The 115343-nt window shown below is 63.0% G+C and carries 94 protein-coding genes, 3 tRNA genes and 3 rRNA genes (2 of these 100 running past the window's edge); 64 read left to right on the plus strand and 36 right to left on the minus strand.

Translation table 11 applies throughout. The features are described from left to right. Window positions 1–731 carry the 5' portion of a sensor histidine kinase gene (locus tag WBP07_RS26530; protein ID WP_395398073.1) on the minus strand. Its footprint begins 307 nt before the window's first position, so the window shows 731 of its 1038 coding nt (coding positions 1–731); it begins with the start codon at window positions 729–731; its stop codon lies beyond the left edge, outside the window. Between the two features lie 771 nt (window positions 732–1502). Here WBP07_RS26530 and WBP07_RS26535 point away from each other — a divergent pair. Next, a complete protein-coding gene (locus WBP07_RS26535; RefSeq protein WP_395398074.1) occupies window positions 1503–2165 on the plus strand; it encodes a M24 family metallopeptidase in 663 nt (220 codons plus the stop codon). A gap of 4 nt (window positions 2166–2169) precedes the next feature. Here WBP07_RS26535 and WBP07_RS26540 read toward each other — a convergent pair whose 3' ends face one another. Further along, complete coding sequence (locus WBP07_RS26540; protein WP_395398075.1) at window positions 2170–3033, minus strand: Na+-dependent transporter; 864 nt, start codon at window positions 3031–3033, stop codon at window positions 2170–2172. Between the two features lie 214 nt (window positions 3034–3247). Between WBP07_RS26540 and WBP07_RS26545 the strand changes: the two genes are divergently transcribed. After that, window positions 3248–3913: a DUF3313 domain-containing protein gene (locus WBP07_RS26545; RefSeq protein WP_395398076.1), complete on the plus strand. Its 666-nt coding sequence runs from the start codon at window positions 3248–3250 to the stop codon at window positions 3911–3913. Between the two features lie 22 nt (window positions 3914–3935). On the opposite strand, the gene WBP07_RS26550 is transcribed toward WBP07_RS26545, so the two are convergent. The 3 genes from WBP07_RS26550 to WBP07_RS26560 form a co-directional block, all read right to left on the minus strand. After that, entirely contained in the window at window positions 3936–5180 is a 1245-nt protein-coding gene (locus WBP07_RS26550) for a BamA/TamA family outer membrane protein (RefSeq protein ID WP_395398077.1), read from the minus strand. A gap of 325 nt (window positions 5181–5505) precedes the next feature. Then, complete coding sequence (locus tag WBP07_RS26555; protein ID WP_395398078.1) at window positions 5506–6156, minus strand: response regulator; 651 nt, start codon at window positions 6154–6156, stop codon at window positions 5506–5508. A gap of 292 nt (window positions 6157–6448) precedes the next feature. Next, window positions 6449–8770 carry an arylsulfatase gene (locus WBP07_RS26560; protein WP_395398079.1) on the minus strand — a complete coding sequence of 774 codons (2322 nt, stop codon included), beginning with the start codon at window positions 8768–8770 and terminating at the stop codon, window positions 6449–6451. A gap of 411 nt (window positions 8771–9181) precedes the next feature. Here WBP07_RS26560 and WBP07_RS26565 point away from each other — a divergent pair, with 411 nt between their 5' ends. The 4 genes from WBP07_RS26565 to WBP07_RS26580 all read left to right on the plus strand — a co-directional run bounded on the left by WBP07_RS26565 (window position 9182) and on the right by WBP07_RS26580 (window position 12525). Continuing rightward, window positions 9182–10042, plus strand: coding sequence for a hypothetical protein (locus WBP07_RS26565; protein ID WP_395398080.1), 861 nt, complete (start codon window positions 9182–9184; stop codon window positions 10040–10042). Between the two features lie 157 nt (window positions 10043–10199). Further along, complete coding sequence (locus WBP07_RS26570) at window positions 10200–10997, plus strand: DUF2092 domain-containing protein (RefSeq protein WP_395398081.1); 798 nt, start codon at window positions 10200–10202, stop codon at window positions 10995–10997. Continuing rightward, window positions 10994–11587 carry a hypothetical protein gene (locus tag WBP07_RS26575; protein ID WP_395398082.1) on the plus strand — a complete coding sequence of 198 codons (594 nt, stop codon included), beginning with the start codon at window positions 10994–10996 and terminating at the stop codon, window positions 11585–11587. The genes WBP07_RS26570 and WBP07_RS26575 overlap by 4 nt, the downstream gene beginning before the upstream one ends. Before the next feature lie 74 nt (window positions 11588–11661). After that, complete coding sequence (locus WBP07_RS26580; protein ID WP_395398083.1) at window positions 11662–12525, plus strand: hypothetical protein; 864 nt, start codon at window positions 11662–11664, stop codon at window positions 12523–12525. A 69-nt stretch (window positions 12526–12594) separates the two neighbouring features. On the opposite strand, the gene WBP07_RS26585 is transcribed toward WBP07_RS26580, so the two are convergent. The 4 genes from WBP07_RS26585 to WBP07_RS26600 all read right to left on the minus strand — a co-directional run bounded on the left by WBP07_RS26585 (window position 12595) and on the right by WBP07_RS26600 (window position 15637). Further along, on the minus strand, window positions 12595–13449 hold the full coding sequence (locus tag WBP07_RS26585; RefSeq protein WP_395398084.1) for a hypothetical protein: 855 nt from the start codon (window positions 13447–13449) through the stop codon (window positions 12595–12597). 411 nt (window positions 13450–13860) lie between these two features. Beyond that, window positions 13861–14718, minus strand: coding sequence for a hypothetical protein (locus tag WBP07_RS26590; protein ID WP_395398085.1), 858 nt, complete (start codon window positions 14716–14718; stop codon window positions 13861–13863). A 94-nt stretch (window positions 14719–14812) separates the two neighbouring features. Then, entirely contained in the window at window positions 14813–15208 is a 396-nt protein-coding gene (locus WBP07_RS26595) for a YidH family protein (RefSeq protein WP_395398086.1), read from the minus strand. 39 nt (window positions 15209–15247) lie between these two features. Continuing rightward, the gene (locus tag WBP07_RS26600; protein ID WP_395398087.1) at window positions 15248–15637 is read right to left on the minus strand and encodes a DUF1622 domain-containing protein; all 390 of its coding nucleotides are present in this window, start codon (window positions 15635–15637) and stop codon (window positions 15248–15250) included. A 187-nt stretch (window positions 15638–15824) separates the two neighbouring features. On the opposite strand from WBP07_RS26600, the gene WBP07_RS26605 reads away from it, so the two are divergent. After that, on the plus strand, window positions 15825–16235 hold the full coding sequence (locus WBP07_RS26605) for a low affinity iron permease family protein (RefSeq protein ID WP_395398088.1): 411 nt from the start codon (window positions 15825–15827) through the stop codon (window positions 16233–16235). Window positions 16236–16293: 58 nt separating this feature from the next. On the opposite strand, the gene WBP07_RS26610 is transcribed toward WBP07_RS26605, so the two are convergent. Together WBP07_RS26610 and WBP07_RS26615 are read right to left on the minus strand one after the other, a co-directional pair. Then, window positions 16294–16749 (minus strand): carboxymuconolactone decarboxylase family protein, encoded by a 456-nt coding sequence (locus WBP07_RS26610; protein ID WP_395398089.1) that lies wholly within the window; start codon window positions 16747–16749, stop codon window positions 16294–16296. A 77-nt stretch (window positions 16750–16826) separates the two neighbouring features. Beyond that, window positions 16827–17573, minus strand: a complete 747-nt coding sequence (locus WBP07_RS26615) for an SDR family oxidoreductase (protein ID WP_395398090.1) — start codon at window positions 17571–17573, stop codon at window positions 16827–16829. Window positions 17574–17700: 127 nt separating this feature from the next. Here WBP07_RS26615 and WBP07_RS26620 point away from each other — a divergent pair, with 127 nt between their 5' ends. Next, complete coding sequence (locus tag WBP07_RS26620) at window positions 17701–18612, plus strand: LysR family transcriptional regulator (RefSeq protein WP_395398091.1); 912 nt, start codon at window positions 17701–17703, stop codon at window positions 18610–18612. An 18-nt stretch (window positions 18613–18630) separates the two neighbouring features. On the opposite strand, the gene WBP07_RS26625 is transcribed toward WBP07_RS26620, so the two are convergent. The 4 genes from WBP07_RS26625 to WBP07_RS26640 all read right to left on the minus strand — a co-directional run bounded on the left by WBP07_RS26625 (window position 18631) and on the right by WBP07_RS26640 (window position 22456). After that, window positions 18631–19449: an ABC transporter ATP-binding protein gene (locus tag WBP07_RS26625; RefSeq protein WP_395398092.1), complete on the minus strand. Its 819-nt coding sequence runs from the start codon at window positions 19447–19449 to the stop codon at window positions 18631–18633. Between the two features lie 273 nt (window positions 19450–19722). Beyond that, window positions 19723–20553, minus strand: a complete 831-nt coding sequence (locus WBP07_RS26630; protein ID WP_395398093.1) for an ABC transporter permease — start codon at window positions 20551–20553, stop codon at window positions 19723–19725. Then, a complete protein-coding gene (locus tag WBP07_RS26635; protein ID WP_395398094.1) occupies window positions 20550–21530 on the minus strand; it encodes an ABC transporter substrate-binding protein in 981 nt (326 codons plus the stop codon). Before WBP07_RS26635 ends, WBP07_RS26630 begins: the two co-directional genes overlap by 4 nt. A 38-nt stretch (window positions 21531–21568) precedes the next feature. Next, entirely contained in the window at window positions 21569–22456 is an 888-nt protein-coding gene (locus WBP07_RS26640) for a TauD/TfdA dioxygenase family protein (protein WP_395398095.1), read from the minus strand. A 360-nt stretch (window positions 22457–22816) separates the two neighbouring features. Here WBP07_RS26640 and WBP07_RS26645 point away from each other — a divergent pair, with 360 nt between their 5' ends. Beyond that, window positions 22817–24202, plus strand: coding sequence for an FAD/NAD(P)-binding protein (locus tag WBP07_RS26645; RefSeq protein ID WP_395398096.1), 1386 nt, complete (start codon window positions 22817–22819; stop codon window positions 24200–24202). A gap of 240 nt (window positions 24203–24442) precedes the next feature. Here the strand turns inward: WBP07_RS26645 and WBP07_RS26650 are convergent, their stop codons facing one another. The 4 genes from WBP07_RS26650 to WBP07_RS26665 form a co-directional block, all read right to left on the minus strand. Then, window positions 24443–26740: a TonB-dependent receptor gene (locus WBP07_RS26650; RefSeq protein ID WP_395398097.1), complete on the minus strand. Its 2298-nt coding sequence runs from the start codon at window positions 26738–26740 to the stop codon at window positions 24443–24445. Between the two features lie 73 nt (window positions 26741–26813). Beyond that, entirely contained in the window at window positions 26814–28049 is a 1236-nt protein-coding gene (locus tag WBP07_RS26655) for an MFS transporter (protein ID WP_395398098.1), read from the minus strand. A 292-nt stretch (window positions 28050–28341) separates the two neighbouring features. Continuing rightward, window positions 28342–29412: an LLM class flavin-dependent oxidoreductase gene (locus WBP07_RS26660; protein ID WP_395398099.1), complete on the minus strand. Its 1071-nt coding sequence runs from the start codon at window positions 29410–29412 to the stop codon at window positions 28342–28344. Then, window positions 29409–30317, minus strand: a complete 909-nt coding sequence (locus WBP07_RS26665) for an aldo/keto reductase family oxidoreductase (protein ID WP_395398100.1) — start codon at window positions 30315–30317, stop codon at window positions 29409–29411. Before WBP07_RS26665 ends, WBP07_RS26660 begins: the two co-directional genes overlap by 4 nt. A 31-nt stretch (window positions 30318–30348) precedes the next feature. Here WBP07_RS26665 and WBP07_RS26670 point away from each other — a divergent pair, with 31 nt between their 5' ends. Continuing rightward, window positions 30349–31440, plus strand: coding sequence for a Gfo/Idh/MocA family protein (locus WBP07_RS26670; RefSeq protein ID WP_395398101.1), 1092 nt, complete (start codon window positions 30349–30351; stop codon window positions 31438–31440). 43 nt (window positions 31441–31483) lie between these two features. Here the strand turns inward: WBP07_RS26670 and WBP07_RS26675 are convergent, their stop codons facing one another. Genes WBP07_RS26675 through WBP07_RS26695 form a run of 5 tightly spaced genes read right to left on the minus strand, consistent with a single transcriptional unit; the run spans window position 31484 to window position 35419 of the window. Then, complete coding sequence (locus WBP07_RS26675) at window positions 31484–32380, minus strand: copper resistance protein B (protein WP_395398102.1); 897 nt, start codon at window positions 32378–32380, stop codon at window positions 31484–31486. Beyond that, window positions 32377–34083: a copper resistance system multicopper oxidase gene (locus WBP07_RS26680; RefSeq protein ID WP_395398103.1), complete on the minus strand. Its 1707-nt coding sequence runs from the start codon at window positions 34081–34083 to the stop codon at window positions 32377–32379. Before WBP07_RS26680 ends, WBP07_RS26675 begins: the two co-directional genes overlap by 4 nt. A 54-nt stretch (window positions 34084–34137) precedes the next feature. After that, window positions 34138–34701 carry an RNA polymerase sigma factor gene (locus WBP07_RS26685; protein ID WP_395398104.1) on the minus strand — a complete coding sequence of 188 codons (564 nt, stop codon included), beginning with the start codon at window positions 34699–34701 and terminating at the stop codon, window positions 34138–34140. After that, on the minus strand, window positions 34698–35138 hold the full coding sequence (locus tag WBP07_RS26690) for a periplasmic heavy metal sensor (protein ID WP_395398105.1): 441 nt from the start codon (window positions 35136–35138) through the stop codon (window positions 34698–34700). Before WBP07_RS26690 ends, WBP07_RS26685 begins: the two co-directional genes overlap by 4 nt. Next, window positions 35135–35419, minus strand: coding sequence for a hypothetical protein (locus WBP07_RS26695; protein ID WP_395398106.1), 285 nt, complete (start codon window positions 35417–35419; stop codon window positions 35135–35137). Before WBP07_RS26695 ends, WBP07_RS26690 begins: the two co-directional genes overlap by 4 nt. 127 nt (window positions 35420–35546) lie before the next feature. On the opposite strand from WBP07_RS26695, the gene copC reads away from it, so the two are divergent. From copC to WBP07_RS26710, 3 genes are all read left to right on the plus strand, one after another. After that, entirely contained in the window at window positions 35547–35948 is a 402-nt protein-coding gene (copC, locus tag WBP07_RS26700) for a copper homeostasis periplasmic binding protein CopC (RefSeq protein WP_395398107.1), read from the plus strand. An 82-nt stretch (window positions 35949–36030) separates the two neighbouring features. After that, window positions 36031–36939 (plus strand): nickel/cobalt efflux transporter, encoded by a 909-nt coding sequence (locus WBP07_RS26705; RefSeq protein WP_395398108.1) that lies wholly within the window; start codon window positions 36031–36033, stop codon window positions 36937–36939. 24 nt (window positions 36940–36963) lie between these two features. Further along, complete coding sequence (locus tag WBP07_RS26710; protein ID WP_395398109.1) at window positions 36964–37230, plus strand: metal-sensing transcriptional repressor; 267 nt, start codon at window positions 36964–36966, stop codon at window positions 37228–37230. A 13-nt stretch (window positions 37231–37243) separates the two neighbouring features. Here the strand turns inward: WBP07_RS26710 and WBP07_RS26715 are convergent, their stop codons facing one another. Continuing rightward, window positions 37244–38098 (minus strand): hypothetical protein, encoded by an 855-nt coding sequence (locus WBP07_RS26715; protein ID WP_395398110.1) that lies wholly within the window; start codon window positions 38096–38098, stop codon window positions 37244–37246. Between the two features lie 126 nt (window positions 38099–38224). Between WBP07_RS26715 and WBP07_RS26720 the strand changes: the two genes are divergently transcribed. The 4 genes from WBP07_RS26720 (at window position 38225) to WBP07_RS26735 (ending at window position 41333) form a co-directional block, all read left to right on the plus strand. Further along, a complete protein-coding gene (locus WBP07_RS26720; protein WP_395398111.1) occupies window positions 38225–38866 on the plus strand; it encodes a TetR/AcrR family transcriptional regulator in 642 nt (213 codons plus the stop codon). Window positions 38867–38944: 78 nt separating this feature from the next. Beyond that, a complete protein-coding gene (locus WBP07_RS26725) occupies window positions 38945–40150 on the plus strand; it encodes an aromatic ring-hydroxylating dioxygenase subunit alpha (protein WP_395398112.1) in 1206 nt (401 codons plus the stop codon). Next, window positions 40147–40509 (plus strand): hypothetical protein, encoded by a 363-nt coding sequence (locus WBP07_RS26730; protein WP_395398113.1) that lies wholly within the window; start codon window positions 40147–40149, stop codon window positions 40507–40509. Before WBP07_RS26725 ends, WBP07_RS26730 begins: the two co-directional genes overlap by 4 nt. Beyond that, a complete protein-coding gene (locus WBP07_RS26735; RefSeq protein ID WP_395398114.1) occupies window positions 40506–41333 on the plus strand; it encodes an SDR family oxidoreductase in 828 nt (275 codons plus the stop codon). Before WBP07_RS26730 ends, WBP07_RS26735 begins: the two co-directional genes overlap by 4 nt. Here WBP07_RS26735 and WBP07_RS26740 read toward each other — a convergent pair. Beyond that, entirely contained in the window at window positions 41297–42202 is a 906-nt protein-coding gene (locus WBP07_RS26740; RefSeq protein WP_395398115.1) for a helix-turn-helix transcriptional regulator, read from the minus strand. The genes WBP07_RS26735 and WBP07_RS26740 overlap by 37 nt on opposite strands. Before the next feature lie 137 nt (window positions 42203–42339). On the opposite strand from WBP07_RS26740, the gene WBP07_RS26745 reads away from it, so the two are divergent. From WBP07_RS26745 to WBP07_RS26765, 5 genes are all read left to right on the plus strand, one after another. Beyond that, complete coding sequence (locus WBP07_RS26745; protein ID WP_395398116.1) at window positions 42340–43404, plus strand: phosphotransferase family protein; 1065 nt, start codon at window positions 42340–42342, stop codon at window positions 43402–43404. A 63-nt stretch (window positions 43405–43467) separates the two neighbouring features. Next, window positions 43468–44772: an acyl-CoA dehydrogenase family protein gene (locus tag WBP07_RS26750; protein WP_395398117.1), complete on the plus strand. Its 1305-nt coding sequence runs from the start codon at window positions 43468–43470 to the stop codon at window positions 44770–44772. Window positions 44773–44777: 5 nt separating this feature from the next. Further along, a complete protein-coding gene (locus WBP07_RS26755) occupies window positions 44778–45563 on the plus strand; it encodes an SDR family NAD(P)-dependent oxidoreductase (RefSeq protein WP_395398118.1) in 786 nt (261 codons plus the stop codon). Between the two features lie 7 nt (window positions 45564–45570). Beyond that, the gene (locus tag WBP07_RS26760) at window positions 45571–46341 is read left to right on the plus strand and encodes an SDR family NAD(P)-dependent oxidoreductase (RefSeq protein ID WP_395398119.1); all 771 of its coding nucleotides are present in this window, start codon (window positions 45571–45573) and stop codon (window positions 46339–46341) included. 122 nt (window positions 46342–46463) lie between these two features. Further along, on the plus strand, window positions 46464–47615 hold the full coding sequence (locus WBP07_RS26765) for a sulfotransferase family protein (protein ID WP_395398120.1): 1152 nt from the start codon (window positions 46464–46466) through the stop codon (window positions 47613–47615). A 378-nt stretch (window positions 47616–47993) separates the two neighbouring features. Here the strand turns inward: WBP07_RS26765 and WBP07_RS26770 are convergent, their stop codons facing one another. From WBP07_RS26770 to WBP07_RS26780, 3 genes are all read right to left on the minus strand, one after another. Beyond that, the gene (locus WBP07_RS26770) at window positions 47994–50363 is read right to left on the minus strand and encodes an arylsulfatase (protein ID WP_395398121.1); all 2370 of its coding nucleotides are present in this window, start codon (window positions 50361–50363) and stop codon (window positions 47994–47996) included. A 108-nt stretch (window positions 50364–50471) separates the two neighbouring features. Continuing rightward, window positions 50472–51458, minus strand: a complete 987-nt coding sequence (gene epsC / locus WBP07_RS26775; RefSeq protein ID WP_395398122.1) for a serine O-acetyltransferase EpsC — start codon at window positions 51456–51458, stop codon at window positions 50472–50474. A gap of 6 nt (window positions 51459–51464) precedes the next feature. Next, window positions 51465–52331 carry a TauD/TfdA dioxygenase family protein gene (locus WBP07_RS26780; protein ID WP_395398123.1) on the minus strand — a complete coding sequence of 289 codons (867 nt, stop codon included), beginning with the start codon at window positions 52329–52331 and terminating at the stop codon, window positions 51465–51467. Between the two features lie 467 nt (window positions 52332–52798). Here WBP07_RS26780 and WBP07_RS26785 point away from each other — a divergent pair, with 467 nt between their 5' ends. The 22 genes from WBP07_RS26785 to WBP07_RS26890 all read left to right on the plus strand — a co-directional run bounded on the left by WBP07_RS26785 (window position 52799) and on the right by WBP07_RS26890 (window position 82899). Beyond that, entirely contained in the window at window positions 52799–53041 is a 243-nt protein-coding gene (locus WBP07_RS26785) for a hypothetical protein (protein ID WP_395398124.1), read from the plus strand. 189 nt (window positions 53042–53230) lie between these two features. Beyond that, window positions 53231–53500, plus strand: a complete 270-nt coding sequence (locus tag WBP07_RS26790; protein WP_395398125.1) for a hypothetical protein — start codon at window positions 53231–53233, stop codon at window positions 53498–53500. 22 nt (window positions 53501–53522) lie between these two features. Further along, on the plus strand, window positions 53523–54191 hold the full coding sequence (locus tag WBP07_RS26795; protein ID WP_395398126.1) for a response regulator: 669 nt from the start codon (window positions 53523–53525) through the stop codon (window positions 54189–54191). After that, complete coding sequence (locus tag WBP07_RS26800) at window positions 54188–55549, plus strand: sensor histidine kinase (protein WP_395398127.1); 1362 nt, start codon at window positions 54188–54190, stop codon at window positions 55547–55549. The genes WBP07_RS26795 and WBP07_RS26800 overlap by 4 nt, the downstream gene beginning before the upstream one ends. 137 nt (window positions 55550–55686) lie before the next feature. Further along, window positions 55687–56865: an efflux RND transporter periplasmic adaptor subunit gene (locus WBP07_RS26805; RefSeq protein ID WP_395398128.1), complete on the plus strand. Its 1179-nt coding sequence runs from the start codon at window positions 55687–55689 to the stop codon at window positions 56863–56865. Further along, window positions 56862–60020 (plus strand): efflux RND transporter permease subunit, encoded by a 3159-nt coding sequence (locus tag WBP07_RS26810; RefSeq protein ID WP_395398129.1) that lies wholly within the window; start codon window positions 56862–56864, stop codon window positions 60018–60020. Before WBP07_RS26805 ends, WBP07_RS26810 begins: the two co-directional genes overlap by 4 nt. Continuing rightward, entirely contained in the window at window positions 60017–63211 is a 3195-nt protein-coding gene (locus WBP07_RS26815; protein ID WP_395398254.1) for an efflux RND transporter permease subunit, read from the plus strand. The genes WBP07_RS26810 and WBP07_RS26815 overlap by 4 nt, the downstream gene beginning before the upstream one ends. Beyond that, the gene (locus WBP07_RS26820) at window positions 63208–64617 is read left to right on the plus strand and encodes an efflux transporter outer membrane subunit (RefSeq protein WP_395398130.1); all 1410 of its coding nucleotides are present in this window, start codon (window positions 63208–63210) and stop codon (window positions 64615–64617) included. Before WBP07_RS26815 ends, WBP07_RS26820 begins: the two co-directional genes overlap by 4 nt. A gap of 110 nt (window positions 64618–64727) precedes the next feature. Continuing rightward, window positions 64728–65630, plus strand: a complete 903-nt coding sequence (locus tag WBP07_RS26825) for a polyphosphate kinase 2 family protein (protein WP_395398131.1) — start codon at window positions 64728–64730, stop codon at window positions 65628–65630. Window positions 65631–65647: 17 nt separating this feature from the next. Continuing rightward, window positions 65648–67354 carry a Na/Pi cotransporter family protein gene (locus WBP07_RS26830; protein ID WP_395398132.1) on the plus strand — a complete coding sequence of 569 codons (1707 nt, stop codon included), beginning with the start codon at window positions 65648–65650 and terminating at the stop codon, window positions 67352–67354. Next, entirely contained in the window at window positions 67341–70091 is a 2751-nt protein-coding gene (locus tag WBP07_RS26835; protein WP_395398133.1) for an HAD-IC family P-type ATPase, read from the plus strand. The genes WBP07_RS26830 and WBP07_RS26835 overlap by 14 nt, the downstream gene beginning before the upstream one ends. A gap of 84 nt (window positions 70092–70175) precedes the next feature. Then, window positions 70176–71204, plus strand: coding sequence for a LacI family DNA-binding transcriptional regulator (locus tag WBP07_RS26840; RefSeq protein ID WP_395398134.1), 1029 nt, complete (start codon window positions 70176–70178; stop codon window positions 71202–71204). Between the two features lie 73 nt (window positions 71205–71277). Next, window positions 71278–72444, plus strand: coding sequence for an acyltransferase family protein (locus tag WBP07_RS26845; RefSeq protein ID WP_395398135.1), 1167 nt, complete (start codon window positions 71278–71280; stop codon window positions 72442–72444). A gap of 70 nt (window positions 72445–72514) precedes the next feature. Further along, window positions 72515–74830 carry a beta-glucosidase BglX gene (bglX, locus tag WBP07_RS26850; protein ID WP_395398136.1) on the plus strand — a complete coding sequence of 772 codons (2316 nt, stop codon included), beginning with the start codon at window positions 72515–72517 and terminating at the stop codon, window positions 74828–74830. A gap of 87 nt (window positions 74831–74917) precedes the next feature. Next, window positions 74918–75415 (plus strand): GNAT family N-acetyltransferase, encoded by a 498-nt coding sequence (locus WBP07_RS26855; RefSeq protein WP_395398137.1) that lies wholly within the window; start codon window positions 74918–74920, stop codon window positions 75413–75415. A 640-nt stretch (window positions 75416–76055) separates the two neighbouring features. After that, window positions 76056–77544 (plus strand): 16S ribosomal RNA (locus WBP07_RS26860). A 179-nt stretch (window positions 77545–77723) separates the two neighbouring features. Then, window positions 77724–77800, plus strand: a tRNA-Ile gene (locus tag WBP07_RS26865). 10 nt (window positions 77801–77810) lie between these two features. Beyond that, window positions 77811–77886 (plus strand) — tRNA-Ala (locus WBP07_RS26870). Window positions 77887–78138: 252 nt separating this feature from the next. Next, window positions 78139–80931 (plus strand): 23S ribosomal RNA (locus tag WBP07_RS26875). A gap of 167 nt (window positions 80932–81098) precedes the next feature. After that, window positions 81099–81213, plus strand: a 5S ribosomal RNA gene (rrf, locus tag WBP07_RS26880). Together the 16S, 23S and 5S rRNA genes with 3 tRNA genes alongside form the textbook arrangement of a ribosomal RNA operon. 114 nt (window positions 81214–81327) lie before the next feature. Next, a tRNA-Met gene (locus WBP07_RS26885) sits at window positions 81328–81404 on the plus strand. Between the two features lie 202 nt (window positions 81405–81606). Continuing rightward, window positions 81607–82899, plus strand: coding sequence for a tyrosine-type recombinase/integrase (locus tag WBP07_RS26890; protein WP_395335337.1), 1293 nt, complete (start codon window positions 81607–81609; stop codon window positions 82897–82899). Window positions 82900–83154: 255 nt separating this feature from the next. On the opposite strand, the gene WBP07_RS26895 is transcribed toward WBP07_RS26890, so the two are convergent. Both WBP07_RS26895 and WBP07_RS26900 read right to left on the minus strand, forming a co-directional pair. After that, window positions 83155–84129, minus strand: coding sequence for a hypothetical protein (locus WBP07_RS26895; protein WP_395335334.1), 975 nt, complete (start codon window positions 84127–84129; stop codon window positions 83155–83157). 188 nt (window positions 84130–84317) lie between these two features. Then, window positions 84318–85715, minus strand: a complete 1398-nt coding sequence (locus tag WBP07_RS26900; protein WP_395335331.1) for a short-chain fatty acyl-CoA regulator family protein — start codon at window positions 85713–85715, stop codon at window positions 84318–84320. 111 nt (window positions 85716–85826) lie between these two features. On the opposite strand from WBP07_RS26900, the gene WBP07_RS26905 reads away from it, so the two are divergent. From WBP07_RS26905 to WBP07_RS26955, 11 genes are all read left to right on the plus strand, one after another. Next, window positions 85827–87353: an acyl-CoA carboxylase subunit beta gene (locus WBP07_RS26905; protein ID WP_132385597.1), complete on the plus strand. Its 1527-nt coding sequence runs from the start codon at window positions 85827–85829 to the stop codon at window positions 87351–87353. A 102-nt stretch (window positions 87354–87455) separates the two neighbouring features. Then, window positions 87456–88637 (plus strand): beta-ketothiolase BktB, encoded by a 1182-nt coding sequence (gene bktB / locus WBP07_RS26910; RefSeq protein WP_395335328.1) that lies wholly within the window; start codon window positions 87456–87458, stop codon window positions 88635–88637. 237 nt (window positions 88638–88874) lie between these two features. Continuing rightward, window positions 88875–89312 carry a methylmalonyl-CoA epimerase gene (gene mce / locus WBP07_RS26915; protein ID WP_132385595.1) on the plus strand — a complete coding sequence of 146 codons (438 nt, stop codon included), beginning with the start codon at window positions 88875–88877 and terminating at the stop codon, window positions 89310–89312. 137 nt (window positions 89313–89449) lie between these two features. Continuing rightward, the gene (gene scpA, locus WBP07_RS26920) at window positions 89450–91606 is read left to right on the plus strand and encodes a methylmalonyl-CoA mutase (protein ID WP_395335326.1); all 2157 of its coding nucleotides are present in this window, start codon (window positions 89450–89452) and stop codon (window positions 91604–91606) included. A gap of 76 nt (window positions 91607–91682) precedes the next feature. Then, window positions 91683–93707: a biotin carboxylase N-terminal domain-containing protein gene (locus WBP07_RS26925; RefSeq protein ID WP_395335323.1), complete on the plus strand. Its 2025-nt coding sequence runs from the start codon at window positions 91683–91685 to the stop codon at window positions 93705–93707. Between the two features lie 5 nt (window positions 93708–93712). Further along, window positions 93713–94459 carry an electron transfer flavoprotein subunit beta/FixA family protein gene (locus tag WBP07_RS26930; RefSeq protein ID WP_395335321.1) on the plus strand — a complete coding sequence of 249 codons (747 nt, stop codon included), beginning with the start codon at window positions 93713–93715 and terminating at the stop codon, window positions 94457–94459. Further along, window positions 94459–95388 carry an electron transfer flavoprotein subunit alpha/FixB family protein gene (locus WBP07_RS26935; RefSeq protein WP_395335319.1) on the plus strand — a complete coding sequence of 310 codons (930 nt, stop codon included), beginning with the start codon at window positions 94459–94461 and terminating at the stop codon, window positions 95386–95388. Before WBP07_RS26930 ends, WBP07_RS26935 begins: the two co-directional genes overlap by 1 nt. 230 nt (window positions 95389–95618) lie before the next feature. Next, entirely contained in the window at window positions 95619–96527 is a 909-nt protein-coding gene (locus tag WBP07_RS26940; RefSeq protein WP_395335316.1) for a helix-turn-helix domain-containing protein, read from the plus strand. 39 nt (window positions 96528–96566) lie between these two features. Continuing rightward, on the plus strand, window positions 96567–98036 hold the full coding sequence (locus tag WBP07_RS26945) for a hypothetical protein (protein WP_395398138.1): 1470 nt from the start codon (window positions 96567–96569) through the stop codon (window positions 98034–98036). Window positions 98037–98044: 8 nt separating this feature from the next. Then, the gene (locus WBP07_RS26950) at window positions 98045–99502 is read left to right on the plus strand and encodes an acyl-CoA reductase (RefSeq protein WP_395335312.1); all 1458 of its coding nucleotides are present in this window, start codon (window positions 98045–98047) and stop codon (window positions 99500–99502) included. Window positions 99503–99513: 11 nt separating this feature from the next. After that, window positions 99514–101226: an amidohydrolase family protein gene (locus WBP07_RS26955; RefSeq protein ID WP_395335310.1), complete on the plus strand. Its 1713-nt coding sequence runs from the start codon at window positions 99514–99516 to the stop codon at window positions 101224–101226. Between the two features lie 12 nt (window positions 101227–101238). Here WBP07_RS26955 and WBP07_RS26960 read toward each other — a convergent pair whose 3' ends face one another. Next, a complete protein-coding gene (locus WBP07_RS26960; RefSeq protein ID WP_395398139.1) occupies window positions 101239–103713 on the minus strand; it encodes an aldo/keto reductase in 2475 nt (824 codons plus the stop codon). Window positions 103714–103742: 29 nt separating this feature from the next. Next, window positions 103743–105119: a hypothetical protein gene (locus WBP07_RS26965; protein ID WP_395335306.1), complete on the minus strand. Its 1377-nt coding sequence runs from the start codon at window positions 105117–105119 to the stop codon at window positions 103743–103745. Window positions 105120–105405: 286 nt separating this feature from the next. Between WBP07_RS26965 and WBP07_RS26970 the strand changes: the two genes are divergently transcribed. The 6 genes from WBP07_RS26970 to WBP07_RS26995 all read left to right on the plus strand — a co-directional run bounded on the left by WBP07_RS26970 (window position 105406) and on the right by WBP07_RS26995 (window position 110160). Beyond that, window positions 105406–105780 (plus strand): limonene-1,2-epoxide hydrolase family protein, encoded by a 375-nt coding sequence (locus WBP07_RS26970; protein WP_395335304.1) that lies wholly within the window; start codon window positions 105406–105408, stop codon window positions 105778–105780. Window positions 105781–105791: 11 nt separating this feature from the next. Beyond that, window positions 105792–106814, plus strand: a complete 1023-nt coding sequence (locus WBP07_RS26975) for an LLM class flavin-dependent oxidoreductase (protein ID WP_395335301.1) — start codon at window positions 105792–105794, stop codon at window positions 106812–106814. After that, window positions 106807–107865, plus strand: coding sequence for a hypothetical protein (locus WBP07_RS26980; protein WP_395335299.1), 1059 nt, complete (start codon window positions 106807–106809; stop codon window positions 107863–107865). The genes WBP07_RS26975 and WBP07_RS26980 overlap by 8 nt, the downstream gene beginning before the upstream one ends. Before the next feature lie 86 nt (window positions 107866–107951). Beyond that, entirely contained in the window at window positions 107952–108335 is a 384-nt protein-coding gene (locus WBP07_RS26985) for a nuclear transport factor 2 family protein (RefSeq protein WP_395335297.1), read from the plus strand. 127 nt (window positions 108336–108462) lie between these two features. Continuing rightward, complete coding sequence (locus WBP07_RS26990; RefSeq protein ID WP_133085015.1) at window positions 108463–108843, plus strand: VOC family protein; 381 nt, start codon at window positions 108463–108465, stop codon at window positions 108841–108843. 102 nt (window positions 108844–108945) lie between these two features. Then, entirely contained in the window at window positions 108946–110160 is a 1215-nt protein-coding gene (locus tag WBP07_RS26995; RefSeq protein WP_395335293.1) for an aromatic ring-hydroxylating dioxygenase subunit alpha, read from the plus strand. Between the two features lie 55 nt (window positions 110161–110215). Here the strand turns inward: WBP07_RS26995 and WBP07_RS27000 are convergent, their stop codons facing one another. The 3 genes from WBP07_RS27000 to WBP07_RS27010 form a co-directional block, all read right to left on the minus strand. Next, a complete protein-coding gene (locus tag WBP07_RS27000; RefSeq protein WP_395398140.1) occupies window positions 110216–110416 on the minus strand; it encodes a hypothetical protein in 201 nt (66 codons plus the stop codon). 534 nt (window positions 110417–110950) lie between these two features. Next, window positions 110951–112528, minus strand: a complete 1578-nt coding sequence (locus tag WBP07_RS27005; RefSeq protein ID WP_395335291.1) for a phytoene desaturase family protein — start codon at window positions 112526–112528, stop codon at window positions 110951–110953. A gap of 21 nt (window positions 112529–112549) precedes the next feature. Next, window positions 112550–113431, minus strand: coding sequence for an SDR family NAD(P)-dependent oxidoreductase (locus WBP07_RS27010; RefSeq protein ID WP_395335289.1), 882 nt, complete (start codon window positions 113429–113431; stop codon window positions 112550–112552). Between the two features lie 73 nt (window positions 113432–113504). Here WBP07_RS27010 and WBP07_RS27015 point away from each other — a divergent pair, with 73 nt between their 5' ends. The 3 genes from WBP07_RS27015 to WBP07_RS27025 form a co-directional block, all read left to right on the plus strand. Continuing rightward, complete coding sequence (locus tag WBP07_RS27015) at window positions 113505–114260, plus strand: TetR/AcrR family transcriptional regulator (protein ID WP_395335287.1); 756 nt, start codon at window positions 113505–113507, stop codon at window positions 114258–114260. A gap of 160 nt (window positions 114261–114420) precedes the next feature. Continuing rightward, entirely contained in the window at window positions 114421–115182 is a 762-nt protein-coding gene (locus tag WBP07_RS27020) for a GntR family transcriptional regulator (protein WP_395335285.1), read from the plus strand. Beyond that, window positions 115136–115343, plus strand: the beginning of a protein-coding gene (locus tag WBP07_RS27025) for an acyl-CoA dehydrogenase family protein (protein ID WP_395398141.1). 1004 nt of this gene lie beyond the right edge of the window; only the first 208 of its 1212 coding nucleotides appear in the window; it begins with the start codon at window positions 115136–115138; the stop codon falls past the right edge of the window. Before WBP07_RS27020 ends, WBP07_RS27025 begins: the two co-directional genes overlap by 47 nt.

Consider the following 115343-nt stretch of genomic DNA (forward strand, 5'->3'; position numbering starts at 1 on the left):
ACGGTGCTGGCGAAGGCGTGCTTGCCGACATTGACCAGCGCCTCCTGCGCGACGCGATAGAGGGCAATCTCGAGGTCCGCCGATGGCCTGAGGTAACCGGCAAGGTTCTGGAACCGCACGGATAGCCCCGTGCGCCGCGCAAACCCCTTCAGGAATGCGGCCAAGGCCTCGATGATGCCGCCGGCCTCCAGTTCAGGGGGATGGAGGACATAGCTGAGCGTTCGCATCTGGTGCTGTGCGGTGCTGATGGCGGCCTCGATATCGAGGCAGGCCTGTTCGATGGCTTCGAAAGTATGCGCCTTGCGCACCGTTTCCAGCATGACTTGCGCCAGGGCCAGATGCTGCGAAGTCCCGTCATGAAGATCGCGGGCGATCCGGCGGCGTTCCTCGTCCTGTGCGCGCAGCAGTTTCGCTTGTTGCGCACGGCGGGCGCAGCGCCCGCCAGAGGCATTGCGTTCGCCCTCCAGCGCAACCAGCATGTGCCCCATCGGGCCGGACATTCGGGTGGCATGAATCTTTACGACATCCGGGTCGGACGCCAGCAAGCGATAGGAACGGGTCGCCGATAGCACATTGCCATGCAGAACGCTGGTTAGCTGATCGCGAACTTCGGCGCGGCTCTCGTCATCGAGAGGCAGGCAGTCAAGAGCAGTCTCGAAAGATGCGCCGGCAAGGATATTTCCATGCTCACCCCCCGTCAGAAACCGCATCGAGCGCGTGAGGTTGGCCATTTGCACCCTCCCGTCGCATCCTACGGTGAAGATGTCGATAGGAAGTGCAAGCATCAATTGCTGCACTACTCCGCCAAGATCAGCATTCCCCTTTGAAATCCTAGAGAGTGGCAAATCGACAACAACGGCGTTACCGCCCGTGTTCGCACTCGTCATGCGTTCCGCCCTAAGATTGCACTGTGTTTTTGCAGTACACCGACTAGCAAAAAAACATAAGTTTCTCCACAGATATTATCGCTCATAGAAAAATATGGAAAGTTATGATGCGATTAGCTTAATTTTGCGGCGCATCATTTTCCATGCATCACCCGTGTTGAGAGATTTGTTAGTTAATCATCTTGCACCCGCTGCGGATTCGGGCAACGCGGAAAGGCACGGCGGCAGAGATGGTGTTAGCTTCGAACAGCTTTTCGGTCGGCAGCAGAGTTACCCTTTAACTAAGGGCATGTAGAAGTCGAAGTATTTGCTCAATCGTCCGGAAGGACAATAGTGCGCACAATAAGGTATGATCGAAGCGGTGCGGGACGATTTATCGAATCGACTCGCGGAAAAATTTGAATGATCGAATCAAATTCTGGATCCGCCAGGGCCGGACGGTTGCGGTTTTGCAAATCGACGAGAAAAATTAGCAAGGTCTCGCCGAATTTTGTGTCTCTTCCCGGCTGACCTCACGCCGCTCTGCCGCCCGGGTGCCAATGGCCGGCGATGCTTGACGAACACACGTTGGGGACGCCAGACGCGAGCCGTCATCGCTTGCGGAGTATCCTGTCCATGTCCCCTATCCAGCCTCGCGAAGCCGTGGGCCCCAACTATTCGCTGGAGGCGCTGCGCGAGGCGCAGGCCAGATCGTGGCTGGCGCTGGAGAAGATTGCCGCGCTGGTGCGCCCCGGCATGCGGGAGGCGGACGTGCAGGCGGCCGGCGTCGCCATTCTGGAGGAACTGGGCATGGATCGCTCCTGGCATCCACTGCTGGTCCGCTTCGGCAGCAATACGCTGAAGATATTCAGCGATCGATCGCAGGAGGACGTCGTTCTTCAAGCGGACGACATCTTCTTCATCGACATGGGCCCGGTATTTCTCGGCCACGAGGGCGATGTCGGTGCGACGTTCACGGTGGGCGCCGATGCGGAAATGCAGGCTTGCGCCCTTGCAGTCCGCACGCTGTTCGACCGGGTGCGCGCAATCTGGGATGGCGGCGCCGTTTCCGGTCGTGCGCTCTACGAGCGGGCCGAAGAGGAAGCCCTGGCGATGGGCTGGGTGCTCAACCTGGACATCCGCGGGCACCGTGTGAGCGACTACCCGCATTCGGTGCACAAGGGCGGCAATCTGGGCGATCTTGATACGGTGCCCGGCACCGGCCTCTGGATTCTCGAAATGCAGATTCGCCATCCGACGCGCCCTTTCGGCGCATTTCATGAGGATCTGCTGGCCTGATCCCTCACGCGGAATTGCGTCTGGTCTTGGACTTGAGAGCCATCTGGTAGGGGACAAGGACGAGAAGGCCGACAAGCAGGAAAAGGAGGACGGCGGCGGTGACGGCCATGTTGGCGTGGTTGGCACCGGCCAAAGCCAGGGCGATGCCGGGGTGGCGCATCGCTGCGGAGAAGGCCAGGGTGGAGCGGTTGGCCAGTTCCGGTCCGCCAAGCAGGTGGCCGCCGGCAAGCGCGATCAGCACGACGAAGGCCATGGCGATCACGGTGCCATTGCCGATCAGTGCCATCATCCCTGGAAACAGTTCCACAAGAAGCGGCAGGAACGCCAGCACCAGCATGATATCGGCCACGATCGTGATGATGCGGGGCAGCGCGGGGGAGACCTTGTGCAATACCAGCCTGCCCAGCACCAGCCCGATCGCCAGCGGCACCACCAGCCCGACAAGGATGTTCCGGGCCACTACGCCGACCGGGAACTGGGCGGAAACCTCATAGAAACGGGCTCCCACCGCCCCCAGCGTGGGCACGAACAGCAGCGCCAGCACTGCGCCGGCCGCCTGCAGCCCATAGACGTAGCCCGCGTTGCCCCCGAACTTCAGGGCTTTGCCCGGCATCAGCGGCGGCACGGGGGAGATCGCCATCAGGAAGATCGCCGCCCTGGCAGGATGCTCGATCGGAAATAGCGCGATGGCCGTGACTGCAGCGATCACGGGAATCACGACGATCGCCAGCACTGCCCGACCCAGCAGGGCAGGGCGCCCCAGCACATAGGCAAAGTCCCCGCGGGAGGAGGCGATCCCTGCCGCCACGACCAGCAGGGCGAGGCTGCCCGTGAGCAGCAGCGGGATGAGATGCTTGAGCAGTTCCATCGGCATTTCTCCTCCGGGAGCACGTCGATGATCGCCGTATCGCCGGCCAAATGTGATCGGGGATTCCCCCAAGCCGGCGCGCGGATACCATCCACTTCGCTGCCATCGCGCGCCAATCCCCACCCTCTGTCCGGGACAATCCCGATGGCCTCTCCATCGCTCACCCGCAAATATGGCGGACCGGACAAAGCAGCCGTCCGGCGGAGGAGGCCCTATGAAAAAGATCCCGGTTCTGATCGTGTTGGCAGGCTCGCTGCCGGTGACGCACGCCTTGGCGCAGACGCAGGACCATGCGCCGCAGGCCCTCTATTCCGCGCTTTCGCTGGAGCATGACAAGAAGGAGAGCTGGACTTACGTGAAGCCGGGCCTCCACCTTGGAAATGTCACGAGCGTACTGATCGAACCGACGGCGGTTTACCGAGGTCCAGATGCGCAATTCGACGGCATTCCGGAAGCCGATCGCGAGAAATATGCGCAGATACTGACGGAAGCGATCCGCAACGAGATGGGCAAATCGTTCGAAGTCGTCTCGGCACCCGCAGCCGATGCCGTGCGCATCAGGCTGACGCTCGTCGGCGCGACGAAGACGGTGGAGGGCGTCGGTACAGTGTCTTCCGCCATGCCGCTGGGCCTGGCTACGAATGCGCTGAAAAGTCTGACCGGAAAGAAGGCCACGTTCTCCGGATCGGTGCTCTTTGCAATAGAAATGTACGATGCGAAGAGCGGTGAGCTGCTGGCGGCCGCAGTCCGGCGCCAGGCGCCCGACGCACTCGATATTGCGTCAACCTTGTCGACGACGGAGACCGTCAAGGCCGTTGCCGACGCTTTTGCCCGCAAGCTGCGCGAGCGGCTGGTGGAAGCGAAGGAACTTCATCCGTGACAGGCCGGGCGGGACCGGGCGTTCAGAAGGCTTCCCCGATCCCGAAATAGACCGCGCTGGAATCCTTGCCGATTGCGAAATCGAGCCGCAGGTTCGTCCCGGTTTCCTGCGATGCGCGATAGCGCAGGCCCATACCCGCGCTGGGAAGGATCGTGGTATTGCCTATATCCCCCAGACCGTTGGCGATGCCGCCGACGCCTGCGAAGAAAACCGCGCCGAACTTGCCGCCAAGGCGCTGGCGCCATTCAGCCTGCGTGGCCCACGATGCACGGTCGCGGTAGCGGCCCATCTCGTAACCGCGCAAGTCGCCGCTCTGGCCGTACATGCACAAATCGTAGAACGGGCCGCCCTTCGATACCGCGCACATCCCCCCATGGAGCGCCAGCGTGCCCGTGGACGTTACCGGGAACAGGACGTTCGCCGCCAGTTGCCACTTGTTGTAGGAAAAGTCGCTGCCCAGGTCCTTCGCGTTGAAAAGGCCGACAAGCGTGACATTCACGCCCTTGCGCGGCGCGAATTCGTTGTCCCGGCTGTCGAAGGTGATCGATGGGCCAATGCCGGAAATCTGGCTGTCGAGCAGGTTGTCGGGCAGGTTCAAGTCCGGGAAGAGCGGGTTTTCGCGTTTGATGTGCGAATTGATCTTCATGAACTGGTATCGCGGCCCGACGTAGAGATTCTTGAGCAGCCGGTACTGCCCCTGCGCCAGTACCAGCGCGCCCTTGTCCACCATGTGCACGGAAACATCCCGCGCGCCGGCCGCCGCGCCGATGCCGTAGAAATTGATGTTCACGTTGGCATAGCCGCCGAAAAGCAGGACCTTGAAGCGGTCATGGTCGAGCGCCATGCTGTGGACCAGCCCGCCGCCCCAGCTCTTGTTGCTGGTGTAGAAGCCGCCGCCGCCGGTGACCCAGGGCTGTTTCGACTGGTTGGGATTGTAGAACAGGACGCCGGCAACGGTCAGGCCCGCGCCCAATGTGGGATTGGACATCGGGATCGGCACGACAAGCAGGTCCGGCTTCATTTTCCGGGAGGCCTCCTTGCCGTCGGCTTCCGTCGTTTCTCCCTTCACCATGTTGTCGATCGCCAATGCGGTGCCGGCCGTCACGGTGTCGTTGGCGACTTGCTGGACTTGGGTCTGCTGCTGGGCGATGGCCGTGGCGGGCGCGAACGGGACGCTGGCGGCAGCGAGAGAGGCGGCGATCGTCCAGCGGGCAGGTGTCGCGCGGAAAATGCACCTTGCGCGGTTTCCCGAAGGGCTTTCGGACATGCCTGTTCCTCCTTTCACTGCCCTGCACCGTCTTCCTTTCGGTCGGAGCGGAACGAACGCCGCGCTATCGCGCCGCGTTCGAAGGCAGGTTCATTGCGAGCGGCTGGGAGACGGCACGCCGATGTAGGCAGATGACATTGAATTCGCGGGCGTTACGCTTCGAATCCAAGACAGTCATCGGCCGCTCCCGATCCCATGTTGCGCGGCAAGTGTGCAGGACCCGGCTCGGACCATGAATCGGGGTTTACCCCCGGATTCGCGTCCTTGCTTCCGAGGAGGGCAGGGGCTTCGTTCCAAAGCCCGACCTGCAATTTCGACAGGATCGTCAGGGTTCGACGATGTTGTTCCGTACGGCGTAGAGCACCAGTTCGGCCGTCGTCCGGATCTTCAGCTTGTGCATGGCCGACGCGCGATGGGTTTCGACCGTCTTCACGCTGATGTCGAGGATATGGGCGATCTGCTTGTTCAGCTTGCCCTCCGCGATCAGTTGCACGATTTCGCGTTCCCGCGCGGTAAGAACGATGCCCTTGTCGGCGCTGTGATCGCTGTCGATGAAGTGTTCCAGCAGCGTTTCCGAAATGGCGCCGGAGAAATAGGGCCTGCGCCGGGAGAGCGCCTTCACTGCCGTTACCAGATGCGTGCCGCTGTCCGACTTGAGGACATAGCCGCGCGCGCCGGCGCGCAGCACGTCGATCAGGATGCTTTCCCGATCGTGCATCGTGTAGATCAGGATCTCGGTACGCGGCAGCGCGTGCTTGATCGAGCGGGTGAGTTCCAGCCCGTTCATCAGCGGCAGCGAATAGTCGAGGATGGCGATATCCGGCTTGGTCTCGATAGCCAGTTCCAGCGCTTCCCGGCCGTCTCCCGCCTCAGCAATAATCTGGAATATGGGATGGGATTCGAGCAGGGCCCGGACACCCTGCCGCATGGCCTGATGATCGTCGGCGATCAGGATACTGCTTGTCGGCGGATGCATGAGAACCCCCTATTCCAGTTGATCTTCAGGTGGTCCGTTCTCGAATTCCGCGAGCACGGCCTGCCATCATCGCTGCGCCAACCTCCCATTCAATCGGGGTTTTCCCTAGGGAGATCAACTATCGCGGTAAAATGACCCCATGGCCAGAAAGAAATGACCTTCGGCTGATCGCGGGAAATTCAATATTCGTGCCTTTGCGTTTCTCACAGAAAATCCCGCGTTGTTACGGCAAAGAAAAAGGGTGGAGGGACAAGCCTCCACCCTTCTTTGATTCCGCTTCCCCGCCGCGGAATCAATCCACCGCCATGGCGGCAGCAGCCAGCTTTTCGAGATCGAGGTACTGTTCCTTCTCGACAGAGACGCCGACGCCGTAGATCCGGCCGTTCTTGAAGGCGCCGGGCGAGACATATTCCTCGCTGACGGCATCGCCGCTATCCCGGCCGACGCAAAGACCGTCGCCCGAAAGCGTGAACTTGCCGAGCTGGGTCTTCATGTCGCCGGAGTCCACCGCTTCGTCGTTGACGTAGAGGGTGGTCTTGCCCAGCGACTCTCCGTGCTCGCCCGCCTTCTCACGGATGAACTCCATGCCCAGCGAATATTTGCCGGGGGCGAGCTTGTCGGAAGAGAACTTCTGTTCCGGCTTGATGCCCAGGAAGTTGTAGACGTAGTGCAGCTTGCCGTCCTTGATGAACAGCGAGTGCCCGCCGAAGCGTGAGCCATGGGCGAAGATCACGCCTTCGGTGGTGTCGGTAATCTCTACATCGGCGATGATCTTGTAGTTTCGCCCACGCACGTTGACCGCCACGCCTTCCGGCACCGGCGAAGTGCCGGGATAGTAGACATAGCGTTCGCGTGGCGCTTCGGTGGAGGGCCGTTCGATGCCCAGCACTTCCGCTGCGCTGCGATCGTCGAGCGGGAGAACGTTGTTGGCGTCCGCCTCCTCGAACCAGGCCTTGATCAGGGCTTGCAGCTTTTCGGGATGCTGCGCGGCAAGGTCGATCGATTCCGAGCGGTCCTCATCGACATTGTAGAGTTCCCAGTCGTCCTGATCGAAATGGCCCTTGCCGGTAAGCGGGGCGTGGATCGAAGCGGCCTTCCAGCCATCTTCCCAGATGCCGCGCGTGCCCAGCATCGCATAGTACTGGCGCTTCTTGCGCGTCGCGCCGTCCGCTTCGAAGCTGTACTTCATCGACACACCGGACAGCGGGTGTTGCTTCACGCCCCGATAGGTATCGGGCATCTCGATACCGATGCATTCCAGCAGCGTGGGCACCAGATCCACCGCATGATGGTACTGGTTGCGCACTTCTCCCTTGGCCTTGATGCCCTTCGGCCAGGAAATGATCATCGGACAGGCGGTGCCGCCGGCGTATTCCGAATAGCGCTTGAACATCTTGTACGGCGCCGAAAACGCGGCCGCCCAGCCAGTGGGATAGTGGTTGTAGGTTTCCGGCCCGCCCAGCACGTCGAGATACTTGAGGTTTTCCTCGACCGAATCCGGGTAGTTGTTGAAGAACTTGTTCTCGTTGACGGAGCCGTTGGGGCCGCCTTCGCCTGAAGCGCCATTGTCCGAGCAGTAGAGGACGATGGTGTTGTCCAACTGACCGCTCTGTTCCAGATAGTCGATCAGCCGGCCCACCTGCACATCGGTATATTCGGACATGCCGGCATAGACTTCCGCCATGCGCGAGAAGAGGCGCTTCTCTTCGGCGTTCAGTTCGTCCCATGGGCGGACATAATCGCCCGGATTGGCTTGATCCTCACGCACCGGGTTGAAGTCTTCCAGCTTGGTGCCGGCGGGAAGCAGGCCCTTTTCGATCATCCGGGGCACGACCCACTTGCGATAGGCGTCGTACCCGTCGTCGAACTTGCCCTTGTACTTGTCCGCATATTCCTTGGGCGCATGGTGCGGCGCGTGGTTGGCGCCGGGGCAAAGCCAGGTGAACCACGGCTTGGACGGGTTGCTGGCCTTCTGGTCGCGGATCATCTGCATGGCCTGATCGACCAGATCGCGCGAGAGGTGATAGCCGTCTTCGGGCATATAGGGCTGGTCGATGAACTTGTTGTCCTCGACAAGGTCGGGGTACCAGTTGTTGGTCTCTCCGCCGAGGAAGCCGTAATAGCGGTCGAACCCCTTTTGCAGCGGCCATTCCGACTTCGGCCCGCCCGAACAGATGTCCTGCTCCGGCACGTTGTGGTCCTTGCCCAGCCAGAAGGTGCTATAGCCGTTGTCCTGCAGCATCTGGCCGATCGACATGCAGTTTTCCGGCACACGCCCGCTCCAGCCGGGGAAGCCGTTCGACGCTTCGGTAATGCACGACATGCCGTTCAGGTGATGATTGCGGCCGGTCAGGAAGCAGGAACGGGTGGGCGAACACAGCGCGGTGGTGTGCCACTGCGTGTAGATCAGCCCGTTGTCTGCCAGCTTTTGCAGCGTCGGCATGTTGATGGCGCCGCCATAAGGCTGCCATGCGGCCTGGCCGGTGTCGTCATAGAGGATGATCAGGACGTTCGGCGCGTCCTTCGGCGCCGACGGGGGCAGGAATGGCGCCCAGTCAGCTTTCGAATCGCGAATGTCGAGCTTGATGACGCCTTTGAATTCCTTCTGGGCCACTGCCAGTCTCCCTCGGATCGAAGTCGAGCCCCGCCGGTGGCCGCGCGGAACGCGCGCACCACGCGGAATGGGTGTGACGCGCCGTTCTGGACATTCGGGGGCTCGGTCGGCACGTCACCCGCAACGGAGTATCGCAACGGCCGGTGGACACTATCGGGAGTCCCCCGGGGGACGGGGGGCATATTTCCTGATGCCGGCATCGGGATGTCGGCAATCGCATGGCCCGCATGGTCGGGCGTGCTCTGGCGGGCCCAGCAAAAAGGCCGGAATTCCGCCGCAACCGGGCCATGCCGTGACGGCGATCCGGGAAGTTTCCTGCCGATACTGCGGTAATTGCCCATGGCCGGGCGCGCCGCATGGGGGCGAGTCTTACCGGAAGCGGGCCGAATGGCCGCTGACGGAGAATAGGGCATGAGGGAAATTCGGGTTTTCGGCGCGTCTCTGCTGGTGGCGGCGGCGATCTGCGGCGGGGCTTTCAATGGGGAAGCGCTGGCACAGGAGACGGAAACGCCGCCCAGTGTCGCCAGCGGCGACGCGCAGGGGAGCGCTTCCGAGGGGCAGGCCCTGGCCGACAAGCTGGCCAATCCGGTTTCCAATCTGATTTCCGTGCCGCTCCAGTCCAACTACGATTGCTGCTACGGCCCGCGCGATGGGGACCGCTATACGCTGAATATCCAGCCGGTGATCCCGTTCGGGATCGGCAAGGACTGGAACGTGATCACCCGCACGATCGTGCCGTTCATCAGCCAGGGCGAGACCGTGGCCGGGGAGGGCGGCGATACCGGCTTCGGCGATATCACCCAGAGCTTCTTCTTCTCGCCCAAGGAATCGAAGAACGGCATCGTCTGGGGTGTCGGGCCGGCCATCCTCTGGCCCACCGGGGCCAATGCCTTCAGCACCCGGAAATTCGGCGCGGGGCCGACGGCGGTTCTGCTGCGACAGAAGCACGGGCTGACCCTGGGCATCCTCGCGAACCATATCTGGTCCTTCGCGGGCAAGTCTTCCTATCCCGATATCAGCCAGACGTTCCTGCAGCCGTTCATTTCGAAGACCCTGCCCGATTCCACCAGCTTCACCTTCAACACCGAGACGAGCTACGACTGGACAGCGAAGGAGTGGACCGTTCCGCTCAACCTGACGGTCAGCCACATCGTGAAGTTCGGCAAGCAGCCGGTCAGCCTGGGCGTCGGCGCGCGCTATTATGCGGAGCGGCCGCGGCTGGGGCCCGAATGGGGCGCGCGGTTCGTGATGACTTTTCTGTTTCCCGAGTAAGCGCCGCGTCAATGGGTAGCGGGGGGCGAAAACAGAGGGTCAATTCCACGGGAACTCGGAAGAATTCCGGATGGGTCAGCAACGCCGGCGGGAGGATAACCGCACGATGTCGGGCGCCGTGGGCCCTGGCTGGCTGACCCAGGTAGGAGAGACACCAATGGCACGTTCCGCCTCAATCGGTTTGGCAGCGCTGGGCCTGGCGCTGTGTTGTCCGGCAATTGCGCATGCCCAGACTGCTTCGGATGCGGCCGCTTCGGACGCTTCCAACCCCATCGATCCGGCGGCGATGCAGGCGATGGACAAGATGAGCGCGGCGCTGATGACGCTGAACGCGTTCCGGATCGACGCCGATGTCACCACCGAACAGGTGCTGATGACCGGCCAGAAAGTGCAGTTCGGCGGAACCCTGCAAATCCTTGCGAGACGGCCGGATGCCTTCAGGATCGTCGCCGATTCCGACCTGCAACGGCGCGAAATGTTTTATGACGGCAAGACTTTCACGATCTTCGCGCCCCGGCTGGGCTATTACGCCAGCTTTCCCGCCCCTCCCTCCATCGGGCTGACCATCGACAAGGCGCGGACAGACTTCGGTATCGAGCTGCCGCTGGCCGATCTGTTCACCTGGGGCACCGACCAGACGCTGCGTTCGCGCGTGCAGGAAGCCATGATCGTCCGGCCTGAAACCATCAATGGCAACAAGTGCACGCACTACGCCTTCCGGCAGGCCAAAGTGGATTGGCAGCTATGGGTGGCGGACAACGGCCTGCCGCTGCCCTGCAAGATCGTGATCACCAGCAAGGAGGATCCGGCGATGCCGCAGTACGCCGCCGTGCTCCGCTGGGACACGCAGACGCCGCCAAGCGCGGCCGACCTGGCATTCACGCCGCCGGCGGACGCCCACCGTATCACCATGGCGGACCTTTCGGCCGCCAAGGGCAAGGGAGATGGACAATGAGCGGAATCGTCAGCGCACCCTTGGTGCTTGTGGCCGGGCTGGTGCTGGGCATCGACGGCCTTCATGTGGCGCCGGAGATGACCACCGTTCCCCTGTCCGTCGCGGACAGCAGCGCACACATGGGCGCACCCCCGCGTGGCGGTGGCAATCGCGGCGGCGGCGGGGCCCGGACGGCGTCGCGTCCTCCTGCCCGCGCGGGCGGGGGCGTACATCCCCAGGCGGCCGGCGGCCGTCCGGCCGTGCGCAGCGGCGCGGCCAGCAACATCAATCACAACGGCAACGCCAATGTGAACCGCAACGTAAACCGGAATGTGAACCGCAACGTGAACGTCGATGTCCACAACGACTATCACGGTGGCGGCTATCACGGCGGTTGGGACGATTGGGACGATCACTATCACCCGGTCGCGACGGCTGCCGCGGTCACGGCGACGGCCGTGGTGATCGGTTCGATCGTCAGGAGCATCCCGCCCAGTTGCAGCACGGTGGTGGTCAACGGGGTAAGCTATTCGCAATGCGGCAGCACTTGGTACCAACCTCAGTATTCCGGCTCCTCGGTTCAGTACGTGGTGGTCAATCCGCCGCGCTGAGCGATGGCTGATGGGATATCGACAGGGCCCGGTCACCCGCCGGGCCCTGTCAGCAGTTCCGGAGGATACCCGCGATGACTCTTGCCGATATTCTCAAGCTGCTGCTCATGCTGAGCATCGTGGCCATGGTCTTCGCGCTGGCGCTTCGGGCGAAGGCCAGTGACGCGTTCTACTTCGTCACGCACTGGCAGTTGGGGCTGCGGGCGTTCGTGTCGATGTATGTGGTGGTGCCGGCGGTGGCGATCGCCATGGCGCGATTGCTGGATCTGAACCCGGCGGTGAAAGTGGCGATGGTGGCGATCGCCTTTTCGCCGCTGCCGCCGATTCTTCCCGGCAAGCAGATGAAGGCCGGTGGCCGCGCCTGCTACGTAACGGGGCTGCTGGTCGGCGCCACCGTTGTCTCGATCGTGGTCACGCCGCTCGGGCTGTCGCTTGCCGGAAGGTTCTTCGGCATCGATGCCGGGATTTCCGCCAAGCAGGTCGCCACCACGCTGGGCATCACGATCCTGATGCCGCTGTTGGGGGGCCTTGGTGGCGCAGCCTTCCTGGGGGACAGCGCCGCTGCCACCATAAGCCGCGTTCTCAGCAAGGTGGCGACGGTAACGCTGGTCGTCGCGGCGCTGGTGCTGCTGGTGAAGATGACCCCGGCGATGATCGACGTGTTGGGGCAGGGAACCTTGCTTGCCCTGCTGGTCATGAGCGTGGCGGGGCTGGCGGCCGGCTATATCCTTGCCGGCAGCGACAGGGGCGACAAGGTCACGCTGTCGCTGGCTTCGGCAACGCGGCATCCCGGCATTGCCCTGGCCATCGCCTTGCAGAACTTTTCGGCGACCGAGCTGGCGCCGGCGGCCATCGTGCTGGGCCTGCTGGTCTCGCTGGTGATCTCGGTGCCCTACATGCAGCTGATGAAGCGCCAGGCGATCACCGGGCAGGTCTGAAGCAGGACTGGATTGGCATGAGCCCGTTCTGCCCGGCCTCCCTCAGCGGAAGGCCGGGCAGAAGGCGTTTCAGAACTGGGCCTGCACTACCAGCGCGGGGCCGTGCAGCTTGTAGCGCACGCGGCCGTCCCATTCGTCCTTGTCGACACCCAGGCGGTAGTAGACATAGCGGTAGACAGCGCCGAGCGAGATGTTCTTCACCACCGCATAGCTGGCGCCGGCCTGCGCGTTGACAAGCTCTCCGTCATACTGGTCGATCTTCAGCGACAGATAGTCGACCCGCGCATTCAGGTTGAGGCGCGGTGCCACGTTGTAGGTGCCGAACACGCCCAGCGTGGGTAGCGGCGCCAGCACGTCCTTGCGCCGGGTGGACACTTGCGTGGCCTGCGCGCTGCCCCTGCCCTGGGCCGCGATGCCCATGTCGAAATTGGTCACATGGATACCGATGGCGGCGCCCAGTTCCAGCGACTTGTTCTGGACGATCGCGTAGCCGACCGTGAGGCGATAGATATCGCTGTCGAACGTGCTTCTGACCGCAGCGCTAAGCGGAAAGGTTTCCCCGTCGAAATTGATCTCCCGCGCCAGGTTGACCGTGCCGGTGCGGTTGAGCCTGAAGAAGTCCGCGCCGACGATAACCCTGCCGAAGCGCGCACCCGCCGAAACCGAAGGCAGGACCTTGCTGTCGTCGAGGGCAAGGTCCTTCTCGAAATCGATGTCCGTGGCGACTTCGGTCTGCGTCTTGGTGGCGACGCGGACGTTGGTATCGATCTTGGGGAAGTAGGCGGCGGCATTGATCCAGTATTTGTTGTCCAATGTCTGGGCATGGACGGACTGGCACGACAGGATCGCCGTTGTCGAGACGATCAGGGCCAGCGCGCGCCGGGGGCGAAAAGTCGAAACCGCGTCTGAGATTCTCGCTTCCATGGGTCAGTTCCTGATCGATGCGGCCTGACGGACAGGCTGCGTTGCGGAATGCGATGTGGGAGACCGTGGCCCCGGCACGGAATGGTTCGGCTCATCGCGGCGGCCAACCCATGAACCGGCATGAGCCCGCGTCGGCCCGAAGAAGGGGACATGGAAGGCATCCGATTGCCGGAGCCATCCAGTCTTCCAATCCATTCTGAGCCAGATTGCGCGCACCGGGAGTCCGCCGAAGTCATGGGATTATGGGAGGATATGCCTGTCCCCCGGGAAGGCGTATCAGGGCAATCCCATGGATCGCCTGAGGGAAACCCCTACTCCTGGACCTGATGGCGGGCATAGGAACTATCCCGTGCCGCGCGGCGCCGCGCGGACACTCGTTCAGGCGATTCCGCAAGCGGTCCGGCCGACGGGTCAGTCCGTACCGGCGACACCTTGCGGAGTCCGCCAGCGGTCGAAAGCCGCAGGCGATTGCGAATGCATGGACCGGCTGAGCAGCTTCATCGGGAACTGGGATTCGCGGATGCCGCCGGCGGCCGGCCGATCGATGTCCATGATCAGCATCAGCGAGAGCACGACCAGCAGGTTCATGATGCAGGCGAGGTAGAAGCCGGATCGGTTGCGGATGATGTAACCGATGATCACTGCCGCGACCAGGACGTAGACGATCAGCACCCAGAACACCTCGTCCGGCACGTGTGCCGTGCGGCCGGTCTTGCGCGAGGTGTCGAGGTCGATCACCGAATTGATCGAGGACAGGAACGTGCTCGACATATCGAGGTGCTTGATGCTGTCGAACCCGGCAAGCGCGGCGGCCCAGATGTCGTTGATCGTGGCGTCGTTCAGCGCCAGTTCCGCCCGCATTTCGGTGGGGCTGGGCGATCCGGCCAGGAGAATGCGATTGTCGGTATAGCGGATCAGCAGTGCGCTCAGGCGTGCGCGGTTTGGCGGCGGCAACACCTGCGTTTGCAGGTAGGCGGTGCCGATGGCGTTGGCCTCTTCCAGAACCAGGCCGCGGCGGGTCTCGAAGCGATCGACCGCGAGCGCGAAGGTGAAGCCCAGCAGCAGCGCCAGCAGGCCTAGCACCGCCGGCACGATCGCGCCGTTCACATCGTCGTCGGATGCATCGTTCCCCGGGGTGGAGGCCCGGCGCGCTTCGAGGTGGCGTCCGATCCGCATGCCCACCCAGGTCAGCAGAGTCACGAGCAGGAGCAGCGCGATTCCCAGCGGGATGATGGGGATCGTGAAGAGCGTGCTGGGAGCGTCCATCATTGGCGTTTCTCCTGAACGGCTTTGTGGTTCCTTGTCTTCCGCAAGGGGGCCTTCATCATCAATCGTTGCCCGCTTCGCGACGTGGCAGCGGGCCCTAGACCAGTCGCGTCGCGATCGCCCAGAACAGGGACACGCCCGCCACGCACATGAGCAGCGCGATCGTGAGTACGGAACGGCCGAGGCGGAATTCCCCGGTGCGGGCAACGTCGCGCAGCGTCGTCCAGTAGCTGAGCGTGCCGAGCACCATGGCCGCCGTTCCCGTCGCGGCAAGGAACATGCCGACGTGTTGCGGGCTGTCCGTCTTCGCGATCTGGTGGTTGTCCGCCAGGCCCTGGAGGAACTTGTAGATCGTGAACCCGAAGCTCAACATGGAGAGAGAGGTCCTGATCCACGCCATCAGCGTGCGATCGGCGGCCAGAACCGTTCGGGTCGCGCCAAGGTCGCTGGGCAGGACGGGCGGCCTTATCGGGTGATGATGGGCTGCTGTCATTGGCGGACTTGCCTCCATCGCTGAGCGGGTTGAAGCGTTTCAGGCACCGGTGGCAATGGGGGCGGCGGCTGCGGCCGCGTCCGCACGCTCCTGCATAGCTCGATCGCGCAATCCCTCCAGATCGCGGTCGAGGAAGAAATTCAGGAAAGTCCGCAGCACAGCGACGGCGGCCAGCTTGCCGATATCGTCCCACGAAGGGGCGATGGTGGTTTCCACGATATCGGCGGCGAGCTGGAATGACAGGCCTGCCACCAGCCACCGGGCCAGCGAGAGCCACACGGGGCGCAGCTGATCCTCGGAAGCGTGGAACAGCAGCAGCCGAGACAGGCCGATCGCCGCCTGGACCGAGCCGATGCCGATGGCCAGGATTGCGAGCAGGTTGACGACCATGGCCACGTATTCGGCAAGCTGGTGCAGGGCATCATGCATCGCGCGGGTCCTTCTTCGTGCTTCCCACGCGGAAAGTCTGGTTCCTGGCGATGGCCTTGCCCATCGGGAGAAACCCCGGAAATGTCCGGCTCGCTTCCGGGGGGCATGGAACGGCTGGACTGCCGGTCCGTTTCAATCCCGCGCCGGGAGCATCGCCCGCCTGTCGTTCGATCCGGAGAATGATGCCATGTCCAAGTCCTTCACGGCTTTCGCCAACTTCGTCGCCGGGGCTGCCGGCAAGGCGCAGACATTCATCCTTGCCCTTGCCGTCGTAGTGATCTGGGCGGTTTCCGGGCCTGTCTTCAAATGGTCGGACACCTGGCAACTGGTGATCAACACCGGGACAACGATCGTCACCTTCCTGATGGTCTTCCTGATCCAGAACAGCCAGAACCGCGATGCCGCTGCCTTCCAGGCCAAGCTGGACGAACTGCTGCGCGCGCTGGACGAGGCACGCAACAGCTTCATCGGCATCGAGCATCGCAGCGCCGAGGAAATCGACACGTTGCGCGCGGCGCTGGAGGAGGAAACCGGGCAGGTGGAGGAAGAGACCCATCGCGCCCATGCCAGCGTAAGCCGTCTGCTCGACCGCTATTGAACGGAAAAGGCGCCGAGGCCGGCGCCTTTTCCCGCACGGGAAGATCCGTTGGTGGCGATCAGTCCCGCAGGTTCCGCAAGGCTTCCGGTTCGGCGCGGAAGCTGATCGCCAGCCGATTGTAGGTGTTCATCAGCCCGATCGCGAGCGTAAGATCGGCCAGTTGCTTCTCGTCGAAGACTTGCGCGGCGGCTTCGTAGGCGGTGTCCGGCACATGGGTTTCGGAAACCCGCGTCACCGTTTCCGCCCAGGCCAGCGCGGCCCGTTCCTGCGCGTCGAACAGCGCGCCGCTCTCTGCCCAGACCGGCACCAGCACCAGCTTCTCCACCTCCATGCCATCCTTGATGAGGTCACGGCTGTGCATGTCGATGCAATAGGCGCAGCCGTTGATCTGGCTGACGCGCAGATAGACCAGGTCCACCAATGCCTTCGGCAGTCCGCTGGTCATGATGTAGCCGTAGAGGCCGCCCAGCGCCTTCATGCCGTTTGCCGCTGCCCGGTTGTAATCCATGCGCATTTTTCGTCTCCCGTATCGGGGTGAGCGCGGCGCCCTTTTGGGGGGCGCCGCACGGACCTGCTCAGATGTTGTCCTGCTCAGATATTGCTCATGCCGCCGTCGATGATCAGTTCGCTGCCGACGGTGTAGCGGCTTTCGTCCGATGCCAGGTGGACGATTGCCTCGGCGATTTCATTGGGTTCGCCGAAGCGGCCTGCCGGGATCGCGCCGATCAGGTAGTCCTTCATTCCCGCGAGATCACTGTCGGACAGGCCCAGCTTGCCGTAGATCGGCGTCGAAACCGGGCCGGGGCTGACGACGTTGGCCCGGATGCCGCGCGCGATCAGCTCGCCCGACAGGGTGCGGGCCAGCGAGATCAGGGCCGCCTTGGTGGCCGCGTAGACGATCGAGTTGGGCTTGCCGAGCCGGGCGTTGATCGATCCGTTGAGCACGATCGAGGCGGGATTGGCGAACAGCGGCAGCAGCGCCTGCACCAGGAACAGCGGGCCCTTCACATTGACCGCGAACGAACGATCGAAACCGGCTTCATCCCAGGCTTCCAGCGGGCGGAAGTCCGCCACGCCGGCATTCACGAACAGAGTGTCCAACCGGCCGAATTCGGTGCGGATGGCCTCCGCGATCGCGGCCTGGCCGGCAACGTCGCCGGCATCGGCGCGGATGGTGAGCACATCGCCCAGTTCGGCCTTGGCGGCGGCCAGCTTTTCCTCGCTGGTGCCGGTGATGGCGACCTTGGCGCCTTCCTCGATGAAGCGCTTGGCGGTGGCGAGGCCGATACCGCTGGTGCCGCCGGTGATGAGTGCGAACTTGTTGGCAAGACGGGTCATTTCAAAGCTCCTTGGTTGGGGCCGGCGTCCATCGCGTCGGCGACAGGTATCGATCTATGCCCGAAACGATCCTTGATCGATGGGCAGAAAATGGGGCATTCATTCAGGAAAGCTGAAGGATGAAATCATGGACCGTTTGCGTGCGTTCGAGGTGTTTGCCGCCGTCGTCTCGCGCGGCGGCTTCGCGCGGGCCGCCGATGCGCTGGATACTTCGCCTGCCAATGTGACACGCTATGTGTCGGAGCTGGAAGGTCATCTTGGCACGCGGCTGCTCAACCGCACGTCGCGCCGGGTTTCGCTGACCGAGGCGGGCGAAGCACTTTACGAACGCGCCCGCGCCATCCTGGATGACGTTGCCGAGGCGGAGGCCGCCACCACCGCCAGCGCAGCCGCAGCGCAAGGACGGCTGCGGATCAATGCGCCGCTGGTCTTCGGCATCCGCCATCTGGCGCCGCTCTGGCCGCGATTCATGGCGCTGCATCCCAATGTGGAACTGGACATTGCGCTGACGGACCGCGTGGTCGACATCGTCGAGGAAGGCTACGACCTTGGCATCCGCATCTCGCGCGGGGGATCACAAAGCTATGTGTCCCGCAAGCTCGCGACCTCGCGCAACATCCTCTGCGCCTCCCCGACTTACCTCGCCAAGCATGGCGTGCCGGACCATCCTGCCGCACTGGCCGATCACGGCTGCGTCCTCTACGGTTACGCCCCAGAGCCGGACGTCTGGACCTTTCTTGACAGCACCGGCAGCGAAACGCGCGTTCGCGTCGGCACCCGCCTGCGCACGAACAGCGGCGATACCGCCCGCGCCGTGGCGCTGGCCGGAGAGGCGATCACCTGGCAGCCCAGCTTCCTGATCGGGGAGGACCTGCGTGCCGGCACACTGGTCCCGCTCCTGCCCGATTGGCGGCTGCCGGATATCGACATCCTCGCCCTCTATGCCAGCCGGCGGCACTTGTCGGCCAAAGTGCGGCTCATGGTCGATTTCCTCGCGGATGCGTTTCGCGGTACGCCGCCTTGGGAGAGCGGTATCTAAGCTGGGCCGAGCCGTGCGCTATTGCACCGGTGCAGGTTGTCCTTCGTGCACCCCCAGTTCGGCGAGCAGTTGTCCGCGCAGTGCATCGAACGCTTCGCCGCCGGCCGCGCGAGGGCGGGGCAGGGTGATCCGCCGGTCATAAGCGATGCGGCCGTTGCGCAGAACCAGCACGCGGTCGGCCAGCAGCAGTGCTTCTTCCACATCATGGGTGACAAGCAGCGTGGCGGGCGAATGCGTCTGGCAGAGCGCGCCGATCAGGCGCTGCATGCGCAGGCGGGTCAGTGCGTCCAGCGCGGCGAAAGGTTCGTCCAGCAACAGCAGGCGCGGCTTTCGCACCAGCGCGCGGGCCAGCGCGGCGCGTTGCGCTTCGCCTCCGGAAAGCGTTGCCGGCCAGGCATCGGCGCGGTGGTCCAGCCCGACTTCGGCAAGGGCCTCTGCCGCGACGTGACGCGCGGCGGCGCGGCCGGACAGGCCGGTGACGACATTCTTCCAGACTTTCCGGGTCTGGATCAGGCGTGGCTCCTGAAACACCACGGTGCGCGCCTCCGGCACCCAGGCCTCGCCCTCATCCGGCGCGTCAAGCCCGGCAAGGATGCGCAGCAAAGTGGTCTTGCCGCTGCCCGATGCGCCCAGAAGGGCAACGAATTCGCCGGGCCGGATCGACAGGTCCACCCCGTCCAGCACCGGGCGCCCATGGAACCGGCGGGTCACGCCCTGAACGGCGACGGCCTGCGGGCGGCCCTCGAAACTGTCCGGCTCCCGCGCGGCCGGCGGGGCGGCGGCGAACAGCGGATGGATGGACGCGGAAGGGTGGGAAGGCGCGGAATGCAGCATCATACGTCTCCTAGGGTCAGGACCTATTGATCACGCCTGCGAGGCATTGGAATGGCGAACAGATCGGACTGAAGTGGCTGCCGGGCGGGCTGGTTGCCCGTCCAAAGTCGCTTCGGTTCGAGATGGAAGCCATTCCAATGTCCCGAAGGGATTTGATCAAAATGGCCCATCGCCGCGTCAGGAAGTCTTGAAATATGGACATATTCCTGCACCTTCCTTCCTCGCGCTGAGCCATTTTGATTCAAACCTCGCAGCCGTGATCAATAGGTCCTGACCCTAGCGAGCGGCCAAATGGGCGCGCCACGGCATGAGCAGTCTTTCAAGCAAGCGAACGAACAGGTCGGCCCCAAGGCCGAGAACGGCATAAATGAAGATGCAGACCAGGATCACGTCGACCTGCTGGTAGACTTGCGCGGTGTTCAGCAGATAGCCGAGGCCGGCTTGCGCATTGATCGTCTCGGCCGCGATCAGCATGAGCAGGGAGACGCCCAGCGAAAAGCGCAGACCGGTAAGGATCGAGGGAAGGGCGAGCGGCAGCACCACTTCGCGGATCAGGCGCGGGCCTTTCAGGCCGAACGTGCGCGATGCCTCCACCACCTTGCGATCGACATTGCGCACGCCGGAATACGTGTTGAGGTACATGGGAAACAGGGTGGCGAGGCCGATCAGCAGCAGCTTGGGTGTTTCATCCACCCCGAACCAGACGATGAACAGCGGCACCAATGCCAGTGGCGGGGCCGTGCGCATCATCTGCAGCGTGGCGTCGAACAGTTCCTCTCCCAACCGCGTCAGCCCGGCGATCACGCCCAGCAGCAACCCCAGCGACACACCGAACGCGGCCCCCGCAAAGGCGCGGGTGAGCGAGACGAGGATCTGGTGGAGAAGGTCCTGCTCGGTCCACAGATGCCGGGTCGTGGCGATCAGCAGGCGCGGGGAGGGCAGGACCGAGGGATCGACCAGTCCCAATCCGGTAGTCCCGGCCCAGAGGGCGAGCACGAGCAGCGGCCCGATCGCCCGGCGCGCCAGCGAAAGCCGTCCGGGCTTGTCCTCGCTCGTGCGAACGGCGGGGCGAACCAGCGGACCGGGATCGAAGAAGGGGGCGTTCATCGGCTGGTCTCCACGGTGCCGATCAGCTTGTCGAAGCGATGGTCGAACAGTTTCGAGGCATCGAGGCGCTGGCGGATCAGGCCGAACTTGTGGAACAGGTCCGCCTCCTGCTGGTGGCCGGCGACGATCGAGGCGTCGATCGCGGTATAGCCGATCGGCGTGCGGCGCAGGATCTGCCCGGCCAGTTGCGGTGTGACGTTGTAGGCCTTGGCGGAGAACTGCGCCGCCTTGTCGACATTCTCACGCTGCCACTTCACCGAACGGGCGGCGCGCTGCACGAAGTCTGCAATCAGCGCGGCGCGCTTGGGATCGGCCAGCGCCGCCTCCGACGCGACGAGATAACCGTAGCCGGGCGTAATCGGTGCACCGCCATAGGCCAGCACGCGCAGCTTTCCGGCATCGATCCCTTGGGTCAGCATCGGTTCGGCGGCGGTGAAGGCGTCGACCGTGCCGCTGTCCAGCACCGCCGTGCTGATGCCGGACAGTTTGACCGGCGTGATGTCCTTGAACGTCAGCCCCGCCTGATCGAGCAGCCGCGCGACCAGGTATTGAGAAATCGTGCCCGGCGCGTAGCCGATCCGCTTGCCTTTCAGATCAGCCACCGAATGGATCGATGAGTGGGCGCCCACTACCAGCGCGATGTTGGAGGTGCCCGGCTTCAACCCCTTGCTGACCGCCACCACCCGCACCGGGCTGCCTGCCGCCTGCGCGAAGACCATCGGCGTTTCCGCCATCCAGCCCAAGTCCACCGATCCCCCCGTTTCCGCCGCGACGACGGCAGGGCCGCCCAGGAAGTTGGACCACTGGATGCGATAGTCCTTGGGCTGGCCTTCGCCGGCTGCGTTCACCGCCGATTGCAGGGTGTGAAGCTGGTCCGCCACACGCAGGGTCGGCTCGGCATCCTGCTTGGATCCATGGCAGGCGGCCAGCAGGGCGGCGGGGATGAGGGCAAGGATGATAGGGCGGGGGCTGATCACGGATGCGGCGCCTCGTTTGGGTCGGGAAGGTATCGGATTCAGCGCTGCGGGCGGTCGCCTTGGGCGACGATGCGCACCAGTTGGCGCTGGGCATGGCCGTAATCGGCAACGCCGTAGTGCTGGACCGATCGGTTGTCCCAGATCGCCAGCGATCCGGGCCGCCACTTGAACCGCACGATGTTTTCCGGGCGGTAGAACTGGTGCGTCAGATAGCGCAGCAGTTCCCGGCTCTCGTCTTCCGGCAGGCCCACCAGCTCCTTGGTGAAACCCTCGTTGACGTAGAGCACCTTGCGACCGTTGAAGGGATGGGTGATGACCACCGGATGGGCCGTGCCGCTATATTCGGCAAGGTAGTCCGCCAGTTCCTTCTCGTCATCGATCAGTTGGTAGGCCTTGCCATTGGGCCGGTGAATGGCGTCCAACCCCTCGACCTTGCGCTTCATCTCCTCGGACAGCGCTTCATAGGCGGAGATGCCACTGGAAAAGGCCGTATCGCCGCCCAGGTCGGGCGCGATCACGCTGCGCAGGATCGATACCTGATAGGGTGTTTCCAGATACGTCGCGTCCGCGTGCCAGGGCGTTCCGTAATAGCCGTTGGAATAGGGGCCGGTGTTGAAAGGAATGATATCCTCATCCTTCACGCCCTTTCGTTTGGCGATGCTGTCGGCCACCGGCGGGCCGAACACGCGGCCGATTTCCGCCTGCTTGGCATCGTCTATGCCGGTATCGCGGAAGAACAGCACCTGATGCTGCCACAAGAGGTTGCGCAGAAGGTCGGCCAGTTCGCCGGTAATCGGCCCGGCAAGGTCGAGCCCGCGGATCTCGGCGCCAAGATTGGCTTCCACGCGGATCACTTCGAACGGGGGGATAGAGGTCCGTTCGGCAGCATGCTCAGCGGGGCGGGGGGCATGGGTGACGGCATTCATCGCACAATCTCCTCGTCAGCCGCGGCAAGGCGAAGCGCCGCGGTATCGAAAATTACGGGATGGAGTGCTGTCGTTGACGACCTGCACGGACGGGTTTCAAATCCCTTGGGACGAAACCGCAGAGAGGCGGACGGATCACGCGCTCAACATTGTCAACCATAACGGTGGACAATGTTCTGTCAATCGGATTCCGTCTGGCGGCGTAGTGATTGCTCCGGCATCGTCGTATCTGGTGCACCGGTCGTCGCTGGCTTGCCAAAAGCAGCCCGTCGGAGGGTTTTCACGCTTCGTCACGGTCGCGACATCATTCTCAACCAAAATGGTTGATAAATAGCGCGTGATGCGGATAGGCTTGAAGGCATGAATCAAATTCCCCCCAGGATAGAGCCCGAGCGTCCCCCTGAAGACTTGCCCGTCGCCGTCGTCGGTGCCGGGTTCAGCGGTACCCTGCTGACCATCAACCTGATCCGCCAGGGCGTGCCGGTGGTGTTGATAGAGCGCAACCACGCGCAGCTCGCCAAGGGACTCGCCTTCGGCACCAAGGGGCCGGAGCATCTGCTGAACGTGCGCGCCGCCAATATGAGCGCTTTTCCCGACGATCAGGCCAATTTCCTGCGCTGGATCGGCCAGAGCGGAGAGGAGCAGGCCAATCGCTTCGTGCCGCGCCTCAGCTACGGCCTCTACTTGCGCGAACTTTTGATCAAGGCGCTGGCCGACGCCGGCCCGAAGGCGCAGATCGTCAGTGCCGAGGCGCTCTCGGCTCGTTTCGAGACCGGGCAGGTGACCGTGGAACTGGACGACGGCAGCGAGATCGTTGCGCGTTCGCTGGTTCTGGCGCTGGGCAATTTCCCGCCGGCGCCGCATCCGGTGCTGGCTGCCTTGCCGGAAGACCGCTGCTTCGCCGATCCGTGGAACCCACGCGCCGTGGCCGACGCGGGCTCGCTCGACCACGTGCTGCTGATCGGCACCGGCCTGACCGCAGCGGACATGATCCTCTCACTGGACAAGGCCGGGTTCAAGGGACGGATCACCGCCCTGTCGCGGCGCGGGCTGAAGCCGCATGCCCATGCAGAAACGGGCCCGGTGGTCGACTACGTGCCCGCGCCCGATGCGCGCGGATCGGCGCTGGTCCGGCAGATTCGAGAGCGCGCAAAGGCGATCGGCTGGCGCGCGGCGGTGGACGAGCAGCGGCCGCATACCCAGAACCTCTGGCGCCGGCACGATGCCGCCGCTCAGCGCCGTTTCCTGCGGCATCTGCGGCCCTATTGGGACGTTCACCGGCACCGCTTGGCTCCCGACGTTGCGAAGCGGCTGGGGGAGTTACAAGCGGAAGGGCGGCTGGAATTCGTTGCCGGCAAGCTGGTGGAAGCCGAAGCGGGGCAGGACGGGGTTGCCGTGCTCTATCGCCCGCGCGGCGAGGAGCGATTGGAGCGGCTGGAGGTGTGCCGGATCATCAATTGCACCGGCCCCGAGGGCGATCTTCTGCGTAGCGGCGTGCCACTGGTGAAGGACTTGCTCGCACAGGGCCGGGTTCGGCCGGACCAGCATCGGCTGGGGCTGGATGTCGAGCATCTCGGCCGTGTGCGTGATGCGCATGGGCGGCCGCAGGACACCCTCTTTGCGGTCGGCCCGGTGACCAAGGGCGAGGCGTGGGAGATCGTGGCCGTGCCAGATATCCGGCGGCAGGTTTGGAATCTCGCGCGCTATCTTGCGGATGCGCACTGGGTTGGCGGCGAGGGGCTCTAAGCGGCCTTCTTTCCGCTATGTTTGAACCGGCCAGCTAACCAGTCAGCCAGTCAGTCAGTCAGCCAAACAACCAACCCCGTCATCCCCCCGAAGGCGGGGATCCCGCTTTTCTTGCGTTCAAACGAGAGCTTGCAAATGAAAGCGGGGCCCCCGCCTTCGCGGGGGCGACGGAGTGGTCGATTGATGTCTGATTAGAAGTGGCAGGGCTGGCGGGGTGCAAATCCCCACCAGCCCCAACAATCAGAAGTCCTTGCGCAGCAGAATGCCCGCATAGCGCTTGTCGTCACGCGGAACGTAGCGGACGATGCCGGCCAAGGTGCCGTTGGCAAGGTAGTTGGAATAGCTCTGGTTCGTGATGTTCTTCACGAAACCGCGCAGCTGCCAGTCGCCGGTGGTGCCGATCAGCGCCACGCTGGCGTTCCACACATAGTAGCCCGGCTGGATCGTGCCCGGCGTCTCGGTCAGCTGGTACTGCGTGCGGCTCTTCAGCGTGATGTCGGACTGCACTTCCAGGTCCAGCGCGTTCGACAGCGCGAAGCGATAGGCCGCGTTGCTGTAGAGCTTCCACTTCGGCGCGAAGGGCAGCACTTGTCCGTCGATGTCGCAGCTGGCCGGCGCACCCGCCGGGCAGATGAAGTGGATCACCTTGGCGTCGGTATAGGCGACCGAGGTGTCGAGCGAGAGGCCCGGGATCGGGCGAAGGCCGAAGTCGAACTCCACGCCCTTGGTCTGCACCGTGCCTGCGTTGATCAGGCGGGTGACCTGCGCGCCGCCGACAACGTCGTTGTAGTTGGCCTGATAGTTGTGGAACTTGGTGGAGTAGACCGCCAGCGCATAAGTGATCTTGTGGCTCAGCGCCGATCCCTTGATGCCGCCTTCGAACGAGTCCGAGGTTTCCGGCTTCAGCGCGATTTCGTCCAGCGGCGTCGTCGCGTTGAGCGAGCGCATGTTGAAGTACGCGTTGTAGGCCGGGCCCTTGTAGCCGCGCGAATACGTGAAATAGGCCTGGTTGTTGGTCAGGAAGTCCGCCTGAATGCCGCCGCGATAGGAATCGCCGCGCGTGGAGGTCGATCCTGCCGAATTGTGGTAGGCGCGGATGCCCGCGACATCGAGCGAGGTCGCGCCCGAATTGGTCGGGTCGTTGGTCGACGTGCGGACGTGGTAGTAGCTCAGATCGTCCCAGGTGGAACGATAGCCGGCAATCGCGCGCAGCCACGACGTGAAGTTGATATTGGCTTCGCCGAACACGGCGTAGTTATCGCTGGTGACACCGTAGTTCGCCACGCCCGTCACGACATTCTGAGCGCCCGAGATCAGGCGGGTGAGCGTGCGGGTATAGACCTCATCCGTCTTGGCGTGGAGGTAGTAGGCGCCCACGACATAGTCGATGAACTTGCCCTTGGGCGAAGTCAGCCGCAGTTCCTGCGAGAACTGGTGGTTGTCGACCGTGCCGTAATCGTCACCCTGCGGGAAGGTGGCGGAAAGCTGCGACAGCGCGTCATAGTCCTGGTGCTGGCGGTTCTTCCACTCACGATAGGCGGTAATCGAGGTGACGGTGTAGTCGCCGATGCCCCATTCGGCGGTCAGCGATCCGCCATAGTTCTTGTCGCGCACGTCGGTGTCGAAATTGGTGCTGACCTGGCGGTTTTCCGGGCCGGCGGTGATGCCCTGGCTGGTCAGGAAAGAGGCCAGCGCCGGCGACTGGGTGACCGCGCCGGTGGGGTAGGCGATCTGGCTGGTGCTGGCATAGACGCCGCTGGGCGTGGTGTCGTGCGAATGCAGATAATCGCCCGAGAGGGTGAACTTCAGCGTATCGGTCGCCTGCGCCTGGATCTTGCCGCGCACGCCGTAGCGTTCGTAGCCGTTGACCTGGTTGTCGGTGTAGACGTTGCGCACGTTGCCGTCATAGTTGGCATAGAGCCCGTCGATCCGGGCCGAAATGCCGGGGGCGATGCCGCCCGTGACGCCCGCCTTGATGCGGTATTCCTCGTCCGTGGTGGCGGTGCCTTCGGCATAGGCGTGGAACTGCTGCGAAGGCGCGGCGGTGACGATGCTGATGACGCCGGCCGAGGCGTTCTTGCCGAACAGCGTGCCCTGCGGGCCGCGCAGCACTTCGATGCGCTCCACTTCGCCCACGTCCAGCGTGGCCTGGCCCGGGCGGGTCAGCACGACGCCGTCTAGCACGGTGGAGACCGACGATTCGACGCCGGGCGAGGTGCTGATCGTGCCGACGCCGCGAATGAACACGGTGCGGTCCTTGTTAGACGCGCCATTGCGGAAGTCGATCGAGGGAACGGTGTTGGAGAGATCCTGCAGCGTGTGGATCGCGCGGTCGTTGAGCGACTGGCCGCTGACGGCGGTGATGGCGATCGGCACCTGCTGCAGCGATTCATCGCGGTAGCGCGCGGTGACGACGATCTCGCCGGTCTGCGGCGCGGTGTCGGCGGCGGGCGCCTCATCGGCGAAGGCGGCCGCCGGGAAAAGGACCGCAGAGGCCAGCAGCAGGGTGCGGGCGGCGCGGAGCGGGGTCGTGGTCATTATGGTCTCCCTTGAACCGGGCGGACCATACTCAACCGTTTTAGTTGAGAAAGATAGTTTTCCTTTAGTCGCCCTATGCGGAAGGCGAAGTGAGCGGTTCGGCCGGTACGATCCGGGGCATCGTGAGTTGGATCCAGCCCAGCGCCAGCAGGTACGAGACGGAGGCGAAGGCGAAGAGCGGGCCGTAACCGAGCCCGGCGGCGAGCACGAGACCGGCAATCTTGCTGATCGCGGTGCCGCCCAGATTTCCGCAGAACGCGCCGAACCCGGTCACGCGGCCCACTTTGTGGCGCGGCGTCACGTCGGCGATCAGGCCGAACAGGTTGGTCGAAAAGCCCTGATGCCCGGCCAGCGTCAGCGCCATCAGGCCCACCGCCGCCCAATATTCGTGGGCGTAAAGCGCCAGCGGCACCGGCAATACGCAAAGCGCAGAGATCAACATCAGCGTCTTGCGCGTGCGATTGGCGGTCCAGCCCTTCGCCAGAAGGCGGTTGGCCGCATAGCCGGAGAGCAGCGAGCCGGCGGCTGACCCGCAATAGGCCAGTGCCAGCGGCGGGCCGAGGTCGGTGCCGGAAAGGCCGAATTGCCGGTGGAAATAGTCCGGCATCCAGAACAGCATCAGCCACCAGGTCGCGTCCGACAGGACCTTGGCCAGCGCGATCGTCCAGGTGCGGCCTTCCTTGAGGAACAGCTTGTCGCCGGAGACCAGATTGCCGGGAAGGGCGGGCTGGCGATCGTCGAAATCCACCTCGCGCGATGCGGCAAGCCAGGCCAGCACCCAGAGCAGGCCCACTACGCCCGCCAGTACGAACGCCGCGCGCCAACCCCAGACGGCGGCCACCAGCGGGATGGCCAGCGGTGCCAGGATCGCGCCGATGGAGTTCATCATGTTGGTGAGGCCGAAGCCCAGCGAGCGCAGATTGGGCGGGAAGATCGTGGCGATGGTCTTCACGCCGGCGGGCGTACCCATCGATTCCGTCGCGCCCAGGCCAATGCGGCAGAGCACGAACTGGCTGAAACTGCTGGCCCAGCCATGCGTCATCGCCGCCAGCGACCATGCCGCGACACCCGCCGCGTTCGCCCACTTCGCGCCCAGCCGGTCCACCAGCCAGCCTGCCGCCAGGAAGCCGAAGGCAGCGCCTGCCTGAAACCAGGCGGCCAGAGTGCCATAGTCGTCGTCACTCCAGCCCAGATCTGCGGCGATCGTCGGCTTCAGCACCGAGATGATCTGGCGGTCCACCAGATTGAGCACGCCTGCGGTGAGCGCGAGCGTGAAAAGCAGCCAGCGGCGACGGGGAGAAAGGTTCATGTGCGGCGAGCCGTGGCTTTGCGAGGGATCGACATCATGGACTTTCTGTTCTGAACTGGTGGTCTAGGAGTGGAGGGGGCTATTGTGTGGGCAACGCAAGAATGCGCAGCCTCGAATTTCCCTCTCCAGATCAACCCGTCATCCCCGCGAAGGCGGGGATCCCGCTGGTTCTTCGATCCGCAGCGCTGCGGCTCAGGAAAAGCGGGGCCCCCGCCTACGCGGGGGCGACGAGGTATTGTGTGGAGGGCGCTTGGGAGCGGTATCGAACGAATCCCGATCCCAATCGCTCAGATCACAGAACCAGCGGCCCGTGATCGATCCGGGGCAGCACATGCCGCGCGAACAGATCGGCCTCGCGCGCATGGGGGTAGCCGGAGAGGATGAAGGCATCGATCCCCGCCTCACGATAGGCCTGGAGCTTGGCCAGCACCTGATCCGGATCGCCGACGATCGCCGCGCCGCAGCCGGAGCGGGCACGGCCGATGCCGGTCCACAGGTTGTCCTCGGCATAGCCGTCATCGCTGGCGGTTTCGCGCAGCGCGGCCTGCGCCTGCACGCCGACCGACTGGGAATCGAGCGAACGCGCGCGGATCGCGGCGCCCTCTGCCGCGTCGAGGCGGGAGAGCAGGCGGTTGGCCGCATCGCGGGCATCGCCCTCGGTCTCGCGCACGATGACGTGGACGCGGTAGCCGAAGCGGAGCGTCCGGCCGTATTTCGCCGCGCGGGCGCGCATGTCGGCGATGGTTTCCTTCACCGCCTCCATGCGGTCCGGCCACATCAGATAGACGTCGCAACCCTTGGCGGCCACTTCGCGGGCAGGTTCCGACAGGCCGCCGAAGTAGAGCGGCGGGCACTTCGACCCCGGCGCGATCAGGCGCGGAGCGTCGAGCTTGAGGTTCCAGAACCGCCCCTGATGATCGAGCGGCTGGCCCGAAAGCAGCGTCCGCAGGATCTCGATCGCCTCGGTGGTGCGCTCGTATCGGGCGCCGCCGTCAAGGGTCTCGCCCGGCATCTCGCTGGAGATGATGTTGATGTTCAGACGGCCGCCCAGAATCTGGTCGATCGTGGCGATCTGCCGCGCCAGCTGCGCCGGCCACATCTCTCCGATGCGCACCGCCATCAGCAGCTTGATACGGCGGATTTGCGTGGCGATGGCGGCGGCAAATGCGGTGGTGTCGATGCCCAGTGCATAGCCGGAAGGCAGCAGCACGTTGTCGAAACCGCCTTCCTCGGCCGTGGTCACGATGTTGCGGCAATGCTCCCAGCTGGAGCGCAGCATCGGGTCCGGCTGGCCAAGGAATTCGTAGTCATCGTCGCACAGCGCCGAAAACCAGCTGACTTCGCAGGGTTGCAGCGCGGTCACGGCAGGCGTTCCCCGCGCGCGGTTTCCAGCACCTTGTACCACTCGTGCGCGGTCCACTGGACCTTCAGTGCGTCGCGCGAGGCCAGGATGCGACCGGGCGTCTGCGAACCGACGATGGGAATCGCGCGCGACGGATGCGCCATGATCCAGGACAGCGCGGCGGCGGCCGTATCGGCGCCATAGCGCTCGCCCTGTTCGGCCAGCAGCTTGGCGATCGGATCGCGCCATGCGGAAACGAGGCGACCGCCAGCCAGCGGCGACCAGGCCAGCACCGCCACGTCATGCGCCATCGCCTGATCCAGCGTGCCGTCATAAAGCGGCGCGTAACGCGCGGCCGAGAATTCGGGCTGGGTGGAAACGATGGGGAAGGGCAGGAAAGCCTGCAACGCGTCGAACTCGGCAGGGCTGTAGTTGGAAACGCCGATCGCCTTGACCTTGCCGCTCTCCACCATGGCAGCGAGGGTTGCGGCCACGTCGCGCGGATGGGCCAGGAAGTCGCGGCGGTGAATCTGGTAAAGCTCGACCGAGGGCAGGCCCAGGCGTTCGAGCGAGGCATCCAGCGCCTTGTTCAGATAGGCCGGGCTCGAATCGTAAGGCACGCCCAGCACGATTCCGCCCTTGGTGGCGATCACCATCCGCTCACGCAGGTCCGGGCGCTGAGCCAGTGCCTTGCCCAGCAGCAGTTCCGCGCCGCCGAAGCCCAGCGCGGCATCGCAGCCGTAGATGTCCGCCGTGTCGAACAGAGTGATGCCGGCTTCCAGTGCCGCTTCGATACGGGCAACGATTGCACCGATATCGTCGTTGCCGTCGGCTCGGGCGAGCCGCCACATGCCCCAAGCGATCGGGAAAACGGAAATTCCACTCTTGCCGAGCGGGACGGATTGGGTCGATAGGGGGAGGGTCATATTCTCAACCAATATAATAGAGATTACCGAAATGATAGACGCTTTGCGGTACGGGATCGTCGGTACCGGCATGATGGGTGTGGAGCACATCCACAACATCAAAATCCTTGAAGGCGCGCAAGTTGTAGCCATAGCGGATCCGGAGCCGACCTCGCTGGGCTGGGCGAAAAACGCGCTGGGCGCAGCGGCGGAAGGCGTGGCGGAATATGCCGACAGCGCCGGCATGATCGCCAATGCCGGCCTTGATGCGGTCGTCGTCGTCTCCCCGAACTTCACCCACCGCCCGGTGCTGGAGCCGCTGCTGGACAGTGACGTGGCGATCCTCTGCGAAAAGCCGCTCTGCACCACGATGGAAGACGCGCGCTGGGTGGTGGAGCGCGCCGAAGCCCGCAAGGCGCCGTTCTGGACCGGCATGGAATATCGCTTCATGCCGCCCGCCAAGGCTTTCATTGACGAGATCCACGCCGGCAAGGTCGGCCGCCTGCATATGCTCTCCATCCGTGAGCATCGCTTCCCGTTCCTGGTGAAAGTGCGCGACTGGAACCGCTTCTCGGCCAACACCGGCGGCACCATGGTGGAGAAGTGCTGCCACTTCTTCGACCTGATGCGCCTGATCACGCGGTCCGAGCCGGTGCGCGTCTATTGCTCAGGCGCGATGGACGTGAACCACATCGACGAGCGTTATGAGGGCCGCCAGCCGGACATCATCGACAACAGCTTCACCACGGTCGATTTCGCCGACGGCACCCGCGCGCTTCTGGACCTGTGCATGTTCGCCGAGGGCGCCGAGCATCAGGAGGAAATGAGCGCGACGGGCGACAAGGGCCGTCTGGACGTGCTGATCCCGCCGGGCGATCTCGTCTGGTCGCCGCGCGTGCCGTGGCCGGGGCCGAAGTCGGTCGAGCGCTGGCATGTCGCCGTGGACGAGGCGGCGATGGACGCCGGTTCGCATCACGGCGCGACATTCTATCAGCATGAAGCATTTGCCCGCGCGGTTCGCGGGGAAGGTGAAGTGCTGGTGACTGCGCGCGACGGGCTGATGGCGGTCGCCATCGGCGCGGCGGCCGAACTGAGCGCGCGCGAGAAGCGCGTGGTCGAGATGGCCGAAGTGCTCGGCGGCTAAACTCGCAATTCGATCCGGCGCTCACGAGCGCCGGATCGCAATTTCAGAACCAGACGCGCACGCCGGCGACCAGGCTGCCCTCGCTGGGATCGTGGCCGTCTGCACGAGCATAATCGGCGGTCTTGCCGGACAGCCATGTCCAGCTGACACCCACATAAGGCGCGAACTCGCGCCGGATCTCGTAGCGTAGCCGCACACCCAGCTCGGTGCTGGAAAGGCCACTGCCGATGCGCTGGTCGGGCATGTCCTGCGCGGACAGGTTCATTTCCACGCGCGGTTGCAGGACCAGCCTCTGGGTGATCCGCTGGTCGTAGGCGCCTTCTATGCGGCCGGTGAACTGGCCCTTGTCCGACAGAAACGCCCATGCGCCCGCCTCGAACTGATAGCGCGCACGGCCTTCCAGGCCGACCGTCGCCCAAGTCCGCGCCGGAGTGGGGCGAATGTCCTGCCGCACGCCGGCTTGCAGGTTCCACCAGGGATCGAGCGCCTTCGAATAGAGCGCCTGCACTTCGGCATGCTCCACGCCTTCGCCGAAAGAGCCTTCGCCCTCGCTCTTGATCATGAAACGATCGGCGTTGCCTATCCACGCCTGGCCTTCCCAGCGATAGCCGTCCCGGCCGTCGCGGATCTGGTATTCGGCAAGGTCGAAGATCACCTGATAGTACGTCGCGACCGGTGATCGCATGGCGACGCGCTCGGCCGCGGCCATTTCGGCCGGGTTCCAGTAACGGTCGGCCTGGCGGTCATGCGTCATTGCTGGCGCTTCGGCGCTGCCGGGTGACTGGTCGGTGCCGGTCGGATCGGCCTCCGTTGGAGGGGACTGCGACATGTCCATGCCCTGCATCCCGTGCATGTCGTGCCCCGCATGGGGATCGCTGGCCTGCGCGAAGGCTGCTGCGGGCAGGCTCAGGCCGAGCAGGGTCAGGATCAACGCCTTCATGCCGTCCCCCCTTCCGCCTGTTCGGCAGCCGGCAGCACTTTCACCACGCGCATCATCCCCATCGCCATGTGCAGCGCCAGATGGCAGTGGAACGCCCAGTCGCCCTCGATCGCGGTCACGTCCCAGCTGACCTTGCCGCCGGGAAGAACGTTGACGGTGTGTTTGCGCGGCGAATGGTCGCCGTGGCCGGTCACCAGTTCGAAGAAATGGCCGTGCAGGTGGATGGGGTGCGCCATCATCGTGTCGTTCACGAGCGTCACGCGCACACGCTCGCCTGCGCGCATCATCAGCGGTTCGTGCGCCTCGCTCATGGTGGTGCCGTCCATCGACCACATGTAGCGGTCCATGGCGCCGGTCAGGTGCATCTCGATCTCGCGCTCCGCAGCGCGTCCGTCCGGATTGGGGTGGAGCGCGATGAGATCCTTGTAGACCAATACCTTGTGATCGACCGAGTCCAGCCCGAGCCCGGGATCCCCGGTACGGTCCATCGGCATCGGGTTGATCATCTCGACGCCCGGTCCCAGCCTGACCTGCGGCGCATTGGCGCCATCGCGCATGGACATGCCGGACATGTCCATGCCCTCCATCTCCATGCCCATGTCCTTCATCGTCAGCACCGGCCGTTTGCGCAGGGCCGGCACCGGGGCGGCCATGCCCGCGCGCGGCGCCAGGGTGGCCACCGCCATGCCCGAACGGTCCACGCTTTCGCCGACGATGGTGAAGGCGCGGTTCTCGCTGGGCGTGACGATCACATCGTACGTCTCGCCGGGGGAGAACTGGAATTCGTCAACCGTCACCGGCCGCACGTCCTGACCGTCCGCCGCCACGACCGAAAGCGACAGGCCGGGAATGCGCACGTTGAACACGGTCATGCCCGACGCATTGATGAAGCGAAGGCGCACTCGCTCGCCGGGATTGAACAGTGCGGTCCAGTTCGACTTGGGCCCATGTCCGTTGACGAGGTAGCTCAGCACCGCGCCGGTCACGTCCGAAATGTCCGTCGGGTCCATGCGCATGTGGCCCCAGGCGAGCCGGTCGGGCAGCTTCTGGTCCTTGCCCGCGATCAGGCCGGAAAGCGTCTGGCGCTGGAAGTTGTAGTAGCCCGGCTCCGCCTTCAGGTTGCGCAGGATCCGTTCGGGAGCGACGGCGCTGTGGTCCGACAGCAGGATCACGTGATCCCGGTCATAGGGCGCCGGATCGGCACCGGCCGGGTCGATCACGATGGGTCCGTACTGGCCCACCAGCTCCTGAAGCGCCGAATGGCTGTGATACCAGTAAGTGCCCGCCTGCTCGATCGGGAACTCATAGGTGAAGCGCGAATGCGGCTTGATGCCGGGGAACGAGACGCCGGGCACGCCATCCATCTGGAACGGCAGGATCAGGCCATGCCAGTGGAGCGAGGTTTCCTCATCCAGCGTGTTCTCGACCGTGAGGCGCAAGTTCTGGCCTTGCTTCAGCCGCAGCAGCGGCGCGGGAACGGTGCCGTTGACGCTGATCGCGCGCGTCGCCTTGCCGTCGATCCGCAGCGTATCGCGGGCGACGCGCAGGGTCAGGTCCTCGCCGGTCAACGTCGGGAGGCTAGGGGGCAAGCCCGCCGATACCGGCTGCGCCCATGCCGGCAGCCAGGGCGAGAGCGCCAGCGCGCCGCCGCCCAGGGTCGCGCCCCGGATGAGGCTGCGGCGGGACAGTTTGGGAAATTCCATTGCGAAAGGTCGCCCCTGAAAGTCGCTACTTCATGGGGATACGCGCGCCGGTGCTTAGCCCCTCACACTTTCCGACAATTTTGCCCGCGCGCGGTAGAGGCGGGTTTCCACGGCCTTTTCGCTGACGCCCAAGAGTGTGGCCGTCTCGGCCTGGCTCAGCCCCTCTACGGCGCGCAGCACCAGCACTTCCTTCAGCCGCGCGGGCAGAGTGGCGATCATGGCCATGGTGCGCTCCAACTCCTGCCGATCCGCCGTCTGGCGTTCGGCGTCGGGCTCTTCCCCGGCGACGCCATGCGCCTCGTCCAGCGGCAGTGCGAAGGCGAAGAACCGCCGTACCTTGCGGCGGCGCGCCCAGTCGCGGCTCTTGTTGATGACGATGCGCGCCAGCCAGTGTGCGAAGGGCCGCTGCCCGTCATAGCGGCGCAAGGCGGCGAACGCGGCGATGAAGCTTTGCTGCGTCACGTCCAGCGCGGCATCGTCATTGCCGCAAGTGCTGCGGGCGAGGCGGAAGGCGGCGGCGCGATGGCGGTCCATCAGCGTGCGATAGGCCGCCTGCCGCCCGCCCAATGCAAGCGCGGCCAGCTCACCGTCCGTACAGGCGGCGAGGTCGACGGTCACGGCTGCTGCGGTGTAAGGGCCTTGACGACTGCCGCGTCGAAGCGCGCCGTCTGATCGGGGTGCAGCACGCCGCGCATGGCGAACACGTGCTCCAGCGTGACCTTCTGCAGTTCGCCCATCGCACGGTGCGAACTGTCGACCGCGGCGGCGACTTGCGGGCCATAGCCATGCTCGGCCTCGATCGCGGCGGCAAGCCGCGCATTGGCGGAGCGCAGTTCGAGTTCCAGCGCCTGCCGCCGCAGCCCGTACTGCTGCTCGATCGCCTCGATCTTGCGCGTCTGGTCCGGATCGAGCTTCAGCTGGGCGTGGAGCAGCTCGTGAATCTCGGATTCCACCGGCGGCTTCGGCGCGATCCAGGCGCGGCCCACCAGCACGCCGCCCAGCGCGGCCACGAAAGCCAGCAGGACGACAAGTCCCAGGCGAAGCGAATTGTTCATCGCGCGGCCACCGTGGCGCTTTCCAGCAAGGTGGACGGCGCCAGCGCATCCGATGCGCCGAACGGGAAGGCCGATGCGGCCTGCACCGGCTGCGCGGGAATGGCCGATCCGACCACGCCGATCCCCAGCGACAAGGCGATCACCAGTGCCATTGCCCCGGCAGAGACGCCCGATCCTGCCCGGGCAGCAAGGCCCGCCAGCACGGCATCGTCGATCCCGTCCAGCCGCGGGTCGAGCGGCAGGTTTCCGATGCGGGCAAGAATGGTGTCGACGTCGTCCATGGCAATCGATTCCCGAGGTTCCGATGCAGTTACGCAGGCGCCGCGCCGCCCCCTCAAAAAAACTTCGAGGGATGCCGCCGTGCCCTGCGTATCGCCGGGGTAGGATGAGTTCCCGAAGGAGTAAATCATGAAGTCCGCGCGTTTTCCCCTCCGCATGCTGGCCGGATTGACCGCAACGGCGGGGTTTGCCTTCGCGATCCCGGCACTGGCGCATCCCGCGCTTGTTTCCGCCAGCCCGATCGCCGCTTCGACCGCGCACGACGTCAGGACCGTCACGCTGACGTTCAGCGAGGCATTCACGCCGCCGCTTTCCGGTCTGGAAATCGTGATGACCGGGATGCCGGGCATGGAGGGGCATCATCCGGCGATGAAGATGAACGGCGTGAAGGTTGCAGCCGGTGCCGACCGCAAGTCGCTGGTGGCGACGCTGGCCAAGCCGCTGCCCGCCGGGACGTACGACGTGAACTGGCACGCCGTGGGCGAGGATAGCCACCGCGTAACCGGCAAGGTCAGCTTCACGGTCCGCTGATGCCGGGGGCCGTGTCGCCCGCATAGAACGAAAGGCCAAATCGGGGCTTTTCATATCCCCCCTGGGGGGATATTGGGCAGACATGTTCGATCTGTCCCAACTGCTCACACATGTCGGCGGCCCGATGGCCTCCGGCGCCTGGCTGTTCATTCCAAGCGCGATCCTGCTGGGCGCGCTTCACGGGCTGGAGCCTGGCCATTCCAAGACGATGATGGCGGCCTTCATCATCGCGGTGAGGGGAACCGTGCGGCAGGCGGTGTTGCTGGGATTGGCGGCCACGCTGTCGCACACGATGGTCGTCTGGGCCGTGGCGCTGGGCGGGATGTGGCTGTTCGGCGGACTGCGCGCGGAGGATACGGAGCCGTGGTTCCAACTGGCCTCCGGCGTGGTCATCGTTGGCATGGCGCTGTGGATGCTGTGGCGTGCGCGGCGCGAGCAGCTTGCGGCCGAGCGCTATCACGCAGGTCATGGTCATGGTCATGACCATGCGCACGATCACGGCCATCACCACGATCACCATCATGGACATCATCACCACGGCCATGGCGATCGTAACCATCATCATGAGCCGTCGGACGAAGAGATCCACGAACTCGAACTGGCGACGGGCGGCTATGTCGATGCGCATGAAGCCGCGCATGCGGAGGATATCCGCCGCCGCTTCGCCAATACGCGGGTGACGACCGGCCAGATTGTGATCTTCGGGCTGACCGGCGGCCTCATTCCCTGCCCTGGCGCGATTACGGTGCTGATGCTGTGCCTTCAGCTCAAGCGGCTGGCGCTCGGCGCCACGCTGGTCGTCGCGTTCTCGGTGGGGCTGGCGCTGACCATGGTTGCCTCGGGCGTGCTGGCCGCGCTCAGCCTGCGGCATGTCGAAAGGCGCTGGACCGGCTTTGGTGAGGCCATCCGCAAGGCGCCTTACATTTCCGGGCTCGTTATCCTGGGCGTTGGCCTCTATGTGGCGCTATCGGCATGGCAACACCTGCCGTGAGATAGCGGCAAAGAAGGGCGATGGATGAGCCATGCAAGCGACAAGGCGCTGGTCAACCGGCTGAGGCGGGCGAACGGCCACCTCGCCAAGATCGCGTCGATGGTCGAGGACAACCGCAATCCGCTGGAAATCGCCCAGCAATTGCAGGCGGTGATCGCGGCGCTGAGCAAGGCCCGCGGCGCCTTGGTGGCCCACCATATCGAGCATCATCTGGAAGAAGCCGTGGGCGAACTGACCCCAGAAACGCGCCGCACGCTCGAACAGCTTTCCGAACTCGCCAAGTATCTTTGATCGCTATCTTTGATCAGCGCTTGTTCGAGTCCGTCGGCAAAAGTCGCACCGTCGCCTGCCCATCGCTGGACGCAATTACCCAGATCCGCTGGTCGGGCGTCCCGATGTAAAGCGGCAAGCCGGCCGCCAACATCGTGAACACGTCGATCTCGGTAGGGACGGGATCGAGCAATTGCGTTGCGACCAGCCCCTTCGGAGCGTCTTTGGCGGCATGCGTCGGCATTTCCATGCAGCTCTTGGTGAAGGCATGGATCGGCTCGGCCGTTCCGTCGGCGGCGATCATCACGCGGGCATGGCCGCCGAACGGCACGTGGGTCAGGTCGCTTTGCGGCGTCAGAATATAGACCGGAACCGGCCCGTCCGGCGTCTCCGGCGGCAGGACCGCGATGTTGTAGGGCTCTTTCGTACAGCGCAAAAGCTTCTCACCGCCAACAAGGTCCAGCGCGGACTGCCGGGCTCGGATCATCCGCAGCGTCAATGGATCGATGATTTGCGAATCCTCCGCCGCGAACTGCGCGGATAGAACGCGGGATCCGTCACGTGGCAGGCGTGCGGCATAAATCGGCCTCGGGGCGTCGGGCTGCCGATCGAAGAACAGCACTTCAAGCGTTTGCGGATCCAGTTCATGAACGATCCAGCCACCAAATTGCGCCGATAGTGTCGCCAGGCGCCCTTGCGCCTTGGCATCCGCCATGAGGGCGTCGGTCGCGTGCCAGGCGGCCTGATCGAACGCGCGGATCTGCTGGCCGCGGTTGATGGCCAATTGTACCGCCGCTTGGTCGGCAGGAGACATAGTCTGGGCCAATGTCGGTGTCGTCGACAGCATGAAGCCCAGCGATGCCAGCGCGAGAGTACGGAAATTCGCCATGGCTCAAGGAATTAGTCTTTGTTTTGAGACAGGCCAGTGAAAATTCGTGAAACGATGGTGTTGGGGAGGAGAGCGCGGTGGGTGTCCATTCTTTCCCCTGTGGGCAAGCTGGTGCATGCAGGGGAAATGCCTCAATCCAAAAACGCCAAGTCTTCCACGTCGCCAGTGTCCTCACCGCTCCCGGCATCAGGCCGTACGCGCCGCAACAAGAGTTTCGAAGCCACGCATCAGGCGCTGATCGAAGCGTCGGTGCGGCTGATTTCCGAAAAGGGCGTGGAGGCGCTGTCGATCAGCGCATTGGCGCGTGCGGTGGGGCTGAACCGGGCGACCGTCTACTACCACTTCGCCGATCGTGAGGCGCTGCTGGCGGCGGTAAGCGCGTGGTCTTCGCGGCAGATCGTGCAGGGCTTCACCGCCGCGCGGCCGCAGCCCGAGCGGATCGATTTCGTCGGCCGTTTCGTGCTGGAGAATCCCGATCTCCTGAAGCTGTGGATCGAGAAGTTCATCGCCCCCGGCGACATCCGCGAAAACTATATCAAATGGGACGAATTCGTCGCTGCGAGCAAGGAGACGCTGGGCCGCGTGGGCGGCGAGGCCGAGGAGGTGGACGTGGAAGTCTACTGCACGATGATGCTCGTGGGGGCGATCATTGGCCCGCGCGTGTTCCAGGGCAGCGTCCGCCCGGACCTCGACAACGACGCGGTAATCGAGCGTTTTCGCAAGGAGCATCAGCGCATGCTGCGCCGTGACGGGCTTCTGCACGACTAGATAGTTTATACAACAGTGTTGAGATTCATTTCCGTCTCGCGTTAGAACGGGGCAAACACGACGCGAGAGGAAATGCCCATGACGACTGGAGCGCAGGTGGCAGCACCGGCCTATCAGCCGATTCCGGCTGACGATGTGGCCTGGCTTGGAACGGGCCCCGTTCCCGCCGCGCCCTATTACGATCCCGCCTGGTTCGAACTGGAGCGCAAGGCGGTGTTCCTGTGCAACTGGATCCACGTCGGCCATGTCTGCGAACTGCCCGATCCCGGCAGCTTCGTGCGGCGCGAGATGGAATTCGCCAAGGCATCGTTGCTGATCGTGCGCGGGCGGGACGGGGCGATCCGCGCCTTCCACAATGTCTGCACGCATCGCGGTACCCAACTGGTGTCGGAAGCGGCGGGGCGGCAGAGCAAGTTCAGCTGCCCCTATCACATGTGGACTTACGGCACCGACGGCGCGCTGCTGTCGGCCCCGGATTTCGAAGCTTTTCATGTGCCCAAAAAGGACTGCGCGCTGCCGCAGGTCCGGCTTGAGGAATGCGGCGGCATGCTGTTCGTGAACTTCGATGCGCAGGCCCGGCCCTTGCGTGAATGGATGGACGACTATGCCGAGCGGCTGGAGAAGATGCCCGTCGCCCGCGCCACCACCTTCAGCGAATACACTTACGAAATCGACGCGAACTGGAAGCTGACTTACGACAATTTCCAGGAAAACTACCATCTGCGCTTCATCCATCCGCGTTCGGGCGGGGCGGCGATCGGGGCGGACAACCAGTTCGGCTATCCCGCCAGCGTGGGCTTCTGCGGCCCCCACCGCACGCAGCGCATCTGGTCCAACCCGGCGCCCGAACTGAAGCCGTTCCAGCGGCAGGCATCGATGAAGGGCATCCCCGCGCTGATGCGCCGGGGCTTGCTGGATCTGCCGCATGGGCGCGATTATCTGGCGTTCTTCCCCAACCTCTTCGTGATCGGCACGCCCACGCAGCCGTTCTCGCACACCGTCTATCCGATCGCCGCCAACCGTTCGCGCGGCGTGGTGCGGGTCTACTGGTCGGGCGAGGATGCCGACGCCAGCGAGACTTTCGCGCGCGAGTATTCGCTGGGCCAGATCCGCGACATCCATGCCGAGGATATCGACATGATCGAACGCGGCCAGCGGGGGCTGGAAAGCGGGGCGCTGCGCCACATCCATTTCCAGCAGATGGAAGCGCTCTGCCGCCACCTGTTCAACGAAGTGGATGCGCGCGTGCGCGACTACGCGCGCGAAACGGGAGAATCGGTATGAGCGGGCAACTGCCTTCGGGTTTCGAAGTACTCGAACCCTTCGTGCAAATATGGGCGCGGCCTACCACCGCAGAGCGTGCGGCACTGCGATCGGCATCCGCACCGGAGGACCGGCAGGCGTTCTTCGCTGCGGCATCGCCCTTGCTCGATGCTGCCATGGTCTTGCTCGACAGCAGGCCGCTCGCCGAGCTTGCACCGAACGAGCGCCGATTGATGGACCTGTTCCTGTCGCTCGCCCATGTCGCGCTGGCGGTTGAGATTCAGGGGCCGGACGAGGTCAAAAGCGCCCCCTGGCGCGACCGCCTGCGCATTACCCGATCCGCCACAGACATTCAGAACATCGCCGGAGAAGCAGCATGATGAACCTTCAGGACAAGACCGTCTTCATCACCGGCGGCGGTGGCGGCATCGGCGGCGGCATGGCGCGTGCTTTTGCCGAGCGCGGCGCGCGGATCGTGCTGGCCGATATCGACCAGGGCTTCGCGCAGGAGGAAGCGGCGAAGCTTTCCGACAGCGTGGAGGTGCTCACACTGCCGCTCGACGTGCGCTCGCTGGAAAGCTGGCGGGCCGCACAGGTAGAGGCGGAGGCGCGCTTCGGCACCGTTGACGTGCTCTGCAACAACGCCGGCATTTCCACCGGCTTCAAGCCGCTGCTGACCATCGCGCCGGACGAGTTCGAGCGGGTGATGGCGATCAACGTTACCGGCGTCTACAACGGCGTGCTCACGTTCGCGCGGGAGATGGTGGCGCGGGGCAGCGGGCATATCGTCAACACCTCCTCCATGAATGGCCTCAGCCCTTTCGCCAGCTTCGCGGCTTACTCGGCCAGCAAGTTCGCGGTGCTGGGCCTTTCCGATTCCCTGCGGGACGAACTGGCGCCGGCGGGCGTGGGCGTTTCCACGCTGTTTCCGGGGCTGACGCGCAGCCGCATGTCGGAGGGCGATCTTGGCCGGATCAGTGCAGGCGATCCGGCGCGGGCGGCGGCGATCGAGGCGAACATGATGGACCCGCTTTGGCTGGGCCGCGCCGTGGTGCAGGCGGTGGAGAACGACGAGCCCTACATCGTCACCCATCCCGAATATCGCGACGCCCTGCGCGCGCGGCACGATCGCATCATCGCCGCTTTCGGCGATCCCGCACAGCCCGACTACCGCACCGGCGTCACCGCCACGCGGGTAGACTGAGACGCTTCCTGCGACCGCCAGATGCGCTGCTGGTACTGGCGCGGCGTGAGGCCGGTGGCGCGGCGGAAGGCGTAGGCAAGGCTGGAGGTCGATGCGAAGCCCACCGCATCGGCCACCTGCTTGATGCTCTCCTGCGTCGCCAGCAGGCGTTTCACCGTCTCCAACCGGTGATGGTGGACATATTGGCCGACGGTACAACCCCGGCTGCCCAGAAATCCGCGCGTGAGCTGGCGGACGGACAGGCTGCACAGGGCCGCCAGTTCCTCCAGCGATGGCGGCATGGCGTCTCGCTCCAACCGCTCGTCGATCACGCGAAGGCGCCACGGGGCAAGGCCGCCGTGGACCGTCTCCTCGACGATTTCCTCGAAATGACGGCATAGTTCGATCGTCAGTTGGGTGGCGATCGAACCCACCAGCAGCTTGGAATCCCGGCGCGGCGTGCGCGCTTCTTCAGCCAGCCGGCGCAGCAGTAGCCGCACGGTCTGACTGGGAATGTCCAGCGCGGCGAAAAGGCGCGGCGGGGTCCATTCCATGCGTTCGCCGAAGCGGTGGCGGGCAAGGCGGCCGCGCAGTTCGCAGCGGATCGAATGCTGCGGCTCCTGCCCATCCCATCGCACTTGCAGCGGATGACCGGGCGGCACGAAAACGATGTCGCCCAATGCCGCGAAGGGCTGGCGATCCGGCGCGAACGATCCGCGCGCATTGGCGGGGCGCGGGGTGACGCAGAGGTCCAGCACGGCATGATCGCCGCCCATTTGTGCTTCTCCGCCGCGGCCAAGATTGCCGTGGACCATGGTGACTTCGGCAGACGAAAAGCTGAGATCGGCCACGGCGCGCGAACGGCCCGAACGTGCAGGTGTCTGATCCATGCCTTGCCCTCCCTCTCAAGCCCGCGTCGCTATTTGGCCAGATATCCGCCTCACGTCCAGATCAGGATGCATGGGCCCGTTGCGCGGCGGATCGCCGGGTAACAGACTGCGGGCAAGACAGAACACCGGAGGATGCCATGCCAGAGCAGATGGCCGAAGCGCTTGACGATTTCGGCGGACAGATAGAATGGACGCGGTTCAATGCGTGGATGGGCGCGCATGAGGTGCCGGGCAGCGGCCCGGTCACGGCGGTACGCAGGCTGGCCGGCGGGCTGCAGAACAGTGTTTTCCTGATCACGCGCGGCGGTGAGGACATGATCCTGCGCCGCCCCGGCAAGCATCTGAAGCCCAAGAGCAACGAGACCATGCTGCGCGAGGCACGGGTGCTCGGCGCGCTGGAAGGCAGCGCAGTGCCGCATCCCCGCGTGATCGCGATATGCGACGATCCGGAAGTGATCGGCGCCTGCTTCTACCTGATGGAGCCGCTGGAAGGTTTCGCGCAATCCGGCGAACTGCCGGGCCAATACGCCACCGATCCGATCTGGCGGCGCGCGATGGGGGAGGAGCTGGTGAAGGCGGCGGCAGCGCTGGGCGCGGTCGATCACGTTGCGGTCGGCCTGGCCGACCTTGGCAAGCCGGACCAGTGGCACGAACGGCAGGTGGAGCGCTGGCGCTCTCAGCTTGAAGGCTATGCGGCCACGCCCGGCTACGATCCCGCCGAACTGGCGCACGTGGATGCGGTGGGCCGGTGGCTAGCAGACAATCTGCCCCGCGATCGTCGCATCGGCCTGGTCCATGGCGACATGCAGTTTCCCAACGTGATGTTCTCGCTGAAGGTGCCGAAAATCTCAGGCGTGCTCGATTGGGAACTCGTCTCGCTGGGCGATCCGCTGCTCGATCTTGGCTGGATCCTCTCCAGCTGGTCGGAACCGGGCGATCCGGAAGGCAAGTCGCCGATGGTGCGGCCGTGGGACGGGTTTCTGTCGCGGCGCGAACTGGTCGAACTCTATGGCACGCTGAGCGGGCGCAACATGGATGAGATGCCGTGGTTCTTCGCGCTCGCCTGCTACAAGCTCGCGTGCCTGCTGGAAGGCACGTACGCCGCCTCCAAGGCCGGGAAGGTGCCCGCCAATGTCGGGGAATCGGTCCACGGCTACGCCACCTGGCTCATGACCAAGGCGCGCCAGATCACCGCGGGCTGAGCCCACCCCAGGATAAGCGGGTTGAAACCTGCCGAAATCACAGAATTCTTGAGGATGTCAGCCATGGATTTCTCGATCGATCCCGAATTTCAGGAAAAGCTCGACTGGATGAACCGCTTCGTGCGCGAGGAAGTGGAGGCGATGGACTTGCTGTTCCCGCAAGGCAGCGAGCAGTTCAACATCCGCAACCGCAAGGCCCGCGCGATGGCGAAGAAGCTTCAGGCGCGGGTCAAGGCGCAGGGGCTCTGGGCCTGTCACCTGACGCCCGAACTGGGCGGCAAGGGTTATGGCCAGGTCAAGCTGGCGCTGATGAACGAGATACTCGGCCGCACCTCGTGGGGGCCGGTGGTGTTCGGCTGCGCCGCGCCCGATACCGGCAATGCCGAAATTCTCGCCATGTTCGGCACGCCGGAGCAGAAGGCGCGCTACCTTCAGCCGCTGCTCGATGGTGAGATATTCTCGACTTATGCGATGACCGAGCCGCAGGCCGGCGCCGATCCCAAGGAATTCACCTGCCGCGCGTGGCGGGAAGGCGACGAATGGGTGATCGAGGGGGAGAAGTGGTACGCCTCCAACTTCAAGGTCTCCTCCTTCGTGATCGCGATGGTCGTCACCAATCCCGAAAATGCGCCGCATGAGCGCATGTCGATGTTCCTGATCCCGTCGGACACGCCGGGGATCGTCGATATCCGCGACGTGGCGGGGATGAACGATCCGGTCGATAACGGCCACCATGCCTATCTGCGCTTCGACAAGGTGCGCGTGCCGCTGGACGCCATGCTGGGCGGGCCGGGGCAGGGCTTCAAGCTGGCGCAGGCGCGGCTGGGCGGCGGGCGGATCCACCATGCGATGCGCGTGGTCGGCCAGTGCCAACGCGCGCTGGAGATGATGCAGGAACGCGCGGTTTCGCGCCGCACGCAGGGCCGGCAGCTTGGCGATCACCAGATGGTGAAGGCGATGATCGCGGACAGCGCGATGGAACTGGAGATGTACCGCCTGCTGGTTCTGAAGGCGGCGTGGATCATCGACACCCAGCCGCACGGCGCCGCACGCATGCATATCGCCATGGCCAAAGTGGCGATGGCGCGCGTCTATCATGACATCGTGCGCCGTGCGGTTCACTTGCACGGTGCGCTGGGCACCACGCACGAAACGCCGCTGGCGCGCATGTGGATGGGCGTGCCGATGCTCTCCGTCGCCGATGGGCCGACCGAGGTGCATCAGGTGCAGATCGCCAATGCCCTGCTGAAGCAGACCGCCCCGGCGCAGGGGCTGTTTCCCAGCGAGCACATCCCCACCCGCACGGCGGAGGCGGAAGCCCGCTACGCCGCCGAACTGGCCGAAATCGAGCGCGAACTGGCGGCCTGACCGGCATGTCGCTGTTCGATCTGACCGGCAAGGTCGTGCTTGCCACCGGCGGCATGAGCGGGATCGGCCTGGCCTTCCTGCAAGGCTGCGCGCGGCAAGGCGCATCGGTTGCCGTGCTGGACCGCGATACCGGGAAAGCGGCCGAGGTGGTGGCGCACCTCGAACGTCTTGGCGCCGCGCGGGTCCATGTCGAGAGCGTGGACGTGACCGACGAAGCCGCCGTCGATGCGGCCTTTGCGGGCACGCTCGCCGCGCTCGGCCGGATCGATTGCGCCTTCGCCAATGCGGGGATCAGCCACCGCGCACCGGGTTTCGACGGGTTGGAAAGCGCCGATTATCACCGGTTGATGGACGTGAACCTGCATGGTGCTTTCTACACCCTGCGCGCAGCGGTGCGGCACATGAAGGAACGCGCCGGGCGCGGCGATCCGGGCGGCTCGATCGTCGCCTGCGGCAGCCTGTCGATCTATCACGGACTGCCGGGCATGGAGCACTATGCCGCTGCCAAAGCCGCCCTGCAGGCGATGATCAAGGGGCTGGCGGTGGAGATGGGACCCTACGGCGTGCGCGCCAACATGCTGGTGCCGGGCTTCATCCTGACCGGGCTGACCGCCGACAAGCCGGAAACGAAACAGATTGCCGAACGCTTTGCGGCGATCACCCCGCTGGGCCGACCGGGCGAGATGTCGGACATCGAGGGGCCCGCGGCCTATCTCGCTTCCGATGCCTCGAAATTCCAGAGCGGCGATACGATGGTGATCGATGGCGGCCGATTGGTGCGCAACGTCTGACGGGGAAATGATGGCAATCACGATGGATCTTGCCGGCCGTATCGCGGTCGTTACCGGGGGCAGCCGAGGCCTTGGCCGCGCCATCGCGCTGGGGCTGGCCGATGCCGGCGCCAGCGTTGCGGTGGCCAGCCGCAAGCTGGAAAGCTGCGAGGCGCTGGTCGCGGAGATAAAAGCCTTGGGCGGCAGTGCCTCGGCCCATGCTTTCGACGCCGCGTCGTGGGAGGACTGCGACCGGCTCTTCGCCGAAGTGATCGCGCGGTGGGGCGGGGCGGACATCCTCGTCAACAATGCCGGAAAGTCGCCGGTGGAGCCTTCCTCGCTGGCGACCAGTCAGGCAGCCTTCGACCACGTGATCGCGGTCAATCTGCGCTCCGCCTTCCGGCTATCGGCGCTGTTCGGCGCGCAGATGGTGGAGCGCGGCGGCGGGGCGATCGTCAACGTCAGTTCCAGCGGATCGCGCAAGCCGGAGCCCTATTTCGCGCCCTACGCCGCCGCGAAAGCCGGGCTCAATACGCTGACGGAGAGCTTCGCGAAGGAATTTGCACCCACAGTGCGCGTCAACACGGTCATGCCCGGGCCGTTCCATACGGATGGGACCAAGAGCTGGTCCCGCTCCGAAGGGTTTGCAGAGCATGCCCGCAAAAACCAGCCGCTGGGCCGTGGCGGAGAGCCGGCGGAGATCGTGGGCGCCGTGGTCTATCTGGCAAGCGATCTGGCGTCCTACGTCACCGGCGCCTGCCTTGCCGTCGACGGCGGCCACCTGATTGCGCGGGGGTAAGTTCGCCGGGGCGGCCATGCAATCGCCCCGTCGATGAGTGGCCCCTGTCGGCATCCCGCAGGCCGCCGGCGTGGTAGGAAAACGCCAGCTTGAAGAACACGGAAAAACTTGGGGAGAGGCACATGACACTGGCCGAAACGATCATCTCCGGCGCGCGTGAGCGTTCGGGAAATACCACTTGGGACGACGCGGAAATTCGCGAGCCGCTGGGGGTCCTGACCGAAGCGATCGAGGGTGAGGCGAACCTGACGGCGATGGGCCTTGCCGTGTTCACCCGCAACGCCACCGAATACCTTGCCAACCGCATGCGCGTGGAAGACTGGCTGGCGCAGCATCCGGAAATCCTCGAAACCCCGGTGGAGAAGCCCACCTTCGTCTTCGGCCTGCCGCGCACCGGCACGACGTTGACGATCAACCTCCTCAACGAAGACCCCGCCCGCCGCTGCTTCCTGCGGTGGGAGGCGTTCGCTTCCACCCCGCCGCCCACACCTGCGGAATTCCACGCCGGCCCGCGTTTCGAGGCGGCGCAGGCGCAGATCGACCATTCGCTGAAAGTGATGCCGCACATTTCCGCTATCCATCATGAGGATGGCGACAGCCCGTGCGAGTGCCAGTTCTCGATGGCGCCCAGCTTCATTTCGCAAGTCTACGATTCCCAGTACGACATCCCCAGCTATCACCGCTGGTTCCTGGACGAGGCCGACTATCTGCCCGCGTTCCGCTACCAGAAGCGCCTGCTGCAACTGCTGCAATCGCAGGCGCCGGGCCGCTGGACACTGAAGAACCCGTGGCATCCGCTCTATCTGGATGCGCTGACCGAGGTCTATCCCGATGCCCGGCTGGTGATGACGCACCGCGATCCGGTGGAGGTCGTCGGCTCCGCCTGCAGCCTGGTCTGGAACGTGCGGCGCATGTTCAGCGACAGCGTGGACCGCGAGCGACTGGGCCGCGACATGCTGGAGACGTTCGAGGCGATGATCGCCCGGCAGGACGACTTCCGCCAGCGCCATGGCCGCAATGCGATTCACGACGTGCTCTATACCGAACAGCTTCGCGATCCGCTGGGCACAATGCGGCGCCTCTATGCCCATTTCGACGAGGAGCTGAGCGCCGAGGCCGAAGCGAACATGAAGCGTTATCTCGATGCCAAACCCAAGGATCGCTTCGGCAAGCACACGTACGATCTGGCCGACTATGGCCTGACTGCCGGCGAAATCCGCGAACGCTTTGCGAACTATTGCGCCGATTTCGACGTGGCGATGAGCGCCGCCTGAGTATAGGCCGGGTGCCAATCCCGTCGATTGGCATCCGCAACCTTCAGTTCGTCATGGCGAGCGACCGAAGGTCGCGCGGCGATCCCGGCGTGGCGTGTGCGGCGCTGGATTGCTTCTCCCGCTTTGCGGGCTCGCAATGACGAAGGAAAGGGACGCGAACTGAATTCGAGCGACGTTTCGCGAAGCGAGGATGGGGGAAGCGGTAATAACACCCCCGTCATCCCCGCGTAGGCGGGGATCCCGCTTTTCTCTGCCCTCTCAGATATCCGCCACCGTTGTCAAAAGACGGCGGGGCCCCCGCCTTCGCGGGGGCGACGGGATCAGGTAGCGCGCTCGCTTTGAACCCGACCCGAGCCCGAACCCCGCGCGGGGTTTCGCTTACTTCAACTCCAGCCGCGTTTCGCCCAGCTTGGCCGTGAACGGCTTGCGGGCATCGGCGTCCTGGCTGACTTGCGAATTGCGGTCCTGCCCGATGTCGAACGTCTCGCTGAAGGCGGCGGGGGAGGTTGGGAAGTCGGTGATCTGCGCCTCGCCCACCGGCTTGCCGTCGATCAGCAGCCGGATCGTGCCGGCCCCCGGCGCGGGCAGCAGGGCGGGGGCTCCCGGCTTCGCCACCGGCACGTAGTCGTAGCCGACCGTCACCGGCCCTTGCGGCAGGCTGGCGGTGGACACCACGGTATCGCGGCGCTGGCCATAGGCGTTGTTCTCGAAGACGAGGTGGCCGTCCTTCACATAGAGCACGAAGCCGCCAAGCCGCCCGCCCTCGGCCACCAGCACGCCGGAGGCGTTGCCGGCATCGCCGTCGATCCGCACCGTCAGGCTATGCGCCTTGTTGCCCAGATCGGGCAGGGCATTGAGCGGCAGGCCGGAGATATCCGGTTGGAACACGAAGCTCTTGCGCGCGGGATCCAGCAGCGCAGGTGCGCCGATCGGCATCGGCACCAGCGGGAACACGCCGTTGCGCTGCCCTTCCTTGACGAATTCCGCCTTCAGTTCCGCCAGTTTCTCCGGATACTTGGCGGCAAGATCGGTCGCCTCGCTATAGTCGTGCGCCACGTCGTAGAGTTCCCAGCGGTCCTTCGCCGGATCGCTGGTGAAGACCTTGGGTAGGTCATGCAGCAGGTTCCACGGCTGATAGTCACGCTTGGCTGCCGCCACCCAGCCGTCCTTGTAGATCGCGCGGTTGCCGAAGATTTCGAAATACTGCTCGATATGCGATTCCGGCGCCTTGGCATCGGTGAAGGTGGCCAGCAGGCTGTGCCCTTCGAACGGGATCTGCTTCACGCCGTCCACTTCGCCAGGCAGTGCGATATGCGCGGCATCGAGGATGGTGGGCGCAATGTCGTTCACATGGCCGAACTGACCGCGGATCAGCTTGGGATCGTTGGTGTGGCCGGGCCAGGAGATCACCAGCGGATTGCGCGTGCCGCCGAAGTGGGAGGCGACCTGCTTCATCCACTGGAACGGCGTGGTGGTCGCCCAGGCCCAGCCGGCGGAATAGTGGTTGGACAAGTCCGGGCCGCCCAGCTTCTGAAGCTGCGCCAGTTGCGGGGGAATACCCTTCGGAATGTTGCCGCTGGCGGTCGCCTCGTTGCCGATGGCGCCATCGATGCCGCCTTCGGCGCTGCCGCCATTGTCGCCCACGACGTAGATCACCATCAGGTTATCGCCACCGGGTCGCGCGCGCAGCGTGTCGATCAATCGGCCCACTTCGTAGTCGGTCTGCTCCATGAAGGCGGAGTAGACTTCCATCTGGCGGGCATAGACCTTCTTCTGGTCCGCGCTCAGGCCGGACCATGCCGGAATGCCTTCGGGACGCGGCGTCAGCTTCGCATCGGCGGGGATGATGCCCAGCTTCTTCTGACGGGCGAAGGTCTCTTCACGGTACTTGTCCCAGCCGGCATCGAAACGGCCCTTGTTGCGGTCGATCCATTCCTGCGGAACGTGATGCGGAGTGTGCACCGCGCCGGTGGCGAAGTAGAGGAAATACGGCTTCTGCGGGGCAACAGCCTCATGATCGTCCACCCAGCCGACCGCCTTGTTCACCAGATCGGTGGTGAAGTGATAGCCTTGCTCGGGCGTGGTCGCGGCGGGGACCTGTGTGGTGTCGTTGAACAGGTGCGGCTCCCACTGGTTGTCGTCACCCGCCATGAAGCCGTAGAAGTGATCGAAGCCCAGGCCGGTGGGCCAGTGGTTGAACGGACCGGCCGCCGAAATCTCCCACTTGGGCGTATTGTGCCACTTGCCGAAGGCGGCGGTGGAATAGCCGTTGCCTTGCAGGATGCGCGCGACCGAGGCGGTGTCCGGGTTCCAGATCGAGTTGTAGGCGGGGAAGCCGGCGGCCAGATCGGCCAGATTGCCGAAGCCCACTTCGTGATGGTTGCGCCCCGTCAGCAACGCGGCGCGGGTGGGGGAGCAGATCGCGGTGGTGTTGAAGCGGTTGTAGCGCAGCCCCTGCGCCGCCAGCTTGTCCAACGCGGGCGTCCGCGGCACGCCGCCGAAGGTGGAGGTGGCGGCAAAGCCCGCATCGTCCAGCAGCACCAGCAGCACGTTGGGCGCGCCCTTGGGGGCCTGCGGCTGGGCGGGGAAGGCGGGCTGGGATTCGGTGCGGGTCAGGCCGATCTTGCCGGCGAAGGTTTGCGGCCCGCCGATCGCGCCGCCGCTGGCGGGCGCGGCTTCCTGCGCAAAGGCGGCGGAGGAAAGGGCACTGGCAGCGAGCAGCAGCGCCGCCTTGGTCAAAATACGCATCGGGCATCCCTGTTATGGTCGCGTTGAATCGAACCGACGCGCGCGACGAAGCGCGCCGGCCAAAGGCGGGCGTGTTTTGGGGGGCGTAAGTTTGGCTGGGAGCCGCCGTTAGTTCAGCGGATCCCCTCCTTTGATCGAGTGGGGCGAGGCAGGCGGCTTGCCGGAAACGACATTCTCCCGCGCTTGATAGACCATGCTGTAGGGCGGTACGCCGTGCGTCAGCCAGACGTTGCCGCCGATCTCGGAGCCTTTGCCGATTGTCACACGGCCCAGGATCGTGGCCCCGGCGTAGATCACCACGTCGTCCTCCACGATCGGATGGCGCGGGCTGGCCTTGGCGGCGGCGACCGAGCCATCGGGCGCATAGGCTTTCGCGCCCAGGGTCACGCCCTGATAGATCCGCACATGGTCGCCCACCACGGCGGTTTCGCCGATGACGACGCCGGTACCGTGGTCGATGAAGAACCCGCGCCCGATCTGCGCGGCCGGGTGGATATCGATCCCGGTCGTGCCGTGAGCGATCTCGGTCAGGATGCGGGCGACCAGCGGCGCGCCAAGGCCGTGCAGGGCGTGGGCCAGGCGGTAATGGATGATCGCCAGCAGCCCCGGATAGCAGATCAGCACTTCGTCCAGACTGCGGGCAGAGGGATCGCCTTCGTAAGCGGCCTCCAGATCGAGGTCGAGCATACGCCGGATCGCTGGAAGCTGGCGGGAGAAGGCCAGCACGATCGCGTCCGCTCTCTGCTCACCCGCCTGCCTCTCCGCCTCGCCCGAATAGGCGAATTCCTGCCGCAGTTGCGCTTGCAGGCGGCTCAGCGCGATCTGGAGCGACTGGGTGACGAAGGTATCCTCGTTATGCCGCCGCACGAAATCCGGGCCCAGCCGCAGTGGGAACAGCGCCCCGCACAGCTCGTCCGCCACTTTGGCCAGCCGCACGCGGGAGGGAAAACCTTCCACGCCATGTTCGGCATGCTGGCTGTTGGTCGTGCGCCAGTGCTGCCGGATTTCGGCGAGTTCGCGCACGATCTCACCCACATGCCAGAAATCGTCGCCCTCCGGTGCGGGTGCTGTCCGGGGTTCCTGTTCGATGGTCATGGCACCTTACCCGGCCGCCTGGTCTTTCAGGGCCACGCCTTCGATGGTGATGCGATGCATGGCGCGGCGGTGGCCGTGATAGTCGTTATAGGCATAGTGCCAGGTGGCGCGGTTGTCCCAGAAGGCGATCGACCCGTCGCGCCAGTGGAAGTCTTCCTGGAATTCCGGCTTCTTGCAGTGCTCGTACACTTCGGCCAGCAGGTCCTGCGACTCCTCATCGGCCACGCCCAGGATGCGGACGGTGAAGCTGGGGTTCACGTAGACCGCCCGCTTGCCGCTCAGCGGGTGGACGATCACCACGGGATGGACCGGATCGTCCAGCACGTCGGCCGCTGCGGCATTGCCGATACGCCCGTCGCTGCGGGTATCCTGCACCGCTTCGTAGACGGCGGCCTTGCTGCCGAACACGTGCCGCGCCGAATGGACCGCACGGCGGCCTTCGATCCGAGCCTTCAGCTTTTCGGGCAGCCCGTCATAGGCCGCGTACATGGAGGCGAAAGCGGTGGCGCCACCCTCCGGCGGAAGCTCGCGCGCGGCCAGGATGGAGCCCAGCGCGGGTTCGAAGTCATAGGAATGGTCGGTATGCCAGCCGCCGCCGATATTGTGCTGCTGCTCCGGCTCCTTCACCACCAGCGCGATCTCCGGATAGCCGGGATGGGCGGCGAAGAAGCGGTTGATGTTGATCGGCCCCCAGCGCCGCGCAAAGGCGATGTGCTGGTCCTCGGTGATCGACTGGTCGCGGAAGAACACCACGCCGTGTTCGGCAAAGGCCGCGCGAACTTGCGCGAACTCGGCTTCGGGAAGCGGGCGCGAAAGATCGACACCGAGTACTTCGGCGCCGACGCGGCCATGCGTGCGAATTTCGATGGTCATGCCGGACCCCTGAATTTCTCGGGAACGGACGTGGTGCCCAGAAGGGGACAACGGCGTCGGTTCGCCCTGATTACCGGATACATGGTGCCTGGCGTTGTCGCCCGGGCGCTGCGCATTCGTGGCAGATGACGCGGTGCCACCTGCGTCATGCCACGGCCTGGAATTTTCCCCGGCCGGCAAGCCAGACGCCCCTTGCCGACTTTCTCAACTTATTTAATTGACAAATAAGCGTCAAGCCCGCCGCGCAACCGGAAGCGAGGGATGGCGAAACCAATTCTTTGCCCGCCCGAAGCCTCTCTTCCCCCACGCACATCCGGCCGAAAAACTGCCCCCGCCATTGTAAGGCGTTTGTCAGTGAAAGGGGAGCAGACCGGGTCTCGGCTACCAAGGCGTAGCGATGCACCGTCGCGAGTCCCCCTGGCTTCCGGCCCAAGCTCGCGACTTCCTTCGATGAAGGAGATCTTGTCATGACTGCCCTGTATCAAACCCGCGGCCGTCAGCATTCGCTGGCAATGGCCGCGATCGTCACCGTGGCGGGCGGGCTGCTGCTCTGGACGCTGCCCGTGCCTGCCTCGGCAGAGAACTACCCGGCCTGTTCGGCGACGCGGACCGACGAATGCCAGCAGTCCCACGCCCACCATGCCGCCAAGTCGGCCCAGCACAACCATCACCGCACCGAACGGACCGGCAAGAAGGCCGCGCCGCGGTGAGCATCCCGCGTCCCGGATCGGCAGTACGCGCTGTCGCCCCGCGCTCATGCCGTCCCACATCGGCATGAGCGGGCGCGGCGCATGGCGGACGCCGGGGCGAGTACGGTTCCATGCGACCTTCCCGCCCCGATGACCGATATCCGCCGGCAAGCCGGGCGGCCGGACCGGGCGTGAGCGAAGTCTGTCCGCGTGCGCAGCCATCACATCCTCAATGCCGCGTCGAACCTGCTCGGCGTGACTTTCGTGATCATCACCGGCCTGCACCTGACCACCGATGCGCGCCATACGTTCGCGGACGAGATCGCGCTGGCTGCGGCGATTGCGCTGACGGCCAGTTGCTTCTTCTCCTACCAGTCGATCAGAGGAGGCCCGAACTGGTGCGAAACGCTGGCCGACCGACTGTTCCTGACCGCCCAGCTTATGCTGCTGGTGGCCGTCTCCACATTATGGCAGAAATGAACGGAAGCACCGGGAGACGCGGATGCGCCTGCTGATCGTCGAGGATAATGCCGATCTTTCGCAGGCCATCGTCCAGGCCTTCGCATCGCGCGATATCCGCTGCGATGTCGCGGGCAATGCGGGGGATGCCGAAGCGCTGGTTTCCACCACCGACTATGCCGCCGTGATCCTTGACCTGGGCTTGCCGGACGAGGACGGACTGGAACTGCTGGACCGGCTGCGGCGGCAGCGCATTACCTTGCCCGTCATCGTGGTGACCGCGCGCGGAGAGAGCGAGACGCGGATACGCGGGCTGGATATCGGCGCCGACGATTACGTGGTGAAGCCTTTCCTGTTCGCCGAACTCCACGCCCGCCTCAATGCCGTGTTGCGGCGGCAGAGCGGCTATGTCGATCCGCAATCCCGGATCGGCAACCTTACGCTCGACCTGCGCACGCGCGAGGTCTCGGTGGACGGCAAGCTGATCGAACTGTCGCTGCGGGAAATCGAGCTGCTGGAACTGCTGATGCGCCGGCCGGACCATGTGGTGCCCAAGCGCGTGCTGGAAGACCATCTGTTCGGCGCGGGAGACACGCTGGGCTCCAACGCCGTGGAAGTCTACGTCCACCGCCTGCGCCGCAAGCTGGAGGCGACGGCGGGCGTGAAAGTGCAGACGGTGCGCGGTATCGGATACATGATGTCCGCCGCATGATGCGATGGTGGCCAAACTCGCTGTTCGGAAAGCTGCTGACCGCGCAGATCGCCAATATCGTGTTCCTTGCCGTGGTGCTGCCGATCATTCTCTCCCACACTCTGGCGGCCACGGCGGACAGCTTCGTCGCCGGGCGCCTGTCCCACATGGCGACGCTGGTGGCGGGGCATGGCGATGCGACGCAGGAAGAGCTGGACCGGCTGACCCGCGCCTTTCCCGCGCAGCATACCGGCCGCAGCTTCGCCCTGTTCGACGCGGGGGGACGGATCCTTGCCCGCAGCGTCTCGCCCTTGCCCGGTGGCGTGGGAACGCCCCCGCACACCACGCCACCGGGCAAGGGCGAGACGTTTACCCGGCAGGGGCAGTTCGACGTTCTGAGCCGCCCGATCTTCCGCGATGGGAAGTTTGCCGGTCGCGTGGTGGTGGCGCAGGATCGCACCGTTCCCGACGAGATCGTCGACGATGTCGTCGACGATTTTCTCCGGCGCTTCCTCTGGGTCCTGCCCGTCATGCTGCTGGCCTCGCTGGCGCTTTCGCTGATCGTGCTGCTGCGGGTGACCGGCAATTTCCGCCGTGCCGCATCGCAGGCCGATGCGATCGGCCTTGCCCGGCTGGATGCCCGGATTGACGAGGCCCGCCTGCCCAACGAAGCGACCCCGCTGGTGCGCGCAACCAATCGCGCGATCGACCGGCTGGAGGCGGGGTACCACGCGCAGGGCGAATTCGTGGGCAATGTCGCGCACGAACTGCGCACGCCGCTTGCCCTGCTTTCGCTGCATACGGAACAGTTGCCGGTCTCCCCCCAGCGGGACCAGTTGCAGGCCGATATCGAAAAGGCCAACCACGTCGTCCGCCAGCTTATGGAACTGGCCGCGATCGACCGGCTCCATCCCGAATGCCGCGCGATACAGCCCATCGAAGTGGCGCGCGAGGTGGTGGAGACGATGGTACCGATCGTCTATCGATCCGGCCATTCCATTGCCCTCGAAACCCCCGAAACCGTCCCTCCGCCCGTGCAGGCCGTGCGCGAACTGCTGGTGATCGCGCTGACCAACATCGTCGACAATGCCGTGCGCCACACGCCGCCAGGCTGTTCGATCACGGTCATCGTCGAAAGCGAGGGCAGCCTTGTGGTCGAAGATGACGGCCCGGGTATCGAGATCGATGCCGGGGCCGTGGGCGTGCGCCGCTTTCGGAGGGGAGACGCCGCGCGTACCGACAGTGCGGGCCTCGGCATCTCGATCGTCGAGCGGATCATGCGCGTTTGCGGCGGCACTCTGGAAGTATCGCGCGCGGCAAGTGGCGGTGCCCGTCTCCGGTTGCGGATGGTTCCGGTCAACTCCCGAGAAGGCGCGTAAGGTCGGTGTAAGTGCCCAGGTCCACTCAGGTCTGACCGAACTTCCCCGGGACGGCCATGACAGACCTGGAACAACCCGCCGATCACGCCGCCAGCCCCCCAAACGCCGCGCCCCGCAGGCGGACGATATGGCTTTGGATGGCGGCGATCCTGCTGGCACTCGCGCTGATCGCTTTCGGCGCGCGCCATATCGCCGGATCTTCGAAGAAGGGTGGGGGGCGGCCGGTAGCTGCCGTCAACGTCGCCAGGGCGCAGACGGGTGACGTGCCGGTCAACGTCTCCGCGCTCGGCACCGTCCAGCCTGCGGTGACGGCCACGGTACGCACCCAGTTGGCCGGAACCCTGTTCAAGCTGTTCTTCCAGGACGGCCAGATGGTACGTCAGGGCCAGGTCCTCGCGCAGATCGATCCGCGCCCCTATCAACTCGCGCTGGCGCAGGCCAAGGCCAACCTTGCGCGCGACGATGCCCAGCTGGCCGCCGCGCGCGTCGACCTTGGCCGCTACCAGACCCTGCTCAAGCAGGACTCGATTGCCAGTCAGCAGGTCGATACCCAGCGTGCAACGGTGCGGCAGTTAACCGGCACCGTCGCCGCAGACCGCGCCGCCATCGGCACCGCGCAGCTCAATCTGGAATACACCTCCGTCAAGGCACCGGTGACGGGCCGGGCGGGCATTCGTCAGGTTGATATCGGCAACTACCTCACCCCATCGGACACCAACGGCATCGTCGTGGTGACGCAGCTCGATCCGATCGACGTCACCTTCTCGCTTCCGCAAGGGCAGCTCAGCGCCATCGGCCATGCCGCCGGCAGCGGTGCCGGGCTGCCGGTGGAGGCCCACGATCAGGATGCCGCCACGCTGATTGCCACGGGCAAGTTCCTGACCTTCGACAATCAGGTGGACACGACGACCGGCACCGTGAAGGCCAAGGCCCGGTTCGACAATGCTGGGAATGCCCTATTTCCCAGCCAGTTCGTCAACGTGTCCATGCTGGTCCAGACAATGCACGGCGTAGTCACGGTGCCGGTTGGCGCGGTGCGTCACGGCGCGCCGGGGGACTTCGTCTTCGTGCTGCAGCCCGATCGGACGGTGAAGCTGGCCGTCGTGAAGACGGGCCCGGCGACCAGGGACCGCATCGCCGTGCTGTCCGGACTCGCCGCCGGCCAGACGGTCGTCACCGAAGGCGCGGACGGGCTGGAAGACGGCGCCAGCGTTCGCCTTCCCGGTGACAAGGGTAAGGGCGGGGCCGGAGGCGGCCAGCACGGCGGAGGGGGCAGGAACGGCCACCACGGACGGCACGCCTCGCAAACCCAATGACCGACGCCAACGCCCCTCTCCCCTCCACGGGCGGACCTTCGCGGGCGTTCATCCTGCGCCCCGTGGCGACTACACTGTTGATGATCGCGCTGCTGCTGGCGGGCATGGTCGCCTATCGCAGCCTGCCGCTCTCGGCGCTGCCGGAGGTCGATTACCCGACGATCCAGGTCACCACGCTCTACCCCGGCGCCAGCCCCGACGTAATGGCGCTGACCGTCACCTCGCCGCTGGAACGCCAGTTCGGCCAGATGCCGGGGTTGACGCGGATGACTTCGGCGTCCTCGTCCGGCGCGTCGGTCATCACGCTGCAGTTCCGGCTCGATCTCTCGCTGGACGTTGCCGAACAGGAAGTGCAGGCGGCGATCAATGCGGCGACCACGCTGCTCCCCACCGACCTGCCCGCCCCCCCGATCTATGCCAAGGTCAATCCCGCCGACGCGCCGATCCTGACATTGGGGGTGACCTCCGCCACCCGCCCGCTGGGCGAAGTGCAGGGCATCGTGGAGCGCCAGTTCTCCAACAAGATCGCCCAGGTTTCCGGCGTCGGGCTGGTATCGATGTCGGGCGGGCAGCGGCCGGCGGTGCGGATCCAGGCCAACGTCCCCGCGCTGGCCGCGCGCGGCCTTTCGCTGGAGACGATCCGCACGGCGATCGGCAATGCCAACGCCAATGCCGCCAAGGGCAGCTTCGACGGGCCGACCAAGAGCTGGACGATCGACGCCAACGACCAGCTTGCCGATCCCGCCAGTTACCGCAATCTGGTGATCGCCTTCGCCAATGGCGCCCCGGTGCGGCTGGGGGACGTGGCCAGCGTCATCCAAGGTACCGAGAATGTACGTCTAGGTGCCTGGATGAACGGCAGCCCCGCCGTGGTGATCGACGTGCGCCGCCAGCCGGGGGCGAACGTGATCGGCACCGTCGATGCGATCAAGGCAGCGCTGCCCGATCTGGAAGCGCAGCTTCCCGCCGACGTCCACGTAACCCTGCTGACCGATCGAACGTCCGGCATCCGCGCCTCGGTAGCGGACGTGCGCTTCGAACTGATCCTTGCCGTGCTGCTGGTAACGCTGGTGATCTTCCTGTTCCTCGGCTCGCTGCGGGCCACGGTGATCGCCAGCATCGCCGTGCCGCTCTCGTTGGTCGGTGCCTTCGCCGCCATGTATTTCCTGGGATTTTCGATCAACAACCTGACGTTGATGGCGCTGACCATCGCCTCCGGCTTCGTGGTCGACGATGCCATCGTCGTGCTGGAGAACATCTCCCGCCACGTCGAAAGCGGCATGAAACCGTTCGACGCCGCCCTGCGCGGGGCAAGCGAGATCGGCTTCACCATCATCTCGCTGACCGTCAGCCTGATTGCGGTGCTGATCCCGCTGCTGTTCATGGGCGATGTGGTCGGCCGGCTATTCCGCGAATTTGCGGTGACGCTGGCAGTGACGATCCTGCTCTCTGCCGTCGTCGCGCTGACGCTGGTGCCGATGCTCTCCGCGCGCTGGCTGCGGCCGCCGCATGAGGAGCATCAACACGGCATCTCTCGCTGGACGCAGGACGCCTTTGCCCGGCTTTCCACCCGCTATGCGAAGCTGCTCGACCGCGTGATGGCGCGCCGTGGGCTGACGCTGCTGGTCTTCGCGGCAACGCTGGTGATCACCGGACTGCTGTTCTGGGTCATCCCCAAGAACCTGTTTCCTGAACAGGACACCGGCCAGATCGCCGTCACCACCCGCGCGCCGCAGGATATCGGTTTTGCGCGCATGGCCCAGCTTCAACAGCAGATCGCCGCGCGGATTTTGGCCGATCCCTCGGTTGCCAGCCTCAGTTCGGCGATCGGGGTGGACGGCCAGAACGCCACGCTTTCGCAAGGGCGCATGCTGGTGAACCTGAAACCGCTGGGCGATCGCGAGGGCCTGTCCTCGGTCGTGCGCGGGCTGGAACATGCCGTGGCGGATGTGCCCGGCATGCAGGTCTATTTCCAGCCCGTGCAGGACCTGACGATCGACACGTCCCCCGGCGTCAACGCCTATCGCTTCTCCGTCCAGGGCGCGGACCAGGACTTGGTCGCCCAATGGGGCGCGAAATTGGCGGCGGCGTTGGAGGGAGACCGGCACTTGCGCAATGTCACGTCCGACGTGCTGGCCGATGGCCGCTCCGTGGTGGTGGACATCAACCGCGACACCGCGAGCCGGCTGGGCCTCAGCGCACTAGCCATCGACAACGCGCTCTATGACGCGTTCGGCCAGCGCATCGTCTCTACCATTTACACCCAGTCCAGCCAGAACCGCGTCATTCTGGAAGCGACGCCGGGCGGGGTTGCCGACCCGCAGGCGCTTGGCGACTTGCGCATTCCGGTTTCGGTCAACGCTGGCACCGGTACTGAGGTGAGCGGGACCCAGACCAGCGTTCCGCTCTCCGCCGTCGCCACGATCCGCACGGCCGACGCCCCGCTTGTCGTCACGCGCGACGGCCAGTTCCCGGTCGCCACCATCGGCTTCGATCTGGCGCCCGGCGTCTCGCTGGGTAGCGCGGTTTCGGCGATCGGGCGGGCGGAAAGCCGCATCGGCATGCCCGCTGCGCTTTCCACCAGCTTCAACGGTGCGGCCAGCACCTTCCAGTCCTCTCTCGGCAACGAACTCTGGCTGATCCTGGCCGCGATCGTGGTCGTCTACATCGTGCTGGGCGTGCTCTATGAAAGCTTCGTCCATCCGGTGACGATCCTCTCCACCCTGCCGTCTGCCGGCATCGGCGCGCTCTTGTGTCTGTGGTTGACCGGCGCGGGCCTTGGGGTGATCGGGATCATCGGCATCGTGCTGCTGATCGGCATCGTCAAGAAGAACGCGATCATGATGATCGACTTCGCGCTGGAGGCAATGCGCGAGCGCGGCGCCAGCCCGGACGCGGCGATCCGCGAAGCCGCGCTGCTGCGCTTTCGCCCGATCATGATGACCACGTTCGCGGCGCTCTTTGCGGCACTGCCGCTGATCTTCGGCGGCGGCATGGGGCATGAGCTGCGTCAGCCGCTGGGAATCGCCATCGCCGGCGGACTGGTGTTCAGCCAGGTGCTGACACTGTTTACCACGCCGGTCATCTTCCTGGCGCTGGAAGAACGGCGCGCGCGCGGATGGCTGCCCCGACCATCCCCGGCGGCAGCCACATGAACATCTCGGCCCCCTTCATCCGCCGTCCTATCGGCACGATCCTGCTGACGATCGGGCTGATGCTGGCGGGCGCGGGCGCTTTCTTCCTGCTGCCCGTGGCGCCGCTGCCGCAGGTCGATTTTCCTACGATCATGGTGCAGGCGAGCCTGCCCGGCGCAAGCCCGTCGACAATGGCCTCCAGCGTCGCCGCCCCGTTGGAACGCCACCTGGGCACGATCGCCGGGGTGGCGGAAATGACATCCCGCTCCGGCGTCGGTTCATCCCAGATCACGCTGCAATTCGACCTTTCGCGCGATATCGACGGCGCCGCGCGAGACGTTCAGGCCGCGATAAACGCCGCCCGCGCGGACCTTCCGGCAACCCTCAAGTCCAACCCCAGCTATCGCAAGGCCAATCCGGCTGAAGCGCCGATCCTGATCCTGGCGCTCACCTCGCCCACCCGCAGCCCCTCCGAAATCTACGACGCGGTATCGACCGTGGTGCAACAAAAGCTGCTGCAGGTGCAGGGCGTGGGCGACGTGGAACTGGGCGGCGCGGCGCTGCCGTCCGTGCGGGTGGAGGTCAATCCGCTCGCGCTCTCCCGCTACGGCATCGCGATGGAAGACGTGCGCACTGCCCTGCAATCGGAAAGCGCCAACCGCCCGCGCGGGGTGTTCGATGCGCAGGGCTATAGCTGGCAGATCTATTCCAACCAGGCCGGTCTCCGCGCATCGGATTATAGCGGCACCGTGATCGCCTGGCGCAATGGCGCGGCGGTGCGCCTGTCCGACATTGCCTCCGTGATTGACGGGCCGGAGGATGTGCGCACGATGGGCCTGTTCAACGGGCGGAAGGCGGTGCCGATCCTGATCAGCCGCCAGCCCGGCGCCAATATCGTGCAAGTGGTGGATGCCCTGAAGGCGCAGCTTCCAGCCCTTCGCGCAGCCTTGCCCGCCGACATCCACCTTGCCATCGTTTCCGACCGCACCCTGACCATCCGCGCTTCCCTGCGCGAAGTGGAAGTGACGCTGCTGATCGCAACCCTGCTGGTGGTGCTGGTCGTCAGTCTGTTCCTGCGCAGTTGGCGGGCGACGTCGATCCCGGCCGCCGCTGTGGTCGCATCCCTGCTCGGCACATTCTGCGTGATGTATCTCGCCGGGTTCTCGCTCGACAATCTTTCGCTGATGGCGCTCACCGTCGCCACCGGCTTCGTGGTGGATGATGCCATCGTCGTGGTCGAGAATATCAGCCGCCATGTCGAAGCCGGGATGAAGCCGTTGGACGCTGCGCTCACCGGCGCGCGGGAGGTGGGCTTCACCGTCCTCTCGATCTCGGTCAGCCTTGTCGCCGTGTTCGTGCCGCTGATCTTCATGGGCGGGCTGGTCGGCCGGCTGTTCCGCGAATTTGCGCTCACCATGTCGGTCGCGGTGCTGATCAGCCTGCTCGTCTCGCTGACCACCACGCCGATGCTCGCCGCGCGGGTGCTGACGGGGGAGGAACGCGAAGGCGCGATCATGCGCGGCGCGCGGCGCACCTTCGACTGGGCCCACGCCCGCTACACGCGCGCGTTGGACTGGGCGCTCGCTAATCGCGGGGCGGTATTGCTGCTGCTGGCGGGCACGGTGGCGCTCAACGTCTACCTGATCGCCATCGCCCCCAAGGGCTTCTTCCCCCAGCAGGACACCGGCGGGCTGATGGGCGGGCTTCGCGCCGACCAGAGCATCTCCTTCGTCGAAATGCAGGACAAGCTGACCCGCATCGTCCGCATCGTAAAGAGCGATCCCGCCGTGGACACCGTCATCGCCTTCACCGGTGGATCGCGTGCGGGCGGCGGTTTCCTGTTCACGACCCTCAAGCCCCGCTCGCAGCGGCCGCCTGCGCCGGAGGTGATCGCTCGGCTGCGCCCGAAACTGGCGAAAGTCAGCGGCGTCAGCCTGTTCCTCAACCCCGTGCAGGACCTTCAGGTCGGCGGGCGGCAAACCAACAGCACCTACCAGTATGTGCTGAAAGCGGACGATCCCGCCGTGCTCAAGGCCGCCGGGCAGAAGCTGGTCGACGCCTTGAAACAGCATGGAGACACGTTGACCGATGTCGATATCGACCAGCAGGACGCCGGCGCCGACGCTTTCGTCGATGTGAACCGCGATACGGCAGCCCGGCTTGGCGTGCCGATGCAGGCGGTGGACGCCGCGCTTTACGATGCCTTCGGTCAGCGGCAAGTGGCGAACATCTATTCCGGCCTCAACCAGTACCACGTGGTGATGGAGGCCGCCCCGCAGTTCAACGGCTCGCCCGCCGCGCTGCAGAACATCTACCTGCCGGCCAATGCGGCGCCTTCCGCCGCCACCAATGCCACCAGCACCCAAACCTCCGGCGGTTCGGCCGTGGCCTCGGGCAATGCCGTCAGCACCTCTGCCCGCACGATGACCCCGCTGTCCGCCATGGCCAATTGGTCGACCGGATCGACCAATGCCGCCGTCAGCCATTCCGATGGAGAACCTTCGGCCACTGTCTCGTTCAACCTGCCGCCCGGCGGTTCGCTGGGCGCGGCGGCGCGCACGATCGCCCAAGTGCAGGCCGGGCTTGGCCTGCCCGCCACCGTCCACGGAGAGTTCGGCGGCACTGCCCGGGTCTTCGCGGAGTCGACCGGCAGCATGCCGCTGCTGATCGTTGCCGCGCTGGCGGCGATCTACATCGTGCTGGGCATTCTCTACGAAAGCGCCATCCACCCGCTGACCGCGCTTTCGACCCTGCCATCGGCCGGTGTGGGCGCAATGATCGGGCTGATCGCCACGGGCGGCGAGTTCGACATCATTGCCCTGATCGGCATCATCCTGCTGATCGGGATCGTGAAGAAGAACGCGATCATGATCATCGACTTCGCGCTGGAGGCGGAGCGCGGGCGCGGTCTGCCCCCGCTGGAGGCCGTGCGAGAGGCCTGCCTGCTGCGTTTTCGCCCGATCCTGATGACGACCCTGGCCGCCGCGCTGGGCGCGCTGCCGCTGGCGATCGGCTTTGGAGACGGCGCCGAACTGCGCCGCCCGCTGGGCATCGCCATCGTCGGCGGCCTGATCGCCAGTCAGGTGCTGACCTTGCTGACCACCCCGGTCGTCTACCTCGCGCTCGATCGTTTCCGCCGCCGTGGCGGTGCGGGGGAGGGGCTGCTTGCTCGCCACGGCGGTCGCTCGCCCGTTTCCGGAGGATCCGCATGACCCGCGCATTGCCCGCAACTTGCGTACCATTGGCCGCCTTGCTGCTGGCCGGATGCAACCTTGCCCCCGCGTATCGTCCGCCCGTTACGGTGGCGATCCCGCCCTCTTTCAAGGAAGCGCCCGACTGGGCGCCGGCCCGCCCGAACGACAGTGCGGCGCGCGGCGCGTGGTGGTCGCTGTTCGATGATCCGGTGCTGGATGGCCTGGAAAACCGGATCGTCGTCACCAACCAGAACGTCGCCGCCGCCCGCGCCGCCTACCAGGCCGCGCGGGCGCTGGTTTCCGTCCAGCGATCCAACCTGTTTCCGGTGGTAACAGCGTCCGGCAGCGCCACGCGTAGTGAACCGTTCGGCTCCGCCACGGAGGCGAACACGGCGACCACCACCACCGGTTCGCGCTTCGCGTTGGGAATCGGCGCCAGTTGGGAGCCGGACCTGTGGGGCCGCCTGGGCAACGCCGTTTCCCAGGCCGGCGCCAATGCGCAGGCCAGCGCGGGCGATCTCGCCAATGCGACGCTTTCCGCGCAGGGGGAACTGGCCAGCGATTACGTCCAGCTGCGCGGCATCGACGCGCAGCGCGTTTTGCTGGACGGCACGATCCACGACTACACGCGCGCGCTGACGATCACTGGCAATAAGTACAAGGCCGGCACCGTCGCGCATTCCGACGTCTATCAGGCGCAGACCTTGCTCGCCAACGCCACCGCCACGCGGCAGGATCTGGACCGGCAACGTGGATTGCTGGAACACGCCATGGCCGTGCTGGTGGGCGAAAACCCATCCACTTTCGCGCTTGCCCCGGTGGAATGGAAGCCGGTGGTGCCGGACGTGCCCGGCATCGTTCCGGCCACGCTGCTGGAACGCCGCCCGGATATCGCGGCGGCCGAGCGGCGCGTGGCGGCGGCCAACGCCAATATCGGCATCCAGCGCGCCGCCTATTTCCCGCAGGTTACGCTTTCCGGCAGCGCGGATACCACCGGCAGCGTCGTGAAGCAGTTGTTCTCCGCCGCCACCAGCCTCTGGTCGCTGGGGCTGAGCGGCCTGATGACCTTGCTCGATTTCGGTGCGCGGCACGGGCAGGTCATGCAGGCGCGGGCGCAGTACGATCAGGCCGTGGCCACGTACCGCCAGACCGCGCTCACCGCGTTCCAGCAGGTGGAGGACAACCTGATCGCCGCGCGCATCCTGGCCGACGTTTCCCGCAGCCGGGTGACCGCTGCGGATGCGGCCAATCGTGCGGAGGCCATCGCCAACAACCAGTATCTGGCCGGGCTGGTCGATTACTCGCAGGTGATCGTCGCGCAGACCACGGCCTTCAGCGCCCGGCAAACACAGATTCAGGCGGTGATCGATCAACAGACTGCCGCGGTTGCCTTGATTCAGGCCGTCGGCGGCCGATGGGCGTGACGCGCCGTCGGCCGCTCAGCAAATAGTCAAAGAATCAATGCTTGACCGTTGACTCCGGTTGCGGACGCGAATCTACTTGGGCGCGGCGGATGTGACGGAAGGAGAGGCGGATGCCTCGCCAGGAAATAATCGACGCCGTGAAGAAATACGCGGATCCATTCCGTGTAACCAAAGGCAATGACTTTCGCCTGAAGCATTTCGACCCCGGCGATACGCTGGGCCTCAAGATGAGCAAGAAGGACGCGGGAAAGCTGCTTGAGCGCGGCTCGGAGTGGCTCGCGCTGGAGCAGGACATTCTCTATGCCCAGGATTCCTGGGCGGTTCTGCTAATATTCCAGGCCATGGACGCGGCGGGCAAGGACGGGACGATCAAGCACGTCATGTCGCGCGTCAATCCGCAGGGTTGCGACGTCGTTTCCTTCAAGCCGCCTTCCGCAGACGAACTGTCGCACGATTTCCTCTGGCGCTACGCGATGCAAGTGCCCCGGCGCGGCCGCATCGGCATCTTCAACCGCTCCTACTACGAGGAAGCGCTGGTGGTGCGGGTGCACCAGGACTTGCTCAAGGCGCAGATGATTCCGCCGGAATTCGTCCGGAAAAGCATATGGGACGAACGGCTGGCCGATATCGCCAATTTCGAAAACTACCTTGCACGGCAAGGCGTGATCATCATCAAGTTCTACCTCAACCTTTCCTTCGACGAACAGAAGAAGCGTTTTCTCCGCCGCCTCGACAGGCCGGAAAAGAACTGGAAATTCAGCGCGTCCGACGTTCGTGATCGGCGGTACTGGGACGATTACATGAAGGCCTACGAAGAGGTCATCCGGCATACGGCCAGCGAAACCGCGCCATGGTACGTCGTGCCCGCCGATCACAAGTGGTTCACGCGCCTGATCGTGGCGGCGGCCATCGTCGAGGCCGTCGAGAGGCTTGACCTGCGATATCCCGAAGTGACGCCGGAGCAGAAGAAGGACCTCGCCGCGGCTCGGAAGGAGCTTGAACAGGGCAAATAAGGGGAAGCAGTAAGGGCATGTCGACCGCAATCGCAGTTCTCGGCGGCGTCGGGTTGTTCCTGCTCGGCATGACCGTCATGACCGATGGGTTGAAGGCGCTGACCGGATCGGCGCTGCGCGCGGTGCTCGGCAAGGCGACCGCCACACCCGTCGCCGGCGCGTTCTGGGGGGCGATCGTGACGCTGCTGGTGCAATCTTCCAGCGCGGTGACCATGACGACGATCGGCCTTGTCAGCGCCGGGCTGCTCACCTTCACCCAGGGGCTTGGCCTGGTGTTCGGCGCGAACGTGGGGACCACGGGCACCGGCTGGCTGGTGGCGCTGGTGGGCGTGCGCGTATCCCTGTCGGTCTATGCCCTGCCGATGATCTTCGTGGGCGCTTTGGCAAAGCTGCTGGCCGGCGGCCGGACTGCGGCGGCCGGCGGCGCGCTGGCGGGCTTCGCGCTGGTGCTTTACGGGCTCACCACGCTGCAGGAAGGCATGGGCGGCCTTGCGCAGAGCCTGCATCCCTCCGACCTGCCCGCCGTGCTGGGCATGCCCGGCATCGGCTGGGGTTCGGGTTCGATGGGGCTTTTAGCGCTGATCGCCGTCGGCCTTGTGATGACGGCGGTCATGCAATCCTCGACCGCCGCGATTGCCGTTACGATCTCAGCCTTTCATGCGGGTGCGGTGGGGCTGGAGCAAGGCGCGGCCCTGATCATCGGGCAGAACATCGGAACGGCAACGAGTTCGGCAATGGCGGCGATCGGCGCAAGCACGACGGCCAAGCGGCTTGCCCTGGCCTACATGCTGTTCAAGATCATCGCCGCGCTGATCGCGGTCGTGGCTTTTCCGCTGACGGCGCCGCTGCTGAAGGGCCTGACCGGCCGGTTCGACGGGACGACGCTACTGGCCGCCTATCACACCGCCTACAACGTCGTCGGCGTGGCAGTGCTGCTTCCGGCGACCGGCTGGTTCGCGCGCGTCGCGGAGCGGCTTCTGCCGTCGACGGAGACGGCGGTGGAACGGACGCTGGACCGCAGTGCGCTGCTCAACCCGATGATCGCGGTCGAGGCGGCGCGGCGCGTGGTGGCCGATATGCTCGGGACGATTGCGGGATCGGTTTCGGCGGCGCTCACCGGTAAGGCGAACGGCGTCGCCCAGACTGCGGCGACGGCGACGGGCGCGCTGGAAGAGGTGCGGGATTTCCTGTCGGAACTGCAGGAACCGCCGGAGACCGAAACCGAACGGTTCCGGATGACCAGCACGCTCCATGCGCTCGATCACGTGACGCGGCTGGCGGAAATGCTGAGGGCGGACGATCTGCCCGTGCCCGGCGCGGCCGCCGCGCATGCGCCCGAAGCAGCCGCGCTCTGCGGGGAGGCGATGCACGCGGCGCAGGTCGTCGCCGGCTCCCTTCCCTTGGAAGCGCTGGCCCGGAAGCGAGCGGGAACCGTTCGCTGGAACGTTGCGCCGGAAGTCGAGGCGGCACTGGCCGAGGCGGAACGCACGGCGATCGCGTTGACAGCGCTGCGGCAGGAACAGCGGACCACGATCCTCGCCTCCGTCGCGCCGGGGCAGCTGACGGCGGCCGAGGCGCTTTCGCGGATCGATGCCGCGCGAAAGCTGGAGCGGATCGCCCATCACACCTGGCGTTCGGCCGCCCATCTGCTGGGCCGCGGCGAGCAGGACCATTCCCCGTCACCAGGCGACTTGTCCGGAGGAAGCGAGCATGAGCCCAGTTGAAACGACAGCGTCGGATCCCCTGCCGTGGCATGCATTGCCGACGGAGGAGATAACGAAGCAGTTGCATGTCGATCCCGCTCGCGGCCTCGACGCGGCCGAAGCTTCCGGACGGCTCGGCACTTATGGCCCGAACCGCTTGCCGCAGGGCAAGAAGAAGGGGCCGTTCGTTCGTTTCCTTGCCCAGTTTCACAATATTCTGATCTACGTGCTGCTGGCCGCCGGCTTCATCAAGCTTATGCTGAGCCTCTGGCTGGATGCGTCGATCATCTTCGCCGTCGTCATCCTCAATTCGCTGCTGGGCTTTCTGCAGGAAGGGCGCGCCGAAAAGGCGCTCGATTCCATCCGCGACATGCTTTCGGCCGAAGCCCGCGTGGTGCGCGGCGCGGAAACCCGCCTGATCCCCGCAGAGGACCTGGTTCCGGGCGATATCGTCCTGCTGGAATCGGGTGACAGGATCCCGGCCGACCTTCGGTTGGTGGAGGCGCGGAACCTGCGCACCGAAGAAGCGGCGCTTACCGGCGAATCCGTCCCGGCGGAGAAGACCATCGCGCCCGTGCCTGCCAAGGCCACGGTGGGAGACCGGGAGAACATGGCCTTTTCCGGCACGATGGTCGTATCCGGGCGGGCCACGGGCATCGTCGTGGCCACCGGCAGCCAGACCGAGCTTGGCCGCATCAACCAGATGCTGGCGGAAGTGAAGGCGTTCGAGACGCCGCTGCTGCGGCAGATCAAGAAGTTCGGCTATGTCATCACCGCCGCCATCGGGATCGTCAGCGTGCTCCTTTTCGCGTGGGGACACTGGCTGGGGCACAAGACTTTCGTGGAGCTGTTCCAGGCTGTGGTCGGCATTGCCGTTTCGCTGATCCCCGAAGGTCTGCCGGCGCTGATCACCATCACCCTTGCCATCGGCGTGCAGCGCATGGCCCAGCGCCATGCCATCATCCGGCGCCTGCCCGCGGTGGAGACGCTGGGATCGGTATCGCGCATATGTTCGGACAAGACCGGGACGCTGACCTTGATGGAGATGATGGTGACCTCCGTCGTCGTCGCCGATGCCGCCTATGAAGTGACCGGAAACGGCTACGCGCCGGAGGGGGAGGTGATGGCGAATGGCCAGTCCATCGGCGGCCCGGGGGAAGTCCTGGCGCTGATGGGGCGCGTGTCGCTGCTGTGCAACGATGCCGAGCTTTTCCAGGAAGACGGCAAGTGGAAGGTGGAAGGCGATCCGACCGAGGGCGCGCTTTTCCCGCTGGCTTCCAAGCTGGACATGGATCGCGCCGTGGAAAGTGCCGCCGCGCCCCGAATCGATTCCATTCCCTTCGAATCCGAACACAAGTTCATGGCCACCCTGAACCGCGCGCCGGACGGTGACGTCTTGCTGGTGAAGGGCGCGCCGGAAGTGATCCTGGAGCACTGCGACCGCCAGCAGACGGCAACTGGCCCGGTCTCGCTCGACCGCGATCGCTTCATGGCCGAGGGCGATCGGCTCGCGGCGCAGGGGGAGCGGGTGCTGGGGCTGGCGTGGTTGCCGCAACCCAATCTGGCGGCCGGCACGCTGAAACCCGATCACTTGCCCAGGACGCTGGTGCTGCTGGGCCTCGTCGGCCTTATGGACCCGCCGCGCAAGGAGGCCGTGGAGGCGGTCCGCGAATGCCACGGGGGCGGCATTCGCGTGACGATGATCACCGGCGACCACAAGATCACGGCGGCGGCGATCGCCAAGATGCTGGGCATCGGGGATGGCAGGACGGCGGTGGCGGGCATCGAGATCGAGGCGATGAACGATGCCGCCCTGCAGGAATGCGTTCGCGACGTCGACGTGTTCGCCCGCGCCAGTCCGGAGCACAAGCTGCGGCTGGTCAAGGCGATCCAGGCCAACCGGCAGACGGTCGCCATGACCGGGGACGGCGTGAACGACGCGCCGGCGCTGAAGAAGGCGGACATCGGCGTCGCCATGGGCATCAAGGGCACGGAAGTGACCAAGGAAGCCGCCGGGATGATCCTGGCCGACGACAATTTCGCCTCGATCTCCGCAGCCGTGAAAGAGGGGCGCACGGTCTACAACAATATCGAGAAGGCCATGCTTTTCCTGCTGCCGACCAACATTGCCCAGGGCGCGGTGATTGCAGTGGCGATCCTGTTCGCCTTCACGCTGCCGATTACAGCCCCGCAAGTGTTGTGGGTGAACATGATCACGTCGGTGGCGCTTGGCCTGGTCATTTCCTTCGAACCCCATGAGGCGGACGTGATGCTGCGTCCGCCACGGGCCATCGACCGGCCGATCGTCACCGGGTTCGGGATATGGCGCATCCTGTTCGTCGGCGCGGCGCTGGTGCTCTATACGCTGGCCACCTTCTTCTGGATGACGTCGCAGGGCGCATCGGATGCGCTGGCGCGCACCGCTGCCGTCAATGCCATCACCGTGGGGCAGGCCTTCTACTTGCTCAACAGCCGGTATCTGCTCGATTCCTCGCTGTCCCTGCGGGCCCACAGGGGCAATCCAGTCTTGTGGTACGGGATCGGCGCCGTGGTGGTCCTCCAGATCCTGTTCACGTATGCGCCGCCCTTTCACGCCATTTTCGATACGGCGGCCTTGCCCCCGGCGGCGTGGCTTTGGCTTCTGACGGGCGGAATTATCGTCTTCCTCGTGGTCGAACTGGAGAAACTCGTCATCCGGTCGATCCCGCCGCTCAGAAGGGCCGCCTTGTCCTTTCAGGACGGACGGAGTTCCGCCTGATCAATCCCGGCCGCCACCGGCACTTGCCAGCCACGTGCGGTTCGACCATGGCAGACGGCGTTATCCGCATGGAATGGCAAGTGGATGGGGCGCCCCCGGCAAGACGAGAACAGGGTCACGATCCAGGCCGTGGCAAAGCGCGTGGGCGTTTCGGCCATGACCGTTTCGAACGTCATCAACCGGACCGGCCGGGCCAGCCGCGATACGCGTGAACGCGTCCTCGCGGCGATTGCCGATCTTGGCTATGTGCCCAACCAGTCGGCACGAAGGCTGGTCGGCGCCAGCGTCGCTTGCGTGGGCCTGATATACTCGGCGGTGGAGAGCGTCTTCGTTGAGGCGACTTTGGCCGCCGTGGCCGTGATCGCTGCGGAGAACGGGATCCAGCTTCAGATCCGTTCGGTGAATGACGCCTCGCCTGAGGATGTCTCTGCCGCCGCGCAGGACATGATCCGCAAGGGCGCGCAGGCGCTGCTGCTGCTGCCGCCCTATGCGGAGATGCTGGGCGAACAGGCCCATCGCGAAGGCCTTGGCGTGCCGGCGGCCGCCATTGCGACGGCCATGGCCTTGCCGCACATCACCACCGTCCGCATCGACAATCGGGAGGCCATGCGGGCGATCACCCAGCGCCTGATCGCGCAAGGCCGCCGCCGCATTGCGGTGATAGCCGGCCCGCCGCGCCATTCGGACGGCGTTGCCCGGCTTAAGGGGTATCGCGACGCACTGCGCGCCAATGGGATGACCGTCGATCCGGCGTACGAGGCGGAAGGGGATTTCACCTTCCAGTCCGGCCTTGCCGCTGCGGAGCGACTTCTGGATCTATCGCCGCGTCCGGACGCGATCGTGGCAACGAATGACGACATGGCGGCGGCCGTGCTCTGGATCGCGCATCAGCGCGGGCTGCGACTGCCGGCTGACCTGTCGGTAACGGGCTTCGACGATACCCTGATCGCGACGCGGGTCTGGCCCCCACTGACCACGGTGCGCCAGCCCATCCGGGAGATGGCGAAGGATGCGATGGAATGGCTGGCCGGCGCCGTTCGTCATCCCGATCGGCATGCCGTACCGGGGGACATCGTGCTGCCGTTCACGCTGGTTGATCGCCACTCTGCCTGAGCCGAAATTTTTGCCTTGTGGTTTATCGTTAAATCAATCAGTCCCACGCTTCGATGATAGAAAGGGGAAAAGGGTGGCCGAGGCAGCGGGGCAGTTGGGGGCGGCGACCATGTCGGGGGCGCAACGGTATGCGCCGACGGCCGCGCCCGATCGGACGGCGACCGGCAAAGTCCACTTCGAGGTTCTGGACGGGCTGCGCGGAACCGCCGCGATGCTTGTGGTGCTGTTCCACATTCAGGGCATCACGGTTTTCTGGGATGGCGCGAAAGTCATTCTCCATCACGCGCCCATGGCGGTGGACTTCTTTTTCGCGCTGTCCGGATTCGTCATCGCCTATGCCTACGACGATCGCTGGGACCGGATGACCGCCCGCGAATTCCTGACGCTCCGCCTGATCCGGCTGCATCCGCTGGTAATCCTGGGCGTGTTGCTCGGCTTCGTGAGCTACCTGTTCGATCCGCTGGCCGGCACGTCGCAGGACATACCGCTGCGCACCGCTCTGCTGGCGCTGGTACTCGGCCTGCTGCTTCTGCCCGCCCCTTCGCTGCCGAACCGCTGGACCGATACGCATCCGCTGAATGGCCCGTGCTGGAGCCTGCTGCAGGAATACATCGGCAACATCGCCTACGCATTCGTGCTGCGGCATCTTTCCACGCGGACGCTCGCGATCATTGCCGGGCTGAGTGGCGTGGTGCTGGTCGCCAGCGTCGGATACCTGGGAAGCATCGACCAGGGATCGGCGTGGGACAGCTTCTGGATGGCGCCCGTTCGCCTGTGCTTTCCATTCGTGGCGGGGCTTTGGCTCTATCGGGTTCGCGATCGGCTGCCGGCCGTACGGCTGGGCTGGTTGCCGCTGACGGTGATCATGGTTGCCGCCATGGCCTTTCCAACCCTGCCTGCCATCGGCGGGATCAAGCTCAACGGCCTCTACGAAGCGACCTGCGTCGTACTGCTGTTTCCCTTCATCATCCATGCTGGCAGCCATTCCGACGCGGGATGGGGCATGACGGGCCTGTGCAAGGCAAGCGGGCGCATTTCCTACCCCATCTACATCACGCACTTTCCGTTCCTCTACGTCTGGATGAACTATGTCGCGAACGGAAACCCGTCACCGGCCCAGCGCCTTGGTGTGGGGCTCGCTCTGATCCCGATGCTGCTGGCGGTGGCATGGGCGGCTTATGCATTCTGGGACGAGCCCATTCGCCGCCGGTTGCGCGCGGCCTTGGCCAAGCGCCGCTGATGGGCGCGCCTTTCTCCTCCACCGGTTCCCGCGCAAACGCGCCGGGATGCCTCACCACGACAGGGAAATCATGAAATCAGTCCGTAAAATTCGCAGGGCCGCGCTTGCCGGAGCGGCCGTGATCGCCTCCCTGGGCGCAAGCGGCGCCGCGCAGGCGCAGCGCGCTCCGGCTGCCGCACCGCCCAGCGACGCTGAAGTACGCGCCCGTGCCGACGCCCTGATCGCGCAGATGACGCCGGAGGAAAAGGCGGGGCAACTCACCCAGTATTTCGACTTCACCAACGCGCCCGAGGAATCGAAACGCGTCACGGACGAGATGGCAGCGGCGCGCGCCGGATCGCTGCTGTTCGTGAACGATCCGGTCGAACTCGATCGCCTACAGCACATCGCCGTCGAGAAGACTCGTCTCAAAATCCCTCTGCTGTTCGGCTATGACGTGATCCACGGGTTGCGCACGATCATGCCCGTACCGATTGCCGTCGCCGCAAGCTGGGATCCCAAAGTGGCGGAAGATGGCCAAGCCGTCGCCGCGGCCGAAGCCCGCGCGGTGGGCCTGCACTGGGCCTTCGCGCCGATGGTGGACATCGCGCGCGATCCGCGCTGGGGCCGCATAGTCGAAGGCGCGGGCGAGGACCCCTATCTCGGCTCTGCCATGGCGGCGGCGCAAGTGCGCGGGTTTCAGGGTAGCCATCTGGGTGCACCCGGCCACATCATTGCCGGCCCGAAGCACTTCGCCGGCTATGGCGCCGCGCTCGGCGGGCGCGACTACGATGAGGTCAATCTTTCCGACAGCGAGCTTTGGAACGTCTACCTGAAGCCGTTCAAGGCGGCGGTCGATGCCGGTGCGGGCAATATCATGAGCGCCTATATGGGCCTCAACGGCACGCCCGCGACGGGCAATCGCTGGCTGTTGACCGACGTGCTGCGCAAGACGTGGGGCTTCAAGGGCTTCGTCGTCACCGACGCAGGCGCGGCTCACGACCTGATGACGCACGGGTTTGCCAGCGACAACCAGGACGCCGGCGTACGGGCACTGACGGCGGGCGTCGATATGGAGATGGCGCCGCCGTTCGGCACGTCCGCGTTCAAGACGCTGCCGCAATCACTGGCCGAAGGCAAAATCACGACGACCCAGTTGGACGACGCCGTGCGGCACGTTCTCGAAGCGAAGATCCGCATGGGGCTGTTCGAGCAACCTTATGTCGACCTGAAAGCCGCAGAGCGTGTCCTGAACGACCCCGCGCATCGCGTCACCGCGCGGATCGCCGCCGAACGCAGCGCCGTTCTTCTCCGCAACGAGGGCGGGCTGCTCCCGCTCGATCACAAGCGCGTGAAGTCGATCGCCGTGATCGGTCCCTTGGCAGATTCTGCGCGCGATACCGTGGGTCCCTGGGTGTTCGATCAGAAGGACGACGAGACGGTTACCGTGCTGGCGGGTATCAAGGCGAAACTGGGGGCGGCCGCCCGCGTCGACTATTCGCCCGGCGTCACCATGCCGGCGCGATTGCACCCCTCGATTTTCGAGTCCGGTCCGCACGCCGCAACCGCCCGTCCGCAGATCGATGATGCGGCCGAAATCCGGCGCGCTGTCGGCATGGTGGGCTCTGCCGATGTCGCCGTTCTCGTCCTTGGCGAGGGGTGGAGCATGATCGGCGAACAGGCCTCGCGCTCCTCGCTCGACCTTCCGGGCCGGCAGCAGGAACTGCTCGATGCCGTCATCGCGACGGGCAAGCCTGTCGTCGTCCTGCTCATGAGCGCGCGCCCGCTCGACCTCAAGGGCAGTAAGCCCGGCGCGCTGATGAACATCTGGTATCCCGGCTCGCAGGGCGGTGCAGCCGTGGCGAACCTGCTGTTCGGGGAAGTCTCGCCCGGCGGCAAGCTGCCGTACAACTGGCCCCGCAATATCGGCCAGATTCCGCTGCCCTATGCGCACCTGACCTCCTTCCAGCCCAAGACGAGCGAACAGCGTTACTGGAACGAGCCGAACTCGCCCCTCTATCCGTTCGGTTATGGGCTTACCTATTCGACGTTCGCCTTCTCGAACCTGAAGATCGGCAAGGGAACCGTTGCGCCGGGCGAAGCAGTGCCAGTCTCGGTGGACTTGAAGAACACGGGAACGCGCAAGGCGGACGATGTTGCGCAACTCTACATCCATCAGCGCCATGGCTCGGCGGCACGGCCCGTGCGGGAACTCAAAGGGTTCCAGCGCGTGACGCTGGCGCCCGGTGAAACTCGCACGGTCGAATTCATGATCAAGCCGGAAGACCTGACCTACTGGGCCTCCGCAACGCGGGACTTCGTGCAGGACGAAACGACGTTCGACGTCTACGTGGGCGACGATTCCAACGCTTCACTGACGGCCACGTTCGAAGTCCGCAAGCCCTGACGCGAAGAGGGGCGGGTCGGTAATCCCGGCTCGCCCGTCTTCCGGCAGCGCCTTGCATCGGTCCACCGCGCTGCCTAACCGACCGGCATGAGCAGTCTTGTGATCCGGCCCTTCGTTCCCGCGGACGAACAGGGCGTCATCGACGTGATACTCCCGATCCAGCGGGAGGAATTCGGTCTTGCCATCACCGCCGCCGACCAGCCCGACCTTCGCGCAATCCCGGCCTTCTACCAGACCGGATCGGGCGAGTTCCTTGTCGCGGAGCATCAGGGGCGGATCGTCGGCACCATCGCCATGAAGGATATCGGCAGCGGGCAGGGGGCCCTGCGCAAGATGTTCGTCGCCGCCGAGTTTCGGGGTAGCAAATTCGGCGTTGCCCGAGCGCTCCTCGACCGGCTGCTCGAATGTGCACGCTCCGTTGGATTGCAGGAGGTCTTTCTCGGCACCACCGATCGCTTCCTTGCAGCCCATCGCTTCTACGAAAAGCACGGCTTCCATCTGATCGACGCAGCGGAACTGCCGGAAAGCTTCCCCCGCATGGCGGTAGACACGCGCTTTTACGCGCTGAAACCGGGCTCCGCGTAAAGGCGCCGGCGATCTCGGCTGGCTAATGGGCAAGCAGCCGGCGCCAGCGCCAACCATTCAACCCGATGCGGGGGCGTGAAGGCTCAGTCTCTTTCCCCATGAACCCCGATCGGAATGAGGGCGGAACTCCACTCGATTCCCACTCTCTCGATCGGCCAAAGGCGCCGGCCCTTGATTGCGGTGGGCTGGGGACCCATGTTTGGGGACGAGTTGGGCCCCAAGGCGCAGGAAAGCTGGGATTTGGGCCTATGTGTCGTTTTTTTGAAAAAGGCGTTTGACCGAATCAGAAAGGCGTCTTAGAGGGCCTCTCACCGCAGCGGACCACACGGTTTGCTAAGGTCGCCAACATAGACGGGCAACATGCTCCTCGAGATCAAAATCGAGGAAGGCTGGTTGTCCGGGTTTTTCGTCGGCGGGACCTTCGGGTTCGGATCTTTGACATTGTAGGTTTTTGATGAAGGGACATGTGGGCGACGGCGCCTGGTCCTGCGGATCTTCGGGTCGCGGGTACCAGTATAAAGCAAGCCGATGCTAAGCATGTCCTTACGTAACCATACGTTTTACATGTGCAGGTATCGGCTCCCGAAGTTCGGTGTTTGTGGTTGGTTGGCTTAGGCTGGCGCTGCGAACATTGTGACACAAACTTGAGAGTTTGATCCTGGCTCAGAACGAACGCTGGCGGCATGCCTAACACATGCAAGTCGAACGAGATCTTCGGATCTAGTGGCGCACGGGTGCGTAACGCGTGGGAATCTGCCCTTGGGTTCGGAATAACAGTGAGAAATTGCTGCTAATACCGGATGATGTCTTCGGACCAAAGATTTATTGCCCAAGGATGAGCCCGCGTAGGATTAGCTAGTTGGTGGGGTAATGGCCTACCAAGGCGACGATCCTTAGCTGGTCTGAGAGGATGATCAGCCACACTGGGACTGAGACACGGCCCAGACTCCTACGGGAGGCAGCAGTGGGGAATATTGGACAATGGGCGAAAGCCTGATCCAGCAATGCCGCGTGAGTGATGAAGGCCTTAGGGTTGTAAAGCTCTTTTACCAGGGATGATAATGACAGTACCTGGAGAATAAGCTCCGGCTAACTCCGTGCCAGCAGCCGCGGTAATACGGAGGGAGCTAGCGTTGTTCGGAATTACTGGGCGTAAAGCGCGCGTAGGCGGTTACTCAAGTCAGAGGTGAAAGCCCGGGGCTCAACCCCGGAACTGCCTTTGAAACTAGGTGACTAGAATCTTGGAGAGGTCAGTGGAATTCCGAGTGTAGAGGTGAAATTCGTAGATATTCGGAAGAACACCAGTGGCGAAGGCGACTGACTGGACAAGTATTGACGCTGAGGTGCGAAAGCGTGGGGAGCAAACAGGATTAGATACCCTGGTAGTCCACGCCGTAAACGATGATAACTAGCTGTCCGGGTACTTGGTACTTGGGTGGCGCAGCTAACGCATTAAGTTATCCGCCTGGGGAGTACGGTCGCAAGATTAAAACTCAAAGGAATTGACGGGGGCCTGCACAAGCGGTGGAGCATGTGGTTTAATTCGAAGCAACGCGCAGAACCTTACCAGCGTTTGACATCCTCATCGCGGATTAGAGAGATCTTTTCCTTCAGTTCGGCTGGATGAGTGACAGGTGCTGCATGGCTGTCGTCAGCTCGTGTCGTGAGATGTTGGGTTAAGTCCCGCAACGAGCGCAACCCTCGTCCTTAGTTGCCAGCATTTAGTTGGGCACTCTAAGGAAACTGCCGGTGATAAGCCGGAGGAAGGTGGGGATGACGTCAAGTCCTCATGGCCCTTACACGCTGGGCTACACACGTGCTACAATGGCGGTGACAGTGGGCAGCAAGCAGGCGACTGCAAGCTAATCTCCAAAAGCCGTCTCAGTTCGGATTGTTCTCTGCAACTCGAGAGCATGAAGGCGGAATCGCTAGTAATCGCGGATCAGCATGCCGCGGTGAATACGTTCCCAGGCCTTGTACACACCGCCCGTCACACCATGGGAGTTGGATTCACTCGAAGGCGTTGAGCTAACCCGCAAGGGAGGCAGGCGACCACAGTGGGTTTAGCGACTGGGGTGAAGTCGTAACAAGGTAGCCGTAGGGGAACCTGCGGCTGGATCACCTCCTTTCTAAGGATTTGGCAGAAAGCGCCGGCGCTAGACGCTGGAAGAGCTTCTCCCATTCCAAAGAACATGCCGTCGTCCTCATGTCCCTTCATCCTGGAGATATACAGCGTTTGTGCTGTATGTTCTGCCTGAGCAGGCTTATCTGCCGCCCGCGGCCAATTGGCTTGCTTTGGCGCGAGGATGGGCCGGTAGCTCAGGTGGTTAGAGCGCACGCCTGATAAGCGTGAGGTCGCAAGTTCAACTCTTGCTCGGCCCACCATCCTTATCTTGGGGCCTTAGCTCAGCTGGGAGAGCGGTTGCTTTGCAAGCATCAGGTCATCGGTTCGATCCCGATAGGCTCCACCACCTTTTTGAAGGTGGCTTTTCCAAGATACTCCAGAGATGAAGCGAAACAGTTCCGGTCTTCGGACCGGTTAGCGGGATTTGCCCGCAGATCTTTGACATTGTGAATGGGTTTTTTAATCGATGCCGTGGCGCGTCGTATTTGCCGGACGTCGGCAAATACATACGACGTGTCATTATATCTGGCTGAGATAATCGTCCGCACCTAGCACGGTGACGCCTCTATGCAGGGCTGTCATTGATGGTGTGGATTCTCAAGCGTGAGGTAAGAGCATTTGGTGGATGCCTTGGCATGTACAGGCGAAGAAGGACGTGGCACGCTGCGATAAGCGTCGGGGAGCTGTGAGCAAGCTTTGATCCGACGATTTCCGAATGGGGAAACCCACCTTCACCATTTCTCTCAGATGTTGCTTCGGCAGCTTTTGAGTGAGGTGGATAAGGTATCACCTTAGTGAATATATAGCTTTGGTGAAGCGAACCCGGGGAACTGAAACATCTAAGTACCCGGAGGAAAAGACATCAACCGAGATTCCGTTAGTAGTGGCGAGCGAACGCGGACCAGGCCAGTGCCTCATCTTCAGTTAGCAGAACACTTTGGAAAGAGTGGCCATAGCGGGTGACAGCCCCGTATGCGAAAACGATGGATGAGGACTCGAGTAGGGCGGGACACGTGAAATCCTGTCTGAACATGGGGGGACCACCCTCCAAGCCTAAATACTCGTACATGACCGATAGCGAACACAGTACCGTGAGGGAAAGGTGAAAAGCACCCCGATGAGGGGAGTGAAACAGTACCTGAAACCGAATGCTTACAAGCAGTAGGAGCCTCTTTAGGGGGTGACTGCGTACCTCTTGCATAATGGGTCAGTGACTTAATGTACCATGCGAGCTTAAGCCGTTAGGTGTAGGCGCAGCGAAAGCGAGTCTGAATAGGGCGACTGAGTATGGTGTATTAGACCCGAAACCCGGCGATCTAGGCATGACCAGGTTGAAGGTGCGGTAACACGCACTGGAGGACCGAACCGGTGAATGTTGAAAAATTCTCGGATGAGTTGTGTTTAGGGGTGAAAGGCCAATCAAGCCGGGAAATAGCTGGTTCTCCGCGAAATCTATTGAGGTAGAGCGTCGGATATTTGCCGTTGGGGGTAGAGCACTGGATGGTTGCGGGGGTCGCGAGATCTACCAATACTAACCAAACTCCGAATACCAACGAGTCTAGTCCGGCAGACAGACGGCGGGTGCTAAGGTCCGTCGTCAAAAGGGAAACAGCCCTAACCTACAGCTAAGGTCCCCAAGTCATCACTAAGTGGGAAAGCATGTGGGAATCCCAAAACAACCAGGAGGTTGGCTTAGAAGCAGCCATCCTTTAAAGAAAGCGTAACAGCTCACTGGTCTAAATAAGGGTTCCTGCGGCGAAAATGTAACGGGGCTAAAGTGATGCACCGAAGCTTAGGGTTCAGAACTTGTTCTGAGCGGTAGCGGAGCGTTCCGTAAGCGAGTGAAGCGGGAGGGTAACCGACCGTGGACGTATCGGAAGTGCGAATGCTGACATGAGTAGCGATAAAGAGGGTGAGATGCCCTCTCGCCGAAAGACCAAGGGTTCCTGCTTAAAGCTAATCTGAGCAGGGTGAGCCGGCCCCTAAGACGAGCCCGAAGGGGGTAGTCGATGGGAACCACGTTAATATTCGTGGGCCTGGTGGTGTGTGACGGATCTCGTGTATTGTACAACCTTATTGGATTGGTTGTGCTTTGAAGAGGTTCCAGGAAATAGCCCCACCGTATAGACCGTACCCGAAACCGACACAGGTGGTCAGGTAGAGTATACCAAGGCGCTTGAGAGAAGTATCCTGAAGGAACTCGGCAAATTGCCTCCGTACCTTCGGAAGAAGGAGGCCCCATATATGCGCAAGCACTTGTGGGGGGCACAGGCCAGGGGGTAGCGACTGTTTAGCAAAAACACAGGACTCTGCTAAGTCGGCTTCAAGACGACGTATAGGGTCTGACGCCTGCCCGGTGCCGGAAGGTTAAGAGGAGGAGTGCAAGCTCCGAATTGAAGCCCCGGTAAACGGCGGCCGTAACTATAACGGTCCTAAGGTAGCGAAATTCCTTGTCGGGTAAGTTCCGACCTGCACGAATGGCGTAACGACTTCCCCACTGTCTCCAGGATATGCTCAGCGAAATTGAATTCTCCGTGAAGATGCGGAGTACCCGCGGTTAGACGGAAAGACCCCGTGCACCTTTACTGCAGCTTCAGAGTGGCATTAGGATAGAATTGTGTAGCATAGGTGGGAGGCTTTGAAGCACCGGCGCCAGCTGGTGTGGAGCCATAGGTGAAATACCACCCTGTTATGTTCTGATGTCTAACCTCGCACCGTTATCCGGTGCAGGGACCCTCTGTGGCGGGTAGTTTGACTGGGGCGGTCGCCTCCTAAAGAGTAACGGAGGCGCGCGATGGTAGGCTCAGGCCGGTTGGAAACCGGCTGCAAGAGTGCAATGGCATAAGCCTGCCTGACTGCGAGATTGACGAATTGAGCAGAGACGAAAGTCGGTCATAGTGATCCGGTGGTCCCTCGTGGAAGGGCCATCGCTCAACGGATAAAAGGTACGCCGGGGATAACAGGCTGATGATTCCCAAGAGCTCATATCGACGGAATCGTTTGGCACCTCGATGTCGGCTCATCACATCCTGGGGCTGGAGCAGGTCCCAAGGGTTTGGCTGTTCGCCAATTAAAGTGGTACGTGAGCTGGGTTCAGAACGTCGCGAGACAGTTTGGTCCCTATCTGCCGTGGGCGTCGATACTTGAGAGGAGTTGACCCTAGTACGAGAGGACCGGGTTGAACATGCCTCTGGTGTACCTGTCGTGGCGCCAGCCGCGCAGCAGGGTAGCTATGCATGGACGGGATAACCGCTGAAAGCATCTAAGCGGGAAGCCTCCCTCAAGATTAGGTATCTTCGAGTCGTGATAGACCATCACGTTGATAGGCCGGGTGTGGAAGTGCGGTAACGCATGGAGCTAACCGGTCCTAATAACTCTGTTCATGCTTGATGAATCCCACCATCAATGACAGCCCTGCCAACCCGTGAGACACAGTCTCACAAACCGGGAAAAGCAGCGCCAGTCTTGATGATCGGACGATCATCCAGCCAGATATTCAGCTCCGACAAGGAGCAGCACGGGAACCATCGATTAAAAAACAGCACGCCGTCTCCATTGCTTGGTGACCATAGCGTCAGTGACCCACCCGATCCCATCTCGAACTCGGCCGTGAAACCTGTCAGCGCCAATGGTACTGTGGCTCAAGCCCCGGAAGAGTAGGACGTCGCCAGGCATTGAAGCCGGCGTGCTTAAAAAAAACCCATCACAATGACAAAGGGCTAACGCCCTCAAGCAGGGCCCCAAAAGGGCCCTGTTCGCGTTCATCAAGAACGCAACACAACGGTGACGCGGGGTGGAGCAGCCCGGTAGCTCGTCAGGCTCATAACCTGAAGGTCGTAGGTTCAAATCCTGCCCCCGCAACCACATCCAGTCCTGATCCGACCGTCCCGCACCGTCCGGCGACGTCCACGGGCGACCATTTTTCCAAGCATATCAAATATTTTTGACCATCCCGGCGGGCCGTCATGCGTCCCGCTGCGTCCCGTTCAATGCACCCAGAGCCATTTGAATTGGGGGTATTTTTGGGGGTAGCATTTGGGCCGATACCCCCAGATGGACACGGCCCATGGCGCTCACGGAACTCGAGGTCAAATACGCGGCAAAGCGCGGCAAGCCTTACAAGCTCGCCGATGGCGGCGGATTGCATGTTCTCGTCCATCCCAATGGTTCCAAGCTGTGGCGCATGAAGTACCGCTTCGCCGGCAAGGAAAAGCTTCTCAGCTTCGGTCAATACCCCGACGTGTCGCTGACCGCGGCCCGTGCCAAACGACACGAAGCACGCCAACTGCTGGCGCTGGGAAAAGACCCCGCCAAGATCCAGCAGGCCAAAGACGAGGCGGAGGCCCGTACCTTTGAGATCGTCGCGCGTCAGTGGCACGCTCGCCGCGTGGATAGTCTCAATCCCGCCCATGCGAAGCGTCTGCTGGCGCGATTGGAACGCGACGCATTTCCGGCGATCGGATCCACTCCCATGGCCGGTGTGAAGGCGCCCGAGATACTGGCGGCGATCAAGGCCGTCGAGGCGCGCGGCGCATTGGACGTGAGCAGGCGCGTACTCCAGTCGATTGGCCAGATCTTCCATTATGCGATTGCCGAAGGGTTTGTTGAGCACGATCCCTCCGCGCATCTGACAGGTGCGCTCAAGGCGCGTCCCAAAGTGCAGCACATGGCGCGGCTCCCACTGCAGCAACTTCCCGAACTCGTGCACGCCATTCAAAACTATGACGGGGAAGAGGATCCCCGGCGCCGCGAGATTACGCGAGAGGCGATGCTGTTCACGCTGCTGACCTGGTGCCGGACCAGCGAGACACGCTTTGCGGCCTGGCACGAGTTCGAGAACCTCGACGGCGCGAACCCGCTCTGGCGCATCTCCGGCGAGCGCATGAAGATGCAGCGCGAGCATATCGTCCCGCTCTCGCGTCAGGTCGTGTTGCTCCTCCGGCGCCGCCTGCGCGCGACCAACGGCGAAGGGCTGGTGTTTCCGGGAACCAAACCGAGTAGTCCCATCTCGCAAAACACCATGATCTACGCCTGCTACCGGATGGGCTATCGCGGCCGGCAGACGGTGCACGGCTTTCGCGGCATGGCCTCGACCTGGGCCAACGAGAAGGAGATCTACAATTCCGACTGGATCGAGATGGCGCTCGCGCATTCGGAAGACGACGACATTCGCGGTGCCTACAACAGTGCGCTCTATCTGACGCCGCGTCGCCGCATGCTCCAGGACTGGGCGGATACCATAGGGCGCAGTGGAGATGCGGCGATCGAGAAGCGAGCGTCTGCTTATGACAAGGTCGAAACGGACGCCGCTGCAGAACCAGAGGAAGGAAACGTCATCCGATTTCCTTCAAAGCTATAAACACCTTTAGAGTAGAGACTGTCCATCACAGCAACGGGCTCCATCTCGATCGCTTAAACTTCGCCACCGATCCCCGGAAGCCGCCATCACATTGGTGCAGAGTGCAATGACTGCGTCGGTGGTCGATCCGGCACCTTGAAATGGGATTCGATTGTGTCCAGCCGCAGATTCTTGCGCATCGTCTTGCGTGAGAGCCCGGGCCATGATCTCACTGGGCGAACCCATGCAGCTTCGATGGCGTTGTGTTTTGCGGACTCAGTCCTTCTTTACGAAAGGCGCAATAGCAGTCAGGAGTTTCCCGAGGGTCTCGGCCGAGCGTTCGAGTTCTGCTTTTTGCTCAGTATTGGGGGCGCTATTTCGATCAATCTCTGCGAGACCACAAACAAGCTTCGAGTACGAAGTCTGATCCGGTAGTTCAGATCCGATAACCACGGCAGCGATCCTGGCTTCTGCCGAAGTCAGTTCATTATGATAGTATTTGATCTCGGTAAGGCTGTATTTGTAGAGTCCGAGGAAGAAAAATGCAAAAATCTCAATTGAAAGGACGAGCGAGATGCGTGGTGCAAAACTGTATAGAAACTGAGATATCGTGACGTTGGCGTAGTTGGCCGTAAATACAAACACGCCTAGGGTCGTAATTCCAATAATGGTGGCCACAATGCCAATCGAGAGGTTGAGATTGCCTCTAAATTCAAGCGCCTCGATCTCTCTGCGCATTCTGTTGACCGATTGTTCCATTAAATCGGTGTATCGCTTGGCGCGATCATCGGCCAGAACGCGCTGGCTTATCCGGGCCAACAGTTCGGTATGTGCCAGATCATCGATCTGATTCTCAATCGCCTCTCGAACCTTATCCTTGTCGACCTTGCGAAGATCGTTGCCGAGACGTGCAGCGAGACGTTGAAAAGAAATAATTTTCTTTGTGTCGCCGCCAAACGGCAGGATGCTATCCGGGAAAGCCGAAGATCGTCTTCTTGTTTTGTTCAGATAAGTCAGCGTGGCCATAAACAGCGTGGCGGATGCGGCGGCGAACAGTGCAAGTAATTTGGCATCATGGGTTTGGGTAAAATTTTCAAAATCCGATTTGTTCAGGCTGGACGTGGAACCAATCAGTGCAATCAAAGCCGCGGATAGACCCATCGTTGCGGGTACTACCGACATCACTAGGTGTTTCAGTTCTTTGAGATAGTGTTTCTTCAAGAGCTTCAGTTCGACCTTACCCGCAGACACCTTCTATCCCCCTATGATTAAGGGGGGGTAATGCAAAGTATGGACGGAATGTTCAAGGCGATATCGAAGGCGCAATTCGACCGAGCGACGTCGCCCTAACGATAATAATTTGTGAGATTAAGTGCAAAACGAGGTCGAGTTCGCACGGTAGATTGTGCTGTGAACGGTCTAATCGATCTATTTATCTATTAATCGATTGAGTATGGGACTACTTCCCGCCGAAAGCTATCGATGGAGATGTCTTTTCCGTTAGGAGGAAATGCTCTCTGGTCGCAATTATGCCGGCTACAAGTTCGGCATGAAGCTCCGATAGGTGTGGCGGGGTGGCTCAGGTTTATTTCGTCCGCGTAAACGAACTCTGCAGCGAAGTCGACTTCACACCCTAATGCAACGGCGTAGCGACGAGGGCGCTCCGCGTAGCTGCCGGTCGGCTTCACAAGACCTTTCGCCATGGAAACGTAGCGGACGCCATCTGGCATCTCCGCGAGCTGAATATGAATTCTATCAGGCACCGCGGCAGCCTCATGGACTACCCAAAGGGGGCAAGCGCCGCCGAAACGCGCAAATCGAAGGCGCGTAGCCGAGTGCCGTTTTGTGATGTTGCCGGCCAGGTCGACGCGGCAGAAATAAACTGGCGTGCCGCGTGCGTTTGGGCGCTGGAGTGTGGAAAGCCGGTGACAAACTTGCTCGAAGGTCACATTGAAAAGGTGTCGGAGCCTATCAACGTCATGCCGCATGTCGCGCGCCATCGAACGAAATTGCTCGTATGGCATCAGGATCGAACCCGCCATGTAATTGGTTAGGCCAATAGATAGAAGATTCCGAGCGGTTTTGGAGCGGACGTCTGCGTTACTTGAAATCGTCGCGATGTCTTCGTTGAAGTGCGTGCTGCTGATGTGCCAAGCTAGGTGGAACCTAAGACTGTCGTTCGCTTTTGCCGTATTTATCGTGAGTGTACTTTGTTGTTCGTCGAATAATCGAACAGGCCCTTTGTCTGAAAAAATGAGCGAGATATTTTTATCATTGAGCCACGATACCAAGTTTTGGGTTGATGGTGACAGAGTATCATTTGCCAATTCGTGAGAGAAAGCCTCTGCTAGGCGATCTAAATCATCGACATAATTGTTGATGTTGTGAAACCAGTCGCGGACCTCCTCCCATGGTAGCCTGCCTCCAGCCAGATTGTCTGCGCCCAGAGCCTCGTCGAGCATCTCGAGGCGCTGGGAATTGTCTCGATTCACGCGTGCAAGCTGGATGAATGACTCTGCAAAGCTTGGGAATTGTTCCACGATCTTGCGAACTTGTGCGGAGGATTGCGGATCCCGTGAGTGCGTGTCCGACATTGCGTCCTCGAAGGCGCGAAGAAGTTCGGCGCTTTGATCGACGGGGACGTCCTGCCACTCCACCGGAAAATTGCTCCGCAAGCGGTCGAAGATTGCGGGGGTCAGCGGGCGATCGTCGCTTTCGAGCTGCGACAGATATGATGCGCTGATGCCAATAGCTTTGGCTAGATCGGCTTGTTTCATCCCGCGAGCAGCACGCAGGCTCCTCAGCGTGGTTCCTGCGAAGGTGCGGCGCAATGTCATTCTGCGTGTGTAGTTTGCAAACCTCTAGTTTGCAAATTTGCAGATTTGCATTGGACAGCGATCCATTGGCCGCGCAGTTAGGCCGGAATCGGGTTTGTATGGATAGTGGATATGTCAGCCAATATCGCCGAAATGGAGAAGCGCCGCGCCGCAGCAAAGCTGGGTGGTGGTGAGAAGCGCATTGCCGCGCAGCACGCCAAGGGCAAGCTGACCGCGCGCGAACGCCTCGATATCCTGCTGGACGAAGACAGCTTTGAAGAGTTCGACCTTTACGTCGAGCATGACTGCACCGATTTCGGCATGGAGAGCCAGAAGATCCCGGGCGACGGCGTCGTTACCGGATCGGGCACCATCAACGGCCGCCTTGTCTATGTGTTCAGCCAGGACTTCACGGTGTTCGGCGGCTCGCTCTCGCATCGTCACGCGCAGAAGATCTGCAAGCTGATGGACAACGCGATGAAGGTTGGCGCGCCGGTGATCGGCCTCAACGATTCCGGCGGCGCGCGCATTCAGGAAGGCGTGGCTTCGCTCGGCGGCTATGCCGAAGTGTTCCAGCGCAACGTGCTCGCCTCGGGCGTGGTGCCGCAGCTTTCGCTGATCATGGGCCCCTGCGCAGGTGGCGCGGTCTATTCGCCGGCGATGACGGACTTCATCTTCATGGTGAAGGACAGCTCCTACATGTTCGTCACCGGGCCGGACGTGGTGAAGACCGTCACCAACGAAGTCGTCACGCAGGAAGAACTGGGCGGCGCGATCACGCACTCCAGCAAGACCTCGGTGTCCGACCTCGCGCTGGAGAACGATATTGAGGCGCTGCTGGCCGCGCGCGATTTCTTCGACTTCCTGCCGCTCAACAACCGTGAGGAAGTGCCCGAGCGTCCTTGCGCCGATCCGTGGGACCGTGCCGAGGAAAGCCTCGACACCGTGATCCCGCCTTCGGCCAACCAGCCTTATGACATGCATGAGGTGATCCGGAAGACGCTCGACGAGGGCGATTTCTTCGAGGTTCAGCCGCTGCATGCCGGGAACATCATCGTCGGTTTCGGCCGGATCGAGGGCAAGACCGTGGGCGTCGTCGCCAACCAGCCGATGGTGCTGGCGGGCGTGCTGGACATCAACTCGTCCAAGAAGGCCGCGCGTTTCGTGCGCTTCTGCGATGCCTTCAACATCCCGATCATCACTTTCGTGGACGTTCCGGGCTTCCTGCCGGGCACCGATCAGGAACACAACGGCATCATCAAGCACGGCGCCAAGCTGCTGTTCGCCTATGCCGAGGCGACCGTGCCGAAGATTACCGTGATCACCCGCAAGGCCTATGGCGGCGCTTACGACGTCATGGCGTCCAAGCACCTGCGCGGCGATCTCAACTATGCCTGGCCGACCGCCGAAATCGCGGTGATGGGCGCCAAGGGCGCGGTGGAGATCATCTTCCGCGGCCTCTCGCCCGAGGGCATTGCCGAGAAGACCAAGGAATACGAAGACCGCTTCGCCAACCCCTTCGTGGCGGCAAGCCGGGGTTATATCGATGAGGTTATCTACCCGCACTCGACCCGCAAGCGCATCGCGCTGGGGCTGCGCAAGCTGCGGACCAAGAGCCTCGAAAATCCCTGGAAAAAGCACGACAACATTCCGCTTTGATAGCGTCACGGATCGCGGCGCATCGCCTTTGGGCGAGCACCGCGATCCACCCCAGCCGCGAAAGACGGCACGCATCGAAAAACCAGATTGGGAAGTCAGGTCATGGAAGACATCTACATCGTCAGCGGCGTACGCACGGCAGTTGGTGATTTCGGCGGCTCGCTGAAGTCGTTCATGCCCTCCGATCTCGGCGGCAAGGTCGTGACCGAGGCGCTGGCCCGCGCGGGCGTTTCGCCTGAGGACGTCGGCCATATCGTCATCGGCCAGGTCATGCCGACCAGCGCCAAGGACGAGATGCTCAGCCGCGTTATCGGCCTTAACGCGGGCGTGCCGTTCGAAGTGCCTTCGATGACGCTCAACCGTCTTTGCGGATCGGGCGTGCAGGCGATCGTTTCGGCCGCGCAGATGATGAAGCTGGGCGAGGCGGGGATCACCGTCGCGGGCGGCGCAGAATCGATGTCGAACGTGCCCTATCACGACCACGGCGTGCGCTGGGGAAAGAAGATGGGCGACAATACGCAGGAAGACGCACTGACCGTCGGCCTGTCGGACGCCATCGGCGGCTACCACATGGGCATCACCGCCGAGAACGTGGCGGAGCGCCACTGCATCTCGCGCGAGGATATGGACACCGTCGCTGCGACCAGCCACCAGCGCGCCGCCAAGGCTATCGCGGAAGGCCGCTTCAAGGAGCAGATCCTTCCGGTCGAAGTGAAGACCCGCAAGGGCGTCACCGTCTTCGATACCGATGAACATGTTCGCGCGGACACCACGGTCGAGACGCTCGGCGCGATGCGTCCGGCGTTCAAGAAGGACGGCACGGTTACGGCGGGCAATGCCTCGGGCATCAACGACGGCGCTGCCGCCGTGGTGCTGGCTACGGCTTCGGAAGTCGAGAAGCGCGGCTTGAAGCCGATGGCCAAGATCGTTGCCTGGGGCCACGCCGGCGTTGAGCCTGCCTACATGGGCGAAGGTCCGATCAAGGCGGTGCCGGTGGCACTGAAGCGCGCCGGACTGTCGCTCGACCAGATCGACGTGATCGAGAGCAACGAGGCTTTTGCCGCGCAGGCTGCCGCCGTTTCCAAGGTGCTGGGCTTCGATCCGGAGAAGGTGAACCCCAACGGTTCGGGCGTTTCCATCGGCCACCCGGTCGGCGCGACCGGTACGATGCTCGCCATCAAGTGCATGTACGAGCTGAAGCGCACGGGCGGGAAGTACGGCCTTGTCACCATGTGCATCGGCGGCGGGCAGGGCATCGCTCTCGTGCTTGAGAACATGGCCTGAGCCTGTGACGGAGGCGTTGCTCTTCCTTGCTGTCCTGACGGTGTTCTGTTGGCTGACGGTATGGGAAATGCGACGCTTCGGCCGGTTGAGGCTGCAGATTGGACGGAGCGGGGTAGAACATTGGCTGACAGAAAACGAACGGCCGAAGCTGTTTCGAGCGGTGCTGGTCTTGATGTCAGCTCTGCCGGTCCTCGTTGGAAGTATGATGCTAATGTCCCAACTGAAGGTTTTTGCTAAATGAAGCTGGGTCGTCTCAACCATATCGGCGTCGCCACGCCGGATCTCGACGCCTCGATCGCGTTCTATCGCGACGTGATGGGCGCCACCGATATTACCGAGCCGTTCGTGCTGGAAAGCCAGCAAGTGCGGGTCTGCTTCGTCAACACACCCGGTGAAGACGGCACAGCAGGCACGCAGATCGAGCTGCTTCAGCCCACTACGCCGGATTCGGCCGTGGGCAAGTGGCTGGAGAAGAACCCGCTCGGGGGCCAGCACCACATCTGCTACGAAGTGCCGGACATTCACGCCGCCAAGGCGTGGTTCGAAGGCCTTGGCAAGCGGGTGCTGGGTGAGCCGCGCATGGGCGCGCATGGGACGCTGATCTTCTTCGTCCACCCCAAGGACATGGGCGGTCAGCTCACCGAGATCATGGAAACGCCCAAAGAGGCGCATTGAATAGAAGCCGTCGCCCAAGCTCCACCGTCATCCTGAACTCGTTTCAGGATCCATTTCGCCTCCGGGCGACGACGGTGAGAGGGCGAGGAATGGATCCTGAAACGAGTTCAGGATGACGAAGCTGCAAGGGTAGTGCGATGACCGAGGGACCGAACATCAACGACTGGAAGGCAGCCGCCGACAAGGAGGTCAAGGGCAAGGACCTGACCTGGAACACGCCCGAGGGTATCGCGGTAAAGCCGCTCTACACTGCCGAGGACGTGACCGTCGATCCCGGCCTTCCCGGCTTCGCGCCGTTCACGCGCGGTGTGCGCGCCTCGATGTATGCCGGCCGTCCCTGGACCATCCGCCAGTACGCGGGCTTCTCCACTGCCGAGGAATCGAACGCCTTCTATCGCCGCAACCTTGCGGCAGGTCAGAAGGGCCTTTCGGTCGCCTTCGATCTTGCCACCCATCGTGGTTACGACAGCGATCATCCGCGCGTCGTGGGTGACGTGGGCAAGGCCGGCGTCGCCATCGATTCCGTCGAGGATATGAAGATCCTGTTCGACGGTATTCCGCTCGACAAGATGTCGGTCTCGATGACGATGAACGGCGCGGTGATTCCGATCCTGGCCTTCTTCATCGTTGCCGGCGAAGAGCAGGGCGTCGATCGCAAGCTGCTCGACGGGACCATCCAGAACGACATCCTCAAGGAGTTCATGGTCCGCAACACCTACATCTACCCGCCAGAGCCTTCGATGCGGATCATCTCGGACATCTTCGGCTACACCAGCCGCGAGATGCCGAAGTTCAACTCGATCTCGATTTCCGGCTATCACATGCAGGAAGCCGGCGCGACGCAGGTGCAGGAACTGGCCTTCACCATCGCCGACGGCGCGGAATACGTGAAGTACGGCGTGGCATCGGGCCTCGATATCGACAAATTCGCGGGCCGCCTGTCGTTCTTCTTCGCCATTGGTATGAACTTCTTCATGGAAGTGGCCAAGCTGCGCGCCGCGCGCGTGCTGTGGCACCGGGTGATGACGGAGCTTGGCGCCAAGGACGAACGGTCGAAGATGCTGCGCACGCACTGCCAGACTTCGGGGGTTTCGCTGCAGGAGCAGGATCCCTACAACAACGTCATCCGCACCACGATCGAGGCGATGGCCTCGATGCTGGGCGGCACCCAGTCGCTGCACACCAACGCGCTGGACGAGGCGATTGCGCTGCCGACCGACTTCTCGGCCCGCATCGCCCGCAACACGCAAATCATCATCCAGGAAGAGACCGGCATGTGCAATGTCGTCGATCCTTTGGGTGGGTCCTATTACATCGAATCGCTGACGCAGCAGCTGGTCGACCAGGCCTGGGAGATCATCGAGCGCGTGCAGGCCGAAGGCGGCATGGCCAAGGCTGTCGCCGCTGGCTGGCCCAAGGCGATGATCGAGACCGCTGCCGCCGCCCGTCAGGCCCGTGTGGACCGGGGCGACGATGTGATCGTCGGCGTCAACAAGTACCGCCTTGCCAGCGAAGACCTGCTGGAAACGCTGGAAGTGGACAACGCCAAGGTCCGCGAAGGCCAGATCGCCCGCATCAACAAGATGAAGGCTGACCGTGACGAGGCTGCCTGCCAGGCCGCGCTCAAGGCCCTGCGCGACGGTGCCGCCGCGCCTGCCAGCATCGAGAACAACCTGCTCGCGCTCGCCGTCGAATGCGCACGCGCCCGTGCGACGCTGGGCGAGATCAGCTCGGCCATGGAAGACAGCTTCCAGCGCTATGGCACTCAGCCGACCCCGGTGAAGGGCGTCTATGCCGCGCCTTACGAGGGCGACAGCCGCTGGCAGCAGGTGCTGGATGGCGTGCAGGCGGTGGAGCGTCGCCTTGGCCGCAAGCCCAAGGTGCTGGTCGCCAAGATGGGTCAGGACGGTCATGATCGCGGTGCGAACGTGATCGCCTCCGCTTTCGGGGACATGGGCTTCGACGTCGTTTCCGGCCCGCTGTTCCAAACTCCGGAAGAAACCGTGGTGCTGGCGCTGGAGAGCGCGGTCGACGTGGTCGGCGCGTCCTCGCTGGCCGCCGGTCACAAGACGCTGATCCCCGAACTGATCCAGAAACTGCGCGCAGCCGGCCGCAGCGACATCAAGGTGATCGCCGGCGGCGTCATCCCGCCGCAGGACTATGAATTCCTGCGCAATGCCGGCGTTCAGGGCATCTACGGCCCCGGTACGAACGTGGTTGAGAGTGCTGCCGACGTACTGCGCCTGCTTGGCCACAACATGCCGCCGCTCGGTTCTTCGCTGGAAGTAGCATGAACGATCCAACAGCAGGAGAGTTTGCAGAAAATCTCCGCAAACCATTCGGTACGAATACCTGGAAAACGGATATCTGATGTTCAAGAAAATCCTCATCGCAAACCGGGGCGAGATTGCCTGCCGCGTGATCAAGACCGCGCGCCGCATGGGCATTCAGACGGTGGCCGTCTATTCGGACGCCGATGCCCGCGCACCGTTCGTGCAGATGGCCGATGAGGCCGTCCACATCGGCCCCGCGCCTGCCGCGCAGTCGTACCTGATTGCCGATAAGATCATCCAGGCCTGCAAGCAGACCGGCGCCGAAGCCGTCCATCCGGGCTATGGCTTCCTGTCCGAGCGTACCTCCTTCGCAGAGGCGCTGGCCGCAGAAGGCATCGAGTTCATCGGCCCTCCCGTTGGCGCTATCGCCGCGATGGGTGACAAGATCGAGTCCAAGAAGCTTGCCAAGCAGGCCGGCGTCAATGTCGTGCCCGGCTTCGTCGGCGAGATCGAGGACACCGAGCACGCCGTGCGCATCTCGAACGAGATCGGCTATCCGGTGATGATGAAGGCCTCGGCCGGCGGCGGCGGCAAGGGCATGCGCCTTGCCTACGACGAAAAGGACGTGCGCGAGGGCTTCGAGAGCGTGAAGCGCGAGGGCCTGAACTCCTTCGGCGACGACCGCGTCTTCATCGAGAAGTTCATCCTCAACCCGCGCCATATCGAGATCCAGATCCTGGGCGATAAGCACGGCAACATCCTCTACCTGAACGAGCGCGAATGCTCGATCCAGCGTCGCCACCAGAAGGTGGTCGAGGAAGCGCCGTCGCCCTTCGTCACCGAAAAGATGCGCAAGGCCATGGGCGAGCAGTGCGTCGCCTTGTCGCGCGCGGTGGGCTACTATTCGGCCGGTACGGTGGAACTGATCGTCTCGGGCGCCGATCCGACGGGCGAGAGCTTCTACTTCCTGGAAATGAACACCCGCCTTCAGGTCGAACACCCGGTCACCGAAGCGATCACCGGTGTCGATCTGGTCGAGCAGATGATCCGCGTCGCCGCCGGCGAAAAGCTGGAGATGACGCAGGCCGACGTGAAGATCGACGGCTGGGCCATCGAAAACCGCGTCTATGCCGAAGACCCCTATCGCGGCTTCCTGCCCTCGACCGGTCGCCTCGTGCGCTATCAGCCGCCGGTTGATGGCTGGGACGACGACGGCTCCGCAAACGGCCGCCGCGGGATCGACGGCGTGCGTGTCGATGACGGCGTCTATGAAGGCGGCGAAGTCTCGATGTTCTACGACCCGATGATCGCCAAGCTGATCACCTGGGGCGAGACCCGCGACGAAGCGGCGGACAAGCAGGTTGCCGCGCTCGACCTGTTCGAGATCGAGGGCCTTGGCCACAACATCGATTTCGTCTCGGCCATCATGCAGCACCCGCGCTTCCGCTCGGGCGAGCTGACCACGGGCTTCATCGCCGAGGAATATCCCGAAGGCTTCACCGGCGCGCCTGCGTCGGAAGAACTAAAGGGCAAGCTGGCTGCCGTTGCCGCCTTCGTCGCTACCGCGCGGGCAGACCGTGCGCGCCGGGTCGACGGGCAGCTCGCTTCGCGCCGTCTGGCGCCGCCGTCGGAATGGACCGTCCTCGTTGACAAGGCGCCGTACGAAGTCGTCATCGACGATGAGGACGTGACGGTGAACGGCATCTCCGTCGATCTCGCGATGGAATATACGCCGGGTGATCGCCTGATCGATGCCGAGATCGACGGCGAGGCCATCGGCATCCGTGTCGCGCCGACCCGCACGGGCCTGAAGATGACCACGCGCGGGGCGATCCACGACGTGCTGATCCTCCCGAGCCACATCGCCTCGCTCAACAAGCACATGATCGAAAAGATCCCGCCGGATCTCTCGAAGTACCTGATCTGCCCGATGCCGGGCCTGCTCGTCGCGCTCCACGTGGGCGAGGGTGACAAGGTTGAGGCTGGACAGCCGCTTGCCGTTGTCGAGGCGATGAAGATGGAAAACATCCTGCGCGCCGAGAAATCGGGCGTGGTGAAGGCGGTCAACGCCAAGGCAGGCGAAAGCCTTGCAGTGGACGCGATCATTCTGGAAATGGAGTGAGTTCGATGAAGATCCTCGTCCCCGTTAAGCGGGTGATCGATTACAACGTGAAGCCGCGCGTAAAGGCGGACGGCACGGGCGTTGACCTGGCCAACGTCAAGATGAGCATGAATCCGTTCGACGAGATCGCGGTCGAAGAAGCTATCCGCATCAAGGAAGCGGGCAAGGCTGAAGAGATCGTGGCCGTCTCGGTCGGCCCGGCCAAGGCGCAGGATACGCTGCGCACCGCACTCGCCATGGGTGCAGATCGTGCGATCCTCATCGAGACCGATGCCGAAGTCGAGCCGCTGGCCGTCGCCAAGATCCTCAAGGCGATCGTTGCCGAAGAGAATCCGGGCCTCGTGATCCTCGGCAAGCAGGCGATCGACGACGATTCGAACCAGACCGGCCAGATGCTCGCAGCCCTCACCGGCCGCCCGCAGGGCACGTTTGCCAGCAAGGTCGAGATCGACGGTGATCACGTTGCCGTGACCCGCGAAGTCGATGGCGGTCTGGAGACCGTGAAGCTTTCGCTGCCCGCGATCGTCACCACCGACCTGCGCCTCAACGAGCCGCGCTATGCTTCGCTGCCGAACATCATGAAGGCGAAGAAGAAGCCGCTCGATGTGAAGACCGCCGCCGATTACGGCGTCGACATCGCTCCGCGCCTCAAGACCCTCAAGGTCTCGGAGCCGCCCGTGCGCTCGGCCGGGGTCAAGGTTGCCGACGTCGATGCGCTGGTAGCCAAGCTCAAGGAACTGGGAGTCGCCTAATGAAGACGCTCGTTTGGGTCGAACACGACAACGCGTCGGTCAAGGACGCAACGCTCCACACCGTCACTGCTGCCGCCAAGCTGGGTGAAGTTCACCTGCTGGTCGCAGGCGCTGGCTGCCGTGCCGCTGCCGAGGCTGCCGCGAAGATCGCCGGCGTCGCCAAGGTCCACGTGGCCGACAACGCCGCCTACGAACATGCGCTGGCCGAAAACGTCGCGCCGCTGATCGTGGAACTGATGGGCCACCACGACGCGTTCCTGGCGCCCGCCACCACCACCGGCAAGAACGTCGCCCCGCGCGTTGCCGCGCTGCTCGACGTGATGCAGCTGTCGGACATCCTCTCGGTCGAAGGCGAGAAGACCTTCACCCGTCCGATCTACGCCGGCAACGCCATCGCCACCGTCGAATCGAGCGATGCCAAGCTGGTGATCACCGTGCGCGGCACGGCCTTCGAGAAGGCCGCTGCCGAGGGCGGTTCGGCTGCCATCGAAGACGTCGCAGGTGCCGGTGACGCCGGCCTTTCGAGCTTCGTGGGTGCCGAACTCGCGAAGTCCGAACGTCCGGAACTGACCAGCGCCAAGGTGATCGTCTCGGGCGGCCGCGCGCTGAAGGATTCGGAGACGTTCGAACAGTACATCATGCCGCTCGCCGACAAGCTCGGCGCTGCCGTCGGCGCCTCGCGCGCTGCGGTGGACGCGGGCTATGTGCCGAACGACTATCAAGTCGGCCAGACCGGCAAGATCGTGGCTCCCGAAGTCTACATCGCCGTCGGCATCTCGGGCGCGATCCAGCACCTTGCGGGCATGAAGGACTCCAAGACCATCATCGCCATCAACAAGGACGAGGACGCCCCGATCTTCCAGGTCGCCGACGTCGGCCTCGTGGCGGATCTGTTCAGCGCCGTGCCGGAACTGACCAAGTCCGTTTGAAATGTTCGCCTCCGCTGTCAGGGCGCTCAGGCGCCCTATCCGAAGGAAGGTTGCGGTATATGGAGGTTCGCCGCAAGGTGACCAGGAATAGAGTTATAGCGTTTCAAGGCCCCTTGCTTTGAAACGCGGGCGCCGGGCGGGTCGGAGGAGGGCCTGCTCGGCGCATGACATCGAAGACCGGATTGGTTCCATCGACGAGCGGAACAATTCGGCTGACGAGGAGGCCGAACATGGGCATTGCGGATCGAGGCGATTTGCCGATGTGCGCACCTCACACGGCGTCTCATTTCCGCATTGAACGCGAAATCGAAATCAATGGCATTTTTGCGGACATCCGCCATTTCGGTTGGAATGAGGGCAGTCGCGCTCTGTACGAGCCGAATTCATACTACCTTGATTTTTCGCTCGGCCCGCGTTGCCCAAACTCGCGATTTTTCAGGACCGCCAACGAATTAGCCGATCCTCCGGGAAACGTCGTGTTTCTCCCAAAGGGCGGCGAATTTGCGACGTGGAGTGAGCCTGGCGAACATAGCCTTCTTTGCCTGACGTTCGCTAACGAGCGCGCCGAGGAACTGTTCGAAGATGAACAGCTTGCTGATCTGGCTCCTTGTCTCGATGTTCAGAGCGTGTCGATAAGGCAGGGCCTAGCCCGGTTGGCGAATGAATTGCGGCATCCGGGATTCGGTCAGGCTATTCTGCTAGAGAGCATGGCGCTCCTCCTTGTGGTCGAGCTGTGCCGCCATTTCCAGAAATCGGGATCTCCACGGGATGCCGGATCCGGACAAATGCCGGTTTGGCGATTGCAGCGAGTGAGAGACAGGATCGAAGCGGACTTGGGCACCGACCTCTCGGTATCCTGCCTCGCCGCCGAAATTCGCACCAGTCCGAGACATCTCATCCGTACCTTTCGCGCGACCACGGGAGAGACGTTAACCGGCTATATCGCCAAGCGCCGTATCGCCCGGGCTCAGGAGCAACTTCGCGACGATGCGATGATGATCAAGGTTATCGCCGGTAATTGCGGTTTTCAGAGCCCGGCCGCTTTTTCGGCGGCTTTCCGGCGGGCAACCGGCCTGACGCCACGCGAATATCGCGAGCGCTCAATCAGTTGCACACCGTCATTCGACATGACCTCCTGACAATAGTTTGGCGCGAACGCGGCACCGTTCTTCGTTGTCGTGAGCCCCAATGGAGAGCCAGAATTCGTCATCGAAACAGGACGGATTCGCATCATGACTACGTACCTCGACCGCCTCATCGAAGACCCGACAAGCTTTCATGATGCGCCCTATGATCTGGCATTTACGCTTGAGCAGGAGGAAATTGACAGGCTCCATCTTGCGGGCGCGCGCAAGCGCTTCGCACAGCTCCGGCCGGGTCTTTCCGTTCTCGACCGGTTGGCCCGAGAACAGGGGATCGAGACGATCGAAACGATCGATGACCTGGCGCCGCTGTTATTCCCACACACCGTCTATAAGTCCTACCCGATAAGCTATCTTGAGCGAGGCCGCTTCGACAAGCTGACCAAGTGGCTTTCGGGCCTTACGACGAGCGATATCTCTCATGTCGATGCGTCGGGAATAGAGACTATCGATGACTGGATCGATCTGCTGGATGCCGCGACCGACCTGACCGTGCAGCATACTTCGGGCACCACCGGCAAGCTAAGCTTCGTACCGCGCAGCAAGGCGCAGTGGCGAGAGACCATTATCCACTCCGCGATAATCATCCGCGATTGGTGGCCGGAGCGCGGCCCGGACATCCTGAAGGACGGAATGCCGATCATCATCCCGGGCTATCGCTACGGGGCGGCTGCGACGCAGCGAGGGAATGGCATCCAAATCGAACTCTATGCCAAGGGTGAGGAAAATGCCCTTTTTCTCTATCCAGAATCCCGCTTCAGCGCGGATATTGCTTCGCTCGGTGGGCGGCTGAGGGCCGCTGAGGCGAGGGGCGAGGCTGGTGCCCTCGCTATTTCTCCTGCGCTGGCGGAACGCCGGGAGGCTCTGCTCGAGCTCGAACGCCGAAGACCGGAAGACCTCAAACATTTCTTTGCCGAGGCGCAGCGTCGTTTCGGCGGCAAGGATGTCTATGCCACGGCTATGTGGGCAATCCTTTACGATTGGGCGGAAGAGGGGCTGAAACGTGGTCTCACGAACGTTTTCGGTAAAGGCAGCGTGTTGCTGACCGGAGGGGGAAACAAGGGCAAGGAGCTTCCGGACAATTGGCGCGAGCGCGTGCTCGAATTCCTTGGATTCGACACGATCTACGAAATGTATGCCACCTCGGAATTGATGGGGCTGTGCATGATGTGCGAGCAGGGCCACTATCACATCCCACCGATCCAAATCCCGTTTCTGCTCGATCCGGCCACGGGTAAGCCCCTGCCGCGCAAGGATGGCCAGACCGGACGATACGCTTCGTTTGACCTGATGCCCAATACCTATTGGGCGGGGCTTGTCACGGGCGACGAAATCACGCTCTCAGGCTGGCAGACGCCCTGTTCCTGCGGCCGTACTGGGGTGCACATCATCCCGCCGGTTCGCCGTTACAGCGAGAAGGAGGGCGGCGATGACCGCGTAGTCTGCGCCGGCGCACCCGAAGCTCATGACAGGGCGCTGGAATTCCTTGCCGAACTATCGATGTGAGAAAGCTGATGAACGATGACTTCCGCGTTCCTCTCATTATCCGAGGGCAAATCATCGATGATGGTGATGTCCTCTATGGTGGACGCCGGGGAGGCGTATCCTTTCGTGCCCCGGATTTGGCAAAATACGTAGCGGACTTGCCGCTACGCACGCCGTCGGCGATGGCCGATCTCTATTCGCTGCGGTTCGAAGAAATCCTCGATTTCCTGGTCGCGCTGGGTGAACGATTGGACATCGGACGGAACCGCCATCTTCAGCAGGCATTTCGTCTGTCCTGCCTGACGTCTGGACTGTCCGAAAGCATCCTGCGCCGCCACTTCCAGCATATGGGCGCGACGTTTGATCGCGGGGAGATGCGACGAATGATGGAGCGTTCGTGCGGCGTCGATTATCTGGAAGGCTGGGTTGACCAAGGACCGAGCATTTTCCCTGGCCTTTCCGCGCGCACGCGCGCTTTCGGGGCACGAGCTGTCCATGTCATAGCCGGCAATGCACCTATCGTGTCGATATTGACAGTAATCCGCAACGCGTTGACGCGATCTGATGCGATTATAAAGTTGCCGTCGAACGATCCGCTGACGGCAGCGGCGATCGTCCGGACTATGGCCGAGATGGCGCCGGAGCATCCATTGTCCAGACACATATCCGTCGCCTATTGGAAAGGCGGCGATGAGCTGGTTGAACCGGTGATCTATGATCCGCGGGGCATCGAGAAAATCGTTGCCTGGGGCGGTTTCGATTCAGTGAAGCACATCACGCGCTACCTCCAGCCAGGCATCGATCTCATAACGCAGGACCCCAAGCTCTCCGGAACGATCATCGGAAGGGAAGCCTTTGCCGACGACGCAACCATGAAACAGGTGGCGCGTCGCCTCGCTCTGGATATTGGCGCACAGAACCAGGAGGGCTGCGTTTCGGCGCGCGTCATCTACGTCGAAAGCGGGACAGATGATGTCGGACTGCGCAACGCCAACCGCCTGGGCGAACTCACCTTCGAGGCTCTCCAGCGATTGCCCGATCATCTCAGTACGCCTCACAAGGCATTCGACACAGCACTCAAGTCGGAAATTGATGGCGTTCGCCTTAACGATGAAGAGTACCGGGTTTTCGGCGGGCGATCTAATGAAGGCGCGGTGATCGTCAGCCAGGATGACTACCCAGTTGATTTCTCTCGGACACTGGCATGCCGCGTGGGCAATATCGTCCCGGTCGATACCACGGATACTGCGATCAATTCCGTGAACGCCTACACTCAGACGATTGGGATTTTCCCGGAAAGTCTCAAAGAGGCGCTGCGCGATCGCTTGGCTTATCAGGGAGTTCAACGGATCGTGTCGTTGGGGGGCGCTGCGACCATGCAGCATAACATGGAGCGGCAGGATGCGATCGAGCCGGTCCGCCGGATGGTGAAGTGGGTGACCGAGGAACATGCACCGGGTGAACTCTTGGCCTCGTTGGCGGATTGAAGGATTGAGCCATGCCCGACGCAGATTTGATCATCCGAGGCGGCACGATCGTCGACGGGACCGGCGGGAATCCATTCGTGGCAGATATTGCTGTCCTCGACGGCCGCATATCTGCCATCGGGGCGAACCTGGAGCGAGCCCGAGAAGAGATCGATGCCAATGGTCTCCTCGTGACGCCGGGCTTCATTGACATCCATACGCACTACGATGGCCAAGTGACTTGGTCGGACAGTTTGGTGCCGTCCGCCGAACACGGCGTCACAAGTGTAGTCATAGGCAATTGCGGGGTTGGCTTTGCGCCATGCCGCGCGGGCGACCGAGAAGCACTCGTCAATGTCATGGAGGGTGTTGAGGATATCCCCGAGGCTGTCATGGCCACGGGTTTGCCGTGGAACTGGGAGACTTTTCCGGAGTATCTTGAAGCGCTAGGCAACTGTGGGTGGGACGTAGACGTCGGCGCATACATTCCCCACTCTCCCTTGCGCGTCTATGCGATGGGCCAGCGCGGCCTGGACCGAGAAGCGGCGACGCCTGCGGATATCGTCCGTCTCTCCGAGCTTGTCAGCGAGGCCATGGATGCCGGCGCACTGGGGTTTGCAACCTCGCGCTCGCTCGTCCATCGTCGCGGGGACGGAGCCTTCATTCCCTCCTTCCAGGCCGCGTGCGAAGAGTTGGAAGCACTCGCCCGGGCTGTGGGAGAGAGTGGACGAGGGGTCATTCAAATGATCCCTAACCTCGACACTGCAGACTGGTCGGGCGACATCGATCTGATGAAGCGAATGGCTTGCGCTTCCGGCAGGCCAGTGACGTATTCGCTGGCCCAGTGGGCCGGAAATCCCGATGGCTGGCGGCAGACGATGGACGCGCTGCTGGAACATAACCGTAGCGGAGCGGCACCGATCCTGGCTCAGGTCTTTCCCCGGCTCATGGGAGCATTGTGCGGCCTTTCCACTTCGGCAAACGCCTTCAGTTATTGCCGGACCTATCGGGCGCTCGAGGATCTGCCATTACCTGAAAAAGTAAGGCTCATGCGCGATTCACGCTTTCGCGAACGACTTGTGGCGGAAGAGCCCGATGAAACGCCTACGCCGCTCCACGCACTGCTGCGAACATGGGATAATCTCTTTCCGCTCGGTGATGAACCGGACTACGAGCCGTCGCCCGATTCCAGCATTGCATCTCTTGCAAAACGACGTGGAATCGAACCGGCCGAACTCGCCTACGAACTGATGCTGGAACAGGAAGGGAAATCCTTAATCCTGATGCCTTTCTCAAACTATGCGCAGTGCTCTCTCGATCCGGTGCTCGCCATGATGAAGGATCCTTGCAGCATAATCGGCCTGGGAGATGGAGGAGCGCACTACGGTATTATTTGCGATGCCAGTTATCCAACGACAATGCTCGCCTACTGGGCACGCGACCGCGCCGGTGAGCGACTTTCCGTCGCGGCTGCTGTCAAGGCGCTTAGCGCTGATAATGCCGCCTTTCTCGGTCTGCACGACAGGGGGCGGCTGGCACAAGGGCTGAAGGCCGACATCAACCTGATCGACCATGCAGCCCTCAGGCTTCACGCCCCGTACGTCGTTCATGATTTGCCGGGAGGCGGTCGCCGCTTGGCGCAACATGCGTCCGGATATCGTGCGACGATGGTTAGCGGCGTCATCACTCGTCGGGATGGCGTCGATACCGGCGCACGCCCCGGACGGCTAATCCGGGCAACCTGAGCCAGCACTCCATCAGCTTGCTCGGGGTCGCACTTTGGTGCCGGCGGTCAATCCGTGGCGAATGAAGTCCGTTGCCAGGAATTCGTGCGGGAAGCCTTTCGGAGTGAAACTGGCCGCTTCCAATCGATCGAGATGGTGCAGATCCAGCGAAACGCCGAGAGCGGCTACATTGTCCTCATATTGCCGCATCGTTCGTGCACCCAGCAACGGCGAGACTACGGCCGGGTTCGCCAAAGTCCAAGCGATGGCCGCTTGTGCCGAAGTAGCGCCGACGTCGTCGGCGACTGCCTGAACGGCGTCAGCAATGGCCAACGTACGAGCGTCCAGCTTGCCCGCAGCGGCCAACATGGCGCCGCGTCCTCCAGTGTCCTGACCCTCTCCGTTGCTCCGGGCCGCGTATTTGCCGGACAGCAAGCCGCTGGCAAGAGGAGACCACGGCATCACGCCAATGCCGAGTGCTTTTGCAGCAGGAATGAGATCCCGCTCGGCGGTACGCTCCACAAGATTGTATTCGGCTTGCAACGCTGCGAACTGGGTCCAGCCGCGCAGGTCGGCCATCGTCTGCAATCGCGCCATCTGCCAGGCGGGCGTATCGGACAGACCCAGATAAAGAACCTTGCCCTGGGTCACCAAGTCATCAAAGGCGCGCATGATTTCGTCTGCGGGGGTGCTATCGTCCCAGACATGGAGAAATAGCAGATCGATGCGATCGGTGCGAAGCCGGCGCAGGCTCGTCTCAACGGTCTGCATCATGTTGCGCCGGCTGTTTCCGGCAGCATTGGGATCTCCAACCGATCGCGTCAGGGAGTATTTGGTGGAGAGAACCAGTCTGTCGCGCTTTGCCTCGGCGAATTTGCCCGTCAAATCTTCCGAAACGCCGCCTGCGTAATATCCTGCAGTGTCGATGAAATTGCCGCCCTGATCGACGTAGGCATCGAAAATGCGTCGGGATTCCTCTTCGCCAGCGCCCCATTCCTCGCCGAATGTCATTGTACCCAGAGCCAAAGGCGAAACTCGTAAGCCCGAACGGCCAAGCAGCCGGTAGGTATCGAGCGAAAGCGGTCCTGTATGCGTGCGGTTCATGGCTGTGTTGGCTCTCTCTGCTTCGGTCACGACCCAATGCATCATGCGATGGACGGGCCATCCCCCGTCGTGCGGCAGGCCGCCGAACTTTCCGCTATTGATGTTGCCAAGGCCGACGATGCGTTGCGCGCCGGCCGACGACAGCCCGTCGCGCAACTGCGTGATGCGGCCGGGCGGATAGACGCCGACCGACTGGGTGGCCACGGAGACATGGGCAATCGCCTCCGCTAGGCTGGAGACGGCGACCACGTTGACAAGCTTGCCACCGGGATTGAATGCGACCGGATCGCTTGATCGAACAACCATTCCGGTGCCGTCGGGTTGTCCGAACACACGGTAAATCGGCTCGAGATTGCCGAGCATATCGAGTTCGTCCAACAATGCCTCGGGAGGACGTGGTCCGCCTTGTCCATTCCCATACCGAACATCCTTGCCCATCTCGGCTACGAGAGCCTCACAATAGGCATCAACTTGCGGTAAGGATCCCTCGACGAACTGGAAGCGAGCGCAGCTACATGCGTCCTGATTGAAAGCGATGATATCGGCCGCGCTGCGCCGGGCGATCTCGGCTATAGGCAATCCTGCGAAAGCCTCCTTGCCGATCAGCGAAATCGAGATCTTGGGGTCGAAGGATACGATCTCGAAACCGGCAGCTGCATATTTCATTGCATGGCGAACGGCCGCTTCGCCTCCCCACACTGCCAGCTTGTCGAAATACTGGGATCTGAAGATGTGTTCCTCGATCGCGGTATCGCCGCCGCGCCAATAGGCCGCCGAGAACGAGCGTGTCACCGGGTGATTGGGCCCGACATCAGCCATCGTGCGCAGAAGTGCCGTGGCAGTGAACATGTCGTTCGAGGGCATCTTCAGCAAATGAACGCCCTTGCTGATAGCCCCGCGCACGATCGTCACTGGCGGCACGATGGGGGCATTTCCGGCAAGAATATGGACCATGCGCGGCGGAAACGCCCGGATGTCGAAGGCTTGGCCCTGGATATCACGTCTAATCCAGCCGTCATTCGCGCCGAGCCAACCGAGAGATTGCTCCGCCTCGGCTTCGACGGCCTCGCGCGTGAAGAACCAACCGATGTCCCTGTAGCAGTTTTCCAGAATCCGCGCGCCAAGACTATTGCAGTGAAGATTGAGGGCTGCCGCTTCCTGTAGATGGGCATTTTTATCGAAATCGAGTGCCTTGCCGACCTCGACGAGGAAATCGACGATTTCCGCCAGCGGCGTTTCGAACGCAGGTCCGGGGTCGCGTCTGGGCCAAATCAGCGCGTCGAGATCCAGTGCAGGGCTCATCACCGGGCTCGCGCTCGCTCGGGAGCGATGCTCGACTGCAGCGTCGAGCTGTACTTCTCCCTTTATGACGTGCGCTATCAGCAGCCTCGGCTCGTTGGACATGCTTTCCGGTCGCATGACTGTTTCCTCGTTCAAGCCGCGAAAGTCGGGGGAGACGAGATCGACCCGCGGACGTAGGAGTCGATGGATCCCGCGCAGCTGAGTTTGTCCTCGCCCTCTTCGAGATCGGCATAACGAGCTACCGCGTGGATCACCGGTGTCTTAACCCCTTCAAGGCCCGATCCGAACTCCACCTGCACCTTGTCGCCGGAAATCACGCCGCCCCAACGCGCATCGGCGAGGATGTCGAAAAATGCCATACGCCCCTCGACGAGGCCCATGTCACCGGTCGTGCCGAGCAGATGTTCGCCGGACTTGTCGAGAACCAAGGGGACGATCCACGGGGGTACCGCATAAGACTCGGTCGGCTGGATCTTGGCGCAGAAGCCGCTCATCTCCACCATTGCATAAGAACTGGTAATCCGGTCGGGCGTGACGCCGAAGAATTGCTGGATTTGTTCCCGGTAGTCTGCTGGGACCGCAGCGCCCTTCGTGCCTCCCCCGAAGCTCATCAGAGTGTCGGGGTGGAAATCTCCGTTCTTTATCCCGCGCTTTCGCAGCGTTTCTACGATCTGCCAGGCAACGCCGTACATTACGCCGATGTAAAGGGGACTGTGCCGGCGGTCTTCCAACAAGTCGATCCAGGTCTCGAACTCGGCTGCACGCTTGATGCGGCGGACCTCAAGTTCGGCTTCGTAGGCTGCGATCTCGCCTGGGCCGATCTTGCCTGCTGCCAACAAACGCCTCAATTGCGCAGGCCTCATAGCATCGAACGCACGGATCGGATCCTCGCTCAATCGGTGCAGTTCGCCGGGCGCTGCCCAGCGAGGAAAGTGGCGGTTGCAGAAATCGATCATCTTATGGGTGCCGCGCTCCGGCATCATCGTGAAGACCGAGCGCGAGTGATCGGCGACGTAGCTGGGCGTGGACAGGTCAGCGGCATGCAGACAGGCCGTGACGCTGATGTCCCGGTCCTGGTCCGACTGATCCAGAAATGAGGATTTTCCAGATGTTCCGCTCGAGGCAAATACGTGGTGGCCGGCCAAACGTGCGCGGTCCAACCACTCATCGATGTCGCGCACGTCCGACACGTCGATGTTGTCTGTGGGATAGGTTGCGAGGGTGCCAAGCCATAGGTTCATGTGAGCCCATTGCCCGTTGTCGACAAAGGCTTCCGGATAGCTTTTGTAGTTTGTGTGAGCGAAGAGAAGGGGCACAAGATCGGACAGCCCGTCTATGCTTTCGATCCCTGCCTCTCTGGCGCGCTTGTTCAGCACACCAATCTGTCCGCGCCGCTCGGAAAAACGTTCTCGTGCGGCTTCGAGCTGCAGTTCGGCCAACTGTTCCGGGGCGTTGCGGAATGGGTCTGCTGATCGTGCAAGTGCGATCAGTTCGTCGACGGCGCTCATGGTTGCGGCACTCCCGTTCGCTTGTGCCGCAGCACTATAGGAAGAGCTGTGCAGCATGCTGCAACTATGACTTTCAACACGAGGACATAGTGTCGCCGAAGCGACGTCATGTTGCGGCAAATGATTGGGGGGCAACGAACGGCCAATGCCAGGCACGACGGATTCCGATCTTCCCAAGGCGATGAGGCCAGGGCGCCGGCCCTAACTCGGGCTGGCTATCTTTCGGCAGGGGCATTGCCTGCCATCAGTCCCCATGGTGCCCCGATTGCAGATCGGGGAGGCGAATATGGCGGGGCCGTTGCAGGAAGTGCTGGCATTTTTCGATGAAAGCGGCGGCACCGCGCAAGACATGATCTCGGCAATGAGGAAGCGATTCACGTCCGTAACGCGCTGGGAAAATGTTGGCGTGGCGACGACAGTCGGAATCGAAGAAGCGATGGCCTTCGTTGAGGGTTTCCTGGCCCGCATTCCCTTCGAGCGCTGCGAAGTCGTTGTTCACCATGCCGCAGCTCATGGCAACGTCGTCCTCACGGAGCGCAGCGATATTTTTTACGGAGCAGACGGCGCGGAACTCGTTTCGCTGCGGCTGATGGGCGCACTGGAGATGGACGGCCCGTACATTACGGCGTGGCGCGACTATTTCGACACCAAGGGCTTCTGAAAGGCGATAGCATGGCAAAAGGAAAAGCTGTTTGGGCGCAAATCGCGCCAATGCCTGGTGAGGAGCTGGTCGCGGCGGTGCGGAGCTACGAAGCCGCCGGAGTAGAGGGAGTTTGGGCACCCCAAATGTTTGGGGCGCCGTTTTCGACCCTCGCGGCCGCCGCGCCTGCCACGCAGAAACTCAAACTCGGGACGGGCATCGCCTTGGCATTCGTGCGCAGCCCGCTTGAGACCGCTTGCAGCGCGGTTGATCTCGATCTGATCAGTGGCGGCCGTGTCGTGCTGGGACTTGGCTCCAGCGCGCAAAGCCAGACGGAAGGATCGTTCGGGTCGACCTATGGAAAGCCGCTTGCACACATGCGCGAAGTTGTGGGCATGATCCGCAAGATTGTGGCTCTCGGCCACACCGGCGAACTGTCGCAGCTCAAGGGCGATTACCACAGTCTAGACCTTTCGCACTTTCGCCTGTTGCAGCCGCCGGTGCGAAATGAGATTCCGATCTATCTTCCTGCAGTATTTCAGAAGGCTTGCCTTCAGGCTGCCGAGATTGCCGATGGACTGCTGGGCCACCCTCTGTGGAACGAGGCCTGGATCGAACGCGAGGTCATTCCGAATATCCGGGCAGGGCTAGACAAATCGGGACGAGAGCGCGGAGATTTTTCGCTCAACCTTTCGATCTTCACGGCGATTGATCCGGATCGCAAAGAGGCCATCGAAGATTGCCGGGCGACCGTGGCCTATTACAGCCAGTCCCCGCAATATCTGCGCTATTTCGAGGAGATCGGCTTCGGCAAGGAAGCCTCCGCTATCCAGGCGGCATTTGCTCGAGGCGATCTAGCGGCGATGACTGCCGCATGCCCGGACGAGATGGTGGAGAGCATCGCGGTTGTAGGCGATGTAGACGAGGTGCGCGCCGGCGTGGCTAGGCGCGCAGCGGCGGCAGACGCGATTACGCCCGTAATTCCGCATTATGGCCTCTCGCCCGAAAAGAGCAGGACATACAGCGTGCGGCTGGCGGAGGCTTTCTATGGCTGATCCAGTGCGCCAACCGATCGCCTCGATGGCAGGAGCAGGTGCTTACAACCGGCATTCCGGTTTGCAGCATGCCAATCTTCATTCGGCGCTTCCTCTCTGGGAGGAGGCAGTGGGAACTATCGCTGCGAATTCCCAAGGCTTGGTTCGGATTGTGGACTACGGCGCCTCGCAAGGGCGCAATTCGCTGCTTCCTATGGGCACAGCCATTGACCTTGTGAGGGATCACAACGGCCAACGAGCACTGGAGATCATTCATACCGATCTCCCATCCAACGATTACACGTCATTGTTTGGGCTCCTTGCGACCGAATCGGACAGCTACCTTGCGGGCCGGCGCGATGTATTCCCGATGGCGGTGGGCCGGTCCTATTTCGAACAGATTCTACCCTCCGACAGCGTGGACTTGGGGTGGTCGTCCAACGCCTTGCATTGGCTCAGTCACAACCCCGTCAATGTCGCCGATCACGGCTGGGCCGTATACAGCAGCAGCGTGCTCGCGCGCGAAGCTGTCGATGACGTGCTTGCCCAGGATTTACTCAATTTCCTGCGGGCCCGGTCGCGGGAATTGAGGGTCGGAGGGCGTCTGGTGTGCCAGTTCATGGGGCGTGGCGGCGACCGACATGGCTTCGAATGGATGGCTGGCCACTTCTGGGCAACGCTCCTCGACTTGAGGCGCGAGGGCCTGCTCGATGACGACGATACATTCATGGCGACCTCTCCATCGGCGGGACGTTCCCTGGAGCAATTGAAGGCGCCGTTCGAGCAAGGGCTCCTTCCTGACCTCTCGGTAGTTCACGTGTCTTGCGTCCGCTCGCCAGATCCATTCTGGGATGCCTACCGCGAAACCGGGGACGCGGAGGCATTCGGCTTTCAGTGGGCGTCGATGATGTGCGCGGCGAACGGCCCCAATTTCCTGGCCCAGATAGGCCGCAACAGAGATCCGGAACGCCTGATGGAAGAATTAAGAACAAGGCTTGCCACGCGTCTGGCCGCTGATCCGCAGCAGAGTGTTTCCTATCTCGCGCTCCTGTCGATCCGAAAAGGGAGCTAGCCACGCGGAATGGACGATCAACGAAAGTCATATCGGAACGTGTAGATTTCCGAACGGCACCTTGGTGAAGGCAGCGGAGAAAAGCGGTGAGCGATATCGAGAAAAATAAGGCAATTGTACGGCGTTATATGCGGGCTGTGGAGGAAGGGGATCTCGAGACAATCGAGGCTTTGCAGCACCCCGATTGCCAATGGTGGATATTGGGCCATGGCGACATGACACGGGCGGATTTCATCGCCAGCGTGAAGGGCGGATTGCTGTCGGCTGAGCGGCGCACGGCGAACGTTGTTGGAATCACCGCTGAAGGTGAGCGAGTTGCCGTGGAAGTGAGCGGCGAGATGGTTTTTCCCGACCGGGTCTATCGCAACGAGTACCATAACCTTCTGATCATCCGAGATGGTCAGATCGTTTCGGGCAAGGAGTACATGGATACGCGCGCGGTGGCTGAGGCTTTTTCGTCCGGCGCTTGAGCGCGTCAATATTTCGCTGCTCAAGCTAGAGTGTATTTGGGATGGCCTGATGCCCCCAAGCGGCCTCGCCAACTGCATCGGACGGTAATTCGAGAGCGCCTGCTTGAGGTGCTTTTTGGGAAAGAAAATGGGCATTTTTACCCACGCGTGCCTCGGCACCAATGACTTGGGGCGGGCAGCCTGCTTCTATGATGCTGCGCTGCTGCCGCTCGGTATTGCCAATTTGGGGCCGTTTCAGGAACAAGGTCTCTGCTATGGGCGCACTGTTCCGGAATTGCTCATTCTGCATCCCCTGGAAGGCCGCGCGACTTCGTCAAATGGTGCGACCTTGGGATTCAAGGCGCCCAGCAGGCTTGCGGTCGACCAGTTTCATGCGGCCGGGTTGGCGGCGGGCGGAACCGATGCAGGGGGGCCGGGACAGCGGAATGCGGTCCCCCACGCCTATGGCGCCTATTTGCTCGATCCCGACGGTAACAAGATCTGCGCCTATTGCTTCGATCCGTGCTGATCGGATTTCCGCCACTGAACCCTATCGGATTGCAGGTTCGCTTTCGCACCTCCCCGCCATCCTGCCCACATCGGGAGACGAGAATACCCAGGAGGACAGCCCATGCATGAAGCTGCATTGCAATTGCTCAAGCGGACGATGGACGATCAGTTGGCCCGGACCGAACACCCGAGCGACTTTCCTGCCTTGCCGCCCATTCCGGCTGGACGCTACACCGATCCCCGGTTTGCGGCCCTCGAGAAAGAAGGGCTGTGGGATCGTGCGTGGTTGCTCGCCGGCATAGCTTCGGAGCTGCCAGAGCCCGGTTCTTACCGACTCTTTCAGCACCTCGATCGATCCGTGATCCTTTCCCGCGGAAAGGACGACCGGATTCGCGCATTCCACAACACCTGCCGGCACCGCGGTTCGCCCCTCCTGCTTGAGGAGGAAGGACGGGCCTCGCGGTTCGTCTGTCCTTACCACTCCTGGAGTTACGCGCTGGACGGTGCCTTGAAAGCGGTGCCCAGCCAACACGATTTTGCCTGTTTCGAAAAGTCGGACCACGGATTGGCAGAAGTGCGCTGCGAAACTTATCGCGGCTTCATCTTTATCAATTTTGATGACGCGGCGGGTCCTTTGCGCGAATTTCTTGGCGAATTTGTTGCCTTGACCGAAGGATATCCCCTCGAACGCATGGTTGTGAAGGACCGGTTCACGGTCGAAATGGATTGCAACTGGAAAATCGCCTATCACAATTTCCTCGAAATCTATCACGTCAATACTGTTCATCCAAAGACGCTTGCACCGCACCTCGATTCCCGCAGTTTCGTGATAGCTCTTTACGACGGTGGCCATATGCGTTTTGGCACGCGCAAGAAAGGCGGCGTTTCGCTCTTCGAAAAGCCGCCTGTGCAGCCTGACGATATTGCCGACGTCTTTCTCGAGAACACGGTCGCATTGCCCACTTTTCCGAACACGTTCTTCTCGCTCGATCCCGTAGGTTTCAATCTGCAATGCTTCTGGCCGGCCGGGCCGAACAAGTCGATCATGGAAGTGCGCCAGATGGGATGGGCAACGGATGACGATGCCGACAGGGAATATTGGGGCGAAATGCGAAAGGCCACCGAACACATCCTGTCAGAGGACCTTTGCCTATTCTCCAGCATACAGCAATCGCTGCGCAACGGCGCATTGTCTTCTATCGTTACGGGTTATCAGGAGCGCGCCCTCTATTGGTTCGAAGAGGAAATCGACCGCCAGATTGGTCCGGATCGTGTACCGCGGGACCTTCAGGTGCAGCCGCGATTGGGCTCCTATTCCACGCCCCATAGCGAATGAGCCGGGCAAGCCGACAAGCTGCGCGATCGTCGCGGTGAACCTATCAGTTGCGCCGTCATATCGTCCATGGGCGGCATGACGGCGTGGCTGATGCGATATACTTGGTTTCCGCCGAAAATTTGATGAGCAGTTTTGGAAAAATGAATCCAGTTGTTTGCGGCAATACAAGCGCATCGGCGGAGCGGTCAAATTCTCCTCGGGGAATAGCTCCGCCGCACTGGCTCATGAAGATGGATGCGGCGCGCGCGAATATCATTCGTCGATTAAACGCGTCATGTGGTGATTTGCATGCATTCAAAAGTTGAAGAACGAGTAGACAATTTGGAACGCGCAGCTCTCGAGTTCGAGGGAGCACAATTCGCAACGCGCCACCTTCTGGCAATGCTACTATCCAGGCTCGACAGACATGAGGCTGAAGAATACTTTCGGGAGCTGCAATGCACCGGGCGTAAACACGTCGTCGAGCTCGGTAAGGCCCGCTTGACCGGGTATCTAGATGAGCTTGAAGCAGTTCGTCACGCTGCTTGCCTGGCGAGAACCCAGCCAGTTACGCCCTTGCGCGTCGTTTTGTGAAGCCGATTGCCCGAGTTTGGTGGCCATCAGACGGATTTCACGACTATCGCCCTCATCAGATGTCGACGTAATATCCCTCGCAGCAGTCATTAATTCGGAGACAAATCAGAGATAGTCTTTGCCAAGGTTTCAGTTTCGCTGGCCAACGCAAAGTGCGCACCATCACAGGTGGGCGGAGTGTGGGACAGCGTGGGTTTGGGTCAGTTCAAACCACCGGCTACCTTGTTTTTTTAAGCGCTCGTAGCGCGCGGGTAGCGGCGATCCGTCCTGCAATACCGGACACACCGCCGCCGGGATGAGCGCCTGCACCGCCGATAAGAAAGCCGGGAAATGGCGGCCGGGGGCCGCCGAAACCGGAAGCCGGACGGTGCACCCCCGATCGCAGGGCACCGAAATCTATGTGGGTGACGCACCCATTGCTGACGTTGAGCCGCTTTTCCCGTTCGCGCGCGGTTTCCACGAAGCGCCCGACCTCTGTGTCGAGCCCGTCGTAGAACTCGCCAAGATGGCTTATGATCGAGGCCATCGTTCGGTCCTTCAGCTCCGGGTTCCAGCCCTCGCGCGCATCCACAGCAACACCGGGCAAGTAGATGTAGGCCAGCGAACCGCCCGCCGGAGCCTGTGAAGGATCAGTATTGGACAGCGGGCTGAGGGACATCGCGTGACGTTCGGGAATGTCGCCGCGTCGCGCCATGGCAAATGACTGCCGCACTTCGACGGGCGTTCCGATGAGCCCCACAGCCTTGTCGAGATCGGCATCGTCATGGCGCATGTCCTGATGTCGCTTGAGCCGCAGCGGCCCGGACATCGCGACATTGGCGAGAAACGGCGCGGCGTTGGATCGGTTCGACGGGGCGTGCTCGATACGTTGCAACAATGTGCGTGAAACGCCGCCCGGCGTCGTCAGGCGCATCGCCGTTCTGGGATCGCACGTCGCGATCACCATCTTGGCGCGTATGATCCGGCCATTTTCCAGCCGCACGCCTTTGGCCGCGCCGTCGTCGACGATGATTTCCGCGACCGGCGCATTGAGCTCGATCGAGGCGCCCGATGCTTCGATACTGCGAGCAAGCGCGTCCGAAAACGACTGGAGGCTGCCGATGGGTTTACCGGTGCCGTATTTATGCGTGACGGCGAAGATCATGTACGCGGCAGCATTTCCGTCGTCATCGATGGGACCGGCGCCTGCGGCGATTCCCAGCAACAGCGCGATTGTTGCGGGGTCTTCAAACCTTTCGCAGGCGATCTGGTCGGCGGTCGCCTTGGACATCGCCACCAGTTCGTCTTTCAGCCGGACGTTGCGGACCGCGCTTTTGATCACCTTCGACATATTCCGCACGTCGGGGCGTCCGGGCTCGGCCATCATCATGGGAAATCCGATATCCATCATGACGTTCAACGTCTTCATGAAATCCAGATAGGCCTTGCCGTCGTTGCGGTTGATGCGGGCGATGTCTTCCGCCGTGCGGCGATAGTCATAGAAGAGGGCGATAGAGCTGCCATCGGGATGGAGGTAGGCGTAAGTGGGATCAGGATCGACAGTCCGCAGGCCGTATTTATGGAGATCGAAGTCCTCGATGATGCCAGATTTGCGCGCAAACAGCAGTTCCACGGCGCAGGGCGTTACCAAGTGCTCAGGCGCTTCCGGAATCATGTAGCCCGAGCTCGTCATCCCGCCCACTTTCGCAAGGCGCTCGACGACGACGACTTTCTTGCCCGCACGCGCCAGATAGCCTGCGGCCGCCATGCCGTTGTGGCCGGCTCCGATAACGACGACGTCGACCTCGTCCATCATTTCCCGCTATCCCTTAGCAAATCAGCCGTTCGCCGCAGCCGTGTACGCCTTGCCCCATTCGGCGAGGGCAAGAAGGCGCGTCTTTCGGTCTGCCTGGATGCGCGGGATCTGCGCTTCATCCGGACCGTCGGGCACGATCACAAGGGGCTCCTTGCCCAGGCTTGCAAGGGCCAGTGCACAGACGTTTGCGGGATCGTAGGCGGTCGAATAGTCCATCCCGAGCCCTTCGGTCGCCCGGCGCAGGGTCGGAGTGTCCATGATCGGGGCGGCAATTCCGAGGATATCTACGCCTTGTCCGTCGAGCTCTGCCCAAAGCGATTCCACGAAATTCAACTCGAAAGCCTTCGTCGCTGAGTACATAGTCAGCCAGGGCTGGCCGCCAAGTCCGGCTCCCGAAGACATGACTATGATCCCCCCGCTGCGCCGCTTGACGAGTCTGTTGCCGAAGCCATGAACGGCTTCGACGACATTGGCTGCATTCATGGTCAGAAGGCTGAGCGCTCGATCAACCGGCTCTCCAAGGAAACTGTTGCCGGCCCCGTCGGCCCCGGCGTTCGAAACGAAGAGTCCGATATCGAGATCACGTGTCTCTTCGACGAGCCGGGAGCCCGTTCCCGATTGCGTGAGATCGGCAACCACCGAGCGAAACGCAATCCCGTACAAACCGGCGAGCCGTTCGCCCAGTTGATCCAGGGCCTCCTTGCGGCGGGAAACGAGGACCACGTTGATGCCCATCGCCGCAAGTTGTTCTGCATAGCTTGCACCGGTTCCTTCCGAGGCTCCGGCGATCACCGCCCAAGGGCCGTAACGGCGTGCAAATTCGGCGTGATCAAGCGGGGGAAGCTCTACTGTTCGCATGCTGGAATGATCCTTGCCCGGGTAACCCGTGTCAGTTTGATTCATTGCGCGGATGGCGCTTGTTACAAGCTGACGGGGAAGCTCCGTCCTATCGGGAGGCAGGGAGCATCCTTGTTGATTGAAAGGACTGGGACATTGCAAGGTCGTTAATGTTCCAAAACATCGGAAAACTACCATTCCGCCCGACGTTGATATGGATTCTTGCGGCAAAGGTGTTAATCCTTGCCCGGTGGAAACGGCCTCGCCTCAACGACGTATACGGATTCTCCGGCGAGCAACCGAAATTTTCCTCGATCGCGGTTATGCCGGTGCGACGATCGACGACATCGCGCAGGCTGCCGGTGTGGGGAAAGTTGCGATCTATCAGCTCTTTGGTGACAAGGTGGAATTGTTCGCCGAATGCATGATCGACGCTGCGAAAACCGCTTCGGAAGGTACCCGGTCTGTGCTGCGCTGTGATGAACCGGTTCGTGACGTACTTGTCGCGTTTGCCGAGCAGCACATTCGCCAGATGCTCCGGCCGGTCTTCGGCGCCAGGCCGTTCTACGAATTTATTCGGGTGCTCCTGAGCGCTTCGATCACACATCCAGATATCAGTGGACGCTGCCTCGATATCCTTCGGACCGAGGAAGCCGCCCGGCTGAACGACTACTTCCAAGCGATGATTGATCGGCGGACGCTGGCAGGGGGCGATGCAGATTTTCTCGCGCGCCAATTCATGCAAACGATCTTCTTTACCAATGTGGTCATTTTGGAGCCCGCAAGCGCAGAGTGCTACAGCAATCCGCGCGTTTCCGCGGAAAATGCAGTTGACCTGTTCTTGAATGGATGTGCGCGAGGCGCTCTGCGATGTCTGGCGGTTGCTTCAGATTGACGTGATCGATTCTGAATTCTCGTCGTGCCATCATCTTCGGCCAGGCCCTGATCTGCTCGCATCATGAAGATGCCAAGCTGGCCGCTTGACACTAATCCATGAGACGCACCCTATCCTTGGAAAGGCGCGAAGATGCAGGGGCTCCGCAATTCTATAGAATATGGAATTGCATCGCCGCCTCCCTTCGCCAGACGTGCCTTCCGGCCCGAGCCTGTTCGGCACGGAGCCGGTCAGTACGCCGCCGACCCGCCGCCAGGCCGTTCTTGAGCGCCTTCGCAGCAGCATCGTTTCAGGAGCCTTGCCCCCCGGTACGCTGCTGCGCGAAACGAGTTTGGCGGCGCATCTGGACGTCAGCGCGACGCCCGTTCGCGAGGCACTTGGCACGCTAGAGGCCGAAGGGCTGGTCGAGATTGAAGTGCACCGCCTGAAACGGGTTGCGCGCATTGACTTTCGCAGCATGCGGGACCTGCTTCGCGTTCAGTCCGAGCTGTGGCGGCTTGGATACATATGGGGCATGCCACATGTTGGCGCAGGGCAGGTAGCTCAACTCGAACACGCACTTGCGCGCTACCGAGCGTGTTTGGCGAGCGATGATTCCGCAGGCGCCCTCACTGCTGGGCTGGATTTCCATACGATCTTCATCGCGGCGTCAAGCAACCAGGAGCTGCTGCGCTCAACGCTCGACCGCAGAGCCCTGATTGCAAGGTTTGTCCTGCTGCACGGTCTTCAAACGATTTGCCCTCTCGGGCTTTCCCAGCATGAAGCGATCCTTGCCGCCTTCCTGGCGAACGACCGCTCCGCAGTGCTCGCTGGTGTCGACCGCATCGCCACTCGCCTGATCGCGCTGGCCGAACAGGGGTGCGAGCTGTCCGACAATGTTGCTGAAAATCAGAAAATATCACTATACGAAAGAGATACCTGAGATGGATTTCGAACTCGAGGACGAATACCGTTCCTTTCGCGACACCGTGCATCGCTGGGTCGAAAACGAGGTGCCCAAGGAGTGGGCGCGAGCGCTCGAGAAGGACGAGCATGCCTACCCCTATGCCCTTTGGGACAAGCTGACTGAGGCGGGCTTTCACG

It is taken from the genome of Novosphingobium oxfordense (assembly GCF_044029435.1).
GTDB lineage: Bacteria > Pseudomonadota > Alphaproteobacteria > Sphingomonadales > Sphingomonadaceae > Novosphingobium.

Bases quoted from the DNA above. Each gene is read 5' to 3' on its own strand.
- WBP07_RS26535 (WP_395398074.1), top strand. From the start codon at position 1,503: ATGTCCCCTATCCAGCCTCGCGAAGCCGTGGGCCCCAACTATTCGCTG.
- WBP07_RS26540 (WP_395398075.1), bottom strand. From the start codon at position 3,033: ATGGAACTGCTCAAGCATCTCATCCCGCTGCTGCTCACGGGCAGCCTC.
- WBP07_RS26545 (WP_395398076.1), top strand. From the start codon at position 3,248: ATGAAAAAGATCCCGGTTCTGATCGTGTTGGCAGGCTCGCTGCCGGTG.
- WBP07_RS26550 (WP_395398077.1), bottom strand. From the start codon at position 5,180: ATGTCCGAAAGCCCTTCGGGAAACCGCGCAAGGTGCATTTTCCGCGCG.
- WBP07_RS26555 (WP_395398078.1), bottom strand. From the start codon at position 6,156: ATGCATCCGCCGACAAGCAGTATCCTGATCGCCGACGATCATCAGGCC.
- WBP07_RS26565 (WP_395398080.1), top strand. From the start codon at position 9,182: ATGAGGGAAATTCGGGTTTTCGGCGCGTCTCTGCTGGTGGCGGCGGCG.
- WBP07_RS26570 (WP_395398081.1), top strand. From the start codon at position 10,200: ATGGCACGTTCCGCCTCAATCGGTTTGGCAGCGCTGGGCCTGGCGCTG.
- WBP07_RS26575 (WP_395398082.1), top strand. From the start codon at position 10,994: ATGAGCGGAATCGTCAGCGCACCCTTGGTGCTTGTGGCCGGGCTGGTG.
- WBP07_RS26580 (WP_395398083.1), top strand. From the start codon at position 11,662: ATGACTCTTGCCGATATTCTCAAGCTGCTGCTCATGCTGAGCATCGTG.
- WBP07_RS26585 (WP_395398084.1), bottom strand. From the start codon at position 13,449: ATGGAAGCGAGAATCTCAGACGCGGTTTCGACTTTTCGCCCCCGGCGC.
- WBP07_RS26590 (WP_395398085.1), bottom strand. From the start codon at position 14,718: ATGATGGACGCTCCCAGCACGCTCTTCACGATCCCCATCATCCCGCTG.
- WBP07_RS26595 (WP_395398086.1), bottom strand. From the start codon at position 15,208: ATGACAGCAGCCCATCATCACCCGATAAGGCCGCCCGTCCTGCCCAGC.
- WBP07_RS26600 (WP_395398087.1), bottom strand. From the start codon at position 15,637: ATGCATGATGCCCTGCACCAGCTTGCCGAATACGTGGCCATGGTCGTC.
- WBP07_RS26605 (WP_395398088.1), top strand. From the start codon at position 15,825: ATGTCCAAGTCCTTCACGGCTTTCGCCAACTTCGTCGCCGGGGCTGCC.
- WBP07_RS26610 (WP_395398089.1), bottom strand. From the start codon at position 16,749: ATGCGCATGGATTACAACCGGGCAGCGGCAAACGGCATGAAGGCGCTG.
- WBP07_RS26615 (WP_395398090.1), bottom strand. From the start codon at position 17,573: ATGACCCGTCTTGCCAACAAGTTCGCACTCATCACCGGCGGCACCAGC.
- WBP07_RS26620 (WP_395398091.1), top strand. From the start codon at position 17,701: ATGGACCGTTTGCGTGCGTTCGAGGTGTTTGCCGCCGTCGTCTCGCGC.
- WBP07_RS26625 (WP_395398092.1), bottom strand. From the start codon at position 19,449: ATGATGCTGCATTCCGCGCCTTCCCACCCTTCCGCGTCCATCCATCCG.
- WBP07_RS26630 (WP_395398093.1), bottom strand. From the start codon at position 20,553: ATGAACGCCCCCTTCTTCGATCCCGGTCCGCTGGTTCGCCCCGCCGTT.
- WBP07_RS26640 (WP_395398095.1), bottom strand. From the start codon at position 22,456: ATGAATGCCGTCACCCATGCCCCCCGCCCCGCTGAGCATGCTGCCGAA.
- WBP07_RS26645 (WP_395398096.1), top strand. From the start codon at position 22,817: ATGAATCAAATTCCCCCCAGGATAGAGCCCGAGCGTCCCCCTGAAGAC.
- WBP07_RS26650 (WP_395398097.1), bottom strand. From the start codon at position 26,740: ATGACCACGACCCCGCTCCGCGCCGCCCGCACCCTGCTGCTGGCCTCT.
- WBP07_RS26655 (WP_395398098.1), bottom strand. From the start codon at position 28,049: ATGAACCTTTCTCCCCGTCGCCGCTGGCTGCTTTTCACGCTCGCGCTC.
- WBP07_RS26665 (WP_395398100.1), bottom strand. From the start codon at position 30,317: ATGACCCTCCCCCTATCGACCCAATCCGTCCCGCTCGGCAAGAGTGGA.
- WBP07_RS26670 (WP_395398101.1), top strand. From the start codon at position 30,349: ATGATAGACGCTTTGCGGTACGGGATCGTCGGTACCGGCATGATGGGT.
- WBP07_RS26675 (WP_395398102.1), bottom strand. From the start codon at position 32,380: ATGAAGGCGTTGATCCTGACCCTGCTCGGCCTGAGCCTGCCCGCAGCA.
- WBP07_RS26680 (WP_395398103.1), bottom strand. From the start codon at position 34,083: ATGGAATTTCCCAAACTGTCCCGCCGCAGCCTCATCCGGGGCGCGACC.
- WBP07_RS26690 (WP_395398105.1), bottom strand. From the start codon at position 35,138: ATGAACAATTCGCTTCGCCTGGGACTTGTCGTCCTGCTGGCTTTCGTG.
- WBP07_RS26695 (WP_395398106.1), bottom strand. From the start codon at position 35,419: ATGGACGACGTCGACACCATTCTTGCCCGCATCGGAAACCTGCCGCTC.
- copC (WP_395398107.1), top strand. From the start codon at position 35,547: ATGAAGTCCGCGCGTTTTCCCCTCCGCATGCTGGCCGGATTGACCGCA.
- WBP07_RS26705 (WP_395398108.1), top strand. From the start codon at position 36,031: ATGTTCGATCTGTCCCAACTGCTCACACATGTCGGCGGCCCGATGGCC.
- WBP07_RS26710 (WP_395398109.1), top strand. From the start codon at position 36,964: ATGAGCCATGCAAGCGACAAGGCGCTGGTCAACCGGCTGAGGCGGGCG.
- WBP07_RS26715 (WP_395398110.1), bottom strand. From the start codon at position 38,098: ATGGCGAATTTCCGTACTCTCGCGCTGGCATCGCTGGGCTTCATGCTG.
- WBP07_RS26720 (WP_395398111.1), top strand. From the start codon at position 38,225: ATGCCTCAATCCAAAAACGCCAAGTCTTCCACGTCGCCAGTGTCCTCA.
- WBP07_RS26725 (WP_395398112.1), top strand. From the start codon at position 38,945: ATGACGACTGGAGCGCAGGTGGCAGCACCGGCCTATCAGCCGATTCCG.
- WBP07_RS26730 (WP_395398113.1), top strand. From the start codon at position 40,147: ATGAGCGGGCAACTGCCTTCGGGTTTCGAAGTACTCGAACCCTTCGTG.
- WBP07_RS26735 (WP_395398114.1), top strand. From the start codon at position 40,506: ATGATGAACCTTCAGGACAAGACCGTCTTCATCACCGGCGGCGGTGGC.
- WBP07_RS26740 (WP_395398115.1), bottom strand. From the start codon at position 42,202: ATGGATCAGACACCTGCACGTTCGGGCCGTTCGCGCGCCGTGGCCGAT.
- WBP07_RS26745 (WP_395398116.1), top strand. From the start codon at position 42,340: ATGCCAGAGCAGATGGCCGAAGCGCTTGACGATTTCGGCGGACAGATA.
- WBP07_RS26750 (WP_395398117.1), top strand. From the start codon at position 43,468: ATGGATTTCTCGATCGATCCCGAATTTCAGGAAAAGCTCGACTGGATG.
- WBP07_RS26755 (WP_395398118.1), top strand. From the start codon at position 44,778: ATGTCGCTGTTCGATCTGACCGGCAAGGTCGTGCTTGCCACCGGCGGC.
- WBP07_RS26760 (WP_395398119.1), top strand. From the start codon at position 45,571: ATGATGGCAATCACGATGGATCTTGCCGGCCGTATCGCGGTCGTTACC.
- WBP07_RS26765 (WP_395398120.1), top strand. From the start codon at position 46,464: ATGACACTGGCCGAAACGATCATCTCCGGCGCGCGTGAGCGTTCGGGA.
- WBP07_RS26770 (WP_395398121.1), bottom strand. From the start codon at position 50,363: ATGCGTATTTTGACCAAGGCGGCGCTGCTGCTCGCTGCCAGTGCCCTT.
- epsC (WP_395398122.1), bottom strand. From the start codon at position 51,458: ATGACCATCGAACAGGAACCCCGGACAGCACCCGCACCGGAGGGCGAC.
- WBP07_RS26780 (WP_395398123.1), bottom strand. From the start codon at position 52,331: ATGACCATCGAAATTCGCACGCATGGCCGCGTCGGCGCCGAAGTACTC.
- WBP07_RS26785 (WP_395398124.1), top strand. From the start codon at position 52,799: ATGACTGCCCTGTATCAAACCCGCGGCCGTCAGCATTCGCTGGCAATG.
- WBP07_RS26795 (WP_395398126.1), top strand. From the start codon at position 53,523: ATGCGCCTGCTGATCGTCGAGGATAATGCCGATCTTTCGCAGGCCATC.
- WBP07_RS26800 (WP_395398127.1), top strand. From the start codon at position 54,188: ATGATGCGATGGTGGCCAAACTCGCTGTTCGGAAAGCTGCTGACCGCG.
- WBP07_RS26805 (WP_395398128.1), top strand. From the start codon at position 55,687: ATGGCGGCGATCCTGCTGGCACTCGCGCTGATCGCTTTCGGCGCGCGC.
- WBP07_RS26810 (WP_395398129.1), top strand. From the start codon at position 56,862: ATGACCGACGCCAACGCCCCTCTCCCCTCCACGGGCGGACCTTCGCGG.
- WBP07_RS26815 (WP_395398254.1), top strand. From the start codon at position 60,017: ATGAACATCTCGGCCCCCTTCATCCGCCGTCCTATCGGCACGATCCTG.
- WBP07_RS26820 (WP_395398130.1), top strand. From the start codon at position 63,208: ATGACCCGCGCATTGCCCGCAACTTGCGTACCATTGGCCGCCTTGCTG.
- WBP07_RS26825 (WP_395398131.1), top strand. From the start codon at position 64,728: ATGCCTCGCCAGGAAATAATCGACGCCGTGAAGAAATACGCGGATCCA.
- WBP07_RS26830 (WP_395398132.1), top strand. From the start codon at position 65,648: ATGTCGACCGCAATCGCAGTTCTCGGCGGCGTCGGGTTGTTCCTGCTC.
- WBP07_RS26835 (WP_395398133.1), top strand. From the start codon at position 67,341: ATGAGCCCAGTTGAAACGACAGCGTCGGATCCCCTGCCGTGGCATGCA.
- WBP07_RS26840 (WP_395398134.1), top strand. From the start codon at position 70,176: ATGGGGCGCCCCCGGCAAGACGAGAACAGGGTCACGATCCAGGCCGTG.
- bglX (WP_395398136.1), top strand. From the start codon at position 72,515: ATGAAATCAGTCCGTAAAATTCGCAGGGCCGCGCTTGCCGGAGCGGCC.
- WBP07_RS26855 (WP_395398137.1), top strand. From the start codon at position 74,918: ATGAGCAGTCTTGTGATCCGGCCCTTCGTTCCCGCGGACGAACAGGGC.
- WBP07_RS26890 (WP_395335337.1), top strand. From the start codon at position 81,607: ATGGCGCTCACGGAACTCGAGGTCAAATACGCGGCAAAGCGCGGCAAG.
- WBP07_RS26900 (WP_395335331.1), bottom strand. From the start codon at position 85,715: ATGACATTGCGCCGCACCTTCGCAGGAACCACGCTGAGGAGCCTGCGT.
- WBP07_RS26905 (WP_132385597.1), top strand. From the start codon at position 85,827: ATGTCAGCCAATATCGCCGAAATGGAGAAGCGCCGCGCCGCAGCAAAG.
- bktB (WP_395335328.1), top strand. From the start codon at position 87,456: ATGGAAGACATCTACATCGTCAGCGGCGTACGCACGGCAGTTGGTGAT.
- mce (WP_132385595.1), top strand. From the start codon at position 88,875: ATGAAGCTGGGTCGTCTCAACCATATCGGCGTCGCCACGCCGGATCTC.
- scpA (WP_395335326.1), top strand. From the start codon at position 89,450: ATGACCGAGGGACCGAACATCAACGACTGGAAGGCAGCCGCCGACAAG.
- WBP07_RS26925 (WP_395335323.1), top strand. From the start codon at position 91,683: ATGTTCAAGAAAATCCTCATCGCAAACCGGGGCGAGATTGCCTGCCGC.
- WBP07_RS26930 (WP_395335321.1), top strand. From the start codon at position 93,713: ATGAAGATCCTCGTCCCCGTTAAGCGGGTGATCGATTACAACGTGAAG.
- WBP07_RS26935 (WP_395335319.1), top strand. From the start codon at position 94,459: ATGAAGACGCTCGTTTGGGTCGAACACGACAACGCGTCGGTCAAGGAC.
- WBP07_RS26940 (WP_395335316.1), top strand. From the start codon at position 95,619: ATGGGCATTGCGGATCGAGGCGATTTGCCGATGTGCGCACCTCACACG.
- WBP07_RS26950 (WP_395335312.1), top strand. From the start codon at position 98,045: ATGAACGATGACTTCCGCGTTCCTCTCATTATCCGAGGGCAAATCATC.
- WBP07_RS26955 (WP_395335310.1), top strand. From the start codon at position 99,514: ATGCCCGACGCAGATTTGATCATCCGAGGCGGCACGATCGTCGACGGG.
- WBP07_RS26960 (WP_395398139.1), bottom strand. From the start codon at position 103,713: ATGTCCAACGAGCCGAGGCTGCTGATAGCGCACGTCATAAAGGGAGAA.
- WBP07_RS26965 (WP_395335306.1), bottom strand. From the start codon at position 105,119: ATGAGCGCCGTCGACGAACTGATCGCACTTGCACGATCAGCAGACCCA.
- WBP07_RS26970 (WP_395335304.1), top strand. From the start codon at position 105,406: ATGGCGGGGCCGTTGCAGGAAGTGCTGGCATTTTTCGATGAAAGCGGC.
- WBP07_RS26975 (WP_395335301.1), top strand. From the start codon at position 105,792: ATGGCAAAAGGAAAAGCTGTTTGGGCGCAAATCGCGCCAATGCCTGGT.
- WBP07_RS26980 (WP_395335299.1), top strand. From the start codon at position 106,807: ATGGCTGATCCAGTGCGCCAACCGATCGCCTCGATGGCAGGAGCAGGT.
- WBP07_RS26990 (WP_133085015.1), top strand. From the start codon at position 108,463: ATGGGCATTTTTACCCACGCGTGCCTCGGCACCAATGACTTGGGGCGG.
- WBP07_RS26995 (WP_395335293.1), top strand. From the start codon at position 108,946: ATGCATGAAGCTGCATTGCAATTGCTCAAGCGGACGATGGACGATCAG.
- WBP07_RS27000 (WP_395398140.1), bottom strand. From the start codon at position 110,416: ATGATATTCGCGCGCGCCGCATCCATCTTCATGAGCCAGTGCGGCGGA.
- WBP07_RS27005 (WP_395335291.1), bottom strand. From the start codon at position 112,528: ATGATGGACGAGGTCGACGTCGTCGTTATCGGAGCCGGCCACAACGGC.
- WBP07_RS27010 (WP_395335289.1), bottom strand. From the start codon at position 113,431: ATGAATCAAACTGACACGGGTTACCCGGGCAAGGATCATTCCAGCATG.
- WBP07_RS27020 (WP_395335285.1), top strand. From the start codon at position 114,421: ATGGAATTGCATCGCCGCCTCCCTTCGCCAGACGTGCCTTCCGGCCCG.